Genomic DNA, 107,575 nt, shown 5'->3' on the forward strand with positions numbered 1-107,575 from the left:
ACACCGGCCTCGTGCCCGTCCGGGACAGCAAGACCCCCGCCGCCCGCCCGTTGATCCTCGCCGCCTCGGCCTGGTCCGGGTTCGTGGACGGAGTCAAGGCTGAGGTGGGCGTGCGCATGTTCGGGTGACGCGGGTCGAAAGGCCTGACAACCGCCGCTGCGCCTCCCTCGTCGTTGGTCTCCCGGTCGAATGCACGGCCGGGGACCAACAACTGAGAGGGCAGGGACGAGCCGGTTATGGTCGTAGACACCACGCGTCGAAGGAGGACATCGGTCATGGCTGCTCACGCTGCGGAACCCGAGTCGGTTGTCCCTCCGATGCCTGAGCGGACGCCGAAGGGGCTGCGCAAGGCCATCGCCCAGCACGCGCCCACGCTCCTCCCTGACTTCGACGCGCACTGGAAGTGGGCGATCGCCGACACCTACGACCTTGGTCCGGTGCCCGCGTTCGTGGCCCGCTGGTGGATCGAGTACGCGATCGCTCGTGATCCGAAGCTGGATGCTCACCTGCACGACCTGGAACACCGTGCGGCTGAATCCACGGACATCGCCGAGGCCAGGGTTCTTCTCGATGAGGCGTCGAAGATTCGTCACCAGGCTTTGCGGACGCAGCCCGGCGAGTGACCGACGGGTTCATGGGGCCGCCTTGGCAGATGGACTGGCGGCTCGATGCTCTCGCTGCCCGGGACGCACTGCCCGACCACATCCGCGAGATCGTCGATGCCGTGCGGGCCGAACTGGTCACGGCGAAGGATCCGTACTTTCGAGGCATCGAAACCGATGCGGATCTGCCTGAGGGCATGACCGTCGAGCCGGCACTGTCGAGCCAGCCGAAGGGCGCTCGCATGTTCTTCTTCGACCAAGGAAACGGCTGGCTCATCTACACCTTCGTGCCACGCGTGGAGGATCCGCAGATCGTCGTGGAGCAGGTTTTCTGGCTGGGGGACGAATCGCCAGAGGCGCCTCCGGCAGAGCCGTAGCAGAGACTGTCGGGGAATGGGAGCCATGGCAGAGACCACGACCATCCGGGTCTCCCGGCAGACCCGGGGTCACCTCGCCCAGGTCGCCAAGGACCGAGGCATGACCGTGAGGCAACTCGTCGAGCAACTGGCCGTCGAGCAACTGGCCGCCGAGCAGCTGACGTCGGAGCAGGCCGCGGAGCGGATGGTCGCCGCGCACAGGGAGTTGCGGGAACGCGTGGGCGGCCACCGCCCGCTCGGCGACGAGCACTTCGCGAACGGACCGGACGCCCTGCCGCGGCCGTGATCGGTGGACCAGTTCCAGCTGACCCGACACCGAACGGGCTTGGCACCGACCGCCGTTGGAACAGCCCCGCCGGCCAACCCCGCACGTCTTCGTCGTCGTCGGCCGGCAGAATCCTCCGCGCCATCTCAACACGGTGTGTCGGGCGGCTGTGCTGGGGCCGGCAGGGGGTTATGCGGGGACCAGGGCTCGCATGTAGCGCCGACGGAAGAGAAGGAAGAGGAGGGCGTAGACGGCGAGGGGCGCGCAGAAGAGCAGGAGGCTGAGGAAGGGGTCGGGATCGCCGTCGGCGGATATCTCCCACAGCAGGTACGGGAAGGCGGCGAAGAAGACGATCAGGGCCCCGGTGATCGCTCGCTGCTGGGCCTTGCGGTACGCGGCCCGCTCGCGGATGCGCACCTCGACCCCCGGGCGCCGCTCCCAGGTCATGCCCCGGTGCCGGGCGGACGCGGTGTGCAGGTCGGCGACCTCGGCCCAGAGGTCCGGGAGCTGCCAGTCGTCGAGGTAGGGGAGGCGTCCCCTGCGGCCGTCGTTTTCGTAGAGGTAGGTGAACGACTTGACGTCGGCGCCGCGTTGGCCCGGATTGGTCTCTACGCGGAGATCGTAGATGTCGTGCCAGGCCCACCTGCGCACGCGGAAGGCTCCACGTGTGGAGACACCGTCGGCCCCCACGGTGGTGCGTCCCCGTCGCACGGTGAGGATCGCCCAGACACTCAGCAGCGCCATGAGCGCCACCGCGAGCAGCTTGTACCGGGCGGGGAAGGTGTTGTCGGGCCGCGCCATCTGAAGAGCGAAGTTCCCTTCGACGATGCACAGGGCGACGAACCTTCCCCGGGACATCTTTCTCCGCCTGCTGTACTCCCGCTCGATCCCCCGTCCGTCGTCGCGCTCGTCCTCGTCGTCCCCGCCCATCGACCCTCCCCAGAACCGGTGTTGTTCGCTGGACTACGCCATGACCACGAACGCGGCGGCCGCGGCGATGAGGGCTGTGACCAACACCGCGGCCGAGACCGTGCGGTGTCGCGCGCGGCGCCGTATCCGGTCCTCCACCTCGGGGCGCAACTCCCAGGCCATGCACCGGTGTTGGGCGGACTCGGCACGCAGATCTGCGAGTTCGGCGTGGAAGTCGGGGAGTTGCCAGTCGTCGAAGTAGGGGAGGAGCACCCTGCGGCCGTCGTTGCCGTAGACATAGGTCGTCCACTGGGCTTTCTCGGTGCGCCCGCCCGGGTTCAGTTCGGCCCGGATGTCGTAGACGTCGTGCCAGGTCCGGGTGGCTGTCCGTACGGCGTTGCGGGCGCTGATCCCCTGAGTGCCTACGATCGTGCGGCCCCGCTGCCGGTGGAGCAGGACCAGCACGGTCTTGCCCAGGAGGAGCGCCAGGATCACGACCTCGGCCCCGCGCCGCGAGACGTAGGGGTTCGTCGACGCATCCAGGACGAGGTAGACGCCGATGACTACGTTGATGCCGACCTGCCACCACACGATGGCCAACGGTCTTCGCCGTCCGTACGCCCGCTCGATCCCGCTCATGGACCCTCCCCCGGTCAACAGCAGAGGGGGATCGTATGGCAGCAACCTGTGCACGTCAGGAGGGGGTGCCACCGTTCGCAGAGGCGGTCAGGAGTTCCTCGGCTCCGTGAGCACAGGCGGACCTGTTCTCGCCGTCCGGCGTCGGAACAGATCCGCCCACCACCTCAAGGTTTCCTTGATGCGGGGCCGAGGATGCCGTGGTCAGCCTGGTTCGGTGAACCGGGGGGAACCGGGACACGGTATGGCCATGGTAGGGCTATGGTGGCGCCATGGCAGAGAACACGACCATCCAGGTGTCCCGGCAGGCCCGAGACCATCTCGCCCAGGTCGCCAAGGAGCACGGGATGACCTTGGGCCAGTTCGTCGAGCAGTTGGCCGGCGAGCAGCTGACGGTGGAGCAGATCGCGGAGCGGGTGGCCGCCGACCGGAAGGTCGTCCGGGACGTGATCGGCCTGGACATCAGCGACGAGGAGTTCGACAGGGCGCCCGACATCCTCGGCAACGTGTACAAAGTCGCTGCCGAGAAGATCCGTAGGGCGCGAGGCGCGGCGGCGTGATCATTCTGGACACCGGTGCCACCCGTGCTCTCGCGAACGGGCACAAGACGTTGAACCTTCTCGCCGCGAACATGGCCCACACCCCAGGCGACCTGCTTCGGATTCCCGCGCTCTGCCTCATGCGGGCGGAGTCCGAGGACGCGGACGCCGGGGACCGTGTGCTCGCGTTCTCCTCGGTGGTCGTCGACGACTTGACCACGGTCTCCTCGGTCACCGTCGGCACCATGATCCGTGATGGGTACGGTGGACCGGACACCTGTCACGCCCTGTACTGCGCACTGCCGCGGGCCGAGTTCAGGGGCATGTCGGTTCTCCTGACGACCCGGGAAGAGGCATACCCGCCGGGTGTGGTCACTGTCGACATCGACTCCCCTGGAATGCTCGGCTTCCACTGAGGGCGAATGCGACGGGTGGATGCGGAAACCAGCCGACCCTCCCCCTCGCGAAATGTGACACTTCAGCAAGAAGTGTCACATTTTTTCGGGCTACCTACTGGGAGGGGGCGGAGCTTTCGGGCGGTGCAGTCGGCGTCCCCGGGATCCGTACCGTCGCCACCGTGCCGCCGCCCGGCGCGTGCGCCAGGGTCACCTCGCCGCCGGCCTGTTCGACCGTGCGGGCGACGATGGACAGGCCCAGGCCGGAACCGGGGAGGGCGCGTGCCGACGGTGAACGCCAGAACCGGTCGAAGACGTGCGGGAGTTCGTCGTCGGGGATGCCGGGGCCGTGGTCGCGGACGGTGAGGACGCCACGCGTGAGCTGGACCTCGATCGTGCCGCCCTCGGGGCTGAACTTCACCGCGTTGTCGAGGATGTTGACGATCGCGCGTTCCAGGGCGGAGGGCTCCGACTGCACGAACCACGGCTGTACGTCCGCCGTGATCGTCAACTCCGGGCCGCGCAGGCGGGCTCGGCGCAGGGCGGATTCCACGGTGTCCTGGAGCGAGACCACCTGGACGCGCTCACCCCGTTGGCCCTCCGAGCGGGACAACTCCTGCAAGTCGCCGATCAGGGACGCCAGTTCGGTCATCTGCGCCTTCACCGAGGCGAGGAGCGCCTTGCGGTCCGCCGGGGGGATCGGGCGCCCGGTCTCCTCGCTGCGGGTGAGGAGTTCGACGTTCGTACGGAGGGAGGTGAGGGGGGTGCGGAGTTCGTGACCGGCGTCCGCGATGAGTTGTTGTTGCAGCTCGCGGGAGTTGGCCAGGGAGGTCGTCATCGAGTTGAACGAGCGGGAGAGGCGGGCGATCTCGTCGTCGCTGTCCTCGTCCACCGGGATGCGAACGGCCAAGTCCTCGGTACGGGCCACGTGTTCGACGGCCTCGGTGAGTTTGTCGACGGGGCGGAGACCTGCGCGGGCGACCGCGAGACCTGCGGCTCCGGCGCCGATGACTCCGATGCCGGAGGCAAGAAGGAGAAGGAGGGCCAGCTCATTGAGGGTGGACTGTGTGCCCTTGAGGGGCAAGGCGTACACGAGGGCGACGCCTTCGACCACCGTACGGTTGCCGTTTGCGTCGAGGGTGACCAGCGGCACCGTCAGCACCCGTACGGGCGTTCCTTTGGTGTCGACGCCGTTGTGGATGATGGTTTTTGTCGGTTTCTTGGCCACGTCGATGTCGGCGTTGGTGACCCTTACCGTGCCGGGGGAGCCCGAGGGGATGCAGGACTTGCCGTTCGACCTCACCAGTTGGAAGTAGTACTCGGAGGGCGGATGGAAGCCGGTCGTGTCCGGCGGGGACGAGCTGACCTGGTCGCAGCTCCTGATGGCGTCCATGACGCTGCGCTGCTGCGGGTTGCTCGCCGACGTCTTGAGCTGGTTGTTGATCTGGTCGTACAACTTTCCCTGCACGATGAACCAACAGGTGACCGAAACCGCAGCCACCGCAAAAGCCACCGCCGCCGCGACCAGCATCGCCAGCCGTGACCGGATCGGCAGGGTCCGGAACCGGTGCAGGAACCGGTTGAGGACGTTCTTCACTCGGCCCCACCCTGTCGCAGCACATACCCCACACCCCGAACCGTGTGCACCAGCCGAGGCTCACCCCCTGCTTCCGTCTTGCGGCGCAGGTACATCACGTACACATCAAGGGAGTTGGAGGACGGCTCGAAGTCGAAGCCCCACACCGCCTTGAGGATCTGCTCGCGGGTGAGGACCTGCCGGGGATGCGCCAGGAACATCTCCAGGAGGGTGAACTCCGTTCGGGTCAGCTCGACTTGGCGACCGCTCCGCGTCACCTCACGGGTCGCGAGGTCCATGCGGAGGTCGGCGAAGGCGAGGGAGTCGTCCTCGGGGGCGGTACCGGCCGCCGCGGCCGCCGCGTACGAGCTGCGGCGGAGCAACGCCCGTACGCGGGCGAAGAGTTCGTCGAGTTCGAAAGGCTTGACCAGGTAGTCGTCCGCCCCGGCATCCAGTCCCGTCACCCGGTCGCCGACCGTGTCGCGGGCCGTCAGCATCAGGATCGGGGTCGTCGTGCCGGCGCCCCGCATCCGGCGGGCCGCCGTCAGGCCGTCCATGCGCGGCATCTGGATGTCGAGGACGACCAGGTCGGGCTGGTACGCGGTCGCCTTCTCCAGCGCGTCCGCGCCGTCGACGGCGACCTCGGTGTCGTACCCCTCGAACGCGAGGCTGCGCTGGAGTGCTTCGCGTACCGCCGGCTCGTCGTCGACGATCAGGATGCGCTGGGTGTCACGGTCGCCTTCGGCGGGGCTCATGGGCTGGATTCCTCGGGTGCGGTGGGACGGGGAGACAACGATCGGCTGGTCGCAATCAGCCTCGCATGTTTCCCGGCCGGTGCGTGAAGAGGGGAGGAAGTGAGAAAAAGGGTGAGATCAGCCTCGCCCCTCCATCCTCAGTGAGATCAGCCGCGCATCGTCTGGAGGCGGTTCAGCGGCACCTTGCGGTGGTGCGGGCGGGCCGCGCTGGTGCGCAGGCCCATCAGCTCCGGGACGGGTGCCACCTCCGGCGCCCGCGCCGCCGGCGCGTGCAGTTCGTACGCCACCCCGAGGGCCAGGCCGAGACCGGCCGCTCCGGTGTCGGTCACCGTGTGCGAAACCTGCTTGATCATGACGTACTCCCTACTTGGTTCGTGTGGGGCAGTGCCTAGCTGTCGGAACCGCCCGCCCGCAGCGAAGCCAGGTCCGCCTTGACGGTGTTGATCGGGATGGCGAAGCCGATGCCGATGCTTCCGGCCTCGGACGACGAGGACGAGGAGTCCGAACTGGACGAGTACATCGCGGAGTTGATGCCGATGATGTTGCCGTTCGCGTCGATCAGGGCGCCGCCGGAGTTGCCGGGGTTGAGGGACGCGTCGGTCTGGATCGCCTTGTACGTCGTCGTGGACGAACCGGTGTCGCCGTTGAACTGCTGGCCGCCGAACTGGAACGGCCACTGACCGCTGCCGCCCGAACCCGAACCCGAACCACTCTGACTCTGGCTCTCGTCCGTCGACACGGTCACGTCACGGTTCAGGGCGGAGACGATGCCGCTGGTGACCGTGCCGGTCAGGCCCTCGGGGGAGCCGATCGCGACGACCGTGTCGCCGATCTGGACGCCGGCGGAGTTGCCGAGGGTGGCCGCCTTCAGGCCGGAGGCGTTCTCCAGCTTGAGGAGCGCGAGGTCCTTCTTGCTGTCGGTGCCGACCACCTTCGCGGTGTACGACTTGCCGTCGCTCGTCTTGACCTTGATGGACGAGGCGCCGGAGACGACGTGGTTGTTGGTGACGATCTGGCCGTCGGTCGTGATGATCACGCCGGCGCCGGTCGACGAGCCGTTGCTGAGGGTGGCCTCGACCTCGACGACGCTCGGGCTGACGGTCGCGGCGATCGTGGCGACGTCGCCCTTCTTGCTGGAGGGCACGACGGCCGTGGTGGTGCTGGAGGTGGCGACGGTGTCCTTGCCGGTCAGCTCCTGGAAGGCGTACGCCGTGCCGCCGCCGACGGCCGCGGCGACGATCGCCACGGCGGCGAGCAGCGCGAACGGACCCCGGGTGCGCTTCTTCGGCTTGGGCGCCTCGCCCTGGACGTGGGTGAGGAGAGCGGTGTCGCCGCCGCCGTGACCGCCGCTGCCGTCGGCGGCGGGAGCCCCGCCGTCACCGGCGCCGTAGCCGTCACCGCCGCCGTACGCTCCACCGTCGGCGCCGAAGGCGGCCTGTGGGGCGGGCGAGGGGGCGGGAGTCCGGTCCGGCCACCCGGGTGCGGCCGGCTGCTGCGTCTGCTGCACGGGCTGCGTCTGCTGCATGGGCTGAGACTGCGGCACGGGCTGCGTCTGCGGCACCGGCGGCTGGTAGGCCGGCGGGGGCGGCCACTCCGGGTTCACGGGAGAAGAGGCGTGCTGCTGCTGGGGGTACGCCTGCGGCTGGTCGCCCTGGGGGGTCTCGTACTCGCCGCTGCGGCGGAAGCTCTCGGTCATGGAACAGAGCCTGTCGCGCGATCATGAGAGGTACCTGAGTGCCCGCTGAGAAGCCCGACAGAACCTCGTATGCCCGATATAAAGACGCCGGAGCCCCGGAAACTCGGGGATTCCAGCGAACCCCGCGACCGCCGGAGCGAACCCCGCGACCGCCGCCGCAGCCAACCCGGCGACCTCCGCCACGGGTGGGCTCAGCCCTCGCACCCGCAGGACTGCCGTATCACCAGCCGCGACGGGAACACCTTCAGCCGCTCGCGGCGCGACCCCGCGACCCGCAGGCCGTCGTCGAGGACGAGGTCCACGGCCGCGCGGGCCATCGCCGGGCGGTCCGATGCGATCGTTGTCAGCTTCGGGTCGGCCAGGGCCGCTTCCTTGATGTCGTCGAAGCCGATGACACCCAGCTCGCGCGGTACGTCGATGCGCAGCTCGCGCGCGGCCCGCAGCAGGCCGATCGCCTGGTCGTCGGTGGAGCAGAAGATCGCGGGGGGACGACGGGGCCCGGCGAGGATGCCGAGCGCGACCTGGTAGGCGTCGTAGCGGTTGTACGGGGCTTCGAAGAGGCGGCCCTCGGTCGGCAGGCCGGCCTCGGTCATCGCGCGCCGCCAGCCCTCGACGTGGTCGGAGACCGGGTCACCGACGGACGGCGTGTCCGCCGTACCGCCCATACAGGCGACGTACTCGTAGCCGTGCTCAAGGAGATGGCGTACGGCGAGCTGGGCGCCGCCCAGGTCGTCCGTGACGACCGCCACGTCGTCGATCGCCTCGGGGCGTTCGTGGAGGAGGACGACCCGGGCGTCCCACGCGTCGATCTCGGCGGCCGCGTTGTCGTTCAGCGCGTGGCTGACGAGGATCAGGCCGGAGACCCGCATCCCGAGGAACGCGCGCAGGTAGTGGACCTCGCGCTCGCCCACGTAGTCGGAGTTGCCGACCAGCACCATCTTTCCGCGCTCGGACGCGGCCTGTTCGACCGCGTGCGCCATCTCCCCGAAGAAGGGCTGGCGCGCGTCCGGCACGATCAGGCCTATGAGGTCCGTACGCCGCGACGCCATGGCCTGGGCCACCCGGTCGGGTCGGTACCCCAGCTCCTTGATCGCGGCGAGGACACGCTCGCGCGTGGCCGGGGCAACCGGCCGGGGTCCGTTGTTGATGACATAGCTGACAACGGCGGTCGAAGTACCCGCCAGCCGCGCCACATCATCCCGAGTCACCTTGGCCACGCGCGGAGTCTACGCGGATGGACCCGCTCTGGGCAGGGCGTTTCGCAGCTTCTCTCGGCTTCCGCGCACCTTCTCCGCGCGGAGCCGACACCGAGGAGCGACGCCCTGCCCGGAACGGTTACGCCTCGGCCGGGATCTCGGCGGCGTCCAGCGCGGCCGAATCGGCCCTGCCGTCCGCATCCTCCGGCTTTGCGTCGGCGATGGCGGCGCTTGCCTTGAGCTTGGCCTCGTCGCCGCCCCGGTCACCCTTCTCCGGGGTAACGAATCGATAACCGACGTTCCGGACGGTCCCGATCAGCGACTCGTGCTCGACTCCGAGCTTCGCGCGCAGGCGTCGTACGTGGACGTCGACCGTGCGCGTGCCGCCGAAGTAGTCGTAGCCCCAGACCTCCTGCAGCAGCTGCGCGCGCGTGAAGACGCGGCCCGGGTGCTGGGCGAGGTACTTGAGGAGCTCGAACTCCTTGAAGGTCAGGTCGAGGACCCGGCCCTTGAGCTTGGCGGAGTACGTCGCCTCGTCCACGGAGAGGTCGCCGTTGCGGATCTCCATGGGGGAGTCGTCGTTGACGATCTGCTGGCGGCCCATGGCGAGGCGCAGTCGCGCCTCGACCTCGGCGGGGCCCGCCGTGTCGAGCAGCACGTCGTCGATGCCCCAGTCGGCGGTGACGGCCGCGAGGCCGCCCTCGGTGACGACGAGGATGAGCGGACAGCCCGGGCCGGTGGACCGGAGGAGCTGACACAGGCTGCGCACCTGGGGCAGGTCGCGGCGGCCGTCGATCAGGATGACGTCGGCACCCGGGGTGTCGACGAGGGCGGGGCCTTCCGCCGGTGCCACGCGCACGTTGTGCAGAAGCAGGCCAAGGGCCGGAAGCACCTCCGTCGACGGCTGGAGGGCGTTGGTCAGGAGCAGCAGAGAACTCATACGTCTGGTTCCTCCTCGGTCCCTGCGAGGACGTTTGCGGCACTGCGGCATTGCGGCGATGCTCTGTGCCGACGGGGGCTCTGTATCGCCGGCGTCCACCTGCGGTTTCCCGTGGCGTACCGCTTCGTATACAACGCTCCTGAAAGCACAAAAGGACCCGGGGGCTTCGCTGCCCGAGTCCTCTGTCCAGCAGAATAGCCCACATGAGCGCTGGTACGGCAGGTCATGTGGCACGATCCACCGTTCGTCCGAACTCTGAGACGATCAGACGCACACCTTTGCGGACGTTTCTGCACACCGACGACGGGGTGACGATCGATTCCGTATACGAACCGGGGACGCCCGTATACGACGCCTCCCGGTCACCTTCCGGCGATCCGGTGTTCGTCGTGGCGCACGGTTTCACGGGCGACGTGGACAAGCCTCATGTGCGCCGGGTCGCCGAGGCGTTCGCGCAGTACGGGGCCGTGGTCACCTTCTCCTTCCGGGGTCACGGCGCCTCCGGCGGACGCTCCACCGTCGGCGACCGCGAGGTGCTCGATCTGGCGGCGGCGGTCGCCTGGGCGCGCGAGCAGGGGCACGCGCGCGTGGTCACCGTCGGCTTCTCGATGGGCGGTTCGGTGGTGCTGCGGCACGCGGCTCTCCACGGCTCTCAGGCGCACGCGGACGGCCGGAGGCGCGAGGGGCGCACAGAAGCGCACACGGACGCGGTGGTTTCCGTGAGTGCGCCGGCCCGCTGGTACTACAGAGGGACGGCCCCCATGCGCAAGCTGCACTGGCTGGTGACCCGCCCCGAGGGCCGCCTGGTCGGTCGCTACGGCCTCAACACCCGTATCGAGCACAGGGGTTGGGACCCGGTCCCGCTCTCCCCGGTCGAGGCGGTCCCGCGCATCGCGCCGACCCCGCTCCTCATCGTGCACGGCGACCGCGACGGCTACTTCCCCGTCGACCACCCCCGCATGCTGGCCGACGCGGCCGGTGACCAGGCCGAACTCTGGCTTGAGCCGGGCATGGGCCACGCCGAGCACGCGGCCACCGACGACCTGCTGGTCCGCATCGGGCGCTGGGGCAGTTCACAGGACGGTTAGCCTGACGAGTGTTGACGCCGGATCCGTCGACACCGGTCTACCGAGGAAGCGAGCACATGCCAAAGGTCACGGTGCGCTACTGGGCCGCCGCGAAGGCCGCGGCCGGCATCGCCGAGGAGCCGTACGACGCGGCCACCCTCGCCGACGCCCTCGCCGCCGTCCGCGAGCGACACCCCGGGGAACTCGCCCGCGTACTGCTGCGATGCTCGTTCCTGGTCGACGGTGACCCCGTGGGCACCCGCGGACATGAGACGGTACGGCTGGCCGAGGGCGGCACGGTCGAGGTGCTCCCGCCGTTCGCAGGAGGATGAGCGAAGCGATGAGCAACCAGCCGTACGAGGGCTACGACGAGAGTTACGACCCCTACGCACAGCAGCGTCAGCAGCCCCAACAGGCGCAGGCGCAGGCGTGGCCAGGCCACCAGCAGGCGTACGACGATCCGCAGGCGGCCCAGCAGTACACCCAGCAGTGGCAGGGCCAGACCTGGGACACCCAGGTCCAGCGGACCAGGCCCTCCGCGTCCGACCTGGCGTACTTCCCGCCGCAGAACTACCAGGCGGCCCAGCAAGGTCACGACCCCGCTGCCCAGCCCTCCAGACCTGAGGTCCCCGGGGCACAGGCATCCGCCGGAGAGGGCTACGGCCCGCCCTCCCTCGCCGGCAACGCCCGGATCACCGACGCCCAGCGGGCCCGGCTTGAGGGCCGCTCGCCGATCATCGAGCCCGGGATGCAGCCGGCCGGGCTCACCGCCGTCCTGGCGCTCCTGCTCTCCGTCACCGCGCAGGTCGGGTCGTACGCCCTCGTCGTGCCGCTCGTCGTCCTTCAGGCGGTGACGGCCGCGGGCTGGTTCCGGCTGAACGGGATGTGGCCCGCGCGGCAGGGCATCGCGCTGGCCTTCGCCGGTGCGCTCGTCGCGGACGTGGCGCTCCTCGCGGCCGGGCGGGAGAACGGACCCGCCGCGATCCTCGGCACCCTGGGTGTCTGGGTCCTGCTCTCCCTCGTCATGCAGCTGCGTTCGCACGCCGACCCCGACACCCGGATCACGAGCCTGATGGCGACGGTCGCCTCGGCGGCCCTGGCCATCGTCGCGGCCGGTCACCTCGCGGCCGACCCGGACGCGGTGACGGTCGGCGCGGCGGCGGTCGCGGTGGCGATCCTGGCCCGCGCGCTGCCGCTGCCGACCGTGGCGTCGGTCGTCGTGTCACTGCTGGCGGCGGCGGGTGCGGGCATCGCCGTGGGCGGGATGACGGGCATGGGCGCGAAGGGCGCGCTGCTCGGCGCGGGCGCGGCGGTCTGCGCGCTCATCGGCCACCGGGTGGCGAGCTACGACTACCCGTCCCGCTTCGTCCACTTCACGGCCGGTGTGGCCCTGCCGCTCGCGGCGGCGGCCCCGGCGGTGTACCTGCTGGGACGGGCGCTCGTATAGCCCGACAGGCCAACTGCCGCTTCGTGGGCGGTGGTTAAGAGACCTGTCACAGGTGATCGACAATTTCGCGATACACGCGTCCCGCAGGACTACTCTCGCGCTCGGCGGCCATCAGGTCGTCGTACCGCTTTCGTCGACGACCACCGGGTGGGGATCTCCGTACATGCGCGGGCTACGAATACTTCTGATCGTCGTGGTGATTCTGGGGGTGCTGTTCGTGGTCGTGGACCGGGTCGCGCTCCACTTCGCGGAGGAGGAGGCCGCGTCCAAGGTGAAGACCAGCGAGAACCTGGCCAGCACCCCCGACGTCTCCATCAAGGGCTTCCCCTTCCTCACCCAGGTCGCCTCCGGTGAGCTGGACGACGTGGAACTCGGCGTCGGCCAGTACGAGGCCCCGACCGGCAACACGAGCGCATCCGGCGGCGCCACCACGATCCGGATCGACGACCTCAAGGCCGACATGAAGGACGTCAAGTTCTCCAGCGGCTACAGCTCCGCCACGGCGGCCAGCGCCACGGGCACCGCGAGCATCTCCTACGACCAGCTGCTCAAGGCCGCCAAGTCCGCGCCGACGCCCGTCTTCACCGGCGTCACGGCCCAGATCGTCAGCCTGTCGGACGGCGGCGACGGCAAGATCAAGGCCGACATGAAGGTCACGGTCACCGGGATCGGGACCACGACGTATCCGGTGCTCAGCACGGTCACCGTCGTGGGGAACACGGTGAAGGTGCACGCGGACAACCTGCCCAAGCTGGTCGTCGACCTCGCCGACTCCCGGGTCCGCTCGATCACCGACTTCCAGCAGACGCTCGACCAGCTGCCGGGCGGTGTGAAGCTGGACAGTGTGCAGGCCGCGAAGGGCGGTGTGGACATCAAGGTGAAGGGTTCGAACGTCAGGCTGGCCGGGTAGGTCGAGGTCCGGGTGGGCGGTGCCTGTCCGAGGGGCGAGACGGCGGTGTCCGTACGGCAGGGGAATTAACGGCCGAGTGAGCCCGGATTCCCCGCCGTGGAGCCCTTGCCGGCTTTCTCGTCTCACATCACGGACGATCGCGTCTCAAAATACGACACACCGGTGACATGCCCCGCGATCCGTCCCTACGATCGACCCTATGCAGTGCACATTCAGCGCCCTCCGGCCGTGTGGCCAGGCGGACGACCTCACGAAGCGGCGGGCAGTAGACCTGTGCCGCGTCGCCGCCATGCTCTGTCGCACTGTCTGAGCGGAAGCGCAGGCTTCCGTCCTCCCCCTCCGTGTCCCTGATCAGGGACACCCGCGCGAGCGCGCACCCTTTCTCTCACGCACCGCACCGCCGTAACTGCCCCGGAGGAGAAAAGCATGAGCCGCAGTGACGTCCTGGTCGACGCCGACTGGGTCGAGGCCAACCTCGACAACCCGAGCGTGGCGATCGTCGAGGTCGACGAGGACACGTCCGCGTACGAGAAGAACCACATCAAGAACGCGATCCGGATCGACTGGACCAAGGACCTCCAGGACCCGGTACGCCGTGACTTCGTCGACCAGGAGGGCTTCGAGAAGCTCCTGTCCGGCAAGGGCATCGGCAACGACACGCTGGTGATCCTCTACGGCGGCAACAACAACTGGTTCGCGTCGTACGCCTACTGGTACTTCAAGCTCTACGGCCACGACAACGTCAAGCTGCTCGACGGTGGCCGCAAGAAGTGGGAGCTGGACGCCCGCGAGCTGGTCGAGGAAGTCCCCTCGCGCCCCACCACCGAGTACAAGGCCAAGCCGCAGAACACCGCGATCCGCGCGTTCCGCGACGACGTCGTGGCCGCCATCGGCGCGCAGAACCTGGTCGACGTCCGTTCGCCCGACGAGTTCAGCGGCAAGCTGCTCGCGCCGGCGCACCTTCCGCAGGAGCAGTCGCAGCGTCCGGGCCACGTCCCGTCCGCGCGCAACATCCCGTGGTCGAAGAACGCCAACGACGACGGCACCTTCAAGTCGGACGACGAGCTCAAGGAGCTCTACGTCGACGAGGAGGTCGACCTGGCCAAGGACACCATCGCGTACTGCCGTATCGGCGAGCGCTCGGCCCTGACCTGGTTCGTGCTGCACGAGCTGCTCGGTGTCGAGAACGTCAAGAACTACGACGGTTCCTGGACCGAGTACGGCTCCCTGGTCGGCGTTCCGATCGAGCTCGGCGCCAACAAGTAAGCAACCGCACCACCGCTGCGACCTGAAGGAAACCAAGACATGTGTGGAGCGAAGGCCGGCGGCCCCGACGCCTCGACGATCAAGCCCGGTGAGACCACCATCCAGGGCCAGGTGACCCGCAACGGCGAGCCGGTGACGGGCTACGTCCGGCTCCTGGACTCGACCGGCGAGTTCACCGCGGAGGTCCCGACCTCCGCGACGGGCCAGTTCCGCTTCTACGCGGCCGAAGGCACCTGGACCGTCCGCGCCCTCGTTCCGGGCGCCACCGCCGACCGCACGGTGGTCGCCCGGACGGGCGGCCTGGCGGAGGTCGCGATCGCCGTCTGATCGCCGTCTCACTGTCGAAGGGCCGCACCTCCTGAGGTGCGGCCCTTTCGCATGTGCGGGCCTACCCTGGAGAGATGCTGGCACGTCGCCGTCGCACCTACTTCGTCATGATGGGCATCTGCATCGGACTCTTCGTCCTGGCCTGGGGAGTCGTGCGGATCTGGTCGGTGCCCGCGGCCGTGGGGATGTGCGTGGTCGCGATGCTGATCCCGCCGGTCGCCGCGATGGTCGCCAACCGGCGCGGCCCCGACGACCGTTGGTGGGACGACCCGTCCGGCGACCCCAAGTCCGACGAGTGGTGGGACGAGCTGGACGGCAGGAAGCGCCGCCCCTAAGGCACGCGGCGAGCGGGTAGCGGGTAGGGGGCGGGCATGTCGCCTACGAGACTGTCCACCGTGGTGCTCGACGCGCGGGACGCGCACGAGCTGGCCGGCTTCTACGTCCGCCTGCTCGGCTATGTGATCCGGGCCGAGGAGCCCGACTGGGTCCTGATCGGCCCACCCGACGGCGGCACCGGCCTCTCCTTCCAGACCGAGCCGGAGTACGTCCCGCCGGTGTGGCCCACCCGCACCCCCGGCGACCAGCAGATGATGCTGCACCTCGACATCCAGGTCGACGACTTGGACGGCGAAGTGGAGCGGGCCGTGTGCGAGGGGGCCACGCTCCACGCCCACCAGCCGCAGGACGACGTACGGGTTCTGCTGGATCCGTCCGGCCACCCCTTCTGCCTGTGGCGGGAGGAACAGGGAGTGTGACCGAGGGGCACTGCCGGGCCGCTGCCGACCCGGGCGGCACGACGGGTGTCAGCGGACTTCGGCGGCGACCGGCGCGACCTTGTCGAGGCGTTGCCGGGTCTCGTCCGCGTCGAGGGGCCCGCCGTGCCCGGGGAGCAGGCGCCGCGGACGGCGGTCGAGCTCGGTCATGAGCGCCCTGCGCACACCGGCGGCGTCCTCGGTGAAGAAATGGCGCTTCGGGCTCCGGGGGCGCAGCACGCCACCGCGGACCAGGTCGCCGACGAGCGTGTCGTCGCCGGCGCGGACCACGAGCGACCCGGGGGTGTGGCCGCCGAACCGCTCGGCGTGCGCGTCGACGCCGTAGGCACTCAGGTCGAACCCGTCCTCCACCAGGATGTCGGCTTCGACCGGCCGGGCCTTGGCGCGCAGGACCATGGGCTTCAACAGCGCACCGGCCGGATGACTGACCGGGAGTGTGCCGATGCGTCCGGTCCGCAGGAGCTGCTCGTCACCCAGGCCGACCGCGATCGGAACGCCGACGTCCGCGAACGACGCCGCCGTGCCGCTGTGGTCGTTGTGGCCGTGGGTCAGGAGGACCAGGGCGATGTCGCGCGGCTGAAGGCCCTGCGCGGACAGCGCGTCGCGCAGGCGGTCGCCGTCCTCCGGCCCGCCCGTGTCCACGAGGACCGCCTGCTCGCCCCGCAGGAGGTAGGCGTTGCTGTTGCCCATCGAAAGCGGCGTGACGGTAGTGGCGCTCATGCGGCGCACCGCCCGGCGACGGTGCGTATTCGAACGAAAGCGTCCATGGTCATCTTCCTTCACGCTACCCACGTAACCTTACGGCCGTAAGTAGAGCATGAGAACTTACGGCCGTAAAGTCATCGCCATGGCTCCACCGGCAGCACGCACCCGCAACCCCCGAGGTCAGGGAGGGCAACTCCGCGACGAGATCGTGGCCGCGGCCCGCGAGCTGCTGATCGAGACCGGATCGGACAGTGCGGTGACCTTGCGGGCGATCGCCCGCAAGGTCGGCATCGCGCCACCGTCGATCTACGCGCACTTCGACACGCCCGACCAGATCGTCGAGGCCGTGGTCACCGAGACCCGCTCACTGCTGGTGCGTCATCTTGAGACCGCCCGGGCGGAAGCCGAAGGCGCGCGTGAGCGGCTTCTGGCCGACTGTCACGCCTATCTCGCCTTCGGTGCCGAGCAGCCCGAGCTCTACGCCCTGCTGTTCTCCCGGCCGCGCCCCAGGGGCAGCAGCACCACAGATGAACGCGTGGACCGGGCGGTACGCCAACTCGCGCCCATCGTCGGCGAGTCCATCGCCAGTCAGCTCGCCCCCGCCGAGGCGTTCTCGATACTGCTGCGCGACGTCGCCGACGCGATGCACGACGGCACGTCCCGCGCGGAGGACGCTCTCGGCACGGCGACCGCTCTCTGGGCGGCCCTGCACGGCCTCATCCTGCTCCGCGCCCGCATTCCCCGGTTCCCGTGGCCGTCCCCCGATCCGCTGGAGGACGGGATCATCGCTCGGCTCGCACTCCTGGAGGACCCTGCCCCCAGCTGACCGCTTGCCCGATCCCCGGTGGTCCCGGCGATGAAGGCCTACGGCTGCAGCTGCGGCCCCAGGCCCGCTCAGGTCGCGGCGATGATCGCCATCAGCAGGCCGCCGATGCACATCGCCGTCAGCGCGCCGGTCCAGAAGGCGTCCTCGCGCAGGGCCCGGGGCGCGCGGAACCGTCGTCGACGTCGGGCGGGTGGGGGTACGGGTGCGGCGGGTGGTCGTGCGGGGGGCTCCTGCTGTCGCACGACGGGCAGGGGCGGCGCGGGTGGCATGAGCGGGGGCGGTACCGCCTGGGCCGGGGGGACCTGGATCAGCTGGTGAGGGCGGGGACGGTTCATACGGGGTGGGCCTCGCTGCGGTGTTTGCGGAGCAGGACGTTCGCGTCGGTCTCGGCGCTGTAGTCACACGCGGTGCGTGCCGCCGCCCGGACCTCGGCGAGTTCCGCGCAGCCGGCGCACCCGGGGGCCGGCTGCGGCGGTACGGCGACCAGGAACGGGGCGTCGGTGCGGGCGCGGTAGTTCGCGGCACGGACCCCGGCGCTGATGCGCTCCGCGTCCGTGGCCGGTCGGAGCGACCCGGGGTCGGCCTGCCACTCGCGCCCACCGCCGACGGGTCGCAACAGGGCGTAGGGCCCTGCCTTGTCCTGGTACTCGCCGACCGTGTCGGTCGCCGGGTCGTAGAGCAGCGTTCCGGGTTCCATCGGCGTCTCCTCCTCTTCCTTTTTATGCAACTTCCATACAGAATGCGACAGTTGCACTACTCTGTGTGTTCCTGGGTGTGTTACGAGGATGACCCAGGGCGGAGGCGAACGCAGCGCCAACGGGCTCAACTTCCGCGCCTGGCGCGCCAAATTCCACAAATTCCACAGGAGGTTGAGATGCCGCAACGGGTGGCTGTCACGGCGCTGAGCCATGAGCCCAGGAAGCGGTTTGCCGAGGAACTGGTGAGGTTGAGGCGTGAACGGGGCCTGAGTCTTCGGGAGTTGGGGAAGGCGTTGGGGTGGGACGCGTCGCAGTTCGGGAAGATGGAGCGTGGCGGCACGCTGGGTGGGCCCGAGGTCGTGCAGGCGCTGGATCAGTACTACGGCACGGCGCCGCTACTACTCACCCTGTGGGAGTTGGCAGCCGGTGACCCGAGGCAGTTCAAGGAGCAGTACCGGCGGTACATGGCGCTGGAGGCCGAGGCGTTGGGGTTGTGGCAGTACTCCGTGAGCGCCCCGCCAGGTCTGCTCCAGACGGACGGGTACGTGAGGGAGGCCCTCACGGCAGGCGGGCTCCGAGGCGAAGAACTGGAGCAGCAGGTCGAAGCGCGCGTGCGGCGAAGGAAGTTGCTGGAGGGCGAGGAGGCTCCTCCGTTCCGCGCCATCATCTCCGAATCTGTGCTGCGCATGGGGATGCGCGACAAGCAAGCCTGGCGTCAGCAGTTGGAGTTCCTGGCTGAGGTGGCGGAGCACCCAAACATCACACCCCACGTCCTGCCGTTCGGCAGTGGGGTCCACGGTCTGACGAACACCGACACCATGTTCCTGAGGCTGTCCGACGGTCGTACCGTGGCCTACACAGAGAACGATGTGCGCGGCGAACTGATCGAGGAAACCGAACGGGTTGAGCGCCTCCAGCGTGCCTATGATGCGGTACGCGACCTGGCCATGTCCCCGGCGGAGTCGCGATCGTTCGTCCTGCGGATGTTGGAGGAAGTGCCGTGCGAGCCATCGACTTGAGCAACGTGACGTGGCGCAAGAGCAGTTACAGCAACACGGACGGCGGCAATTGCATCGAGGTCGCCCACGACCTCCCCCTCGTCCCCGTCCGGGACAGCAAGAACCCCGCCCACGGCACCCTGGTCTTCAGCGTCGACGCCTGGTCGGAGTTCGTAAGCTCGGCTAAGGCTCAGTAGACGAGTGCCTGCGTACCGTCGGCCATAACCTCCTGCACGAACACCTGCGCCCCGGCGATCCGCACCCCCTCGATGACATCCTTCTCGGCGATGTCCCGGCGGGCCGCGCACTGCGTGCACAGCGTGACGCGGCCCGCGGCCAGGATCGAGTCGATCAGGTCGGGCAGCGGGGCGGCGTGCGGGAGTTCGAACTCGGCGGCGCGGCCCGGCAGGGCGAACCACGCGGACTCGCCGGTGAGCCAGAGCGAGACGTCCACTCCGCTGGCGACGGCGACGGCAGCCACCGTGAACGCCTGTGAGCAGCGTTCGGGGGCGTCGGCCCCTGCCGTCACCTTGATCACGAGCTTCTTCGACATGACCGAATCGTAATCAACTCCCTTACAACTCCCTGCATTGGCCATGGGTCTCCTGTGCGCGCATATGGAATGCGCACGTCATGTTCCGTGGGGGACGTTTTGGAAGTACCGGAAGAATCCATCGAAGAAGTACCTGAGCCGGAGCCGGGGCCCGCGCCCCGCCCGCGTCGCCGGGGCCGCACCACCCTCCTCATCGCCGTCGCCGCCGTGCTCGGAGTCGTAGCCGGCACCTGCGCCGGTTTCGTCGTGCAGGCGAACCGCGCACCCGACGCGCTGCCCTCGCTCTCGCAAGCCACGCTCACGCAGGCGAAGGGGCCGGCCCCCGAGCCGCTGTCCGCCGCCCAGGACCGCGAGGTCAAGGCCGACGGCGACCTGCGCAAGCTCCTGCTGAAGAAGCCGAGCGGGGCGCGGGGCGCGAATTACACCATCGGGGAGGACGGCTGGCTGGACCTGGCCGGGTACGCGGAGACGTACGACAGGCCGGCCAACGCCTTCAGTGAGCTCGTCGCCAACGAGTTCCGCCGCGCGGCTGTCGTGAACTGGCGGGAGGGCAGCTCGCTCTACGTCGAGATCCGGCTCGTGCAGTACCGCCAGCAGGACCAGCTCGTCGTCGCCGATGCCGCGGGCAACGCCTACGCGTACGCCGCGGACAAGCCGCACACCGACAGCTGGCCCATCCCGGGCACCGGTGACGGGATGGCGTACGTCCACAACTCGCCGGACCGCAAGGCCGGTTACACGGACGTGTACAACGCCGACGCGCACGCCTGGCGCGGTGACACCGAGATGCAGATCTGGGTCTCCTCCGGGAACCCCGTCTCCAAGAAGAAGATCATGGATCTGGCCAAGCGGCAGATGGAGCGGCTGTGACCATTGAGGAACCCGAACTGGTCGGCGGCTCCGAGGAGTTGACCCCTGATGCCGTCAGGAAACCGGTGCGCGGGGGCCGTATCGCGGCGATCGCCGGAGTGGTGCTGCTGAGCCTCGCCGTGGTCGGCGGGGTCGGGTACACCGTCGTGACCGTGAACGGCGCGGACCGGGACGCGGGCGACGCCGTATGGAAGTTCCCGAAGTCGTCCACGGAGAAGGCGGTGGGCACGGTGAAGGCGTCCGGGCTCGCCGCGGCGCTCGTGCCGTACGGCCCGGACGGCTGGAGTCAGGGGCCCGACATCGCGGAGTACGGCTACGACACGGCCTTCACCGGGGCGCAGGCGGCGGCACTGCGCAAGGAGGCGTTGCGGGAACTGCCGCTCAAGCAGCGCAAGCCGCTGGAGAAGGAGATCGACAAGCAGCACACCAAGGGCCTGGCGATGCGCAGCTATGTCAGCACCGACGAGCAGGCGTCCGTCTACACGGACAAGGCGTCGACGGTGAACATCGTGCTGGCCCAGATCGCGGACAAGTCGGCGGTACGGAGCGCGTCCCGCTTCCAGAACGAGTTCCTCGACGCCCTGGGCGTCTTCCGCCCCGGCCCGACGATCAACGGTTACAAGAACGCCGAGTGCTTCCTCTCCCCGAAGGACACCGAGGAGAAGCTCGACACGATCTACTGCTCCGCCTACCAGGGCGAAGTCCTGGTCACCCTCACGGCGGAATCCGCCAAGCCGATGCAGACGTACGCCATCGGCCGCCTGCTCCAGGAACAACTCGATCGCATCAAGGACCCGGGGGAGGCGGTATGACCGACCAGCAGCAGGACAACACGACATCCCGGGATCCCGCCCTGACCCCGGCCGCGTCGACGATGACGGACCGCACGGCCGCCCCGGCGACTCCGGAGCCTTCGGCAACACCGACGGCCTCTGAACCCTCGGTGGTCCCGGTGGTCGAGGAGCCGTTCGCGGCTCTGCCCGCCTCGGAGTCTCCGGCCGTTCCGGCGGCTTCCGAGTCCTTGGGGACCCCGGTCGCCATGGAGTCCTCGGCCGCACGGGCAGTCGCCGAGTCTTCGGTGGCTTCGCCGGCTTCGGAGTCCTCTGCGACACCGGCATCCTTCGGGGCCTCGGCCGCACTGGCAGTCACGGAGCCTCTGGCTGTTCCGGCGGCCCCCGAGGCTTCGGCTGTCCTGACGGCCTCCGTCGAGGCTCCGGCTGTTCCGGCCGCCTCCGCCGAGGCTTCGGGTGGCCCGGTGGGCGCACAAGCTCCGCTCAACCCGGACGCTCCCGAGGTCCCGCCCCTTCCGTCGCCTTCGGCCACCACCGATCCGCTCACTCCCCTCACCCCGGCCAAGAAGGACCGCCGTGTCCTCCGGGCGGTTCTCCGTTGGGGTGCCGCCGTCGTGGTGTTCGCGGTGGTCGGGGCCGGGACGGCGTACGGGATCACCGACATGAAGCGGTCGGACGTGCCGGGGCTCGGGACGGCGTCGGACGGGCGGTGGGACTACCCCACCCTCACCAAGCCGCCGTTGCCGAAGGGCAGCCCGGGACCGTTCGCCGAGGCCAACACCGCGGGGTCCCACTTCGCGGATCTGCGGGCGCTGGTGCTGCCGGCGCCGAAGGGGGCCACCGGGGACAAGTCGCTCGACGGCAGTGACGGCTGGCTGGCCACGAAGGTGTTCCTCGCCGAGTTCGCGTCCGGCGACGACCGGACCGAGCTCGCGCAGAAGCTCACCGACGACGGCCTGCGGCACATCGCGGCGCGCGGCTGGACCACCCCTGACGGCACGCGCACCCGGATCTACCTGCTCCAGTTCGACACGGCGACGGTCGCCGACGGCCTGGTCTCGGGGAACCTGGGCGGATACGCGGCCCCCACCTACCCGATCCACGGCGCCGACAGCTACGAGCCGGACGACGACTTCCCGGACGTGGCGAAGGTCACGAACGTCTCGGTCGTCCCGTACACCGAGGTGAAACCGTACGGCGCCGAACAGATCCGGCAGGCGTTCCTCACGGCCGGCGACACCGTCGCGATGATCGTGCAGTCGAGGAAGGGCGAGGCGAACGCCGTCCCGTTCCAGCAGACGGTGACGCTCCAGAGCCAGCTGCTCGGCTAGCCGTACCTCGCAGAGAAGGCCGGGTCCCAGCCGCGTAAGCTGGGGCCCGGCCTTACGCACATGTACACGCATCGCACCACGCTCATCCGAGGAGCACCCGTGTTGGAGATCTTCTTCGAAACCCTGCTGGTCCTGGTCTGCGTCGGCGTTCTCGCCTTCGCCGGACTGAGCGTGAAGAAGCTGTACCAGGGCCAGCGCTGACCCCCACCGAGGAACTGCTGACGTCATGATCGAGATCCCGTCCGACCTCCACAAGGACCTGGTCCCCCTCGTCTTCCTGCTCGGCGAGTGGGCCGGCGCGGGCGTGCACGACTTCCCCGGCTCCGAGAAGTGCAACTTCGGCCAGGAGGTCTCCTTCACGCACGACGGCCGCGACTTCCTGGAGTACCGCTCCCACACCTGGGTCCTGGACAACGACGGCGACAAGGTCCGCCCCCTGGAGACCGAGTCCGGCTTCTGGCGCATCGACGCCGACCGCAAGGTCGAGGTCACGATGACCCGCGACGACGGAGTCGTCGAGATCTGGTACGGCGAGCTCGCCAAGCAGAAGCCCCAGATCGACCTGGTCACGGACGCCGTCGCCCGCACCGCCGCCTCCGGCCCGTACACCGGCGGCAAGCGCCTCTACGGCTACGTCAAGAGCGACCTCATGTGGGTCGGCGAGAAGCAGACCCCCGAGGTCGAACTCCGCCCCTACATGTCGGCCCACCTGAAGAAGATCGTCACCCCGGACGACGTCGAACGCTGGGCGAAGGCCCTCCCGGACGACATGCCGGACGACGGGATCGCTTTCTTCAAGTAGTCGGTCGGCGCCTTCCCTCGCCGGCAAGTCCTCCACGTCCCCCGCGCGCTGCTGAAGCCCGGGGGACGTTGCGTGTCAACCCTTTCGGATCACCCGCGAGGTGGGTTAACAAAATCAACAGCACGGCAATGCGGTTGCGGCGGGTGTGGCCCGTGGCCACAGTGATGTTGTCCTCGCGGAGCGGCCGTCCAGGCCTCGCACATGCGCGGAGCCCCGGTCGCAACGTGCCTGCGACCGGGGCTCCGGATGCTGTGTCCTGGGTGGCTTGCGCAGCAGAGGCGAGCCCAGAACATTCCTTTCGACGCCAGCACAGCGCGTCCGGGGATGCGCCGGGGGAAACCATGACCGATCGCCTGCCCGAATGGATACTGCGAGACCTGTCTCTGCCCCGCCTGAAGCGCTACATCCGTGCCGCGCACGGTGACGCCCGGGCCGCGGAACGCCTGTACTGGTGGAACATCGAAGTGTCGGCTGCCCTGCTCGGTCCTCTTCACTGCCTCGAACCGGCACTTCGCAACGCCCTGCACAACGCGCTCGTCCTGCACCACGGCAGGCCGGACTGGTGGACGGCGGCGCCCTTGAACGAGCGCGGACGCAAGCTTGTGGACGGTCGGCCCCGGCGCACGTGCCGAGGACAAGGGCCGCACCCAGGCTGACGGCGGGGTCCCACTCGTACTCCCGCGTGATCTGCACGGTCAGCGGATCGCCACCGGGGATGCCGCGGTCGTACCCGCGATCGCCTGGGACAGGGCGCGAGCGCTGGTGAAGTACGAACTGGCCGAAGGGGACATTCTCCTGACCCGGACCGGGACCGTGGGCCGCTGTGCCCTGGTTGCCCGGGAGCACGTGGGCTGGTTGTTCCACCCCAACCTGGTACGCCTTCGGCTACCTGGGGCGGGGCCTGTCGGGGCCGCGTATCTCGCCGCGTATCTCAGCGCGACGGCCGCACAGGACTGGATCAGTACACGAACGGCCGGCGCGGTCATTCCCTCGCTGAGCATCCGTGCCCTGGGTGAACTGCCGGTCCTCGTGCCGCCGGCCGCCGAGCAAGCGGCGATCGGTGCCACACTCGCAGCCCTCGACGACAAGATCCAGGCACATACCGAGATCGCCCGCGCGACTCGCGCCTACCGCGGTGCGCTCGCCGACGCCCTGATGAACGGCATCCTGTCGGCCGAGGGCTGAGCCGACGGGCTCCGCCCTAGACTGGACGTGTGGTGAGCACCCGAGGCATGGACCCAGGCACGGACCCAGGCACCGACTGGAAGACCGATCTGCGGCAGCGCGGTTACCGGCTGACTCCGCAGCGGCAACTCGTGCTCGAAGCCGTGGACACCCTGGAGCACGCGACCCCCGACGACATCCTCATCGAGGTGAGGAAGACGGCGTCGGGGGTCAACATCTCCACCGTGTACAGAACCCTGGAGCTCCTCGAAGAACTCCAGCTGGTCAGTCACGCGCACCTGGGGCACGGGGCGCCGACGTACCACCTCGCGGACCGGCACCACCACATCCACCTCGTCTGCCGTGACTGCACGAACGTCATCGAGGCCGATGTCGAGGTGGCCGCCGAGTTCCGGGCCAAGCTGCGGGACACGTTCGGCTTCGAGACCGACATGAAGCACTTCGCGATCTTCGGCCGCTGCAAGGACTGCGCGGGCGAGAGCGCGACCGCTAAGACTTCAACTACCGAGTCGTAGGCTTACCCGTATGAAGAGCCCCCTGTTGTCCCTGCCCGGCGCCGTCTCCGCCGAAGGAGTGGACGAAGGCGTCGCCGCCCACTACGGCGACCTGTTCCGTGAGCAGCGCACCCTCGCCGACGGCACCGGTTTCGTCGACCTCTCGCACCGCGGGGTCGTCGCCGTCACCGGTGACGACCGGCTGAGCTGGCTGCACCTCCTGCTCACCCAGCACGTCAGCGACCTGCCCACCGGCGTCGCCACCGAGGCCCTGATCCTCTCCGCACACGGCCACATCGAGCACGCCCTGTACCTCGTCGACGACGGCACCACGGTGTGGATGCACACCGAACCCGACACCCAGGAGGCGCTGATCGCCTACCTGGAGTCGATGAAGTTCTTCTACCGCGTCGAAGTCACCGACCGCACCAGCGAGTTCGCGGTCGTCTACGTCCCCGCCGGCTCCATCGCCGAGGTTCCGGCCGGTGCCGTCGTGCGCGAGACGCCGTACGGCCGCGATCTCTTCCTCCCGCGCGAGGACCTGGAGTCGTACGCCGAGAAGTCGGGCCCGCCGGCCGGGATCCTCGCCTACGAGGCGCTGCGCGTCGAGCACCACCGCCCCCGCCTCGGCTTCGAGACCGACCACCGCACCATCCCGCACGAGCTGGGCTGGATCGGCACGGCGGTCCATCTCCAGAAGGGCTGCTATCGGGGGCAGGAGACCGTCGCCCGCGTGCAGAATCTCGGCAAGCCGCCGCGCCGCCTGGTCTTCCTCCACCTCGACGGCAGCGAGGTCCATCTCCCGGGCCACGGCACGGAGTTGAGGCTTGCGGAGGAGGGGGTGGAAGGGCGGAAGATCGGTTTCATCACGACGTCCGTACGGCACCACGAGCTGGGGCCGATCGCCCTCGCGCTGGTGAAGCGGAACGTGCCGTTGGACGCGCCGCTGCTGGCCGACAGCACGGCGGCGGCCCAGGAAGTGGTCGTAGAGCCCTAGTTGTGGGGTTTTGGTTGTGGGGTCTCAGAGGTCGATCACCACGGTGAACGGGCCGTCGTTCGTGAGGGAGACGCGCATCTGGGCGCCGAAGCGGCCCGTCGCCACCGTGGCGCCCAGTGAACGGAGTTGGGCCACCACCTCGTCGACCAGGTGCTCCGCGATGTCGCCGGGGGCAGCCGCGTTCCAGGTGGGGCGGCGGCCCTTGCGGGCGTCGCCGTAGAGCGTGAACTGGCTGATGACGAGAAGCGGCGCGTCGATGTCGCTGCACGACTTCTCGTCGTTGAGCATGCGGATCGACCAGAGTTTGCGGGCCAGTTGGGCCGCCTTCTCCTTGGTGTCCTCGTGGGTGACGCCGACGAGGACGCACAACCCCTCGCCCTCGACCGTCTCGCCGTCGACCACGACACTCGCGCTGTCCACTCGCTGCACCACTGCTCGCATGGTCCCCATGATGCCGTGCGGAGGAGAACGGCTCCCGGCGGGCCTATTTTTGATGCTTAACCCCCCATCTGGGGCCGTTCGGGGGCACTCGGTCACATAGCGGCCAGCTGGGGTGGCACGATGCTGTCCACACGCCGGTCGAGGGGACGGTTCAGGCACATGAGCACACCGAGTACCGGGCAGCCCCATGGGCCTGTCTCGCTGATCCGCGCGGGAGGAGCGGCCACGCGCCGCCCGCCCGTGCAGCGCGTCGACAGCCCGCTGCTGCCCGCCGAACCGCCCGCACCCGACCTGACCGCGCTACGGCTCCCGGAGCTGCGCGCGCTGCGCCGCGACGCCCAGCGCGACGAGGCCGACCTGAGTTACGTACGACGGCTGCTCCAGGGCCGGATCGACATCCTGCGCGCCGAACTGGCCCGGCGTTCCCCGGCCGGCGCGGCATCGGTGGTGGACCGTCTCTCGGAGATCCTGACCGACGCACCGGCCCGCCACCGCTCCTCGGCCCGGCACGTCACGCTGGGCACGCCGCACAGCGAGGAGTACCGGCTGCTGGCCGCGGAGATGCTGGCCGAGGTCGAACTGTCCGACCTGGAGGCCCGCACCGACCTGGAGCTGACCACGGCGATGGGCCGCCTGGTCCGCTACGAACAGCAGGTGTCCCGGCGCCGTCAGCTCCTCCAGCACACGGCCGACGGCTGTAGCGCGGAGATCGCCCGCAGGTACCGTGAAGGAGAGGCACAGGTGGACGACCTGCTGACGTGAGTGACGTGAGGGGCCCGATGTGACGGCTGAGGGTACGGACATTGTCGACGGGGCCCCTCCGGTGCTGGCGGAGGTGGTCCGCTCCGGCTTCGTCGAGAGCCGGCACCGGGGCAGTCTGGTGGTCCTGGCCGCGGACGGTTCGGTGGACCTGGCCCTGGGTGACGTGACGACCCCCGTCTTCCCCCGCTCCTCCAACAAGCCGATGCAGGCGGCGGGCGTCCTGCGCGCGGGCCTCGACCTCAGCGGCGAACGCCTCGCGATCGCCGCCGCGAGCCACTCCGGCGAACTCTTCCACCGCGATCTGGTACGCCGACTCCTCTCCGAACACGGCCTGGAAGCGGGCCAGTTGCAGTGCCCCGCGGACCTCCCCCTGGACCCCGTCGAGCAGGAGACGTACCTGGCCTCGGGTGCCGTGCGCGACCGCGTCGCCATGAACTGCTCCGGCAAGCACACGGCGATGCTGGCGGCGGCGGCGCTGCGGGGCTGGCCCCTGGATTCGTACCTGGACCCGGACCACCCCCTCCAAAGACTTATCCACAGGGTTGTGGAGGAACTGTCGGGCGAGCGGGTGGCCGCCGTGGGCACAGACGGCTGTGGCGCCCCGTTGATGGCGATCAGCTTGACCGGCCTGGCCCGCGCCTTCCGCTTCTTCGTCCTGGCCGCCCCGGGTTCGGCGGAACGCCGGGTCGCCGACGCGATGCGGGCCCACCCCGAGTACGTCGCCGGCACCCGCCGCCCCGACACGTGGCTGATGCGCGCGGTACCGGGCCTCCTGTCGAAGATGGGCGCGGAGGCGGTCCAGGCGATCGCCCTCCCGGACGGCCGCGCACTGGCGTTCAAGGTGGAGGACGGAGCGGGCCGAGCGCTGGGACCGGTCCTACGGCGAGCACTGGACCTGATGGACGTACCGACCGGGGAGCTCGGGAGGGCGGCTGTGCTGGGCGGGGGGCGTGAGGTGGGGGAGATCCGGGCGGTGTTCTAGGGGGCCGGGGTCCTGTACTGCCTCGCGGGCCGGAGGGGTCGCTGGAAGCTGGGGGTAAATCTAACCACCGTAATGAGCTTTGAATGGTTAGAAATGACCCCAGCTTCCAGGGGAGGCCGTAGGAGTGCCTCAGGGGCGACAGTGTGCTTCTGCCTTTCATCCTCCAGCTCGTTCACTCTTTCGGCGGAGGGTCGGCACTACTCAGCCTGTCCGGCGCCTGAGGACGAGGCCGTTCAGGCCGAAGCGGGGGTCTGGGGGCGGCAGCCCCCGGGGACGGGAGGGGTAGGGGCGGCGGGGGCGAGAAAAATCCCCGAGACACCCCGCCGCTCGCACACCTAGCGTGATCCCATGACCAGTCACCCCCAGGATCTCGCCGTCCGCCCAATCACCGAGCCCGAGATCCCCGACTGGATCCGCGCCCTGAACACCGGTTTCCTCCGCACCCCGTCCGTATCGGACGAAGAGATCGCCGACCGCGCCACCTACATCGACCCGTCCCGCACCCTCGGCGCCTTCGACGGCCCCCGCTGCGTAGCGACCTTCCGCTCCTTCCCCCAGGAACTCACGGCGGTAGGCGGCACCCCGGTCCCCGCGGACGCCATCTCGAACGTCACCGTCACAGTCACCCACCGCCGCCGAGGCCTACTGACCCGCATGATGGCCCAGGACCTCGCGGCGGCGAAGGAGCGCGGCGACGTCGTAGCCACCCTCATCGCCGCCGAGTACCGGATCTACGGCCGCTACGGCTTCGGCCCCGCCACCTCGGCGACCCAGTGGGAGATCGACGTGACGAGGGCGGGCCTGGACCCCCGCTGGTCGGCGCCGGAGGACGGCGGCCGCATCGACCTGGTGGACGGCGAGGACGTACGCAGACTCGGCCCCGAACTGCACGAGCGCCTGCGCCGCACCCAGCCCGGCGCGATCACCCGCGACGACCGCTGGTGGCAGGTCACCACGGGCGTCGTACGCCTGGAGCGCGCGCCGTGGACGGAGCCGTTCTACGCCGTCCACCGCGCGGCGGACGGCGAGGTGCAGGGCATGGCAGCGTACGTCTGCGACGACACGTGGACGGACGCCAAGCAGCCGCAGGACACGGCCACCGTGATGAAGCTGATCGCGACCACCCCGGCCGCCGAGCGCGCCCTGTGGCGCCACATCTGCTCGATCGACTGGGTGACGAAGGTGAAGTCGGGCTGGCGTGCCCCCGACGACCTGCTGCCCCTCCTCCTGCCGGACCCGCGCGCGGCGACGATCACGACACAGGCGGACTGGTTGTGGGTGCGGGTCCTGGACGTCGTACGGGCCATGGAGGCGCGGTCGTACGAGGGGGAGGGCACGTTGGTGTTCGAGGTGGTCGACGGGGCCGGGCTTGCCGGTGGGCGCTACCGGTTGGAGGCGTCGGCGCAGGGCGCGTCCTGTACGCCGACCACGGAGAGCGCCGAACTCACCCTCGATGTAGGAGAGTTGGGGACGCTGTGGCTGGGTGACGAGTCGGCCGTACGGCTCGCGGCGCTGGGCCGGGTGCGGGAAGAACGAGCGGGCGCCGCCCGTGTGGCCGACGCCCTGCTGCGTACGTCCAGGCGGCCATGGTGCCCGGACATCTTCTGATCCTGAACGACCCTTCCGCCGATGCCTGTTGATGGACTGGACTCATCCGTAGCTGTTCAGTTGTGGTCCTGGTGCCGGCCGCCGGGCTCTCGGCTCCCCTCCAGGAGAGAGACCCAGGCGGCCAAGTCGGTCAAGTTGGTGACCAACTCTCTTCTAGTTATCTCCTCTTGGGTACGTCTCATAACCACCTTTCCTTGAACTGCCCAAAGATGGCGGGAAGTTGTAGTGTTTGGTCGTGGACCCGGAACACGCCACCGTCAATGGACGGACGAGGTCACCACGGCCACAGTGGTCACACCGCGAGCTGGCCGACGAGCTGCGCACCCGGATCAGGTCCGGTGTACTGCGGCCCGGCCAGCGCATGCCCACCCAGGCCAAGCTGGCGGACGAGTTCGGCGTCGAGCGCGGGGCCGTACGACAGGCACTGCGCATCCTCCAGTCCGAGCGACTGCTCACCAACGTGTCCAAGGGCAGTCCGGCGACCGTGGCCCCCGACCTCAACCTGGCCCTGACCGGCCCCGGAGCCCCGCCCCAGCCCACGATGGTGGGCCTGGGGCCGCGCATTTCGGAGGCCTTCGCGCAGCCGCACGTCGAGATCGAGGCCCTCTGCCTGACCGCCGTCTCGCTCACGCTGGCCATCGGCGAACCGCTCCGTCAGATCCACGCCGGACGTCTGAAACCGGCCAAGGTCGACGTCCGGGTGCTGCTGCCGAGCAGCGACATCGACCTCGCCTTCCCCTCCCGCGTGGACGCCCCGGCCGACAGCCGGCTGCAACGCCGCTGGCTGGCCCAACGCAACGCCCAGGGACAGGTGTTGAAGCACAACCTGCTCGCGTTACGCGCGACGCACGGCATCGACGTGCACATCACGTTCCGCGCGCTGCCCTTCACCCCGCCCGTGAAGCTGTACCTGCTCAACGGCTCGGAGGCGCTCTTCGCCTACTACACGCTGACCCAGCGCGAGGCGGAGATCGGCCACGAGCAGGTGGAGATGTACGACGCGGAGGGCACCCAGTCGATGCTGTTCGCCTTCGACCAGGGCGCGGGACTGCGGGACACGACGTTCGTCGAACAGTCGCACCTGTGGTTCAACGCACTGTGGGAGACGATCAGTTCGGAGCTCACGCTGACACCCACGAGCTGATCGCCTCCCGCAGTGGCTGACCTGATGTGACCTTGGGGGCGGCCTTCGGGTCGTACGGTCACAGGGCCGGTCCGGTGACCAGCAGGGCCAGGACGACGGCCCCGATGGAGCTGATGGCCGGGCTCTTGGCCTTGATGCCGATGGAGAGCAACAGCAGGCCGATGATCCCGGTGGCGCCGTACTTCCACTGGACGATCTGCTCGAAGCCGACGACGAAGACGGCGGAGAGGAGGGCGATGGCAGGCACGGTGGTTCCCCCTTCGGGCTGTGGAAGCAAAACTTCCACCAACTTGGAGAAGTTGGCAGCCAACTCTGCTTAAGTTGTTCCCGATTGGCACCTACTCACACCTACTTACAATCAGGTTCCAAACAACTCCCCTTAGATGGGGCAGAGTTATACCGTTTGGTCGTGACCCAGGAGAACGTGGCAGTGAACGGCAGCAGAAGCTTCTCGCCCCAGGAGATCGCCGACGCCCTACGCGACCGCATCCGCACCGGCGACCTCAAGGCAGGAGACCGCCTGCCCACCCAGGCCGACCTGGCAGAGGAGTTCGGCGTGGAACGAGGCGCCGTACGCCAGGCACTGCGACTCCTCCAGGAGGCAGGCCTCCTGACGAACGTGAGCAAGGGGAGCCCGCCGCGGATCGCGGTGCCGCCGACGCCGACAGCGGGTGAGCCCCAGCCGACCATGGTCGGCCTGGCTCCGCGCCTGTCGGACGCGTTCGCGGCATCGAGCGTACGCGTGGACGTCGTGTGCCACACGGCGGAGACACTGATGCTGGCCCTGGGCGAACCCCTCCGCCAGATCCACGAGGGCCGCCTCAACCCCCAGTCGATCGAGGTCCGCATCCTGGTCCCCTCCAAGGAGATCACCCTCGCGTTCCCCGTCCCGGCCGACGGCAGCGGCGAGGACAACTCGGTCCACCAGCGCTGGCTGTCCATGCGCAACGCCCAGGGCCAGGTACTTCAGCACAACCTGCTGGCCCTGAGAGCCACGCACGGCATGGACGTACACGTCACCTTCCGTGCCCTGCCCTTCACCCCACCCGTGAAGCTCTACCTCCTCAACGGCCAGGAGGCGCTGCTCGGTTACTACATGCTCACCAGACGCGAGGAGGAGTACGGCACCCAGACCCTGGACATGTACGACGTCCTCGGCTCCCAGTCCCTCCTCTTCTCCTTCCTCCGCCAGACCGGCGAGCGGGACGCGGCCTTCGTGGATCAATCACAGCTGTGGTTCGACGCCCTCTGGGAAACCATCACGACGGACCTGACACTCTCCTAGTGACTCCTGATACGGCGCAGACTGATCCGGTGACAGAAGAGACAGGCAACGTGCGTGAACTGATCACCGGTGCTCGCTTCGTCCTTTTCGACTTCGACGGTCCCATCTGCCAGCTCTTCCCGGGGATTCAGGCCGCGGAGAACGTGGCGAAGGATCTGGTGGCCTGGCTGGAACGGCAGGGGCTGAAGGGACTGCTGACGGAGAGAGAGCGGAAACATCCCGACCCGCATGTCGTCCTGCACGCGGTCAACAAGCGGCACCCCCGCAGCGATCTGGTGGACGAGTTGGAGGAACTGCTCACCCAGCACGAACTCAAGGCGGTCGACTCGGCGTTGCCCACCCCGTGGGCGGATCCCCTCATACGCACCTGGAGCGCCGTCGCCATCCGCCTCGCCGTCGCCACCAACAACTCCCCGCGCACGGTGACGGAGTACCTCCACGGCCGGGGCCTGCTGGAGTGCTTCACCCCGCACGTCTACGGCCGCACGAACGACCTCGAACTGCTGAAGCCGAACCCCCACTTCCTGAACCGAGCCCTGCGCGCCATGGGTGCCGCCCCCGCGAACGCCCTGATGATCGGCGACACACCCTCGGACTTCGAGGCGGCGCGGCAGGCCGGTATCCCGTTCCTCGGCTACGCGCGTAACGAAGAGAAGGAAACGTCGCTGCGTGAGGCGGGGGCCGAGGTCGTCGTGAGATCCCTGGAGCCTGTCCTGCGGCAGCTTCGAGGGGGGACCTGACGCCTTAACAACAGTGCAACCTGGCGGTGCGATCAGCGGTCGGCAGGTCCGGTAACATTCGGCCACCGTGTGAGTAATCACTCGCTGTTCGTACGTATCGAGAGACGAACACGACAACCGAACGCATCGATCCGAACGACCTCACGCAGAAGAGTGGCAAACCACCCACTGTAGCCACTTGAGCGAGGCGCTGGGCGTACGGATTACACCTGCACGGTCAGCGCCGTGCAGACATTTCACGTCCCGTGCGAACAACCCGGAGCGGCCAGTGGGCGCACCAACCGTTTCCCGTGATCCTGTCGACGGGGAACGCGCCACGAAAGACCTGCCGGCCATTCTGTCGGAGGACGAGGCCGAGGACATTCTGCGGCACGCCGCCGAGTCGGGCCGCCGGATCCACGGGTATCACAACGACAACTACGTACTGACCCTGACCGACGCCTTCATGGCCGCACGCGTGGGACGCGACCCCGGTGCGCATGTGACCGTGCGGATGCGGCGCCGTGACGTGCTGCCCGTGGTGATCCGGACCTGGGACAGCGAGACGGAGATCCTGCGCGCCATCGGCGCTGTCCTCAAGCACATCCCGGAGTCCCTCGTCAGGGCCGGCGGGTTCGTGGTGCACAGCTATGTGGAAGGTGAACCGCTCTCCCGGACGAGCGAATACGGCGCGCATGTCGACCGTCCCCGGATCGAGCAGCTGACCGGGCTGATGGCCCAGATGGCCCAGGTGGGCCGGGAGTCCCTGCCACCGTTGCCGGACGACTGGCCGGCGGACGGGGAAAGCCAGGGCTTCTTGCGCGCTCTCGTCCATCAGACGGACAGACAGATCCGACAGGCCAACTGGCCTGAATTCGGCAGCCTGTTCAACGATCTCGGGGTCGCGGACGACGCGCTGGAACAGCTCGCCGACCGGGTGCCGGACATGAAGGAACGGCCGTACAGCCTTCTCCACACGGACCTTCACCGGGACAACGTGATCGTGACGGACGGCGGTAATCCGCCCCTCGTCTGCGTCGACTGGGAACTCGCGACCTACGGCGACCCCCTGCACGACCTCGCGACCCACCTGGTCCGCATGGGCTACCCGTCCTACCAACGACGTGTCGTGACCGAGGTGTGGGCGGACGCCATGCGCGCCGTCCGGCCCGCCGCCGTCCACGGACTGGACGAGGACCTCAAGCACTACATCGCGTTCGAGCGGGCGCAGTCCGTCTACCCGGACATCATGCGGGCGGCCAGGTCGCTGACGGAGAAGTTCGACCAGGAGAGCCTGGACCGGGCGACGCGGGCGGTGCGGAAGGCCCTCAAGGCCGCGGCCGTGTCGCTGTGGCTGCCTCGGGTGCCTGACCGGGCCGAGATCGCGTGGGCGATCGAGCGCTGGCTGGAGTCCAGACGCCGCAGCGCGGCGAACGAGGAGCAACCGGACGTCCTCCCCGTCTGGGTTCCGGACGAGGCGGTGAAGGAGCACGCCGACTTCCCCTTTTGGGCGGTGAGCGAGGCGCTGGCCGCGGCGGCGGGGCCGGTGCCGGGCGGCCCGGTGTTCAAAGGGACCGTTCACCTGAACTCCGTCGTACGGGTGAAGAACATCAAAGCCCCGGTTGTCGTACGACGTATGGCCGCGGACTTCTGCCGACGGGAGCCCACCTTCTTCAACGAGCACGAGGTACTGCAGGCCATCGAGTCGTCGAAGGTCGCGGCAGCGGTGCCACGTATCTTCGCCCTGGGGAAGAGCCATCGGGAAGAGCCCTTCGCCATCCACACCTACGAAGGCCCTCCGGACCTCCGACGGCTGCCCGACCACCCGGTGGACGGTCTGCTCCCGCACGAGGCGGACGGGCTGATCGACCAGCTCTGCGCACTGACGAAGCTGGACTACCGGTTGATCGCCCCGGAGGCCGGCAGGGGCGGCTTCTACACCTGGCTGAGTGAGCAACTCGTGGACCTGGTGGGGAACCTGCCGGAGAAGTCGCGGCGCGTGGCCCGGTTCCTCGGCCTTCCCGATGCCGCCGGACTTCGGGTCATGCTGGCCCGCCACGGAATGACCCATCGCAGACCGGCTCTGCTGCACGGCGATCTGAACCCCTGGAACCTGGTGCGCCGCGACGACGCTCTCGCGCTGACACTCATCGACTGGGAGATGGCCGTGGTCGGCGACCCGCTCTACGAGTTGGTCCGCCACATGCACCTCACGCCGACGCGCCGGGAGATCCGCGAGCGCATGTTCGATCGCTGGGAAAGAAGGCTGGCGTCCGAGTTCACCGACGGTTGGCGCCAGGACTGGCACGTCTACCGCAAGGTCGAGACCGTCCGCTCCGCCTACATCGACCTCGACCGCCTGGTCACCGGAGTGAACCTCGACGCCCCCAACGTCCGCAGGGCGATCGACTCCTACGCGGTGACCCTGGCGCTCGCCACCGGTTCCCTGGGTCTCCCCGCCCGCCCGATGGACAACCCGCACCTGACACTGACCAATGCACCGGCCTAGGCGGTCCGGACCGATGGGCGGGCAGGGCGGAACTCAACCCGAGGTATCTCAGCCCGCGGCGACGAACAGCGGCATCAACTCCTCTTCCTCGTAAGCCAGATGCGCCTCCAGCGCCGCCGTCAACCGCTCCACCTCCGCGCGGATCACCGCCGCCTCCCCGGTGCTCGCGAGCGTCTCGCGCAGTTCCTCCACCAGTTCCGCGATCCGTTTGTGTTCCTCGCGGAGGCGGGTCAGGGCCGGGATGGCGGCCGGGTGGCGTTCGGTGATGAGGGGGAAGAGGACCGTGTCCTCGCCGGTGTGGTGGTTGTGGAGGCCCTGGCAGAACGTGAGGCAGTTGACGCGGAGTTGGGCGCCGAGGGTGGTCGGGTTGGGGCCGGTGGTGAACTCGGCGCGGATCAGGGAGAGTTCGTGGCGGAACGCGTCGTGGACCACCTTGATGGCCTCGCCGAAGGATGTCGCGTCGATGGTTCCCGGGCCGCCCTGCGCCAGGCTGTGGAGGGCTACGACCGGGATCACCCGGTCGGTCTTCTCCTGGTACGTCGCCCAGCCCGGGTCCGCCTCCACGGCTCGGGCGAAGAGCCGGTCGCGCTCCTCGCCGGTGAGGACCTCGGCCCGTGCCTCGTAGGTGAACACGCCGCTCTCGACGGTGACTTGGGGGTGGGCGACGAGGTTGTGGAACCAGTCAGGGTGCCGGTCGGAGCCGGCCGCCGAGGCGATGACGAGGACCCGGTCCCCGTCGGGGAGGTAGCCGACGGGGGTGGTGTGCGGGGTGCCGGTGCGGGCGCCGGTGGTGGTGAGGAGGAGCAGGCGGGCACCCTCGAAGTAGCCGCTCATACGGCCCCGGTTGGCGCGGAACTCGTCGATGACGGGCTGGTTGAAGTCGTTGGGCATGCGGTGGTGATCTCTTCTCTCTGTCGCTGCGCGCGGATGTGGTGACTCGAATTGACTTCGACTGGGACGCAGTGACAGACGGCGGGCCCCTGGCCCGCCACGGCCTCACTCGGAGGCCGGGTACCCGACTCGCTCACGGCACAAGGCCGACCCGGCAGTCATGAGGAGGACGGTAGCGTCCGTCGTATGACTGATGCCACCGAATTCGAGGACATGCCTACGACCACCCTCGCCGATCTGCTCGGCCACGCGCAGGTGTTGGACCTCGGGGTCCGGGCGTTGTGGGGGCCGATGTCGCGTCTCGCCGGGCCGGCCTTCACCGTGCGGTGCCCGCCCGGCGACAACCTCATGCTGCACGCGGCCATCTACCGCGCCGAGCCCGGTTCGGTGGTCGTCGTGGAGTCCGGTGATGTGGAGTACGCGCTCGCCGGGGGGAATGTGTGCGCCGTCGCGCAGCGGCGCGGGATCGCCGGGTTCGTCGTCGACGGGGTGATCCGGGACGTGGGGGAGGTACGGGCGGCCGGGTTCCCCGTGTTCGGGCGGGGGGTCGTGCCGATCCCGGGGGTCAAGAAGGCCGTGCTGCCGTTGAACGAGCGGGTGCGGTGCGGGGGCGTAGCCGTCGACGCCGGGGACGTCGTGGTGGCCGACGAGGACGGGGTCGTGGTCGTGCCGGGTGCGCGGCGGGCCGAGGTGCTCGCGGGGGCGTTGGCGCGGTTGGCCCAGGAGGGCGCCGAGAGCCTCGACGAGTGGGAGGCCGCGCATCGGGCCCGGGTCGACGAGCTGCTGCGCGCGGGCGGGTTCGAGGGATGACGGGCGTGGCGTAGGCGAGGAATGGCTGACGGGCGTGGCGTGGGAGCGGATTGTGTCCGATCCTGTTGGCGATGCTCCTCTTCCTCGATGTCGACGGGACGCTGCTCCCCTTCGGTGCGTCGCGGCCCTACCCGGTCTACGAACCGGGCTTCGCGCCGCCGGCCGCCGCCGCCCCTCCGCTCCTGACCCGGATCGACCCCTCGCTCGGGTCGCGCCTCGCCGCGCTGCGGTGCGAACTCGTGTGGGCGACGACCTGGATGGACGATGCCAATGTGTGCGTCGCGCCCTGGCTCGGGTTGCCCCAACTCCCCCTGGTGGACTGGCTCGAACCGGCGGAGGGGAGTGAGAGCGAGGGGGAGAGTGCGGTCGGCGGGCGCCTGCACTGGAAGACCCGGTCGCTTGTCGCCTGGGCCGCCGGGCGGCCTTTTGTGTGGGTCGACGACGAGATCCGGGACGCCGACCGCGACTGGGTCACCGCCCACCATCCCGGACGGGCGCTGTTGCAACGCGTCGACCATCGGTACGGGATCACGGGCGCGGACTTCGCTGCGATGGAGGCGTGGTTGGCGGTCAACCTGTAGTGGGGAGTGGGGAGTTGATCAGCCGACGAGGGTGAACCGTTAGAACGGGGGCTCTTCGGACGCCAGTTGCCGTAGCCACTTCGCGCTCTGTGTCGCGCCTGCCGCCCGCGTCTCGTCGGACGCCCCGGGGAAGTGCCGGCCCCACGAGACCGCGCGGCCGATGACGCCGAGCCGTCCCGCCAGAGTCAGCGCGCGGCGAAGGTCCTTGCCGGTAGGGCCAGTTCCTGTCCAGGGTTCCAAGTAGGCGTCCCGGAGGCGGGGCAGCGCATCGGGGCCGTAGCGCTCGGTGACCCGCCCCGCGGGGACCAGGAAACTGCAGAACGGGTGCGATACGGCCGCGTCGCCCCAGTCGAAGAAGGTGAAGCGGCCGGGCTCCGGGTTGAACAGCTGGCCGTCGTGCAGGTCGGAGTGGTCGAGGGAGTCGGGGATGCCCAAGTCGGCTAGTTCTGCTGCCCAGTTGAGCAGGCGCGGCCGTAGGGTGCGCAGGGTGGTGGGGTCGGTGTCGGGGGCGGGGTGTCGTAGCGGTGCCGGTGTTTTGTCGAGGACCGATCCGATGAACTCCACTGTCTCGTCGAAGACTTGGGGGAGGGTCGTGGTCCTCGCGCTGGGGACGCCGAGTTGTTCGAGGTCCTTGGTGTACGGGACGAGGGTGCGCTGCATCGTCGCGTACTGGCGCAGCGGTTCCTCCCAGGCGCGGGCGTCGGTGGGGGTGCGGTCGAGGACCTGCCGGAAGAGTTCGCCGCCGTCGGGGAGCAGGGACCAGCCTCGGTCGGCGTCGACGGCGAGGGGTTCCAGGACGTACTCCGGGACCCGGCGGGCGAGTGCGGCGGTGAGCGGTGCCTCGAAGGCGCTGGCGGGCGGATTGGCCTTCAGCCATACCGAGGTGGAGGTGGTGGCGCCGCCTTCCACGGGGATGCGGACCAGGACGGACCACGGGCGGAGACGTACGTTCCGGCGGGCTGTTCCGCTCTCGCGCAGGCCCCTCGCCGCGAGTTCGCGGGTGGCCCAGGCGAGGGCCTCGTTCCGCCAAGTCGCCTGGTCCCAGGGTGTTTTGGCGTTCTCGTACTGGCCTCGGTCCACGACCGTCGCTGTGTCGTCGTCGCCGTCGTCGTCGTGCATCGGCTCATTCCAGCAGCGGGGCTGCCCGGGATCCATCGTATTTCCGCGCGGTAGCGTGCCGATCATGGCGGACTGGGAGCTACGGCCCGCGTCGGCCGCCGATGCCGACGCGATCGCCGAGCTGCGTGCCGTCGTACTGCGCGACGATCTGGAACGGCTCGGGCGGTACGACGCGCGGCGGGTGCGGCAGCGGTTTCGGGACGGGTTCGAGCCGGGGTGGACCTGGGTGATCGAGGTGAGCGGGGCGTTCGCGGGGTGTGTGGCGCTACGGCCGGACGCGGACGCCCGTTGCCACTGGCTGGAGCATTTCTATGTGGGCGCGCCACACCAGGGGCGCGGGATCGGTTCCGGGGTGCTGGGGGAGCTGCTGGAACGGTGTGACCGGGGTGGGGGTGTCGTCGTACGGCTGAACGTGTTGCGAGGGAGTCCGGCTCGGCGGTTGTACGAGCGGTACGGGTTCGTCGTCGAGACGGAGGACTCGGTGGACGTGTTCATGGTGCGCGCGGCGAGCGGGCCGCGGACAGCCTCCTGAGCTGCGCCTTCGGCGTCCGGACCGGACCGGCCTGACATTCGCGGGGGCTGTGTCGTCGTACGGGTATGAACACAAGAATCCGGTACGTCAGCCTCGGTCTGCTGGCCGTGGTCGGCCTGTACACAGGGCTGTGGGCCTACTTCTCGCCGACGGGGTGGTACGCGAACTTCCCTGGGCTCGGGCTGAGTTGGTTGCCCCAGCTGGGTCCCTACAACGAGCACCTCGTCAAGGACGCGGGGGCGATGTTCCTCGCGCTGGCCTGTCTGACGGTCATCGCGCTGCGCCAGGTGCGGAACACCCGGCTGGTGCAGACGACGGGTGCGGTGTGGCTGGTCTTCAACGTGCTGCACTTCAGCTATCACGTGCGGCATCTCGACATGTACGGGACGCGTGACCAGGTGCTGAATGTCGTGTCCCTGGCCGCGTTGATGCTGTTGTCGGCGGTGTTGCTGGTGCCGGTGCCGGCGCGGTCCGAGCGGCAGGGTGACAACCGATGAAGGAGAGGGCCGGCATGCGGGTGGCGGTGGCGGGCGGTACCGGGCTGGTCGGGCGGTACGTGGTCGAGGAGTTGGTCGCGGCCGGGCGGGAACCGGTGGTGCTGAGCCGGTCGCGGGGTGTGGACCTGGTCGTGGGCGGCGCGGGGCTCGACGCGGCGCTGGCGGGTGTGGACGCGGTCGTCGACGTGAGCAACGTGACGACCACGAGCGCCCGGAAGTCGGTCGCGTTCTTCGAGGCCGTCGGGCGGAATCTGCTGGACGCGGGGGAGCGGGCCGGCGTACGGCATCACGTGGCGCTGTCGATCGTCGGCATCGACCGGGTCGGGCTCGGCTACTACCAGGGCAAACTCCGCCAGGAGGACGTGGTGCGGGGTGGGGCGGTGCCGTGGTCGGTGCTGCGGGCGACGCAGTTCCACGAGTTCGCTGGGCAGACCCTCGAACGGGTGCCGAAGCCGTTCGCCGTGGTGCCGCGGATGAGGACCCAGCCGGTCGCCGCGCGCGAGGTCGCGCAGCACCTGGTGAAGCTGGCGGTGGGTCCGGCTCAGGGCATGGCCCCGGACCTCGCCGGGCCACGCGTCGAGCAACTCGTCGACATGGTGCGGCGGTTGCTGCGGATTCGGGGGGAACGGCGGCTGGTGGTGCCGGTGCGGATGCCGGGTGCGGTGGGGGCGGCCATGACGGGGGACGGGCAGTTGCCGGTGGGGCGTGGGGTGCGGGGTCGGCAGACGTTTGACGAGTGGCTCGGCGAGCGGAATGTGGACGAGGGCGTGCGGGGTGTGAAGGAGGGCGTGCGGGGCGAGCGGGAATCGTCGGGCGGGCGGAAATCGCGGATCGTGCGGGATTCGCGGGACCCGCGGGACCCGCAGGGAGGGTGATTGTCGCGGTGCCGTCCAACTCGTCGTCCGGATTGTCGTCGGGATCGTCGTCGGGATCGGGCCAGGACCCGGCTACCCCGGCCATCCTGAACTCTCGGGACTCGCAGGGCGGGTGATCGTCGCCGTCCGGACCCGGCCAACCCAGCCAACCCGGCCACTCCGGCCACCCAGGCCATCGCGAACTCGCAGGATTTACAGGGAGGATGATCGTCGCCGTGGCGTCCAACTCGTCGTCTGACTCGTCGGCCGGATCGGGCCAGGGCCCGGCCACCCCGCCGGTCCCGGCCAACCCGGCCGTTCCGACGCTCGGTTCGCTCATGGCCGAGCGTCGTCGGTTGCTTAACCTCGGGTACCGGATGCTCGGTTCGGTGCAGGATGCCGAGGACGTCGTACAGGAGACGTACGTCCGTTGGTACGCGCTGTCCGAGGAGGGGCAGCGGGCGATCGACGCGCCGATGGCTTGGCTGACGCGGGTCGCGTCGCGGATCTGCCTGGACCAGTTGGGGTCGGCGCGGGCCCGGCGGGAGCGGTACACCGGTGAGTGGTTGCCGGAGCCGGTGCGGCACGGGGCCGGGTGGGTCAGTACGGGCGGGGCGGGCGCCGAGGATCCCGCCGACCGGATCACCCTCGACGAGTCGGTCAGCATGGGGATGCTGGTGGTGCTCGACTCGATAACTCCCGCGGAGCGCGTCGCCTTCGTCCTCCACGACGTCTTCGGCCTGCCGTTCACCGAGATCGCCGAGACGGTCGGTCGTACGCCGGCCGCCTGTCGCCAACTCGCCTCCTCCGCCCGCCGCCGCCTGGCCCACCGTCCGCCCGGCAGCGCCACGGCGGAGGAACACGGACGCGTCGTCTCGGCGTTCCGCGAGGCCTGCGAGACCGGGGACCTCGACGCGCTGGTCGCCCTGCTCGACCCGGCGGTCGAGTCGCGCAGCGACGGGGGCGGCAAGGTGCGGGCGGCCCTGCGTCCGGTCGTCGGCCGCGACAAGGTGGCTCGACTCTTCCTCGGCCTCATGCGGCGGGAACCCGAGGTGGAGCTTGTCGAGGACGACGTCAACGGGATGCCGGGGGTGGCGGTGCGGATCGGGGGGACCACGTTCGCCGTGCTTGCGGTGGGGGTGGGGGGTGGTGGGCTGATCTCCGATTTGTGGCTGGTGGTCAATCCGGACAAGTTGCGGGCGTGGAATGGGTACGGCGACGCTGAGACTCCGTGACGGCCTCGCTCGCCCTGGGTGCCGTCACTTTCGCGGTGCCACCGGTGCGGAGGTCACCCGCGGGATGTCGTCTCCGAGAGCCGTCTCATACGGCCGTATTCCCTTGCTGGTCATCGGAGTTGTCGTCGTCCGGGGCGGGGAGGAGCCTGCGCCGGGCCGCCTCCAGGCGTTCGCGGTGGTCCGGGGCGAAGATCTCGGGCAGCGACTTGTCGAGGGTGCCGGCGATGCGGTGAAGGGGTGCCCAGACCGCCGCGTCGTCGACGATCCGGCGGAGGTCTGTCATCTGAACCCGCTCCAGCCAGTCGGACAGGACCAGCGCCTGATCCGGGGTGAGTTCGATGACGATCTTCGGATTCTCCACCGTACGAACCTAGTTGGGCCCAGGTCCGTCGGCCAGGCCTTGTCAGAGGGGTCTGGCACAGTGCCCGCGTGGACATCGATACCTTCTGGGGTCTCATCGAGGAGTGCCGGCGGCAGGCGCGGGGCCGGGGTGAACGGCTCGGGTGGTTGCGCGGTGAGCTGTCGCGGCGGCCGGTGGCCGAGATCGTGGGGTTCCAGGTGTGCCTGGACGAGGTGACGTACGAGGCGTCCGCCCGGGAGCTGTGGGCGGCGGCGGAGCGGATCCTCGGTGGCCGGTGTTCGGACGACGGGTTCTGTTACTTCGGGTTGTGGATGGTGGGGCTCGGCCGGGATGTGTTCTCCCGGGCGGTGACCGGTCCCGATGCCCTGGCCGACGCCCCGGAGGTCCGGGAACTGGCCGCCCGCCCGCGGGAGTTGTGGCACGACGACTGGCCCGACTGGGAGTCGCTCGACTACGTCGCCATGGAGGCGTACGGGATCGCGACCGGCGTCGACGACGACGGCGACGCGTTCGATGACGCCGTCGAGGCGGAACGGGGTGAGGGGAACGGTGGTTCAGGGCCGCTCGGCGAACGTCGGGTCGTGCGCGGCGAGGGTGAGGCGCCGCGCGAGTTGCCGAGACTGAGCGCGATGTTTCCGGCGAGGCCGCGCTCAGGGTTGGTGCGGTGACGGGCTCGATCGGCGCGGTGCGGTGCTGGGTGTCGGGCGTTCGGCGGGCCGGGGTGCGGTCATGTCGAGCAGGAGCAGGGCGTCGTGGTCGGGGGTGCCGGGTTCGGCGGTGTAGACGCCGATGCGTTGGCCCGGGGTGCCTTCCACGTGCAGGGACTGGGAGGTGAGGGTGAGGGTGCCGACCTGGGGGTGCTGGAACGTCTTCTGGGTGGGCCTGCGGCCGGTCACTTCGTAGCGCTCCCACAGGCCCGCGAAGTCCGGGCTCTTGAGGAGGAGTTCACCTACGAGGTTGGTCAGGTCGGGGGCGTCGGGGGCCGTACCGGCGATGGCACGCAGCCGGGCGACGCAGCCGGTGATCTGCCGGTCCCAGTAGCCGGCGAACAGGTCGCGGGCCGCGGGGTGGAGGAAGAGGTAGCGGGCGAGGTTGCGCTGCTTGACCGGCCAGTCGTCGAGGCCCGGGTAGAGGGCGAGGCCGCCGGGGTTGTAGGCGAGCATGTCCATGCTGCGGCTGATGACGTAGGCCGGGTTCGGGCGGAGCGATTCGAGCAGCAGCCTGAGGTGGGGGCGCACGGTGCGGCTCGGGGCCGGGGGCGGTTCGGGGGCGTAGCGGGCGGCACGGGCGGCGAGTTCGCGCAGGTGCTGGTGCTCCTGGTCGTCCATGTGCAGGGCGCGGGCGAGCGCGTCGAGGACGGCGGGGCTGGGGCGGGTCTCCTTGCCGCGCTCCAGGCGTACGTAGTAGTCGATGCTGATGCCGGCGAGGGTGGCCAGCTCCTCGCGGCGCAGGCCGGGGGTGCGGCGGAGGCCGGTGCCGACGGTGAGGCCGACGTGTGCGGGGCTGGTCTGGGTGCGGCGGGCGCGCAGATAGCGGCCCAGCTCGGCGCCCTCGCTGTGTGCGCTCTCGGATGGCATGACTCCAGTCTCACCCGTACGGTCCGGGCCGCGCGGGTGCGTGAGGGGCCCTGCCGTTACCCCTGAAGAGCCCGCCCTGCCACACCGGCGTGATCCGGGCCAAGGTGGGTGAGGAAGACGCCGGTACCCCCGGTCCCCGCTCAGCCGCCGCAGGTATCACCGCAGGTACGACCTGCCGGGCCGGGCGAGAGCGGGGGTGGGTGAGGGTGCCGGGCGACGCCATGAACCGGAGAGGGCGCGATGCGGTACATCAAGCTGCGTGACGTGGAGGTTTCCCGGATCGGGCTGGGCGCCATGGGCATGTCCCACGGCTACACAGGCTCAGGCACCGACGACGCGGAGTCGATCCGGACCGTGCACCGGGCGCTGGAGCTGGGCGTCACGCTCATCGACACCGCCGAGATCTACGGCCCGTACACCAACGAGGAGTTGCTGGGCCGGGCGCTGAAGGGGCGCCGGGACCAGGTGGTGCTGGCGACGAAGTTCGGCATGGTCTCGCACGGCGGCGGAGGTGCCTGGAACGTGGACTCCGGCCCGGCGAACATCCGTACCGCCGTCGAGGGCTCGCTGAAGCGGCTGGGCACCGACCACATCGACCTGTACTACCAGCACCGGGTCGACCCGGACACGCCGATCGAGGAGACCGCCGGCGCCGTCGGCGAGCTGATCACCGCGGGCAAGGTGCGGGCCTTCGGGCTCTCCGAGGCCGGCCCGGACACCATCCGCCGCGCGCACGCCGTCCAGCCGGTCACCGCGGTGCAGTCGGAGTACTCGCTGTGGACGCGGGGGATCGAGGAGCGCGTCCTGCCCGTTCTGCGGGAGCTGAACATCGGCCTGGTGCCGTTCTCCCCGCTCGGGCGCGGCTTCCTGACCGGCACGGTCCGCTCCACCGACCAGTTCGACGCCACCGACTTCCGGCGGGACAACCCGCGTTTCTCCGGCGAGAACTTCGGGCGCAACCTCGCGATCGCCGACGAGGTGCAGGCCCTCGCCGCCGAGGTCGGTGCCACGCCCGCGCAGGTGGCGCTGGCCTGGCTGCTGGCCCAGGGCGACGACATCGCCCCGATCCCCGGCACCAAGCGGGTCGGCCGCGTCGAGGAGAACACCGCCGCCGACGCGCTCACGCTGACCCCCGAGCAGCTCGACCGGCTCGGCAGCCTGCCGCCCGCGGCCGGCGACACCCACACCGAGGCCCAGGCCCGGCTGCTCGAACGCTGATCACGTGGACCGACCGGCACGGGTCGTGTTGGAGCGGGCCCGTCATGCGTACGGCGGTGCGCGAACGCGGTTCAGCTGCACCGCACCGCACCGCACCGCTCCCCGCCCCACACACCCGCCGCCCCCGTCGAAGCAGGCCCGTGACGCGTACGGCGATGCGCGAGCGCTGATCCCCGAACCACCCGCACGACCCCCGTTTGGAGCAGACCCCCCATGCGTGCAGCAGTGATGTACGGAGCCGGAGACGTCCGTGTCGAGGACCGGCCCGACCCGACGATCGTGCGGCCGGCCGACGCCGTCGTACGCACCCTCGCCGCGTGCGTGTGCGGCAGCGACCTGTGGCCCTACGCGGCCATGCCCGCCACCGACACCGGCCGCCCCATGGGGCACGAGTTCCTCGGGGTCGTGGAGGAGACCGGCGCGGACGTGACCGGGCTGACGGCGGGTGACCTGGTCGTCGCCCCGTTCACCTACAGCGACAACACCTGCGACTACTGCGCCAAGGGGCTGCAGATCTCCTGCCGCAACGGCGGCCGGTACGGCTTCGACGGCGTCGACGGCGGGCAGGGCGAGGCCGTTCGCGTCCCGTACGCCGACGGCACCCTGGTGAAGCTGCCGGTGGCCGCCGACTCCGCGCTGCTGCCGTCGCTGCTGGCACTGTCGGACGTGATGACCACCGGCCACCACGGCGCGGTCACCACAGGCGTCGGCCGCGGCGACGCGGTGCTGGTCGTCGGGGACGGCGCGGTCGGCCTGTGCGCGGTGATCGCCGCCAAGCGGCTCGGCGCCGAACGGATCGTGCTCGCCGGCCGGCACGGTGCGCGCACCGACCTGGGCCGCGCCTTCGGCGCCACCGACGTCGTCGCCGAGCGCGGCGACGAAGGCATCGCCCGCATCCGCGAGTTGACCGGCGGTGTGGACAAGGTGATCGAGGCGGTCGGCACCCGGCAGGCTCTCGACACCGCCCTGGGCGCGGTCCTGGACGGCGGCACCATCAGCCGCCTCGGTTTCCCGCAGTACGAGCAGGGACCGCTCGGCCCGGCCGGGTTCATGCGCAACCTCACCCTGACCGGCGGCGCCAGCCCGGCCCGCGCCTACATCGAGCAGCTGCTGCCCGACGTCCTCGACGGCACGATCACCCCGGGCCGTGTCTTCGACCAGGAGTTCGCCCTCGACCGTACGCCGGACGCCTACCGGGGCATGGCCGACCGCCGGGTCCTGAAGGCCCTCGTCCGCCCCTGAAACCCCGCCCGTACACGACGCACGACGGCTGCGGCTCGTCGATCGAGCCGCAGCCGTCGCCGTCCGAAGTGGTCTGTCATCCGATGCCTGACGCCTTGGTGAACCGCGTCACCAGGGAGACGAACCGGCCGGAGTCCTGGACGAGCATCGCGTGGCCGGCGTCAGGGAACATGACCAGCTCGGCGTGCTTGGCCCGCTGAGTGATGATGCTCGCGTTCCGGGGCGGGGTGATCTTGTCGAGGGAGCCGTTGGTGATCAGCATCGGGATGGTGCTGTCGGGGAGCTTGTCCCAGGTGCCCTCGAAGGACCCGTACGCCTGCCCGGCCTGGTATTGACGCAGCAGCGTCTCGTCGCTGACCTTCTCGGGCGGGATCAGACCGAGCTGCTCGATGTACGCGGCCCGCGCGGCGGTGGCGTCGGCGGGGAAGAGCAGGTCCATCATCTGCGGCCCCGTGGTCTTGGGGCTGTTGAGCTCCTTGGCCACGGCGGGCGGCGTGTTGACGGCCTCGCTGCCGCCGAGGTCGCCGCCGGTACTCACGAGCGCGCTGATCGCACCCGGGTGGAGCGCGGCGACGGTCAGGCCGATCTCGCCGCCCATCGACCAGCCGAGCAGGGCGGGGTGTCGTAGACCCAGCGCCTTGATCAGACCGGCGGTGTCGTCCGCCATGAGCGGAATGGTGTCGGGGACCGAGGTGTCGTCGGTCGTGTGGCCGACGCCGCGGTTGTCGAAGATCGTGACGTGGTAGTGGCGGCCGAGCCGGCTCAGCAGGTCGGCCGTCCAGTCGCTCATGGTGCCGGTGTCGCCCATGACCATGATGAGGTCGGGGCCGGAGCCGAACTGGCGGTAGCCGATCCTGATGCCGTTGACCGGGATCCGGCGCACCGGTCCGAGGAACGCGCCCCGCCCGCTCGGGGTGGAGTTCGGGACGATGGTCGACGCCGCCTTGGTAGCGGTGACGGCCGTGGCCCGCGTGCTCGGCCTGGTGCTCGAAGCGCCGGTCGCCTGCCCGCCTCCGGACGAGCAGGCGACCGCTCCGAGGGCCACGGTGGCGACGGCCACGGCCAGCCGGGGCAGGGTGCGGGCACGCGGCGTGCGGTGCGATGCGGACATGAGGTACCTCCGTGCTGGTCATGCGCGGGTGGGGTGTTGAGCGGGATGAGAGGCGGGTTCGGTGCGCGGGTCGAGCGCCGTGCCGTGGGCTGTTCCGCGGGCTGTTCCGCGGCTCAGACGTAGGCGCCCGGGCGGTGGGCCGGCTTGTTCGCGTCGCGGTCGGCCCGTGCCTGGAGCAGTTGGCCGCGGATGACGATCGTGCCCAGGCGGACGACGACCTCGCCGACCGCCATCAGGAGCAGGGCGACGACCCAGGCCTGGCCGCTGGTGATGGTGTGCGCGGCGGAGAAGCTGGTCACGTGCGCGGCGCCGGAGGGGTGCGTGGACCACACCGCGAAGCCCAGGCGGAAGCCCATGCTGATGATCCAGAGTGCGGCCGCGCCGCTGGAGGCCTTGATCAGCACGTGCCCGTCGGCGTGCCGGACCCGGGTGAGCAGACCGCCGGCGAGGCCGAAGACGATCCCGGTGGCCGCGAAGATCACGGCGAGCGGCACGTCGTTGCCGGCGGTCGGGATGTCGGTCAGGTAGTTGCCGGCGGCCCAGGTGATCATGCCGAGCGGGAGCAGGATGGTGCGGGTGGTCAGCCGCTCCTCGCGCAGCTGGCGAAGAACGATGAGCAGGAGCGCGATGTCGATGAACCAGTCGGTCGTTGTCATGGGTATGAGCATTCGCCGATGCGCCCCGAACTCCTTCAACCCAGGGGTGTAACCCGGGTTGAGGTCCGCGCCGTTACCGCTCGGTGTTGTCGACCAGGCCGAAGCGCCAGGCCCAGGCGATCAGCGCGCCGCGATCCTCCAGCGCCAGCTTGGCCAGGACGTGGTTGAGGTGCGTTTTCACCGTCGCCAGGCTGACGACCATCTCGCGCGCCACCTGCCGGTTGTTCAGCCCCTTCGCCAGGAGCCGTACGACGTCGACCTCCCGCCTGGTCAGCCCCTCGGCCTCGGGAGGAAGCGTGGCCGGCGAGGACGCGGGCGCGGCGGCGGGCGCCTTGGGCTCCGTCACGACGAGCTGCACGAGCCGTCGCTGCACGGCCGGGTCGAGGACGGTCCGACCGGCCGCCACCTCCCGGACCGCGGCCAGCACCGCCTCGCCGGTCGCGTCCTTGGTCAGGTAGCCGAGTGCGCCGGCCCGCAGCGCGGGCATCACCGCGTCGTCGTCGGCGAACGTCGTCAGGATCAGCACCTGTGTCCCGATGCCCGCCGCCAGTATCCCGGCCGTCACCTGCGTGCCGTCCAGCCCCGGCATCCGCAGGTCTACGAGGGCCACGTCGGGCCGCTCCGCCACGGCGAGCCGTACGGCCTCGTTCCCGTCGCCGGCCTGCCCGACCACCTCGATGTCCGGCGCCGAGGTCAGCAGCAGCACCACCCCGTCCCGCACCACCGCCTGGTCGTCCGCGACCAGCACCCGAATCGTCACGCGTCCGCCTTCCCGTCTGCCGTCATGCCACCGGCGTTGGTGCCGCCTGCGACAGTGCCGCCCGCTGCGGCACCATCCTCGGAAGCGGTGTCCGCCGCGGCGCCGGCGTCCTCCACGACCGGTACACGGAGCGCGATCCGCCAGCCCGGTCCCTCGGGCGCGGGACCGGCGGTCAACGAGCCGCCGACGGCCTCGATCCGCTCGGCCATGCCGCGCAGCCCCGTGCCACTGCCCTGTACTCCCGACGGGCCGCGACCGGCCGGCAGCCCACTGTCCCGTACGACGGCGCGCAGCTCGGAGCCCTCCCACACCAGGTCCACGTCGATGACACTTCCGGTCGCGTACCGCGCCGCGTTCGTCATGGCCTCCTGCACCGCCCGGTACACCGCGTGCCCGGCCTCGGGTGTGAGCCGACCGGTCCGGCCGCTGACGCGCAGCCGCGCCTCGCCCGGAAAACCCCTGGTCAGGCCGTCGATATCGGCCACGCCCCGGAGCGGTACGGAACGCAGCGCACCCACCGCCGCGCGGGCCTCCTGCACTCCGTCGCGGGCGAGTTCGGCGGCGCGGTCCAGCGGCCCGGTCAGCGTCGCCGGAGCACCGTCACGCCGCGCGATCGCCCTGACCGCCTGCAACTGCATGGAGAGTCCGGCGAGGCTGTGCGCGAGCACGTCGTGCATCTCGTGGGCGATCCGCCTGCGTTCCTCAAGGGCCGCCGCCTCCTGCCGGGCCGCGCGGGACGCCTCCACTTCGGCCAGCAGCGCGACCGCGCGGTCCCGTTCGGCCTGGAGCGCGGCGTGCTCGATCGAACGGTCGGCGAGCAGCCACACGCCGACGGCCGACAGCAGGCCGGCCACGCTGCCGAAGATCACCATGACCGCGACGCCGAAGCCGACCGCCAGCAGTGCGACGCAGGCGTTGCGCACCGGCCCGGCCGGGATGCACATCGGCAGCACGGCGGCGGCGGCCAGCACGGGAACCTCGCCGAGCCCGTTGGGCACGAGGGCCATGACGGCGAAGCCGGTCCCGATGGTCAGCGCGACGCCGAACCAGGTAAGCGGCGTCGGCAGGGCCCGGCCACTGAGCACCATGCCCAGCTCCGCGCAGAGCCCGAGCACGGCGACGACGACCTTCAGCGCCGTCCCGTCGGCCGCGATCACCGAGACCACCACGCAGGCGATCAGCGCGCCCGCGCCGATCACGTCACCACGCTCGAAGATCCGGCGGCGGCCGGGACCGGCCGCGGACCGGACCCTGTCGGGCCACATACTCACCATTCCCGCGCTCCGTTCGCCATCGCCCGGCTCCCGCCGTCCGCGCACCGCGCGTCCCCCACGTGACCACGGCTGTGTCGGGCCCGACCGACACGGTGCGCCCACGGCCGGCGGCGCACGGCGGCGAGCATATACGTGGCGTCGACACGTGCCTCGCCGCGCTCGGTCACCCGCCCCGAACGTGGCATGGCGCACTTTTGCAAGCAGGTGCTTGCAATAGTTAGCGCGGGTGGTGCAAGGTGGAGGCATGGCAACGCTCAACGTCGGCAATCTCGGGGAGTATCTGCGTGAGCAGCGGCGCACCGCGCAGCTGTCTCTGCGGCAGCTCGCCGATGCCGCCGGGGTGTCGAATCCGTATCTGAGCCAGATCGAGCGCGGGCTGCGCAAGCCGAGCGCGGAGGTGTTGCAGCAGGTCGCCAAGGCGCTGCGGATCTCCGCCGAGACGCTGTACGTGCGCGCCGGCATCCTCGACGCCGAGCGGGACCGGGACGAGGTCGAGACGCGTGCCGTCATCCTCGCCGATCCCACGCTCACCGAACGGCAGAAGCAGGTGCTGCTTCAGATCTACGAGTCCTTCCGCAAGGAGAACGGGTTCGAGATCGCCGACGGGAGCGAGGACGGCGGCAGTAGCGGTAGCAGTAGCAGTACCCCCGGCGTGGCCGATGTCGGCGACGGTGGCGACGGCGGCGACGGTGCCGCGCCGCACGAGACCGCCGGTTGACCCGCGGACGTACACACCACACAACCCTCAGCTGATAGCAACCGGGAGGACCATCACCATGGCCATCACCGATGACCTGCGCAAGACCCTGAGCGACCCCACCCCCCTCTACTTCGCCGCCGGCACCGCCGACCTGGCGCTCCAGCAGGCCAAGAAGGTTCCCGGCCTGGTCGAGCAGCTCCGTGCCGAGGCGCCGGCCCGGATCGACGCCGTGCGCGGCACCGACCCGAAGGCCGTGCAGGAGAAGGCCGCCACCCGTGCCAAGGAGGCCGGTGCCAAGGCCAAGGGAGCGCAGGAGAACCTGCAGACCAAGGTCAACGAGTTCATCACCAGCCTCGACGGCGACCTCAAGAAGCTCAGCAGCACCTTCGACGCCGACCTGAAGAAGTTCGGCGAGTCCGCCCAGGACTTCGCGCTGCGCGGTGTCGGCGTCGCCGCCGAGTACGCCGTCAAGGCCCGCGAGGCGTACGAGAAGGTCGCCGAGCACGGCGAGCAGGCCGTGAAGACCTGGCGCGGCGAGGCCGCCGACGAGATCGAGGAGCTGGCCGTCGCGGTCGAGCCCGACCCCGCACCGGTGGCCGAGCCCGTCGTGGTGAAGGCCGAGACCCCGGCCCCGGCCGCTCCGGCGAAGAAGCCCGCCGCGGCCGCGAAGAAGGCCCCGGCCCGCAAGACCACCGCCAAGAAGACGACTCCGCCCGCGAAGTGACACGTACGGGTGATCGGTAACGGGTCGGGCACTCCATGAGTGCCCGGCCCGTTCTTCGGGTACCGGGAATCCCGTTGCGGGTACGGTGACCGCGTAGGAACTAGCCGAGTCTGGTGGTGGACGTAGTGCTGATGCAGGGCTTCGCAGGGTTCATGTGGCTGTTGAGCACCGCCCTGATCATTTTCAGCGGCTTCGCACTCGTCGACGCCGCCACGCGTCGCGAGGACGCCTACCGCGCGGCGGACAAGAAGACCAAGCCGTTCTGGCTGATCGTCCTCGGGATCGCCTTCGTGGTGAACCTGATCTTCAACATCCTGTCGTTCCTGCCGATCATCGGCCTCGTCGCGACCATCGTGTACATGGTCGACGTGCGCCCGGCCCTCCGCGGCCTCCCCGGCGGCGGCCGAAGCCGCAGAGGCGGCTCCAGCAGCGACGGCCCCTACGGCCCGTACAACGGCGGCCGCTGAAGCCGTACGGCAACCACCGCACCGCACCGGACCGGTCGCCCCGCTCGCTACGGAGCTACGGCGCCCGGTCCAGCATCACTACCGCCACGTCGTCCGTCAGCTCGCCGCCGTTGAGGTCGCGGACCTCGTTGACCGCGGCCCGGAGCAGTTCCTCGCCCCGCAGGCCCTCGGCGAGTTGGCGGCGGACCATGGCCACCATGCCGTCCTGGCCGAGCCGTTCGCGGCGGCCCTCACCGATCCGGCCCTCGATCAGGCCGTCGGTGTAGAGCATCAGGCTCCACTCCGCGCCCAGTTCGACCTGCATCCGGGGCCAGCGTGCGCCGGGGAGCAGACCGAGGGCGGGGCCGTTGTTGTCGTAGGGGAGCAGTTCGGCGGGGCGGCCGGGGCGGGCCAGCAGCGGAGACGGGTGGCCGGCCAGGCAGAGGCCCGCGCGGCGGCCGTCGGGGGCGATGTCGACCGTGCAGAGTGTCGCGAAGATCTCGTCGTCGGAGCGCTCGTGCTCCAGGACCTGTTGCAGCGTGCCGAGCAGCTGGTCGCCGCAGAGACCCGCCAGGGTCAACGCGCGCCAGGCGATGCGGAGTTCGACGCCGAGCGCGGCCTCGTCGGGGCCGTGACCGCAGACGTCGCCGATCATCGCGTGCACGGTGCCGTCGGGGGTGCGCACGGTGTCGTAGAAGTCGCCGCCGAGCAGCGCGCGGGAGCGGCCGGGGCGGTAGCGGGCGGCGAAGCGCAGCGGGGAGCCCTCCAGGAGGGGGGTGGGCAGCAGGCCGCGTTCGAGGCGGGCGTTCTCCTGGGCGCGCAGCTTGGACTCGGTGAGCTTGCGCTCGGCGCGGTCGGAACGTTTCCGCGCCACCGCGTAGCGGATCGCGCGGCTGAGCAGCCGGCCGTCCAGCTCGTCGCGGAAGAGATAGTCCTGGGCGCCCACGCGGACCGCCTCGGCGCCGCGCTCGGTGTCGCCGGACGCGGTGAGGGCGAGGACGGCGTGGTGCGGCGCGAGCCGCAGGACGTGCTTGAGCACGGCCAGCTCGTCGTCGGTGCCGTCCCCGGCCCGGGCGGGGGCGGGCAGCGCGAGGTCCAGCAGGATGCAGTGGACGTCGTCCGTGAGCAGCCGCTCGGCCTCGGTGAGGTTGCGGGCGGTGCGGACCCGGATCGGCTTGCCGGTCGGGTCGACCAGCTCGGGCACGACCGGCGAACCGCCGGGGTCGTCCTCGATCATCAGCAGGGTGAGGTGACCGGGCGGGGTGCCGTGGGCAGGGGCCTGGGCAGCGCTCGGCGCGGCGTCGGCCGGGCGGTCGTCCGCCTTGCCGTCGTCGGCCGTGCCCTGCGGGCGCGGAGCCTCCGTGACGTCGGAGACGGCTTCGGACACGGCTCCGGGCACCGCCGTGGAGGCGGCTGCGGAGCTGTCCCCGGTGATGCCTCCGGAACTGTCTCCGGAGGGGCCGCCGATCGCGGGCCCGGTCTGCGCCTGACCACTTTCCGCGGCCGGGACGGCTCTCTGCCGCGGTATGGGTGCGGGCATCGTCCTGGTTCCTTCCCTCCCCCCGAGGGCACGGCGGAGCGAGGGACCTCGACCCACCGACGGGGACCATAGCGGTAGTGGGCGCCGTAAAGGAATGGTGTGAGACAGGTCGCCCGGCAGGCGGCCACTGTCATATGCCGTGATCCGTACGGCAGTTGGGCAGGGGGGCTCTTACCGGGGGATGACGAAGGTCACGCCGGGAGGGAGTTTGGGGCGGGTGGTGCGTGCGCCAGGTCACGTGGCCCGGGTCACCGGCCGAGCCCCGCTCACCAACCGGACGTATTACGCATCCGGTCGCACAACGCCCAGTATCGGCATCGAACCCGCCCCCGCGACCGTCACCGTCCGCCCCGGCCGGGGGGCATGGATGATCGCGCCGTCGCCGATGTACATGGCGACATGGCTGGCGTCGGCGAAATAGATGATGAGGTCGCCGGGGCGCATGTCCTTCTCGGCGACGTGTGGGAGCTGCTTCCACTGCTCCTGCGAGGTGCGCGGGATCGGATCGCCGGCGCTCGCCCAGGCCTGCGAGGTCAGCCCCGAGCAGTCGTACGTCGACGGGCCCTCGGCGCCCCACTCGTACGCCTTGCCGAGCTGGGCCGTCGCGTAGGCCACCGCCGCCTTGCCCGCCGCGGACGCCTTGCCGCCGGTGTCCTTGAGGGCACCGGAGTCGAGCCACGCGGTCTGCGCCTTCAGCGCGGCCTGCTGCTCCAGCCTGGCCAGCCGCTCCTTCTCCCGCTTCTCCAGCTGGGACTCCAGCTTCTCGGCCGCCGCGATCTGGGTCGTGACCTTCTTCTTCGCGGTGGCCTTGGCCTGGCGGTTCTTCTCCAACTGCTGCCACTGGGCGGAGGCGTCGGCGGTGTACTGCTTCAAGTCCTGCTGGGTGCGGGTCAGTTCGGAGATCAGGCCCTTGGTGGCGCGCTGGCCCTGCAGGATCCGGCCGGTACCGTCCAGGAACGCCTGCGGGTTGTCGCTCAACAGCAGCTGCGCCTCGTCCGGGATCCCGCCCGTGCGGTACTGGGAGCGGGCCGCGGCACCGGCGCGGTCCTTCAACTCGTCCAGCTTCGCCTGGCCCTTGACGATCTTCTTGGCCAGCTCCACGATCTCCGCGGACTGCTTCTGGGACTTCTCCTCGGCCGCGTTGTAGGCGTCCGTGGCGACGGCGGCGTCGTGGTAGAGCGCGTCGAGCTTCTCGCGTACGGCCTCAAGGTCCTTGTTGGTCACGGGGGTTGGGGACGTGGTCGCGGTCGCCGAAGGGGTCGATGTCGGCGTCGGGCTCGCGAACGCGATGCCGGGTGCCGCGAGTACGGTGACCGCGCAGACGACCGTGATGGCCGTCGTGATCAGGGCTCGCCTGCCCGTTCCCATATCCGTTCCCCCGCATCCCGCATCTGATTGACCGTCAGTAACTTACGGACGCCTGGGGGATCGTGCCATGCCCGCACGCAAAACGACAGAGGCGGTACTTCCCGTACTTCTTCCCTTTCCTGCCAGGTCATGGGCTGCCACAACCGGCGTGCCGGTCTCCCCGTCCGTGTGACGAACGGTCGCCGGGGATCGTTCCCCACGCACCACACCCGCAACCGGATTCACCCGCGCGGGGCCAACGCCCCCCAGGACACGGTCACTTCGCCCTGCCGCCAGCGCACCGGACCGTCGGTCACCGGCCAGTCGGCCGACACATACCGAACGGCCTGGGTCCAGCGCTGCCGCGCACCGTAAGAGGCGAGGGGTGCGGCGGAGGCCCAGGCGTGGTCGAAGTCGCGCAGGAAGGCGTGCAGGGGCTCGCCGGGGACGTTGCGGTGGATGAGCACCTTCGGGAGGCGGGCGGCGAAGTCGGACGGGCGCTCCAGCGACCCGAAGTGGGCGGCGAAGGTGACCGTGCGGGGACCCTCCGGCCCGAGCGCGATCCAGACGTGGCGGCGACCGATCTCGTCGCAGGTGCCTTCCACGAGCAGACCGCCGTGTGAGCCGACCGCCGGGTCGGCGGGCGTGAGGCGGCCACACATGAGTTCCCAGGCCCGGGCCACCTTGGACTCGTCGTACTGGCGCAGCACGTTCGCGGCCCGAATAAGGGTGATCGGACCTCGGACCGGGATCTCGAACCCTCCGCGCCGGAAGATCAGACCCTCGCGTGCGTACGGCTCCGCCCTCTGGACCCGCACCGGTTCGATCTCCACGCCCACGACACGCGTGCGGGGAGCGACGGTGCGGAGCCTGCCGAGCAGTTCCACGGCCGTCCAGGGCGCGGCGCCGTAGCCCAGGTCGACGGCGACGGGATCGCCGGCCCGCCGCAGCTCGGCGCCGTGCGTCGCCGCGATCCAGCGGTCCATACGGCGCAGGCGGTTGGGGTTGGTGGTGCCGCGCGTCACCGTTCCTACGGGACGGGTGGCTGCGCGGGCTGTCATACGTACGAGGGTAGGCGGCCCGGGGTGAGGGGGCATCGACCGCGGCTGCCCCTGGCCGCCGCCCGGCTCGTTGTCAGTGTCGCCTGGCAGGATCGGAGATCGGGTCGGACGAGGTGGGGGTGGGACCAGTGAAGGTGCTTGTCAGCGGCGAAGTGCATGTCGACTACGGCCAGATGTTCGTGGAGAGCGGCGAGGACGGCCGTGACCTGCACGACGCCTTCGCCGGGCAGGAGGGCGTCGGGCTCTGCGGCGGCGGGACGGCCGGGGCGCTGTTGCTCCTGACCGGTCTGCGCATCGGCGGCGTCGACTTCACCGCCGAGCTGCACGACGGCAGGCCCGAGCTGGACGAGACGTGGGAGGAGATCGTCGAGGTCCCGTTCCGGCCGGTGTCGGGGGAGACGGCGCTGCGGCAGTGGAACGGGAAGGCCCGGTGGGAGCTGGGCCTGGAGGAGCGCGACTACCGCGTGCGGTACTCCGCCGTCGGCATGGACGCGGGCCGGAGCAAGAACGTCCGGGAGGACGACGAGCCGCCGACCGACGACCGGTACCTGCTCCAGATATGGCCCGCCGCGCCCGAACCGGCCCGGCTGCTCAAGCGGACCGGCCGCGCCGCCGCGTACTGGCACGCCTTCGCGACGTCGCCGGTGGGCTGACCGGCGGACGGAGGGCGACGTGTCGCCGGACGGAAGGCAACGCACGGAAGGAAGCCAACGCACGGAAGGAGGCCGACGCACCGTCCCCTCGAACGGTTGAGCGATCCCCGGCAATGGATGGGTAAAATCCCCATGCGCCGGAATGAGAATCCGGCCTCCCGATGTTGGCGTCCTTGGAGGGAACCCCACGCCCTCCTTCCGGCATGCCCGCAGCGAGGAGGAACGCCACGTGAGCCAGTACGGCAGCAGGCTCGGGCGGCGTTCCGCGGCCTCGTCCGCCCGGCTGAGGCTGCACCGCAAGCCCCGCCGGGTCGCCATGCTCTCCGTGCACACGTCACCGTTGCACCAGCCCGGCACGGGCGACGCGGGCGGCATGAACGTCTACATCGTGGAGCTCGCGCAGCGCCTCGCCGCGATCAACATCGAGGTCGAGATCTTCACCCGCGCCACCACGGCCGCCCTCCCCCCGACCGTCGAACTGGCACCCGGCGTGCTCGTCCGGCACGTCGACGCGGGACCGTACGAAGGTCTCGCCAAGGAGGAACTCCCCGCCCAGCTCTGCGCGTTCACCCACGGAGTGATGCAGGCGTGGGCCGGCCACCGCCCCGGCTACTACGACCTCGTCCACTCGCACTACTGGCTCTCCGGCCACGTCGGCTGGCTCGCCGCCCAGCGCTGGGGCGTCCCTCTCGTGCACGCCATGCACACCATGGCCAAGGTCAAGAACGCCAGCCTGGCCGACGGCGACACCCCCGAACCCGCCGCCCGCGTCATCGGCGAGACCCAGATCGTCGCCGCCGCCGACCGCCTCATCGCCAACACGGCGGAGGAGGCCGACGAACTCGTACGGCACTACTCGGCCGACCCCGCCAAGGTCGCCGTGGTGCACCCGGGCGTCAATCTCGAACGCTTCCGCCCGGCCGACGGCCGCGCCGCCGCCCGCGCTCGCCTCGGCCTCCCGCAGGACGCCCTGATCCCGCTCTTCGCGGGCCGCATCCAGCCCCTGAAGGCGCCGGACGTCCTGCTTCGCGCGGTGGCGGTGTTGCTGGACGAGCGACCCGAGCTGCGCTCGAACATCGTCGTCCCCGTCGTCGGCGGCCCCAGCGGCAGCGGCCTCGCCAAGCCGGAGGGCCTGCAGAAACTGGCCGCGCGGCTGGGCATCGCGGACGTCGTACGGTTCCGGCCGCCGGTCGGGCAGGAGCAGCTCGCGGACTGGTTCCGGGCCGCGTCCGTGCTGGTCATGCCGTCGTACAGCGAGTCCTTCGGGCTGGTCGCCATAGAGGCGCAGGCGGCCGGTACGCCGGTGCTCGCGGCCTCGGTCGGCGGCCTCCCGGTCGCTGTGCGCGACGGCGAGACCGGCTTCCTGGTGCAGGGCCACGACCCCGTCGGCTACGCGCACGTCCTGCGCCGTCTCGCCGACGACCCGCACCTCGCGCCCCGCATGGGCGAGGCCGCCGCCCGGCACGCCCAGTCCTTCGGCTGGGACACCGCCGCCGCCGCCACGGCGGACGTCTACACGGCGGCGGCGCAGGCCCACCGCCGTCACGTACGCTCGCACCATGGGTGAGGCGGCAGCGGACCAGGAGCGGGCGGCGCAGGTCATCGAGGGTTTCCTCAAGGACGCCGAACTCGACTGGGAGAGCCCGGAGTCCGGCACGTTCGTCGTCAAACTCCCCGGCACCCGCAAGCTGTCGACGACCCTCTCCCTCCTCGTCGGCCGCCACTCCCTCTCGCTCAACGCCTTCGTCATCCGCCACCCCGACGAGAACGAGACGGCCGTCCACCGCTGGCTCCTGGAGCGCAACCTCAAGCTGTACGGCGTGAGTTACGCCGTCGACCAGCTCGGTGACGTGTACGTCACCGGGCGGCTGCCGCTGTCCGCCGTCACCGAGGCCGAGATCGACCGCCTCCTCGGCCAGGTCCTGGAGGCCGCCGACGGCAGCTTCAACACCCTCCTGGAACTGGGCTTCGCCTCCGCGATCCGCAAGGAGTACGCGTGGCGGGTGTCGCGCGGGGAGTCGACGCGGAATCTCGACGCGTTCACGAATCTGACCCAGCGGCCGACGAACTGACCTCGATCTGACCCCTGTTCGACCCCTTCCCTGCGACTGGGGCCTCGTGGCATGCTCACCGCCAGCATATTTATGAACGACGTTCACATCCATGAAGAGCCGCGTGGGAGGACGTACGTATATGAGCAACCTCCGTCTCACCAGACGAACCCTGCTCGGAAGCACGCTGGCCTTGGCGGTCCCGCTGCCGAAACAGGGACCCGGAGGAGGGCCCGGCGGAGGGCCCGGCGGTTCTGGGGGTGAAGTCCCTTCCCTCTGGCGGGAGTTCACCCGCACCCCCTTCACCCACCCGCAGATCCCGTACATCGGCAGAGCGGGCACGCGACGCCACCCCCGGCGCCCCCTCGTCCTCGACGTCCGCCGCTACGGCGCCGTCGCGGACGGTACGACCGACTCCGCCCCCGCGATCAACCGTGCCATCGCCGCTGCCGGTAGGGCCGGCGGTGGCACGGTCCTCATCCCGCCCGGCACCTTCCGCATCGACGACGTGATCCGCGTCGGCCACTCGAACGTGGTGGTCAGAGGCGCCGGCAGCGACCGTACGAAGCTCTACGCGACGAAGAACCTGACCGAACTGATCGGTGTCTACGGCTCCCGTTACGGCGGCGACAAGTCGTCCTGGTCCTGGGCGGGCGGCCTCATCTGGCTTGCCCCGACGGCCCGTTGGGACTCACTGGTCGCCGCGATCAGGGCGAAGGCCTGGCCCTTCGAGGGCTGGACCGGCAACAGGCGTGACGAATGGCGGCAGTTGACGGCGGTCGAGCCGGCGCGACAGGGCGCCTGGACGGTGCGGGTGGCGGACGCCTCCCAACTGAAGCCGGGCGAACTGGTGTTGCTCCGCCTGGCCGACGACACCGCCCACACCCTCCTCCAGCACATGGCGGGCGGCGGCCCCGGCCCCGAGGCGTACTACTGGGACGACAAGACGAAGCTGCTGTCGTACGTCCCCTACGAATGGCCCGTCCGCATCGCGCACGTCCACGGCCGCAAGGTGACGCTCGAACGCCCGCTGCCCCTCGACATCCGCCCCGAGTGGAACCCCCAATTCACCACCCACGTGGCGGAGTTGACGGGATCGGGAGTGGAGGGCCTGACCCTGGAGGCGGTGGAGACCCCACAACAACCGCACCTCCTCGACAAGGGCTACAACGGCGTCGTCCTCCAATGCGCCTACGACTGCTGGGTGGACGACGTGACGGTCCGGCATGTGGACAACGGCTTCGGCCTGGTGGCGGCCTCGGCGTGCACGCTGCGCGGTACGACGGTCGCGGGCCGCGGCTCGCATCACCCCTACTTCTGCCGCGAGGGTTCGCACGACAACCTCATCGAGGACTTCACCATCGAGGAGCGCACGGTCCCGGCCCCGGCCAACACCCAGCTCCACGGCATCAACGTCGAGGGCCTGTCGTCGTACAACGTCTGGTCGCGCGGCGACATGCGCATGGGCACCTTCGACAGCCATCGCGGTCTGCCCTTCGCCAACGTCCGCACCGACATCACGGTCAACAACGACGGCCGCCACGGCGGTGACGCGAACGCCGGTCCGCTCTTCGGCGCCCGCTTCACCCACTGGAACATCCGCGTCACCAATGGCCGCGCGGGCCTGATGAAGATCGACCAACTCGCCCCGTACAGCGCCACGGTGGGCCTCAACACGGTCACCGAGTTCGATCAGATCGACGTCCCCGACTTCACCGGCGACCTGCACGCGCGGCTGGAGCTCTACGGCACGACGGAGGTCGTACGGCCGCGGAACCTGTATGAGGCGCAGCGGAAGCTGTGACTCAGCTCCGGCGCAGGACGTCGTAGCCGATGAAGTCGAACATGCGGGTGCCGGTGGGGAGTTGGCGGGGTTCGCCGGTGAAACGGTGGGCGCCGACGGACTGGGGGATCGAGGGGTCCGACACCCACAGGCGCTCGAAGCCGCGCTCCTCCAGCCAGGCGCAGACCTGGGGGACGAGGTCGGGGGCGAGGTCGCGGCTGCGGGTCCAGACGAGGGTGCCGCCCGTCCGGCACAGGGCGGTGCAGTGGTCGAGGACGCGCTCGACGTCTGCGTCGGAGACGTTGCCGAGGACGCCGCACGCGAGGACGAGGTCGGCGGGGGCGAGTTCGGCGTACTGATCCGTCAATGAGGCGTCTCCGGCGACGACTTCGACGTGGGGGAGGCCGGCGGCGCGGGCCGCCCGTCTCGCGATGTCCACGTTCCGCTCGTCCAACTCGACGAGCCGGGCGCGGACTTCGGGCCCTCGGGGATGCTCGGCCAGTACGCCGATCAGGTCGCGGCCCTGTCCGGCGCAGAGGCTGATCGCGGTGAGCGGGCCCGGCGGGGCGGTGTCGAGGGCGAGGCGGAGGCGTTCCTGGACGATGGCCAGGCGGCGGCTGAGGTAGGAGTCGGGGGAGTCGTAGGCGTCGTGCCACGTGTGCCAGTCCATGTGCGATTCCCTGCGCGATGCCATGGGGCGAGGCTAGCCGCGGAGTCGATGTCCGTCGCGTGAATAACGTCCCGGCGTGACCCCCACCAACTTCCGGAAATGGCGCGTGAGATGGGACTGGTCGTAGAACCCGGTCACCGTCGCCACCTCGCCCGGCGGGCGGCCGTCGAGGAGGAGCCGGCGGGCGCGGTCGACGCGGCGGGACATCAGGTACTGGTGCGGTGCGATGCCGTACGCCCCGCTGAACGCCCGTACCAGATGGGCGGGATGGGCGTGCACGAGCCGGGCGGCCTCGTCGAGGGTGATGCCCTCGGTGACGCGTTCGTCGAGGAGTTCGCGGAGGGTGTGGGCGAGGACGGGGCCGGGAGTCGGGGCGGGGGCGGCGAACGGCCGTAGCCGGGCGTGCAGTTGCTCGGCGATGAGGGTCAGACGGCTCTCGGCCTCCAGCTCGTCGCCGGGGTGGCCGAGCGCGGTGTGCAACTGGCCCACGCGCAGCCGGAGTTCGGGATCGCGGAGGTCCGGCTGGTCGACGGCGGAACCGATCAGGCTGTCCGGGAGATGGGTGCCGTCGAGATAGAGGACGCGCTTGCGGAAGCCGTGCGGGGTGGCGGGCGAGCCGTTGTGCGGGACGTGCGGCGGCAACAGCGACACCGTGTCGTGCGGGGTGCCGTGCTCATGCCGGTCCAGGTCGTACCGTACGGCGCCGTCGTCCACGATCAGCAGCGTCCACGCGTCGTGCACGTGCATCGGGTACGCGTACTCGGTGAAGTGCGCGTGGAAGACCTCGACGACACCGGGGATACGGGGCCGCCAGGCGGAGACTTCCTGCTCGGGGCGCTGCGGGGCCATGCAAAGAACGTACAAGACGGACGTGCCGGGCGGTCGGCAGTCTCGACGTATGAGCACTGAGACCACTGCTGAACCGATCCGCTTCGACACCAAGATCGCCGTCCTGCTGCGGGAGGACCTTGACCCCTGGCAGCGGCTGAACGTCACGTCCTTCCTGGTCAGCGGCCTGGGATCACAGATTCCCGAGGTGGTCGGGGAGCCGTACGAGGACGCCGACGGGGTGCGCTACCTGCCGATGTTCCGGCAGCCGGTGATGGTCTTCGAGGCCACGAAGGAGGTCCTGGTGGCGGCCCACGGGCGGGCGCTGAGCCGTGCGCTGCCCCGGTCCGTCTTCACGTCGGACCTCTTCACCACCGGCAACGACCGGGACAACCGGGCGGCGGTACGGGCCGTCGCGACGGCCGAGCTGGATGTGGTGGGGCTGGCGGTGTACGGGCCGCGGAACGGGGTGGACAAGGTGGTGAAGGGGGCGCGGATGCATCCTTGAGGTCGGAGGAGGTGGTGTTCCGGGGGACTTCGAAGGTGAGCGGTGCGGCGCTCCACCGACGCCGACCGGGCAGGCCCCGCTTCGCGGAAGTGTGACACTTCCGCGCGGAGTGTCACACTTCCGCGCCGCACCCTCCCGGGGCGCCGAGGGTTCCCACGCACCACTGCTTGCGGGCGGGTCGCCCGGCCCCCGGTCGCCCGCTCGCGCTCAGGCCGCGCTGACCTCCGGTTTCGCCGTGATCGGGGTTTCCACGGTCCCCGGTCCCGTGGCCGGTAGCCCCCGCATCAGCGCCCCGTACCCCACGGCGGCCCCCGTCCCCACGACCGCGCACATCCCCCACAGCCACGCCGCCCCGAACCGGTCGATGACGAACCCGGACATCAGCGGGGCGACGAGCGCGGCGACCGCCCAGGACAGGGTGTACATGCCCTGGTAGCGGCCGCGGCCCTGGACCGGGGAGAGGCGGACGACGAGGCCCGTCTGGGTCGGGGCGTTGATCATCTCGCCGAGGGTCCACACGCACACCGTGAGGGCGAAGACGCCGACCGAGCCGGCGAACGCGGTGAGCCCGAAGCCGTAGCCCGCGAGGATCGACGAGACGACCAACAGGCGTTTGGCGTCGCGGTGTTCGATGAGGCGGGTGACCGGGATCTGGAGGGCGACGATGAGGAAGCCGTTGACGGCGATCGCGGTGCCGTAGTCGGCGGGGGTGAACCCGGCCTCGCCCATCGCGACCGGCAGGCCGACCGAGCCCTGCTGGAAGACGACGGCGACGAGGAAGGACAGTCCTACGACGCTCATGAACCGCCCGTCGCGCAGGACCGTTCCGAGGCGGACCGGGGCGGCGGGTTCCCTGCCGTCGGCTGTCGTCGCGACGGTGGGCCGGGACTCGGGCAGCCGCAGGAACACGACGACCGCGCAGACCGCCGTCATTCCGGCCTCCAGCAGGAACCCGGCACGGTAGCTGACCTCGGCGATGAACCCGGCGGCCATGGAGGAGACGGCGAAGCCGAGGTTGATGGCCCAGTAGTTGAGCGAGAACGCGCGGACCCGGTCCTCGGGGCGCACGATGTCGGCCATCATCGCCTGCACCGCCGGGCGGGACGCGTTGCTCGCCGCCCCGACGAGGCACGCCACGGCGGCGATGGCGACGGGGTCGTGCATGAAACCGAGGAGCGCCACGGACGCGGCGGTCGACGACTGCGCGACGAGGAGGGTGGGGCGGCGGCCGATCCGGTCGGTCAGCACGCCCGAGCCGATCGACGAGACGACCCCGCCGAGGCCGTAGAGGGAGGCGACGAGGCCGGCGTAGGTGGCGGAGTAGCCGCGGTCGAGGGTCAGGTAGAGGGCCATGAAGGTCGAGACGAACGCCCCGAGCCGGTTCACGAGGGTGCTCGTCCACAGCCACCAGAACTCGCGGGGCAGACCGGAGACGGTTTCCCGGGCGGCACGTCTCAGGGCGGCGAGTGACATGGATCGTTCCCCCACGGTCGGACAGGTAAGTAAGTGGCTCACGTGCTGGGCACAACTTACGAACGAGACGGCCCGGGGAACCACTCAATTAACAGAAGCCGTCAACTGTGGGGCTGGGAGGCAGGCGCCAGGCGGGGGCCCGAATGCGTGGATTACGCTCTGAGGCATGGCCGACGCACCGTACAAGCTGATCCTCCTCCGCCACGGCGAGAGCGAGTGGAACGCGAAGAACCTGTTCACCGGCTGGGTGGACGTCAACCTGAACGAGAAGGGCGAGAAGGAGGCGGTCCGCGGCGGTGAGCTGCTCAAGGACGCCGGCCTGCTCCCCGACGTGGTCCACACGTCCCTCCAGAAGCGCGCGATCCGCACGGCGCAGCTGTCGCTGGAGGCCGCGGACCGCCACTGGATCCCGGTCCACCGCAGCTGGCGCCTGAACGAGCGCCACTACGGCGCCCTTCAGGGCAAGGACAAGGCGCAGACCCTCGCGGAGTTCGGCGAGGAGCAGTTCATGCTCTGGCGCCGTTCCTACGACACCCCGCCCCCGCCCCTTGAGGACGGCACGGAGTTCTCCCAGTCGGACGACCCGCGCTACGCGACGATCCCGCCGGAGCTGCGCCCCCGCACGGAGTGCCTGAAGGACGTCGTCGTCCGCATGCTCCCGTACTGGTACGACGGCATCGTCCCCGACCTCCTCGCCGGCCGCACGGTCCTGGTCGCCGCCCACGGCAACTCCCTCCGCGCCCTGGTCAAGCACCTCGACGGCATCTCCGACACCGACATCGCGGGCCTGAACATCCCGACGGGCATCCCGCTGGCCTACGAACTGGACGCGTCCTTCAAGCCGGTGAAGCCGGGCGGGACGTATCTCGACCCGGACGCGGCCGCGGCGGCGATCGAGGCGGTCAAGAACCAGGGCAAGAAGAAGTAGGGTTTGTGATCATGCCTCCCACCTGCGCAAACGGCGCGGGCGGGAGGCATTTTCACGGCCTGGGCCCTCTGTGGGACCTCAGCGCGGGGGCTGTTGCGTCGGTCGGAGTGCCTGAGCGAGAGCCTTCCGGGCACGGTCCCGACTGCTCGGCATGAGGTGCGCGTACACCTTCAGTGTCAGACCCGGGTCGGAGTGCCCGAGGTACTCGCTGACGGCCTTGATGCTCTCTCCCGCGTCCAGCAGAACAGACGCGTAGAAGTGCCTCAGGGCGTGCATGCCATGCTCCCGCGCGGCGGCGTGCTCACGGCTCTTCGCCTTGGGGATGACGCCCGCCTTGGCGAGAGCGGGCTTCCAGTGGTCCTCGTTCAGCGACGTACGCCAGACGTGCCCACCGTTGGGCCCGCTGAAGATCAGACGCTTCGTCACGGGCTGACCGTTCGCTCGCATCCACGGCAACGTGATCTCCACGGGCGGGAAGCGCTTGATGTGTTCCTTGAGCGCTTCCGCCACAGGATCGGGTAGAGGTACGTCACGGAGCTTGCCGCCCTTCGGGGGCGCGAACACGGCCTTGCTCAGGCTCAGTTTGAGCTGCTGCACCACGTGCAGAGTGCCGTTGTCGAAGTCCACCTCGTCGACGCACAGTCCGAGGATCTCGCCTTGCCGTAGCCCGCAGCCGGCACCCATGTCCACCATGGGCCGGAAGCGTTCGACCATGGCGGCTCGCATGGCGATGACGCGGTCCGGCTGCCACGGGACCACACGGCGCGTGCCCATCTCGGGGAGCGCCACCGTGCGGGAGTTGCAGGGGTTCCGGCGAAGGTAGCCGTCCTCTACGGCTGCGGAGAGCACGGCGCGGACGTTGGAGAAGATCACGCGGGCGTAGGCCCCGGACATGCCGGACGCTTCGAGCCGCGTCACGAACTCGCGGATGTGGCTCGGCTGGAACGACCCGAGCGCACGCGAACCGATGCGCGGGAAGGCATGCAGTTTGAGTTGGGACTGCATCGAGGCGCGGGTGTTCGGGTCTCCGCTCTGGCTCGCGAGCCACCCTTCCGCGAACTCCTGGAACGAGGTCTTGGACGCGTTCGGGTCGATGTAGTCGCCGCGAGCCACGTCCGCAGTGATTTTGCTCAGCCACTGCTCAGCCAGCCGCTTCTGTCCGTCGGGGAAGGACTTGCCCTTGCGCTTGCCGTCGGGGGCGAAGTAGCGGGCCCGGTAGCGCATGCCGGTTCCGTGGCGGTCGGTCTTGACGCGGACGGTCTTGCCGTTGGTGTCGGTTTCGGTCTTGTACCAGCGGTCTTGGATGCTGCCTGCCATGCGGGGGTGTTCCCTTCGGGGCATGGGCAGGGAGGGCCACGGAGTGGCCCTCCCTGGGGTGTTGAGCTGTGAGGTTGTGGTCGTTTCAGGCGGCGGTGCGGTTGTCGGCCATGCGTTCGGTGACGTAGGCGTGCACGGCGGCGGGGTCGTAGCGCACGTACTTGCCGACGCGGAATCCGGGCGGTCCGGTGTGCTTCCTGCGCCACTGGTAGACGGTCTCTTTGGGCACCTTGAAGATCACGGCGATGTCGTCGGGGGTGAGGTAGCGGTCCGGGAGACCGTTGCGGAGGATCGCGCGGGGGTCGGGTTGACCGGATGGAGTTCGGCTCATGGGGTCCTCGGGGGGTGTCGCGTCGGCTTCGAGGGTTCTCGGATCCTGGACCTGTCCGAGGTGTGGATTTCTGCGTCATTGCGTCGCCAGCGTCATTCAGGCTTCTGACCTGCTGTTTTAGGTGACGCGGGTGCCGAGGCCTGCGTCATGGGCAGCGTCATCCGTGAGGTGGCCCATGACGCAGATGACGAAGGATGACGCAGAGACGGCCGTCTGCGTCATGCCTGTATTCGCAGGTCAGATGCCGTTTTCCGGCTCGCGTGACGCAGATGACGCAGCGTCTTCCCTCTTAGGACAAAAGAGAGGGTGGCTGTCGTAGTGCGGTGCCGCTCAGAACGTGAAGAAGGAGCCGCTGCGCGGCGCGACCTTGGGGCGGGGCTGCGCCCCGAACAGCAAGAGGAGCACCCTCAGGCAGGGCGAGCGGTGCTCCTCTTGCTTGTCCGCGTGAGCGTGGGGAGCGCGGGTCAGAGCATCCGCTGCTGCTCGTGCGGGGGTGCCGGGGCGGGGCGGGTCATTTCCAGGTACCGGCCCTCACTGGTACGGCCCGAATCGATGAGCACACCCCGCGCGGCGAGCGTGGGCTGTAGGCGCTTGAGACGGTCGGAGAGCACTTTGCCGGTGGTCGGCCACCCCTTGGGCAGGGGACGGGAGTCGTCGCCGCTGTAGAGGTGGCTGAGACAGTTGAGCCACTCCGTGGACGTCATCCGCTGCGCCGTGCCCGGCTCGATGGTCTCGGCGTGACGGAGGACGGTCTGTGCCAACAGGTCGCCCTCGATCACGTCGTCGTTCAGGTCGTCCAGCCGGGCCCGGTACGCGGCCAGCGCCCCGAGCCCGGTTGCCGCGTCGAACTGCGCGCACAGGTGCGCGAAGTCGGCCATGCGCAGGTCGGTGGGAGTCTCCGCCTGCGCCGCGCGGACCCTGACCGTGAGATCGAGCAGGGACCCGAGCACAACGGGCAGCACTTCCGCGTACTCCGCCCACAGTTCCGCCTCGGTCCGCCGCACGCGGGGCCGCTCCAAACGCAGCGGGAGCAGGCGGTCGGCAAGATCGGGCCGGATGACACCGACGTCGATACCGGTGAGTAGCAGCGGCCGGCGGTAGCCGACGCGGAACACGTCCCCGTCCGTGAACAGGGCCCGCTTGACGCTCTCGGCACCGGTGACGATGCAGCACATCGCATCCGACAGGTCCGGCGACATGTGCGAGAGGTTGTCCAGCGCCGTGACCCATCCCGCCGCCACGGCAGCGATCAGGTTCTCTTCATCCTTCGGGGCCCGGCGCAGGTCACCGCTCATGCCCTCAATGATCCGCACGAGCATGCGTCCGCCGGTGGACTTGCCCGCACCCTGGGGGCCGGTGAGGAACGGCGCGGGGACGGGCACGGACGGACCGAGGCAGCCGATCAGCCACGCAATGGCCAGGCACTCCGTTTCCGCGGTGGCGAAGTTGCACAGCCGCATCAGCAGATCGATGCCCTTGCCGTTCGTGTCCTTGGCGGGTAGGGGGAGTTCCCCGGTGAGCTGGGTTCGCCGCCAGCACACCTCACGCGGGTCGGGGACGGTGATCTCCCACCCGGTGGGGTGGATGCGGACGGACTGCCCGTCATCGCGACCCAGGTCCAGCCAGGTCGCCCCGTCGAATCCGGGGGCGACGCGGATGTGCACGGGCTGCACGTCCTCGGACAGCGCGAGCGCTTCGATCAGGTCCAACGCCTCTTTCAGGGCTGATCCGTTGAATGCGCCGCGTCCGTCGCGGTAGAGGCCGACCATGAGTTCTTGGCGGTGGCTGCCGGTGGTGCCCTGGGAGCGGATTGGGCGGGCGATGGGGTGGCCGTTCTTCTGCGCGTAGACGGTTCCGTCCGGGGTGCGGAAGTACCGGAAGTGGGATTGCGCGTAGTCGGTGATGATCTGGCGGGCGGGGTTCTTCTCGTCGTCGGCCATGGTCATAGTCCCAATGTGGTGCGGGCGTTGGTCCACGCGTCGGTGCAGTGCCGGGGCGTCTCGCCCTTGGCCTGCGCTGCGGTGAACAGCTGGGCGATGTGGGTGTCGGTGAGGCAGCCGCACCGGCCGTGCGTGGAGAGCACGGCGAGGAACGTCCGATACACGGTGGCGTGCACCGCCTCACGGGCACCGGTGATGCTCCGCTCCGCCATCGCGATCCCACGGTCGAGATATGTGGGCGTGCGGTGGGGGCACTGTCCGCCCGCAGCGGGAGCGGACGCGACGATGGCCACCGGCCGGGCCGGGGCGGGCTCCTTCACGATCAGCGTGCGTGCGACGTCTGGCAGCTCGGTCAGGCGCCCGGTGCCCGGTCCGAGCCAACGGACGTACGCCATAAGCGACTTGATGTCCACGCCAGGCCGGACTGCGTTGGCGGACTGCATGGTGCCCAGGTAGAGCCAGTGCTCACCTCGGGTCGTCGGCACGGTCCGTGTGGCGGGCAGGCTGACGCGGGCCCATGTGATGGCGTCCGCGTTGTCGAGGTCGACGACGGTCAGGCCGGCGTCCCCAGGGTGATAAGCCACGCCTGCTGCCTCTCGCCACGTGCACCGCCACGTCGGCGAGTTGAGGACGTTCGGGTCGGTGGTGGCGGCGGCCCAACCATGGCACGGCGCCGGGCAGGTGCAGGGACCGGGGGTCTTCATGTTCGGTCGGCCACCGCATACGTTGTCAGTACAGCGGCGGCAGTTGCCGAACGGCACCTTCCCAGGTCGGAGCGGCAGTACAGGCACGTTGGAGGCTGCCAGGAAGAGAGCGGCCCGCAGGTGCTCTCCCCCAATGTCGGTGGGTTGGGTCATGCTGGAGGTCTCCAGTCCGTCTCTAGCGCGCTGGATTGGCGGCGGCCCCGATTCATTGGCGTGAGGGGGCCGCCGTTGTCGTGCGTGGGAGTGGTCAGGCGGCGGCGGTGTCGTCGCGGCATGTGGCGGTGAGCCGGCCGTCCAGAGCGCGGATGGCCATGCCGCCGGTCGTGAGGGTCTTGACGGCCTTGGACACGGAGCCCTTGGACAGGCCCGTGAGCGTGGCCAAGTCCTTCTGTCGGACCGGTTCGTCGGCGGTCTCGATGGCCTTGAGGACACGGGCAACGGCGCTGATTGTGGCGGGCGCGTCCGCCGCCGTGTCCTTGACGAGCGTGAGCACCGGCGCGGCTACGGTCGCCACCGCGGGAGTGTTGGTGCGGGACCAGGGGGTGCGGTCGGGCAGGGCGATGACGACGGCCTTGTCCATGTAGCGGACCTTGACGGGGTCGGGCTTGCGCTTGCCGTCGCGGATCAACGCCACGCCAGGGACGGGGAGTTCGTCCGCGTTCCAGCCCTTGGCCTGCGCGTCCTCCCCGAGCACGACGCGGGCTTCGGCGGGGGTGCGTACGGAGAGGCAGATGGAGACGCCGATCTGCGGGGCGATCTGCTTGGGGATGCCGTCGCCGATGGTGGGCTTCTGGGTCATCCACCACAGGTCGACGCATGCCGCGCGACCCATGCGCGCGATGGACTCCAGCCCCGGCAGGGCCGACCGGTTCACGGTGCGGGTCTTGCCGTCACCGGTTTCGGTCTCGTAGGGCAGCTTGTCGGCGGCGGTCATGACTTCGGCGCCTTCGTCGACGACGATGGTGATGCGGGGCCGCTCCGGTGTGGGGGTCCAGGTGTCCTGGCCCTTGGGGAGGATGGCGAGGCGTTCCAGCATCTCCGTCTCCAGCTCGTCGACCAGGTCGATGACGTCATGCGGGGTGGAGGCGACGCGGGCGCGGTGGTCCCACAACCGGCCCTCCACGCGCTTGAGATCGATGATGGCGAGCGCGTTCGTGGCGCCCTCGGAGGCGTCGAAGAGCAGCGGGCGGGAGGCGACCGACTTGCCGGCGCCGGAGCGTCCGGCGATCAGCAGCCGTTCCCCGAGCGGCACCGTCACCGCCTCCCCGGTCACCGTGTCGACCCCGAGCGAGCGCCGCTCAGGCGTCCACACCAGGTCGTCACCATCGGCCGCGCTGCGGGTGCGCAGGATGAGTTCCGCCCACCCGCCGCGCCTGCCCGCCTTGATCTGCATCCGCAGATCCGTACGCGCCCCGAGCAGCGCCCGCACGTGGTCCTCAGCGGCACGCAGCTTGCCCGGCGTCCACTGACCATCGAGCCGGATCGCGCACACAATGCCCGACTCGGTCAGCTTCGGCTGTCCGGTCAACGTGCCGGCGAGACCGCGCTGTTCGGCGTGCTCCTTCCAGTGCTGCGGGGCAAGTCGCTTGAGCAGCGCGGCCTCTTCCGCGTTGGGCTTGAGCCCGTCGTCGCTGCGGTCGCGCAGGATCGCCCACACGATCGCGGCCGTGACGGCGATCGCCACGGCGACGGCCGACCACAGCCACACCCGGACCGGGACGGTCGGCAGCCAGATGTATCCAGCGACGGCCGCGCCGATGGTGGTCTTGGACGCGAACAGCCACAGCGGGTCGGGCACGCGGCGCTTGGCGTGGCGCAGTTCGCGTTCCGCGCGGTGGCGGATGGGGGTGATGCCCTCGGGGTCGATGGCGCGGGCGGTGGCGAGCGCCCGCCGTGCGTCACGCACCAGGGGCTTGCGGTCGGCGCGCAGAGCGCGGCGGCGGTCGGCTTCCTTGCGCCAGTGATCGGCCGTCCAGCGGGCGGCGGTTGCTGCGTACTGGCGGTGCGTCCGCCAGACTGACGTGTGGCTCACGGAGTCCTCGTTTCAGGGATGGGTGGGTCGGTGGTGACGGGCCCTGCGACGGCCCGTCACCACACATGCGGTTACGCGGAGTTAGCGGGTTTCCGGTTTCCTGGTTTCTTGACAGCCCCTCTACGTGCGTGCGCGCGAGGACGGAAACTTCCCTCACGGAGCGTCGCTACGGGGCCTGTCGCGGCCGAACAGGCTTCGGGGGGTGTCGACCCACACGCGAGGGGGGCCGGACGCCCTACGGGCCGCCTACGGCTTCCGCCCGTTGGGGGGCGGGCGGAAGCGGTTCAGTGCTTGGGGCGGGTGAGCTTGAGGGTGATGCCGCCGACGCTGATGGGGCCGGTGGTCTGGGCGATGACGGTGACCGCGTGGGCGGCGGTGTCCATCAGCGCGCACAGCGCGGCGACCAGTCCCCAACAGCCCATGGCGGCGGCCCCCGCGATGACGAGCGGGAACAGGTAGTGGCCCAGCGGGCGCCCGCTCTGGTCGGTGGTGTGGACAATGACGACGACGGGCTGTCCGGTGGCTTCGGCGCGGCGGTAGACGTCGGCGGGAATGTGCGGGGCGATGATCCCCGGCGGGTCACGGTGTGCCATCAGGGCTCTCCCTCAAGTCAGTTGGAGTCGGAGTCGGCGCACGGCACGCACGCGCCGAGCGAGGTGGGGATGACGTATCCGGCATCACGCCGGCACTCGGCGCAGATCCGCCGGGCGCGGTTCGCCCTGGCGAGCGCGGCCCACCGGCCGGGGGTCATCGGGCGGACGGGCTTGGCGCGGTCGACGCGGTAGAGGTAGGCGACCAGCGGACCCCGCCGCCGGCGCGGACGCTGGAGTTCGGCGACCACGTCCTGACCGCCCGGACGCAGCCCCTTCGCACGGAGCTGCCGGCGGGTGGCCAGACCCTCAGGAGCCAACCGCCACCGGTACACCGGCAGCGACCCACTCACGGGCGCGGTGGTCATCAGCGGCCCGAACCGGCGAGATCAACCGGAACACCGTTGACCGGGCCGCGCAGTTCGGCGTAGCGGGTCGAGACCCAGCCCACCGACCAGCCGCACAACTCCGCAGCCGTCCGCACCGACATGCCCTCCGCGTGCGCGGCGGCCACGATCGCGCGGGCGTCCTCCTCCGAGAGCTTCTCCGTGGCAGGACCGGCGGAGAGCAGTGCGGCGCGTTCACGCGCGGCCTGCTCCTCCCGCTCGCTCTGTTCACGGCGCTCCCGCTCAACGCGCTCGCGCTGCTCGCGTTCCGTGCGTTCGGCGGCCTCTTGTTCACGGCGTTCACGCTCCCGCTCACGCTGTTCACGCTCACGGTCCGCACGTTCACGCTGCTCGCGCTCGGCGCGCTCACGGGACTCTTCCCGCTCCCGTTCGTCGCGCCGTGCGGAGGCTTCCCGCTCGGCTTGTTCACGGGCCATGCGGGCTTCGTGCTCACGCTGTTCACGGGTCAGTGCCGCCGCGTGCTCGCGTTCCTCACGGGCCCGCCGCGCGGACTCGTCACGCCGCTCGGTCGCGGCGCGTTCACGGGCTTCCCGCTCGGCTTGCTGCTTGGCTTCCAATGCGACCACGGCGGCGGTGATGGCGCGCCGGTAGGCGAGTCCGGTCTCTGCCGTGACGATCAAAAGCAGGGGTGCGACCGCGTGCACGGCCACGCCCACCAGGTCGTTCTTCAACGCTGAGTCGGCGACGTTGAGGGCAAGGGTCATGCAGCCGGTCATCCACCGCAGAGCGATGGGCCACCGTCCGCCGTTGCCCCCGAGCCGGGCGAGCACCGCGTCCAGGCGGACCACGATGACCACGGCCGCATCCACCACCAGCGGCAGAATCGGCGCCGTCCACGCCCACTTCGCGGGGGTGTGAGCGGAGGCGAGCGGGGTGACAGTGAGGATCGAGTAGAGCATCGCGCCCGCCACGATCAGCCACGTGCCAGCCGACAACGCCCGCTCCGCTGAACGGATGTGAGCGGCGTTCACGCCCCCACCCCCGACCATGAACGCACCCGGATCGCGGCGATCAGGATCACCGGGGAGGCGGGGTCATCCGGGGTCTCGCTGTCCTCGCTCCACTCCCACTCAGCGCCCGGCAGCGGCTCGAAGCCGAGCACACTGAGCGCCTGCGAGCGGGCGGTGAGCGTCGGAACCTTGGGCCCCTGCCTGGAGCTGAACGCGTGCTCCGGCCACCGCTCGGCGGTATTCAGCAGGACCACGTACAGGCGCCAACGGCCCTCACGGACGGACATCTGCGCGGTGAACTCCCGCACGGCGTTCTGTCCGCTCACGCCGCACCGCCCCGGTGCACCGTCACGGCCTGACCCGCCAGCGCGGTCAACAGCCGGCGCCGGGCCCGGCGGACACGCCGCACGTCCAACTCGGTGGGGGTCCGGTCCATCGTGATGATCTGCGCGTCCAACAGGTCAACGTCCGCCAGGATCGCGGGCATCTCCAGCTCGATCGCGTCCAACTCGGCACCCGTCGGCTCCATGAAGTCGGCGAACGCGGTAACAACATCCTGAACAGTGACGATGTGGTCCATTGGGTCGTGTGTCCTTCCACAGGTGAACGGCCCGAACAGCGCCCCCGGAGTGACAGCTCCGGGGGCGCGCGCCGTTGAAGTCGGGTGTCCGGCTCCCCTCAGCGCCGCTCGTACGAGACGAGCAGCGGAGGCAACCGGCCCGCAGCACATGAGCTGCGGAAAGGTCGGGTTGCGCTGTACCGCGCACGGGACAGAACCCGCACACGCCGCCCTCTTGGCTTGCAGAGGTGGAGCGGCTACCTCAAACACTCTGTTGAGTTGTCAAAGAACAGATCCTCCCCAGCAAGCGCGGTAACCCCTGTTCAGAGGGGTTTCTCGTCCTCACGAGACCCGCCGGGCGCTCTGCGGTGGTGCAGTTTGAAGCAGCCCAAGGAAGGGCTCTTCCGCTCGCTGTCCTAGGACTGCGAGCGACCTAGGAAGAGAATGCACCGCAGTCCTGGGACTGTCAACAGTCCTAGGACTGTGCTTCACTGGGACGCGTCGAAAGGAGGTCTGCGTGGCACCGAAGTGGCGCGAACTGGCGGACAGGTTCGCGGAGCAGATCAGGAGCGGCGAGATCAAGCCCGGCGCCCAGTTGCCCCAGATCAGAGACCTGGTCGCGGCCGGCGAAGGGTCAAAGGACACCGTTCATAAGGCGTACAAGGAGCTGGAAGCCCAGGGACTGGTGACGTCCTCGCGTGGCCACGGCACCGTGGTGCGCCAGCAACAGCCGCTCAAACGGCTCGGCATCGCGCGATACGACAAGGCGAAGTGGCGGGACGGTGATGAGGTCGCGTTCATCGCGGACCGCGTGGCGTCCGGGCGCTCGTACCGCCGGAACGAGCAGACCCAGACGGTCAGCCGAGTCAAAGCGTCGCCAGCCGTGGCCGCAGCTCACGGCGTGCCCGAGGGGGCCGATGTCTACGCACGGGCGCGAGTGGTGAAAGAGGGCACGCAGCCGACCCACACCCTGACCAGCTACTACCGGCCCGAACACGTAGAAGGAACCCGCATCGTCGACCCGACCCCGGGCCCTGCCGGGCGAGGCGGCGGGTTCCGTGTCCTGTACGACGCCGGATACGAGATCGACCACATGACCGAGGAACTCTTCGCGCGGGTACCTACGGCGGAAGAGGCTCAGCTACTCCAACTCGCTCCGGGTGAATGGGTGGTGGAGCTGCACCGCACCACGTACACGGCGGATGGGACCGTAGTTGAGTTCGCCATCGGGGTGCATGCGGCGACGCGGTTCGCATGGTCGTACGACTTCAAAGTTCCCGACTCGGCGAAGACAGAGGGTGAGAGCAAGTGATCCCTGCGCAGGCATGGGCGGATGCCCGACTTTTGTGGGACTACCACCGCATGCACCACACACCACGGCCCTGCTCCGTGGCTGTCGGATTGGGCAGTCACGACCTCGGCGTGGCTGACGTGACTGCGGAGCTGTATCACCAGGGCATGGCGCCAGTGATCGTGTTCACCGGGGCGACCAGCCCAACGACCCGAGCACGCATGCCGCGTGGCGAGGCTGTCCACTACCGAGAGCGGGCGTTGCAACTCGGGGTGCCGGAGCCCGCCGTGCTCCTGGAACCGCGCGCCACGAACACTGGCGAGAACATCGAGTTCGCGAAAGAGGTGCTGGCAGAGGCCGGCGTCCCGGTCTCGTCTGTCCTGCTCGTGAGCAAGCCGTATGAAGAACGGCGCTCGTACGCCATGATGCGGAAGCTCTGGCCCGAGATCGAAGTCGTATGCGCGTCCACGCCGATGGGCTTGGAGGAGTACGCGGACTCTATCGGAGACGCTCGCATGGTGATCGACATGATCGTCGGAGCCCTGCAACGAGTGCTCATCTTCCCCGGCTGGGGCCTGGCCATCGAGCAGGCTGTGCCGGATACCGTCGTGGCCGCGTACGAGCGCCTACGTGACCAGGGATTCACGAGTCGACTCATCCCGGACGCGACGCAACGTACCTGATGGGGTCCTGTTCGCTCCGCCTCATCCTCTGACCAGCACGAACAGACCTCGAAAGAGGTCAGCTTGTGGGGGTGAGGGGCGGGTCGGTTCCGCGATTTTAGTCAGTGTCATCTGCTGGCGCCCCGGATGCTGCTGCGTCCGGCAGCATAACGAATTCACGGGACGAAATGCTCTTTTAGGCCACAGGGCAGCTGTGCCGAGCCTGACTACGCTAGGTAGTCCCGCTGGGCATGCCGTACTAAGTGTTGAGCCTTCACGCAGGCCATGCGCGAGCCCTCGGGCTTGCGCTACTGTTCAAGTCGACGTAATTCGTGACAAGGCGTGGGGGTCTGGGATGTCCGAGGCTACTTCGAGCAATGAACTGATTCCGATCGAGAGCCAGACAAAGACCATCCAGACTTGTTTCCAACAGTGCCTGTACGAGGTTCCCAATTTTCAGCGGCCTTATAGTTGGTCACAGGAGCAACTCAGCGACTTTTGGGACGATGTCGTCTTGGCGAAGGGCGATTTCTTCTTTGGATCCACAGTAACGTGGGTAAGTGAGAAGCGGGATCTCTTCAACGATACGTACTCAATCATCGACGGTCAACAGAGGCTGACCACGAGCGCAATTCTTCTATCCGTTGTTCGTGACGCGTTTAACGAAGTGGTTACTAAATACACTGAAGTCGATGATTTCGATACGAGTGTAGCTACTAGTCAGGCGCTCACTACTCAGAAGTATCTGATGACCAAAGACGATGATGGCAAGAGTCATCCGGTTTTGCGTCGGCCTGAGAATATGTTCTACGAAATCATCCAGAACCCGAATGCCATTCCATCTGGAGCGAAGTGGAACGGGAGCGCGGAGCGGATCGGAGAGGCTCGATCCTTCTTTGAAGCGAAGGTTATTGCCGCCATAAAAGACTTGACGCCGGATGGGCAAGTCGAGCGCCTTAAGTCGATTCGGTCAAATGCCTTGAAGGCGCGTGTAATCCAAGTTGAGTTGGCGTCTGAGGAAGACGGCTTTCTGGTCTTCGAGACGTTGAATACACGTGGCGCAGACTTGAGGCTATCAGACCTCGTTAAGAACCTTCTGATCCGAGGTGGTGCCGCAGACGCAGAAGATCGGCAAGCGGTCGCGGATCGTTGGGACCGACTCGTCGACAGTGTGCAACTAGGTCGGGTGAGCCCGGATGTGGTCGACAGATTTATCTGGCAGTCCTGGAACTCGCGACGTGAGGCGGTGAAGGAGCCTGAACTGTTCAAGGAGATTAGCCGCCTCGTGGGCGTCAGTCCCGCCGCGCACCTCTCCTATCTGCAGGAACTTGAACGAGATGCGGAAACCTATCAGTGGCTAGAGGCTGAGCATGTACAGGTCCAGCCGAAGACTCGTGGCGTACGCAATGCCTTCGCCGTCCCGGAATTTGTTGACAGTGTTCGCGCACTTGCGATCTTCAATGTCTCTGTAGCGAACTCGACAGTCCTCGCCGTAGTTCGTAAATTCCGAGAAACGGGATTGATCAAGCAGGCGCAGGTCATCGAAGTTTTGAGGCTCGTTGAATCTTTCCATTTCCAATGGACTGCACTAACGAATAGCGGTTCGACTGGTGGTACTCGAGGTCGATATAATCGCTTCGCTGTTCGCTTGGAGGGTGCAAAGTCTGCCAATGATGTGGCTTTGGCTATCAAGGATTTGAAAGAAAAACTTCGTACAAGTCTGCCCGCTCGCGCGAAATCTTTCCAAGCGTTTTGCTCTTTGTTTTATGCTCCCTCGCTTCAGCTGACTCAGGCACAGAAGCTTCGATCTCGTAAGATTTTCATCGCTTACGTGCTGATGTCGTTCGCGAAGTTGGAAGGATTGCTGCCGGCGGGTCAGAACCTCACGACGTGGTCAATTGAGCACATCAAACCTCAGTCGATGGCCTCGGCGAGTTACGAAGATCCGGTCTACTCGATAGGCAACCTGACGCTACTCACCAATCGCCTTAATAGTTCCCTTGGGGACGCTCCATTGTCGTCCAAGATTGGGGAGCTCAAGAAGGGAAGGGCGTATTTCGATCCGAAACTCGCCACGTGGGAAGCGAGCGCCAACGAGTTTCCGTCTGATGCTCAGATTGAGGAACGGTCGGATTTCCTTGCGACCGACGCGCTGGATCGAGTTTGGAGCCTATAGACCCAGGAAGCCCTTCATGTCGTTGCACCGGTCTCAGTTGTGGTCTCGATCGGTGCTCGATCCAGGGCTGTCCGTCGTCGTTCAGCGCAGTGCGAGCCCGCCTCTGACCAGCGAGGCGAGCAATTTCGCATATGAGTACGGACGTCCCTGGATCAAGATCGAACAAGTCGTAATGCGTTGTTTTCGCGTGAGACGCGAGCGGTATTGCCTCCGGAGGCCAAGGGGGCCGCTTCCACCACGCGTTTCCAGTCGGCTCGGCAGAGGTGAAGTGCTTGCGTGAGGGGAGGCTGCTCCTCTTCGTGGTTGAGGGTTTGTGGCGACAGCGCCGGGCCCTCTCTGGGCCCTCCGAGGTCGACCGGGGACGACCAGTGACGACCACCAACAGCCCCCCGAACGCAGGTCAGTAAGGGTGAACACCCCTCTGACCAGGGTCGAAAAACGGGCCCGCCAGACCCAGGGCAAGAAGAAGTAGGTCTGAACGACCAAGGCCCCTAGCTGCGGTTTGTCCGCTGCTAGGGGCCTTGATGCTGTGCTGGGACCGTCTCTGGACCGTCATTCAGTTGCTCGGGCCGTGTTCAGTGCCTCAGGAAGTCCGGCTCCGGCTGTTCTCTCGTCTCGGCCTGTGCTCCCGCATCGCGGAGGACCGAGACGGCTGCCGCCGCGTCTTCCTCGGGGACGCCGGCGAGAATCACGGCGGGAACCTGCGTCACCAGAACCTTGCTGCGCCAGAGGCTCAGCCCCTTCAGCCGACGCACGACCTGGACAACGTCCAGCACGCGGACACCGGGGCCGGTGAGTACCACGTCATGAGGCACGTCGTCGCACACCAGCAAGAAGTACTCGTCTGCCAAGGCTCTCCCCGCCCCTCTCCGGTTCGGAGCGTACGAGCCGTCAGCCGTCATGTCGCATCGTTTTGGTGGCGTCGAAGACGGCGGCTACGGCTTCCAGGAGCACCGAGGCGTAGAAGTGACGGAGGGCGTGCATGCCGTTCTCGCGGGATTCGGCGCACGACTCACCAGGCTTCCGCTCAGGGATTGCCCCAGCCGCAGCCAACGCCCGCTTCCCAACCGTGGCGGAGGCCTGTGGTGAGCAGACGTCATGCGTCACCCACCTGCGGCCGGCGCGTCAGGGTTCTGCATCCTGGGAACCGTGACGAACCCCGAGGGCCCGTATGTGAAGGTGCACTTCCGGCTTGAGATCGAGGACGAGTGGCCCCCGGCGTCGGTGGAGAGCCTGTGGGCGGCCGACCAGGGCGACGGCACCGCACGGCAGAGCGTGATCAACGCGTTTCGCGAAATCGGAGTCTGCTGCGAGGGGATGGAGAAGTTCGGCATGGTCGCCCTGGACGTCCCGCCCACCGCCGATCTCGCCGAGGTGCAACGGCTGCTCAACCACGGTGTGGCCAAGGAGTGGTGGGACATGGAAGAGGGATGCGTCACCGCGGCGTGGCGGGCTGCCTCCGCCGGCTGATGCCGTTCACGTGACCCATGTCCGGGCCATCCCCGGGCCATCCCCGGGCCGCCCGAGGTCGCTCGACGTCGGCCAAGGGCGCCTCCCCTCCTGACAAGGCATCCCCACCCCCGGATTCCCTCCGGCGAGGAGCTTTGCGCTGCGCGGGACACGGCGCCAGGAGACGGAACCGGGACAGCGCGCCCGGAAGGCGCGGGGAGAAGTCCCGGTGAAGCCCCCGGAAGCGCATCGGAAGCGGATCGACCCTGGTGGCGGAAGCGCCGGTACTGGTGGCATGCAAGGGGTCAATCAGCCTTTTGTGCGGGTTTTCCCGCCGACCCCGATCGGTGGGTTCTCCCGCCGACCCTTCCCTGCCGCCCATCCCGCCCATCCCGTCGGAGCGTCCCATGAACGACCTCGGACCACCACCACCGCCGTCCACCCCCGCCGCACCGAACCTCCCGCCCACCCTCACCGCACCCAACCCCCCGGCCCCCTACCGCGCCGGCGGGCTGATACCGCCCGCCGGGGCTGCCCGCACCTGGGGGCTCACCGTCATCGGGGTGCCCCTGTTGCTCGTTCTGCTGCTGGGGCTGGTCGACGGGTCCTTCTCGACCGGCGGCGCCGGAGCGCAGGCTCAGCCGTGGACCCCGCCCACCGCGTCGTACGCGTACACCCAGTCCGCCACGCCGGACCCGTACAGCGCCTCCGACCCGGTCGCCACGGAGACCGGGGACGCCGGGGGAGGGAGCTCCTTCGGTGAGCCGACGGAGGAGACGGCCACCGCGGCGGCGGAGCCGGAAGCGGTCGTCACCGACTACTTCGCGGCGATCAACAACCGTGACTACCAGAAGGCTTGGGACCTCGGCGGCAAGAACCTGGGCGACGCCGACTACGACTCGTTCGCCAAGGGCTACGCCAACACCCAGCAGGACAGCGTCAGTCAGGTGTCCGTGCAGGGGACCGTCGTGCAGCTGGTCCTCAACGCCCTCCAGACGGACGGCACTTCGCGCTCGTTCAACGTCACCTACACCGTCGAGGACGGTGTGATCACCCACGGCACGGCAATCCCGGTCGGCTGACCATCCCCGCACGAGTGGAGCGCTGAACCATCGTGAGCACACAGGCACCGCACCGCTATCCTCCCGGCAGCCCGCCCGGAGCGCCGCAGGTCACCCGCGTGTACGCGCGGACCAAGGCCACCCGCCTGCTGTCCGCGGGCACCTACCTCGATCCCGTCTACCGCCGGGCCGTCATCAGGGAGTTGCTCAAGAACCGCTTCAGAGTGGTCGCCCCGTCGTACGGCTACGACGCCGTCTCGGTGCTCGCCCACGCGCTCGCGGCCCGCCGACTGCGCCGTGTCCAATGGGGAGTTGTCGCCGGCTCGGCGGTAGCGCTCCTGCTGCTGATGAGCAAGGGGCCGCTGAGCGCCTTCGTCGCCGCCCAGCTCATGTTCTGGGTGCTGTGGGGCGCCGCCTACCTGCGCCGGATCGTCACCCTGCACCTCCTGATGACCCGGCTGAAGGAGACCGGCCCCGCCGGCGGCTTCGACGGCTCCTACCCCGTCGGCGGCAAGCTCACCGACGCCCTGATCGGCAAGATCGACCGCGAACAGGCCGGCCAGACCGGCCTCGTCTTCTACGGCGGTTTCCGGCCCTTCGTCGGCGCCGGGGAGCCGCTGCGCGACTGGGCGAACGCCCAACTCCTGCTCGGCGCACCGAAGAACCGCCTCGCCGCCCGCAAGGACTTCGACGTCAACGGGTCGGGTTCCGGGGCCGACCTCGACGAGGTGGAGCGCAAGCCCGTCGTGCCGTTCACCGTCCACGACATCACCTCGTACGTCGCCGCCCGGATGGACGCGGAACTGCGCGACGAGGCCCGCCGGGACGAACGGATCGAGGGGCTGACCGTCGAGCAGCGCCGCTACACGACGGCGATCCGCACCAACGACCGTACGGCGGGCACCGGTTGGTCCCAGCTGCCGGGCATGGACGACCTCCCGGCCATCCACTGGCGTGAGGACTACGACTCGGCCCGCGAGTACCTGTGCATACGCGTCGGCTCCTGGAACGAGGAGCTGGTGACCTCGATCTTCGTCGGCTTCGACCTCAAGGGCGACACCCTGCACACCGAGTTCTACACCTACGTACTCGGGCCGCTGGTAAGGGAGTTCCACCTCGTCGACCGACTGCCCGACGTGTTCGACGGACGGCTGGCGGTGCGGGTCGCGTGGGACATGGTCAAGGCCGTACCGCGCTGGTGCCTGGCGCTGGCGCTCTGGCCGCTGCGGCTGGTTCCCCGACGCTTCCTGCCGAGGCGGGTACGACGGTTCGTGCGGCCCGCGCGGGGCGGGTGGAGCACCATCACGTTCACCGGAGAGAGCGCGGCGGTCGACACCAGCGAGTTCCAACTCGGGCGCTACGCCAAGGAGTCGGTGGACTGCGGGGCGCTCACCAGCGTCCGGGAGATGGCCACCAGCGACACCTACCACCACTTCTTCCAGAAGACCGACGCCCTGAAGTACACGCAGATCGTCGAGCGCCGGCTGCTCCAGACGATCCGTCAGTTCCTGGGCGAGCACCACGTGGATCTCGCCGACCACGACCGCGCGCAGACCAACATCCTCGTCGGGGACAACTCGCAGGCGATCCTCGGCGGTCACAACGAGAACTTCGGATACAACTACCGTCCGCAGGGCCCCAGTTCGCCCGGCGGCGGAGGGGGAGGGGACTAGTCATGAGCGGGAGCGACAGCCACACGTTCGGGGACAACAGCCAGGTCATCCTCGGCAGGGAGAACAAGGGCTTCGGCTACAACTACCATGCGGCGCCGACGACTTCGGCCGCCGAACCGCAGGCCTCCGACCAGCCGTCGGGGGAACCGTCGGACCGGCCGCCCACCGGTCACGACCGCGGCCGCAGCGTCTTCGTCGTGCACGGCCGGGACGAGGAGGTGCGCGCGGCGATGTTCGGACTGCTGCGCCGGCTCGACCTACGGCCCCTGGAATGGGAGGAGTTGGTGCACGCCACCGGCAAGGCCTCGCCCTTCCTCGGCGAGGTGGTCATGAACGCACCGGCGCAGGCGCAGGCGGCCCTGGTCCTGCTCACCCCGGACGACGTCGCCAAGCTCCACCCGCATCTGCTCGGCAACCGCGAGCGGGACGACGAGACCCAACTCACCGGCCAGCCAAGGCAGAACGTGCTGATCGAGCTGGGCATGGTGCTGATGGCCTACCCCGAGCGGACCGTCATCGTCGAGGTCGGCCGGCTGCGGCACGTCGCCGACACGGCGGGCATCAACGTCATCCGGTTCGACGGAACGGAGTCCTCCCTCGCGAAGATCGTCGCCCGGTTGCGGCTGGCCGGCTGCCAACTCGACGACACCCGGCCGGAATGGCGCGATACCCGCCACTTCCAGAATCTCTCCGCGTACCGACGGCTCGCCTGAATCACAGCGAAGGAGAGGGGGACGGACGCTCCGGCGTCCGTCCCCCTCTCCTTCGCTTCTATACGCGGTCCAGCCCCGACGCCAGCACCCTCAGGAACGCCCCCACCTCCCGCATGTCGATCCGTTCCAGGTCATCCGGCCGCACCACCACCCGCAACTCCCGGCAGACCGCGCCCTCCCGGGACCGCGCGATGAACGACATCAGGATCAGCCGCAGCAGACTGTCCTGGTCGAGATGGTCGAGCCGGGACAGCCCCGATCCCACCAACGGCATGGCCACCGCCTCCAGTTGGGCATGCCGGTGCAGCGCGTCCCACAGCCGGCCGAGGCCGAGCCAGAGGTCCTCGACGCTGGACGCGGCCACACAGTCGTTGCCGATACGGCTGTACGCGACCGCGAACACCAGCCTCGGCCGGGCGCCCAGCACCGCCACCGTGCCGACCGGGTAGCGGTCCAGCTTCCCCAGCGGCTTGCGGTCCCGGTCCTCCCGCCGGACCGGCGCGACCCCGGCGAGCGCCGCGTCCAGTTCCGCGTCGAGACGCCGTACGTCACCGTCGTACCGTCGGAGCAGCAACTGCCCCTGCACACTGGCCGAGTTGATGACCTGGCTGTCGGCGGACGCGGTGTCGAAGGTGTCGCAGAACCCGACGACGAGATGCGCCGGCCGGTCGAACACGTCGCCCGCCTCGACCACCACTCTCAGGTCGGGTCGCCGGAACACCTGTTCCACCCGCAGCACCGGACGTGCCTGGCCCAGCCCCCACACCAGGCATGCCGCCACCGACACCACCGTGACCGTGCCGGGATCGGGAAAGCTCCGTGGGAAGAATTGCCCGACGAACTGAAGGACCGCGGATATTCCGCCGAACGCCACCATCGTGCTGCGCGCGAAAATCCTTCGGGCACGTCCGGTGCCGTAGAACCGCAGAAATCGAGAAAACACGGTTCCTCCAGGACATCATGATAATCTGCTGGTCACTTAGCGGTAACGCAGAGTGATGCAGGGCGATACAGGAACGCGGCGGGGGCGACGCGGGTGGCCGATGGACAAGTGCGCATTCAGGTCAAAGTGCTGGGACCGGTCCAGCTCGACGTCGACGGAATCCCTGTCCGGCTCACACCGCTGACCACCCGGCTGCTGGTCCGTCTGGTGGCCGCCGAGGGCGAGGCCGTGCCGGTACGTCAACTGCGGCGCGACGTATGGGGGTTGGCGGACGGACCGCGCCATCTGGACCAGCGCAATCGCAACGAGGTGCAGAAGCGCGTGCTGGAACTGCGGCGCGCTCTCGACCCCGGCCAGGACGGCACCGCGGCCCGCGTCCTGCGCACCGAGCAACAGGTCACCGTGCACGGCCCGGAGACCGCCTACCGGCTGGTGCTGCGGGCCGGGGAACTGGACAGCGCGCGGTTCACGGCGGTCGTCGGCACCGCCCTCCTCGCCCCGCCCGCGACCGCCGCCCATGAGCTGGCCGAGGCGCTGACCCTGGTCCGCGGCCGGCCGTTGGCCGAGGTCAACGGCGAGAACTTCGCCGACCCCTTCATTCGCCGGCTCACCGCCCTGTTGGACTCCGCCCGCCGTGAACTGGTGCGGGTCCAGGCCGACTTGGGCCGTCCCGACCTCGCGCTGCCGGTCGCCGAGCTGATCGTCCGGGACCACCCCGACGACCTCGACGCCGTACGCACCCTCGACACCCTGCGCGCCGCGCTGCGCGCCCGCCACGGTGCCGAACTGCTGCGTCACCGGGTGCCGTTGCCGGGTCAGCGGGCCGATGTCGTCCTGGTCCGGGGCGACTTGTTCGAGCAGACGGACTGCAATCTGGTGGTCGGTTTCACCGACACCTTCGACACGGAGACCGACCAGGACATCGTCATCAGCCGCGACAGCGTGCAGAGTCAGCTGGTCGACCGGCTCTTCGGCGGCCGACGCCGCCTGCTGGACGAGAAGTTGAAGGCCGGGCTGCGTACGGTGCGGGCCGTCGGCACGGAGAGCGCACGGGCCAAGCCGCGCGGCCGGCGGGTGCGTTACCCGGTGGGCACGACCGTGGCCGTACCCGTCGACGGCCGCCGGATCTTCGCGGTCGCCTATTCGCGGCTCGGCAACGACCTGGTGGCCAGGTCCGGTGACGAGGACCTGCGGACGAGCCTGGACAACCTCTGGGCCTCGGTCGCCGTGCACGGCCTGTTCAGACCGGTCGCCGTCCCGCTCATCGGCTCCGGGCTGGCCCGGGTGACCGACCTCGACCGCAGCCAGCTGGTGGCCCTGATCGTCGACTCGTTCATCACCGCGTGCCGCCGCTACCCCGCGCTCACCCCCGAACTCCGCATAGTGATCCGCCCGGAGGACCTGGCCAGCACCGACCTCTCCCCGGTCGAACGCCGCTTCCACGAACTGGTCCCGGACCTGGACGACCGGGCGGAATGACCAAGGCCGGCAAGTGAGTTGAGGCTGACCCGGCCGAATCCGAGATGAGGCCGACCGAGCCCAAGGTGAGGCCGGGCGGTTCTCGGCGTCCAGCCCCCGCTCCGACGGGTTCCTCCGCATCTTTAGGCTCCCCCATGCGGCATCACCCACCGGTCACTGGCCCGCCACGGCCACCCGGCCTCACCGGACCCCAGTGCACCGCTCCCGCCGCTTCCGCGGGTAGCCACCATCCGCTTCCGATCCGATTCCGACGCCACGGCCCCGCAGGAACTCAGGGGGCGTCATGGGGAACAGAGAGACCGAACAGGCCGCGATCACCCACGTGTTGGCCTTGGAACGGGCCGCGGGCCGCGAGCCCAGGGACGTCCGCACGTCGGGCCTTCCGTACGACGTCGACAGCGCGCCCCGCATGATCGAGGTGAAGGCGTTCAGCCGCTCGGCACGCAGCGAGCCGCTGCCGCTGGAACACCGCCAGGTCCTGGCCGCCCGGGCGAATCCCGACCGCTTCCACCTCTACGTGGTGGACAACCTCGCCGGCCCGGACGGGACCGAGATCGGTGTCCGCGTGCTGCACGGCGAGATCCTCCGGGGGATGATCGAGCGCTCCCAACCGCGGATGACCCAGCAGGGCGGCGAACAGAGCCTTGGCAAGGAACCGCCCCCCTGTCACGATCAAGCCGTGGACGATCTTTCGAAAGTCATGGGGTGGATGGACGTCTTCGCCGACCTGGTGGGTCCGCCGGTCAGCGTTCTGCTGCTGGCGGAGGGGATCCAGATGTACCGCGACGGCGGCTCCATCGGCTGGGTCGTCGGGGCGTCGGTACTGCTCCTGGGCACCCTCTACACGCTCGGGCGTCGGCTCGCCCGGTATCGGAAACGGGCGGCGACGCCGTCGACTTCGGCATCGTCCTCGTCGTGACCGCGGCCGTGCCTGGATATTTCTCGTCATTACGTAGATACGGGATGTGACCGAGCGGGAGGATGGACGCGTCCATACGCACTCTCGGGGGGAAGAGCACCCATGGCCGACCAGTACCCCGGACCACCTCCGGAGCAGCCGCCCGGACAGCCCGGTCAAAATCCCTATGCCGCCCCGCCCGGTGGGCCCTATGCCGAGGGCGCCTACGGCTATCCCGCGGCCCCCACCTACGGCTACCCGCAAGCCGTACCGCCGCAGCCGCAACCGCAGTCGTACGCGCAGCAGCAACCCCAGCCCCAGCCCCAACCAGCCTTCGGCGCCCCGCTGTTGACCCTCGGGGACATCGCGGTCAACGGTGACACCATCGTGAGCCCGGCCGGGTCGATGCCGCTCAGGGGCGCGGTGTGGACGGCCACCGACATGTCACGCACGGAGGAGCGGATTCCGCCGCATGCGATCGTGCTGGCGATCGTGTTCTTCCTGCTGTGCTTTGTCGGGCTGTTGTTCCTTCTGATGAAGGAACGCGTCACCACCGGTTTCGTGCAGGTCGGCGTGAACAGCGGCGGCCGGCACCACTCCACGATGATCCCGGTGCAGTCGCGCAACCAGGTCGTGTACGTCCTCAACCAGGTCAGCTACGCCCAGTCCATCAGCGTGTGAACCATGTGAACCATGTCAACAGGCCGACGGCCCAGGCGTGTTGTGCCTGGGCCGTCTCAGGATGGGTCAGCGCCGGCTCGCCCGCGCCAGCGCCGGTACGAACCGCAGCGCGTCCACCGTGCCGACGCCCGTCGCCATGTCGTAGCCGTTGACCGCGGTGTAACCGGTCACGCCCTCGTACGAGTTGTTCGTGCCGTCGTTCACGTCGACGATGCCGTTGCCCTTGGCTCCGTGCTTCGCGAGCGCGTACAGCGCCGAGTTGATGTCGCCGACCCGGTGCCCCGCCGCCTGGTCCGCGAGGGCGATGATGCCCGAGAAGAGCGGGCTGGCCTCGCTCGTGCCGCCGTAGACGTCCCAGCCGACGGCCGTCGGGTCGAAGCTGGAGTACGTCCACGCGCCGCCGTTGACCGCGGCGGCCATCGAGACGTCGGGGGTGGCGCGTTGGGTGCCGACGACGCTCTTCACGCCGTTCTGGAAGGACGGGCGGGCGAACACGTGGGACTGGCCGCCGCCGCCCGCGCCGTAGTCGTTGTAGACGCTGTCCGGGGTGACGCGGTCGCCCTTGTCGTCCAGGTGGAGCTGCGTGCCGCCGATCGACGTGACCAACGGGTCGGAGGACGGCCAGGAGTTGACCGGCTTGTCGTAGTAACCCTTGCCGTCCGCCGTGGAGTCGGTGGCGCCGCCGTCGCCGGAGGAGGCGAGGACGGTCACGTGCTTGCGGTTGGCGGCCTCGAAGGCGTAGCGCAGCTTCTTGATGCTGGAGAAGTTCCCCTGGTCGAAGCCGGGGAAGGTGTTCTCGGTCGCGCCGAAGCTCTGCGTGATGACGTCGCCGACGCCGTGGTCGATCAGGTACTTCTCGGCGTCCATCATCTCCGGCAGCCCGGTGACGCCCTCGGTCTCGGCGACCGCCGTCTCCACCAGCACGATCTTCGCGTCGGGCGCGACCGCGTGCGCCATCTCGACGTCCAGGGTCGTCTCGCCGGCCCAGCCGGTCATGTCCGCGTTCGTCGGGTCGAAGACCGGGACCTTGCCCCACTTGACGACATTCACCTTGGCGCTGTGGATGCCGAACTGCCTGCTGTACGTGTCGAGATCGTGCTGGATCGTCGGCGAACCGAACGAGTCGACGATGACGATCGTCCGCCCCTTGCCCGTAATGCCCTTCTTGTAAAGCGAGTTGAGGTTGTACGCGGTGCGGTACTGCAGCGGGTTGTAACACGCGATCCGCCACTTGGCCTCGCACTCCGCGCTGGAGAGCGGGGTCGGCACGTCGCGCGCGAGGGTGTGCCCGGTGATCGCCGGGATCGCCTTCGTCTGCGGTACGGCGGCGGGCGCGGCGCCGGCGACACCGCCGAGCGGCGCGGTCGCGAGCGCGGCGACGGCGAGGCCGGCGGTGGCGGCCGTGGCGGCGGCCATGTTCAGTCTCGTGCGGGCTATGTGCATGAATCCCCCCTGAGTGCTGCGGAGTTCGCCCGGCCGTCAGCCGGACGAAGTGGTCTCCGCGCATCTCATCGAGTGAGACATGCACAGGACAAGACTGTTGAACTGTCGATGTCGAACCCTTTGCCCAAACAGCACCAAAGACGCGAACACCCCTGCCGAACCGACCTGTTGACTCGGATGTGCCGACTGTGTCGGCTCAGGCCGTGGCCCCGGCCAGCCGCTGGAACGCCTCCGTCGTGCCGGGGTGCGCGATCTCGTCCAACAGGTGCCGCCACTCGGGGTCGCCCACTCCGGGATGAGCCAGGTCCCACGCGGCCAGCAGCGGCGCGAGGGCGTTCTCGCCGGGGACCGTGGTGGCGTCCGCGTTCGTGAACCGGGTTGATTCCATGGGGTGTTCCTTCCAGGCGGGCGATCAACTGTCGTCGACCGACTTCCACGATGCCTTCGCCCGCCCACGGCGACCATGGAGCGCCCCACCCGATCGTGGGTGGGGCTGGCCGCAGGGCGCCTGCCTCAGATCGAGTACGGCACCGCGTGCACCTCGTCCGCCCGGTGCCCGGCGCGTTCGTGGACGCGCTGGACCGCCTCGGGCGACGGGGCCTCCGACAGGCAGTAGACGGTCCCGGTCTCCGGGTCCGCCCAGGCCCGCTCGAAGTGGACGCCCTCGTCCTTCTCCACGGCGAGGTCCGCCTTGTGGGCCTCCATCAACTGGTCGGCCGTGATGCCCTTCATTCCGTGATGTACGTCCATGTACTGAGCCATGGCCTCACACCTCCTCGTGCTGTCCCTCCCAATGCTGCGCTTCCACGGCGTCCGGGGCCACCGGCGGCCGTACACGCCGGAGGGGCCCCGGCGCCGTAGCACCGAGGCCCCTCGGGGAATGGGCGGCGGTCAGCCGCACTGGCACGGATTGCCGGACTGGCACCCGCAGCCGCAGCCCGAGCCGCAGCCGCAGGCGCCGAAGAGCGGGAGGCTCTTGATCTCGGCGGGCTGCTGCGTCTCGCGCTCCTGCGTCGGGTCCGGCGTGGTGGCGGGGGATTCGGCCATGGGTCCTCCTAGAGGCTGGTGCCTGTGCCCATTGGATGCCCGCTTCGCCGGGCGCATCAACGGCGCATTGAGGCTTCCCCGGACCTAGGCGCCCTCCGCCCCCGTCACCGGCTGGATGTCCGGCTGCAGTTCGTCCGCGTGCTCGCCCGTCACCAGGAACACCACACGCTTGGCGACCGAGACCGCGTGGTCGGCGAAGCGCTCGTAGTAGCGGCCGAGCAGGGTCACGTCGACCGCCGTCTCGATGCCGTGCTGCCACTTGTCGTCCAGCAGGTGCTGGAAGAGCGTCCGGTGGAGGAGGTCCATCGCGTCGTCGTCCTGCTCCAGCTGGAGCGCGAGGTCGACGTCCTTCGTGATGATGACCTCGGCCGCCTTGGCCATCAGGCGCTGGGCGAGCTGGCCCATCTCCAGGATGGTGGCGTGCAGGTCGTGCGGTACGGCCCGCTCCGGGAAGCGCAGCCGGGCCAGCTTCGCCACGTGCTGGGCGAGGTCGCCGGAGCGCTCCAGGTCGGCCGACATGCGCAGCGACGTGACGACGATGCGCAGGTCCGTCGCCACCGGCTGCTGCCGGGCCAGCAGGGCTATGGCCCGGGCTTCGAGGTCGTGCTGGAGGTCGTCGACCTTCTTGTCGGCCTCGATGACGCTCTCGGCCAGCTTCAGGTCGGAGTCCAGGATGGCCGTCGTGGCGCGTCCGATCGCCGACCCGGTCAGCCGGGCCATCTCCACCAGACCGTCACCGATCGAGTCAAGTTCCTCGTGGTACGCGTCCCGCATCAGGGTTCCCTCTCCTACGTTGCTTCGGGGGCTCCGGGGCCCTGGGCCTGTCGATGTGACTAAAAACCGGCCCTTCCACCCCACGCTCCCACGTTCCCGCTCCTACGCGACGGTTTCCGCCACCCCGAATGAACCAATACTGGCTCCAAGGTGAACTCTGGGCGACGAGTGTTCGAGGTCGCACTCCGATGGCTGTGGCCAGGAGGTATCCCATGCCTAACCTGGGGGCATGGACGTGAACGCGGCGGTCGCCGCAGCGGCAGCGATCGCCGGGGTGCTCACCGGTGTCATCGCCATGCTGGCGTTCCGCTGGAGCGAACGCGACCAGAAGCGACCGACCAGGACCTCCCTGCATACGGACCCGGTGCTTCCGCCGGGTGTGGACACCGTGCTCTCGGTGCTCCGCTCCTCGGCCGTGGTCCTCGACGAGGCGGACGCCGTGGTCAAGGCCAGCTCGGCGGCGTACGCCCTCGGACTGGTCCGCGGCGGGAAACTCTCCGTCGATCCCATGCTCCAGATGGCCCGGGACACCCGGCGCGACGGCGAGATACGCCAGGTCGAGCTGGATCTGCCCCGGCGCGGCACCGGCCGCGGGGAGGCCCTCGCGGTCTCCGCCCGGGTGGCGCCGCTCGGCTCCCGGCTCGTCCTGCTCCTCGTGGAGGACCTCACCGAGGCCCGCCGTATCGAGGCCGTACGACGTGACTTCGTGGCGAATGTCAGCCACGAACTGAAGACCCCGGTCGGCGCGCTCTCCCTCCTCTCGGAGGCGGTCATGGACGCCTCCGACGATCCTGAGGCGGTGGAGCGTTTCGCCGGCCGGATGCAGATCGAGGCCACCCGCCTGACCAATCTCGTGCAGGAGCTCATCGACCTGTCACGGGTCCAGAACGACGACCCCCTCGAAGACGCCGAACCCGTCCGCGTCGACGAACTCGTCGCCGAGGCCATCGACCGCTGCCGGCACCAGGCCGGCACCAAGCAGATCACCATGGCCGCCGGCGGCACCGCCGACCTGCACGTCTACGGGAACCGGGGCCAGCTGGCCGCGGCCCTCGGAAACCTGGTCGAGAACGCCGTCAACTACTCGCCCGCCCGCACCCGCGTCGGCATAGCCGCACGCCGGGTCTCCGCGGGCGGCGGCGACCACATCGAGGTCGCCGTGACCGACCAGGGCATCGGCATCTCCGAGAAGGACAAGGAGCGCGTGTTCGAGCGCTTCTACCGTGTCGACCCGGCCCGCTCGCGGGCCACCGGCGGTACGGGTCTCGGACTGGCGATCGTCAAGCACGTGGCCGCCTCGCACGGCGGGGAGGTCACGGTGTGGAGCTCCGAGGGACAGGGCTCCACGTTCACCCTGAGGCTGCCGGAGGCGGGTGCGGCCCGCGACCGTGCCCACCAGCACCCCGACCTCGACGACGAGGTCGAGGCGTCCCCTGAACCATCCCCGTACGAACCGCTTCCCGCCCCGGAGGTCCTTCCGTGACCCGAGTGCTTGTCGTCGAGGACGAGGAGTCCTTCTCCGACGCCCTGTCGTACATGCTCCGCAAGGAGGGCTTCGAGGTCGCCATCGCGACCACCGGGCCCGACGGACTCGACGAGTTCGAGCGCAACGGCGCCGACCTCGTCCTGCTCGACCTGATGCTGCCGGGGCTGCCCGGCACGGAGGTCTGCCGCCAGTTGCGCGGCCGTTCCAACGTCCCCGTCATCATGGTGACGGCCAAGGACAGCGAGATCGACAAGGTCGTAGGCCTGGAAATAGGAGCCGATGACTACGTCACCAAGCCCTTCTCGTCCCGCGAGCTCGTCGCCCGTATCCGGGCCGTCCTGCGCCGCCGCGGCGAGCCCGAGGAGGTCACCCCGGCCGCCCTCGAAGCCGGTCCGGTCCGCATGGACGTGGATCGCCACGTGGTCACGGTCTCCGGCTCCAAGGTCGACCTGCCCCTCAAGGAGTTCGACCTGCTGGAGATGCTCCTGCGCAACGCGGGCCGCGTACTGACCCGCATGCAGCTCATCGACAGAGTCTGGGGCGCCGACTACGTGGGCGACACCAAGACCCTGGACGTTCACGTCAAGCGCCTCCGCGCCAAGATCGAGCCGGACCCGGGCGCGCCGCGCTACCTGGTGACGGTGCGCGGCCTCGGCTACAAGTTCGAGCCGTAAACCGCGAACACTTCCTTACCGGCTCCACGACGAAGGGCGGGACCTCTCCGAGAGGTCCCGCCCTTCGTCGTGGACGTACGACTGCTGTCGCTACGGCTGCTCAGCCGGCGGTGCCCGTCTCAGTGGCCGTGGCCGTCGCGCTGGCGGAGGCCGAGTCGGTCGGGGTGGCCGACGTGCTCTTGCCCGGCTTCGGCGAGCCGGAGGCGGTCGCGGTGGCGCCCGCGGCCGGCGTCGAGGGGATGGAGCTGGGGCCCCACTTGGTGAAGTAGCTGTCGGCCGGGACGACGAAGGCGCTCAGGTTCACGTCGCCGGTCGTGCTGAGGGTGAAGGTGACCTTCTGGGCGTTGCCGTCCGTGATGCCGGCGGGGTCGGTCAGCGCCGCGGAGGCGTTGCCCTTGCCGCCCAGGACGAGCGAGCCGAGAGCCGGGACGACCAGCTTGCCCTTGCCCTTGGCGGGGGTCAGCGTGGCCGTGCCGGCGCCGTCGACGCTGACGGAGTCCAGGGTCTGGGGGTCCTTGCTGGTGTTGAACAGGGTCGCGGAGATCACCGCCGGGCCCGCGGCCTCGGAGCCGGACTCGGTGAGGGGCTGGGTGATGACGAGTGCGTTCTGCACCTTGATGGTGCCGACGGAGACGGCCGCGTTGTCCGGCTTGACCTCCAGCGTCTGTGCGTCGTTGCCGGCAGCGCACGCGGCGAGGGAGGCGATCGAGAACGCGATGGTGGCGGCGGCGAGGGCGCCGCGTCGAAGGCTGCTGCTCACGGCGGCGGCTACTCCTTGAACGTGGGCGGAGCAGGGCGACTCCCGAATAAAGCCGCCCTAAGTGTCTGTCAGCGGCCTTAGGTTACCGAGCCGTTCCCGCAGCACCGCACCCGACCCTCCCCCAACCGGGTACCCATGTGTCTCAAGTGACTCACGGGTCACTTGAGACCGGCACTCGTTCGGCATTCACATAAGCAGCTCAGTCGTCCGTCGGCGGATTTTCGGTGAAGAATGCGCGGGGCCCCGGATAATCGATCACCGGCATCTCGGCGGGCCTCGGTGATCAATTCCGGATTCGTCTCGTACCGGGCTCCGCCCACCGAACGGAGTAGCGGAAGTCGAGCACTTGGAACCAGACATTTAGGGACGTTCGTCCGGTTGGAGGCGCCTCCGGATGTGTGTAACGTACGCGTTTCACCTCGCCCGGAGAGCCGCTCCGACCTGCGAATACCCTCTTCCGCTCGGCCTCCGCAGCACGTTCCTGTTGCAGTTGTCAAGCCCCGAGATGCGCTCTGACCTGCGAAAACGCCATTCAGAACCCGCAGTTTCCGTGTTACCCTGGATAGCCACGGAAGGGGTACCTGTCACATGACGTTCAAGGTTGGCGACACCGTGGTCTATCCCCATCACGGGGCCGCGCTGATCGAGGCTATCGAAACTCGCCAGATCAAAGGCGTGGACAAGACCTATTTGGTGCTGAAGGTCGCTCAGGGTGACCTGACGGTGCGTGTGCCAGCGGACAATGCGGAGTTCGTCGGCGTACGTGATGTGGTCGGTCAGGACGGGCTGGACCGGGTCTTCGAGGTGCTGCGCGCTCCGTATGCCGAGGAGCCCACGAACTGGTCGCGTCGTTACAAGGCAAATCTGGAGAAGCTCGCCTCCGGCGATGTCATCAAGGTCGCGGAAGTCGTCCGTGACCTGTGGCGTCGTGAGCGCGAGCGCGGACTCTCCGCAGGTGAGAAGCGCATGCTCGCCAAGGCTCGCCAGATCCTGGTGAGTGAGCTCGCGCTCGCGGAGAACACGAACGAGGACAAGGCCGAGGCCCTGCTCGACGAGGTTCTCGCGTCCTGACGCAGGCGACTGGTACGCCCTGCTCAGCACACTGAAATGCCGTGGTGCCCGATGACAGCTCCCTTGTCGCCGGGCGCTTCGGCATGTTCAGGGGATTTTTGCGAGCCCCCGAGCCGCGACTCCGTCGAAGCCTCCGAGACCTGAGACTCCGACTCCGTCGAACGTCGGAGAAACATCCCCCGATAATGGTGTGCCGGGCCCGGGCAGCTGTCTCGACCGGTGTCACGGAAGGGTCCGGTCAAGGCGTCGCGCCCGGCACTCCTGAGGCCATACCCACGTAGGTCGAGCACACAAACCTGACAGGAACCGATGTCTGACGATTCGCGCTCTTCGCAGGCGCAGTCCTCCGTCGCCGCCGTGATCCCGGCCGCCGGACGGGGCGTACGCCTCGGCCCGGGCGCCCCCAAAGCGCTCCGCGCGCTGAACGGCACCCCCATGCTGATCCACGCGATCCGCGCCCTGGCGGCGTCCCGCGCGGTCTCGCTGGTCGTCGTCGTGGCCCCGCCCGACGGAGCGGCCGAGGTCAAGACCCTCCTGGACGCGCACGCACTGCCCGAGCGCACCGACTTCCTGGTCGTCCCCGGCGGCGAGTCCCGCCAGGAGTCCGTGAAGCTCGGCCTGGACGCGCTGCCGCCCGGCTACGACATCGTCCTCGTCCACGACGCGGCCCGCCCGCTCGTCCCGGTCGACACGGTCGACGCGGTCATCGAGGCCGTACGGGACGGAGCTCCCGCCGTCGTACCGGCCCTGCCCCTCGCCGACACGGTCAAGGAGGTCGAGCCGGCCGAGCGTCCCGGCGACCCGGAACCGGTCGTGGCCACCCCGGAACGCGCCCGCCTCCGCGCCGTGCAGACACCGCAGGGCTTCGACCGCGCCACCCTGGTCCACGCCCACGAGACGGTCACCGACAACGTCACCGACGACGCGAGCATGGTCGAACAGCTCGGCCGCACGGTCGTGGTCGTCCCCGGCCACGAGGAGGCCTTCAAGGTCACCCGCCCCCTGGACCTGGTCCTCGCGGAGGCGGTCCTGACCCGCAGGAGGCTGAACGATGGCTTCTGAGACGTACCCCCTGCCCCAGGTGGGCATCGGCACCGACATCCACGCCTTCGAGGAGGGCCGCGACCTCTGGTGCGCCGGCCTGAAGTGGGAGGGAGAGGGCCCGGGCCTGGCCGGCCACTCCGACGCGGATGTCGTGGCCCACGCGGCCTGCAACGCCCTCTTCTCCGCCGCCGGACTCGGCGACCTGGGCCAGCACTTCGGCACCGGCCGTCCCGAGTGGTCGGGGGCGTCCGGGGTCACGCTGCTCACGGAGGCGGCGAGGATCGTCCGCGAGGCGGGCTTCATCATCGGCAACATCGCCGTACAGGTGATTGGCCCGAGGCCGAAGATCGGCAAGCGGAGAGACGAAGCCCAGAAGCTCCTGTCGGAGGCGGCGGGAGCCCCGGTGTCCGTGTCGGGGGCGACGACGGATGGGCTGGGCTTCCCGGGACGGGATGAGGGCTTGATGGCGGTGGCAACGGCGTTGGTGGTCAAACGCGGCTGACTGGGCCGACCTTCTTTTAAGGGGCGCGGGGAACTGCGCGACCAGCCCCCACCGGGCCCGCAGACAACAATCAACCCAACCGTCTGAGGCACAGGGCAACGCCCACTACCCTTGTACCGTGACCATTCGCCTGTACGACACCAGCGCCCGGCAGATTCGCGACTTCACCCCGCTCACAGCGGGCTGTGTCTCGATCTACCTCTGTGGCGCCACGGTGCAGGCGGCCCCCCACATCGGCCACATCCGCTCGGGCCTGAACTTCGACATCCTCCGCCGCTGGTTCGAACACCGCGGCTACGACGTCACCTTCATCCGCAACGTCACGGACATCGACGACAAGATCATCACCAAGTCCCGTGAACAGGGCCGCCCTTGGTGGTCGATCGGCTACGAGAACGAGCGCGCGTTCAACGACGGCTACAGCGCACTCGGCTGCCTCCCGCCGACGTACGAACCGCGGGCGACCGGCCACATCCCCGAGATGATCGAGATGATGCGCGGGCTGATCGAGCGCGGTCACGCGTACGAGGCCGACGGCAGCGTCTACTTCGACGTGCGGTCGTACCCGGACTATCTGGAGCTGTCGAACCAGGACATCGACGACCTGCGCCAGCCCCCCGAGGACGGCATCACCGGGAAACGCGACCCGCGCGACTTCGCGATGTGGAAGGCGACCAAGCCGGGCGAGCCCGACTGGGAGACCCCGTGGGGCCGCGGCCGCCCCGGCTGGCACCTGGAGTGCTCGGCGATGGCGCACAAGTACCTGGGCCCCGCCTTCGACATCCACGGCGGCGGCCTCGACCTGATCTTCCCGCACCACGAGAACGAGATCGCCCAGGCCAAGGGCTACGGCGACGACTTCGCGCAGTACTGGGTGCACAACGCCTGGGTCACCATGAGCGGCGAGAAGATGTCGAAGTCGCTCGGGAACTCCGTCCTCGTGTCCGAGATGGTCAAGCGGTGGCGACCCATCGTCCTGCGCTACTACCTCGGCACCCCGCACTACCGCTCGATGATCGAGTACAGCGAGGAGGCCCTGCGCGAGGCGGAGTCCGCGTTCGCGCGGATCGAGGGCTTCGTGCAGCGGGTCGTCGAGAAGGCCGGGGGAGTCGTCGAGCCCGCCGCCGAGGTGCCGCCGGCCTTCGCCGAGGCGATGGACGACGACCTGGGCGTCCCGCAGGCGCTAGCCGTCGTCCACACCACGGTCCGGCAGGGCAACAGCGCGCTCGCCGCCGACGACAAGGAAGCCGCCGTAGCGCGTCTCGCCGAGGTGCGCGCCATGCTCGGGGTGCTCGGACTCGACCCGCTGGACCCGCACTGGATCGGCGAGGGCGGCGACCGGGGCGAGGACCTGCACGGTGTCGTCGACACCCTGGTCCGCATGGTCCTCGACCAGCGCGAGGCCGCCCGGGGCCGTAAGGACTGGGCGACCGCCGACGGCATCCGCGACCAGCTCAACCAGTCCGGACTCAACATCGAGGACGGCCCGCAGGGCCCGCGCTGGACCCTCGGCCCCCGCTGAACCCATCCCGATCGCACCCGGTCAACGAAGATCGACTGTGCCGCCCGGCCTCCCGGGCGGCACACTGCATAGACGTACGTATTCACCGCACCCCCAGACGGGTCACACAGACAGGTAGGTCATGGCAGCCAACAACCGCCGCATGTCCGGCAAGAAGGGCGCGCAGGTCGGCAGTGGCGGCCAGCGGCGCCGGGGCCTCGAAGGCAAGGGCCCCACCCCGCCCGCCGAGGCGCGCAAGGGCCACAAGAAGAACCGCGTCGCCAACTCCAAGGCCAAGCAGGTCCAGCGCCGTCCCGCGCAGCGCGGGCGCGGCGGCAAGGGCACGTCCGAGATGGTCGTCGGCCGCAACCCGGTCGTGGAGGCGCTGCGCGAGGGCGTCCCGGCGGTCACGCTCTACGTCCAGCAGTTCATCGACAACGACGAGCGCGTGCGCGAGGCGCTCCAGCTCGTCGCCGAGCGCGGCGGCGTCCACCTCATGGAAGCCCCGCGCCCCGAGCTGGACCGCATGACGAACGGCCTCAACCACCAGGGCATGGTCCTCCAGGTCCCGCCGTACGAGTACGCGCACGCCGAGGACCTCGCCAACGCGGCCTACGACAAGGGCGAGGACCCGCTGATCGTCGCCCTCGACGGGGTGACCGACCCGCGCAACCTCGGCGCGATCGTCCGCTCCGTCGCCGCGTTCGGCGGCCACGGCGTGCTCGTCCCCGAGCGGCGCGCGGCCGGCATGACCGCCGGTGCGTGGAAGTCGTCGGCCGGTACGGCGGCCCGCACGCCCGTCGCCCGCGCCACGAACCTGACGCGCGCGCTGGAGGCGTACAAGAAGGCGGGTCTCTCGATCGTCGGTCTCGCGGCCGACGGTGAGCACGAGGTCGGTGAACTCGCCGCGCTGGAAGGCCCGGTGGTCATCGTTGTCGGCAGCGAGGGCAAGGGCCTGTCCCGACTCGTGGGCGAGACCTGCGACTTCAGGGTCCGGATCCCGATGCCGGGTGGCGCGGAGTCCCTCAACGCCGGTGTGGCGGCCGGAGTTGTGCTCTACGAGGCGGCACGCAAGCGTTCCTGAACGGGCGTTCGGCACCGTCCCCCACTCGGGGCAATCTGGGCGCCGGGCACACGCTTGACGCGGTCCGGACACTTCCGGCGAGTCAAAGCAGTGTCCTAAACACACGTCACTCGGTTAGATGAGTGTGGACACCAGAACACCCCGCACACCCACGGGGGACGGCCCGTCGGGCTTCGACGACGCTCCCGCGCTGAGCATGGTGAAGGTGCCGAGCGATCCGGCGCAGATCATCGTCAATCATGCGAGCTTCCGCGTGCAGTTGGGCGCCTCGACGCGTTCCCCTTCGCCGCGGATCGCACGGCACCTGAGCGCCACCGAGGCCCCCGGCCGGATCCCCGCCGCCGGCGCGCGTCGCCGGCCCGTCGTCTGGAGCGGCAAGTCCGCGCCGGACGACACCGGCGCCCACCGGCTGCTCCAGGCCGTGCGCGGCACGGGCGTCCGCCACGGCGACGAACCGGTCGGCGACGCCGGAGCCACGCAGGTCATCCCCCGTATCGACAGGGGCGGTTACGACGGCGACCTGACCGCGCAGACCATCGAGACCCCGGTCGTCGGCGCCCAGCGCGGCGGCGACCACGACACCGGCGAGACCCGACTCCTGCCGCCCATGCGGACGGTGGGCAGCGTCTACGACGAACCCGCCTACGGTGACCCGGAGTTCGAGGACTTCGAGGGCGCGGAACACGAGCGCCGCATCCGGCGCAACCCCAACGAGCCCGTACGGCACGCCTATTACCCGGGCCGCCGGATGAACCTCGGGGTCGTCCTCCTCCCGCTCCGCATCTTCCTCGGCTTCATCTCCATCTACGCCGGCATGGGCAAGCTGTGCGACCCCGTCTACTTCGACGGCGGCAAGCGCGGCTCGATGGTGAAGTGGCTCAACACCCTCCATCCGTGGGAAGTCGCCGAGCCGCTACGGCAGTTCGCGCTCCAGCACCCGGTCGGCTCCGGGCTCGTCATCGCCTTCGCTCAGGTCATCGTGGGCGTCCTGACGATCCTGGGCCTGTGGCAGCGGGTCGCCGCGGTCTTCGGCGCGCTGCTCTCGGCGGCCCTGATCGTCACGGTCAGCTGGAAGACCGTCCCGGCCTACGACGCCCCCGACATCATCTATCTCGCCGCCTGGTCCCCGCTGATCATCGCGGGCGCCCCCGTCTACTCCGTCGACGGCCGCCTCGCGGGCAGCGCCTGGCGCCGCCTCGGACCCCGCGCCGACATCTGGGAGCTGCGCAGCTACGTCCTGCGCCGCGGCGCCCTCGTGACGGCCGTCTCCATCGGTCTCACGCTGCTCGTCGGCTCCCTGCTCGGCGGCGCGGTCCGCGACTCCAGCCGCGTGGTCGTCCCCGGCCCCGGCGAGGCCCCGCGCAACGAACTGCCGGGCGCCCCGCTCCCCGGCGAACCGACCAAGAGCCACAGCAGCAGCCCCCGGGCGTCCAAGTCCCCGTCCCAGCACGCGACTTCGGCCAAGCCGTCCGGCGCCGCGACGACCCCGGGAGCGACCCGCTCCTCCTCCGGTACGGCCACCGGCGGCGCCCCCAGCCAGACCCAGGGCACCGCGGGCCGCACCCGGCCCCAGCAGTCCTCCCCGGCCGGCCACCAGGCCCCCAGCACCACCTCCGGACCCACGTCCAGTGGCGGCACCAGCGGCGGCACCGGCTCCAACGGCGGCTCCAGCACCGGGGGTTCGTCCTCCTCCGGCCAGCCGGGCCTGGTGGGCGGCCTGTTGGGGTAACTGGGCCGGTGGGGGGCTTGTTGACCCGGTCGCCCACCGGCTGAACTCCGGTGAGTACGGCGAAGGGGGCCCGCACTTCTAAGTGCGGGCCCCCTTCGGCTCTGTCTTTGGGGGCGCGGGGCTGTGACATCAGCGGCTCCGCCGCGGGGCGCGATCAGCCACAGCGGACCGGCACTCGAAACACAACCTGACTGACCGTCAACGCCCCAGCGCGGCAAGCTCCTTGGCGGCTTCCCGGAGATCCTTCGCGGTATCGATGGCCCGCCAGTAAGCCCCCTGCGGGATAGGGAAGCCGGCCAACCGCCGCTCACGCGCGAGGTGCGGGAAAGTCGTCCGCTCGTGATCCCCCCGCTCCGGCAACAACCCGGCGAACTCGGGCGAGAACACGTACACCCCCGCATTGATCGCGTACTGCGTCGGCGGTGACTCGATGAAGTCCGTGACGCGCCCGAAGCCGTCGGTCTGCACGGCCCCCCAGGGGATCCGCGGCCGAGCCAGCGCGATCGTGGCGACGGCATCGCGCTCGGTGTGGAAGTCGGCCATGTCGCGCAGCGAGAACCGGGTCCAGATGTCCCCGTTCGTGGCGTACCAGGCCTTGTCCGGCCGCGGCAGGTGCGCGGCGGCGTACTTGAGCCCGCCGCCGCGGCCCAGCGGCTCCGTCTCGACGACCGTGGTCACGTCGACCGGCAGGTCGGCCGACTTCAGCCAGTCCTGCAGCACCTCGGCGAGATGCCCGCAGCTGACCACCACGTCGGTCACGCCCTCCTCGGCGAGCCAGACGAGCTGATGGCCGATGATCGGCGTCCCCGTGCCGGGGATCTCGACCATCGGCTTGGGCCGGTCGTCGGTGTACGGGCGCAGCCGGGATCCCTGGCCACCGGCCAGGATCACGGCTTGGGTGGGGCGCGACGCGGCGTTCGGATCGGTCATGACCCGAACTGTACGTGGCGGCCCCACCGTGTCTTTCGGCTGCAACCGTTCCTTAATCAGCCGTTACCGACCTCCTACTCCGACCTCGTCCCCGGGCACCGGCTCCGGTCAGCTGTGCGCGGCCATGACCCCGGAGGCGAACGCGGTGTCGCACACGGGGCGGGCGTAGGACTGGGCACGTGCGGCGCCGTAGATACGGACCGCGGCGCGGCCCAGTGCGCGGGCGATGGAGGTGCAGTGCGTGGCGAGCGACGGGTGGCCGTTCACCGCCTCCTGGAGGTGCGTCAGGACGACGCCGGGGTTCTTGTCCTGAAGCTCGGTCATGAGCTGGTCGCGCAGGATGTCCTGAGGGGCGCGTGCGGCGGCCCTGGAGGAGGCTCCGGCCGCCGTGACGTCCGTCGCGGTGAGCATCGAGCTGGAGGGGCTCCCCGACCAGTTGACCCGGGTGACCGCGAGGGTCCCGGAGAGCACCATGACGACGGGCAGGACGAGGGCGAGCGTGCGGCCGACCCGGCGGGCGGGGCCCCGGCCGCGTCGCGGCTGTTGGTTATTGGAGTGCTTCACGCGTGTGAGGGTAGCGTCCGGTAATGATTTGGCGACATTTAGTCACCAATTCGGGGGATGGATCGGTGCCTCGCATTGGGTAGAGGGTTGACGAACACTGCTCGAAATGACGGGTCTGCCGGGGTATTTGTCGACAGGGTCGGGCGGGATCCGGCGGCGATCCCCAACAGGAAAGGGCCCCGCGGCGAACCGCGGGGCCCTTTCCTAGAACGTTTGATCAGTCGGTGAGATCTGACCCGGTCGGTGAGACCCGATCAGTCGGTGAGACCCGATCAGTCGGTGAGGCGCTCGCCCGTGGAGGTCGAGAACACGTGGATCTCGCCCGGACGCGGGACCACGTGGAGCGTGGAGCCCTTCTCCGGCACCGAGCGGCCGCTGACGCGGACGACCAGGTCCTTCAGGACGTCGTCGACCTTGGCGCTGCCGTAGACGTAACCGTCGGCGCCCAGCTCCTCGACGACGTTCACGGAGACGGCGAGACCGGCCGGGGCGTCCTCGGAGTCCTTCGTGAGGGACTTCGCGGCCTCGCCGTTGTGCTCGTCGATGTCGAAGTGCTCGGGGCGGACGCCGACGGTGACCGTGCGGTCGCCCTTGTCGGTGGCGGCCTTGAGCGCCTCGCGGTTGACCGGGACGACCGAGTTGCCGAACTTCACGCCGCCGTCGGTGATCGGGACCTCGATCAGGTTCATGGCGGGGGAGCCGATGAAGCCGGCGACGAAGAGGTTCTTGGGGCGGTCGTACATGTTGCGGGGGCTGTCGACCTGCTGGAGCAGACCGTCCTTCAGTACGGCCACCCGGTCGCCCATCGTCATGGCCTCGACCTGGTCGTGGGTGACGTAGACCGTGGTGATGCCGAGGCGGCGCTGCAGCGACGCGATCTGCGTACGGGTGGAGACACGGAGCTTGGCGTCGAGGTTCGACAGCGGCTCGTCCATGAGGAAGACCTGGGGCTCACGCACGATGGCGCGGCCCATCGCGACACGCTGGCGCTGACCGCCGGAGAGGGCCTTCGGCTTGCGGGCGAGGTAGTCCGTGAGGTCGAGGATCTTCGCCGCGTCCTCCACCTTCTGGCGGATCTCGGCCTTGTTGACGCCGGCGATCTTGAGCGCGAAGCCCATGTTGTCGGCGACCGTCATGTGCGGGTACAGCGCGTAGTTCTGGAACACCATGGCGATGTCCCGGTCCTTCGGCGGCAGGTGCGTGACGTCGCGGTCACCGATGCGGATGGCGCCGGCGTTGACGTCCTCAAGCCCCGCGAGCATCCGGAGCGAGGTGGACTTGCCACAGCCGGACGGACCGACGAGGACGAGGAACTCGCCGTCCCCTACCTCGATCTCCAGACCGTCTACGGCGGGCTTCTCGGTGCCCGGGTAGATCCGGGTCGCCTTGTCGAACGAAACAGTGGCCATGATGAAGGGCCCCCTTCTACCGGCAGGAACGTGCCGGACGATCCGTTGTAGGAAGGTGGTGGTGTAGTCCACGCGAGTGAACTGGGTCAGGACGGTACCTGGCGTTTGCCTGGTCTGTCAGTACCTGGACCCATGTGAACTTCGAGGAAATTTTCGACAGGGGGCGCCGGGGACCTGGGTACACTGCACGGGCACGTGATCGCGCGCGCCACCGCGCCCACGCAGGCCTCCTTAGCTCAGTTGGCCAGAGCAACGCACTTGTAATGCGTAGGTCGTCGGTTCGAATCCGACAGGGGGCTCCTTCGAAGGCCCAGGTCATATCCATCTGACCTGGGTCTTTTGCTATTTCGATCGTCCGGTTCGGTGGGCGGTCCGGGGAGACCTGGCCATCGCGTCCCGGGCCGACTCTCCAGTTTCGGATGGATCATGATGCGCCGTCACCTCGCCCGCGACTACGAGACCGGACCCACGCACTCCGAAAGCGTGATCCGCATGGCGATGGCGGTTCTCTCAGAGCATGTCGCTCACCCGATGATGGCCGTTGGAGTGGATCAGTTCGGCCTGGGGTGTGAACAGGGAGACCCGGTGGCCGACCGGTGCCGGGGAGCGGGGGACGGGACGCCGGGTGGGATCCGGGGTGCCGATGTAGAGCCAGCCGATGAGCTTCTCGTGCGGAGCGAGGGCCAACAGCGTCCGGGTCCCGGCGGAGTCGACGGCCGAGCCGGTGCGCCAGATGCTGCCGAACCCCCTGTCGTGCAGGAGGAGCATCAGCGAGTTGACCATCGCGCTGCTCGCGGCGAGCTGCTCCCAGTCCGGCACACGGTGGTTGCGCTGGGGCAAGAAGACCAGGGTCGCGAGGAGCGGCGCACGCAACGGCTTCCTCATCTCCCGTCGGACGGTCTCCGCGTCGGTGGCGCCGGACGCGAAGGACACGCCCAGCGCCGCCCGGCTGTCCCCGCGCACGAGGATCCATCGCCAGGGGCGGAGACGGCCGTGGTCGGGCGCGGTCGCCGCCCAGGCAAGCAGTTCGACGAACTCCTCGTCGCTCGGGGCAGGCTCGATCAGACGGTGTTCGCTACGGCGGGTCCGGATGGCGGCTTCCAACTCCATCAGTGATCGCTCCTCGTCGCCGCTCCGCGCCGGCTCACCTGCACTGCGGCGGCAGCCAGAACGACCGCACGCGCCATACCGCCGCGAGACGGTCCCGCGCCATGCTGGTCGCGGCTCCCGCGGTGCTGATGTTCAGGTTCTTCGACCTGGTGAAGATCTCGACAAGCCGTTCCGGGATCATCTCCGCATGCTGCCTGACCCGGTTCATGTCGTGGCCCGCGGGATGCAGCTCGTCGACCACCTGGATCAGGCCGAGCGCGTTGATCACGAAGTCCGGCGCGTACAGGATGCCGCGTGCGGCGAGCCGGTCCGCGATCACCGGCGATGCGAGCTGGTTGTTGGCCCCGCCCGCGACGATCCGGCAGCGGAGGTTCTCCACCAGGTCGGCATCGATGACGTTGCCGATCGCGTTCGGGCTGAGAACGTCCACGTTGAGCAGGTACAGCTTCTCCCGGCTGACGACCTCCGCCCCGCACGCCTCGGCCACCCGCTCGGCCTTCTCCTGGTCGATGTCGGCCACGATCAGCCGCGCGCCTCCGTCCGCCAGGTGGGCCGCCAGCCTGGCGCCCACCTTGCCGACGCCGTCGATGGCGATGAGGCGGCCTTCCAGGTTGTCGCTGCCGTCGAGGTACTTCAAGCACGCCCGGATACCGAGGCTCACACCGTAGGCGGTCATGGCGCCCGATTCACCGGAGCCGCCCTCCTCGACGTCCAGGCCGCGTATCCACTGCGATTCCTTGCGCATGACCCGGAGATCGGCGGTGGTGATGCCCATGTCGCAGGCAGCGATGAACCGCCCGGAGAGGCTCTCCACCGCCTGTCCGAAGGCGCGGAGGAGTGTCTCCGACTTCTCGACTCCCGCGCCACCGAAAATGACGGCCTTTCCGCCCCCGATGTCGAGGCCCGCGCAGGCCGCCTTGTATGTCATCGCGCGGGAAAGGCGTAACGCGTCGTCGATCGCCTGGTCGTCATCGCGGTACGGAAGGTAGCGGACGCCGCCGAGTGCGGGGCCCAGTAATGTCGAATGAATGGCGATGACGCACCGGAGCCCGCCGGGGCCAGAGCTGAACAGAACCTGCTCGTGGCCGTCCATTTCCTTGAACACGCTCATAACCCACCCCAAAATCCCGTCCAGCGACAGCCGGGCCGGCGGTCCCGCCTTCAGGCGCGAACCGCCGGCCCGTCCGGCAGAGAATTTATTCGGTCGGCTGCAGTCCGGACGCGAGCAGCGCCGCGTCCAGGACGTCCCACAGCACACTCAGCGATTCGAGGAAGTCCTCCACGCCCTGCTCGATCTGCGCGCTGTTCGAAGCGTCCATGACGGATGTGACAGCCCTGATCACATTTGCCTCGTGCTGCTGCTCGGCACCGGCATCGCCCCAGTGCTCCGCCATGTAGTGCATCTCCGGCTCGTCGATGTCGGCCTTGTAATGGCCGGAGTCGATGAGCGCGCGCTTCTCGCCCGGGATCAGGGACTGGTTGGAAATGATCTCCAGCGCGAGCGCCGTGCCGAGATTCCGGACGGTGGTCTCGGCGTCGGAGGAGAACCGGCGGCGGAACACCTCGATGGCGGCCTTTGCCTGAGGCGTCAGACCGGTCTCGCGGTCGTATCCCGGCAGTCCGGAGAGCAGCTGGTCCGACGAGCTCTTGAGCCACGCCTCGACCCGCGCGGTGTCGTACACGTCGTCGAACACCTGGGAACCGGTGCGGTTCACGATGTGACCCGCCATCGTCGCGAGTTCGGGGCCGTGTCCGGACTCACTGTCGACGATCTCCTCGATGAGGACCGCCTGCTCGTCCCAGCCGAGGGTGCGCAGGGCGGCGGGGAACTCGCCGCCGGGGCGGGTGGAGGCGCAGAACGACTGCACCTGGTGGAAGAGTGCGCCCGAGACCTCGGCGGACGGGGGCGCCGCGGCCCAGTGCTCGTAGAGAGGATGGTCAAAGACGCGGTGCGTCTTGATCCGGTCGATCAGTGCGTCGGTCGTCGTCATCGATTCCTGCTCCGGTGGGGTAGATGGGTCCGGGGAGGTGGATCGTTCCGAGCGAAGGTGCGGGTCGGCGTCGCTCAGGCGAACTGGAGCTGCGAGGGGTCGACCTTGGGGACGGAGAAACCGATCTTCTCGATGTGCTCGGCGATCGCGGCCTTGTAGAGCTCGCGCAGTTCACCGTTGTCGTTCTTGCGCAGGCCCCACTGGACTGCGAGACGGCCGCGGCGGGAGTCGGGCCGGCCGAACATGTCCAGGGCCATCGGGTAGAACTTGTTCAGCGCCTTCTGAGCCCGGTCACGGGACTGCGTGCCGGCGTCGTACGACTGCTGCATCAGGCGCTTGCCGTAGCCGAAGTGCCGGGCCTCTTCCTTGAGGATCGCGTCGGCCTCGACACGCAAGGGCGCGTAGGTGCTCGTGGTCATCTCCTTGATCTGGAAATGCCCTTCGAGCTCGCAGAGGAAGCTGAATGCGGCGCGCTCCTCCCAGACGGTGAATTTCGTGGTCATGCTCTCTGCCGGGAAGTAACGCCGTTCCGTCACAGCCTGGTTCACCATGTGCGAGGTGTCGACGCCGAGCGGCGTGAGCAGTTTGGCGAAGCGCCGGAAGTGGTCCACTTCTTCCATGCCGAATTTGAGACACATGTAGCGTTCGTCGGCGTTGGGGGCAAGCGGATAGAACGAGTCGACGTACGTGTCGCCCGCGCTCAGCTCGCCTTCGCCGTTCGCGAGCATCTGATGCGTCAGCACCTCACGGTATTCCTCCGGAAGTTCACCGACGCTCTCCAGATTCACGCTCTCCGAAAAGACTGTCGCCATACGAATTCTCCTCCGGGTAGCTGATGAAATTCAGCCTATCCGGGTGGTTCGCGAAGCCGGTAGGCCACGATGGGGCCATATCGCTCGGGAACGTTGGGGGTAGTCCGGTGGCTCTTTAGGGGTACTTCGGGGATATCTCCGCGCCCGGGACCCGTGCCATGATCCCGCCCGTGTCGGTGGGCACACAGCCGACCCCCGCACCACGCGCTGTCGTCGCGTCGTGCGGGGGTCGTGGTGGCGCGTGTTCGCCTACGGCCGCGTACGGCGGGCGAGTTGTCGCCACGAAGTCGCGGAGCAGGGGGAGTTGGGGCCGGGAACGGCCGGAATCCTCAGGCCGCGTTCCGCTCAGGTGGCCGGATGTAGGTCAGGGTGTGGTGGGCGACGAGCTTGCCCGCGGTGTCGGTCGTGGCGGCGGTGCCGTAGACGATCAGGCGACCGGGCCGGACGATCGTGGACTCGCACACCAGATCGGTGCGCGCCGGGCCGAGGAAACTCGTCGTCATCTGCTGAGTGACGGACGGATCGTCCTCACCGAACAGCGACATGATCGCGATCCAGCAGGTCACATCGGCGAGCGTCATCGCACAGCCGCCCTGGAGGACGCCGCCGGGGCGGAAGAGTTCCGGGCGCTGGCGCAGCGAGACCCTGGCCTGCCCCTTCCCGACGGCCTCCACGGTGAATCCCCACCAGGGGCCGAAGGGACTGGTATCGATGACGGCCTGAGCTGCGTCGACATCCATCATCCAGAAAACATAACATTGTTCGGTATGTCGACGCACCGATCCAACGCAGAACGAACCGCGAGTACTCGCGCCCAACTGACCCGGACCGCACGGCAGTTGTTCAGCGAGCACGGGTACTCCTCGACGACCGTCGTGGACATCGCGAAGAGTTCCGGGCTCACGGTCGGTGCGCTGTACCACCACTGGGCGGGCAAGGAGGCGCTGTTGGTGGATGTCGTGCACGACATCCACCGGGAACT

Annotated in this window: 123 protein-coding genes, 1 tRNA gene and 1 pseudogene (2 of these 125 only partly in view); 71 read left to right on the forward strand and 54 right to left on the reverse strand. The window is 69.4% G+C overall.

Annotated features, from left to right (window positions below; all coding sequences use genetic code 11):
- The 4 genes from OG226_RS27245 to OG226_RS27260 form a co-directional block, all read left to right on the forward strand.
- Positions 1–128, forward strand: partial view of a DUF397 domain-containing protein gene (locus OG226_RS27245; protein ID WP_328682062.1) — the 3' portion only. Its footprint begins 94 nt before the window's first position; the window shows 128 of its 222 coding nt (coding positions 95–222); the start codon falls outside the window, past its left edge; the stop codon is at positions 126–128.
- 147 nt (positions 129–275) lie between these two features.
- Positions 276–623, forward strand: a complete 348-nt coding sequence (locus tag OG226_RS27250; protein WP_328682065.1) for a DUF6247 family protein — start codon at positions 276–278, stop codon at positions 621–623.
- Positions 620–979, forward strand: a complete 360-nt coding sequence (locus OG226_RS27255) for a hypothetical protein (RefSeq protein WP_328682067.1) — start codon at positions 620–622, stop codon at positions 977–979. Before OG226_RS27250 ends, OG226_RS27255 begins: the two co-directional genes overlap by 4 nt.
- Before the next feature lie 25 nt (positions 980–1,004).
- Positions 1,005–1,265, forward strand: a complete 261-nt coding sequence (locus OG226_RS27260) for a hypothetical protein (protein WP_328682069.1) — start codon at positions 1,005–1,007, stop codon at positions 1,263–1,265.
- 168 nt (positions 1,266–1,433) lie between these two features.
- Here the strand turns inward: OG226_RS27260 and OG226_RS27265 are convergent, their stop codons facing one another.
- The gene (locus OG226_RS27265) at positions 1,434–2,174 is read right to left on the reverse strand and encodes a PH domain-containing protein (protein WP_328682070.1); all 741 of its coding nucleotides are present in this window, start codon (positions 2,172–2,174) and stop codon (positions 1,434–1,436) included.
- A gap of 33 nt (positions 2,175–2,207) precedes the next feature.
- Positions 2,208–2,792, reverse strand: a complete 585-nt coding sequence (locus tag OG226_RS27270) for a PH domain-containing protein (protein WP_328682072.1) — start codon at positions 2,790–2,792, stop codon at positions 2,208–2,210.
- 269 nt (positions 2,793–3,061) lie between these two features.
- On the opposite strand from OG226_RS27270, the gene OG226_RS27275 reads away from it, so the two are divergent.
- Positions 3,062–3,349, forward strand: a complete 288-nt coding sequence (locus tag OG226_RS27275; RefSeq protein ID WP_328682074.1) for a hypothetical protein — start codon at positions 3,062–3,064, stop codon at positions 3,347–3,349.
- Positions 3,346–3,744 carry a hypothetical protein gene (locus OG226_RS27280; RefSeq protein WP_328682075.1) on the forward strand — a complete coding sequence of 133 codons (399 nt, stop codon included), beginning with the start codon at positions 3,346–3,348 and terminating at the stop codon, positions 3,742–3,744. The genes OG226_RS27275 and OG226_RS27280 overlap by 4 nt, the downstream gene beginning before the upstream one ends.
- A gap of 94 nt (positions 3,745–3,838) precedes the next feature.
- Here OG226_RS27280 and OG226_RS27285 read toward each other — a convergent pair whose 3' ends face one another.
- The 6 genes from OG226_RS27285 to OG226_RS27310 form a co-directional block, all read right to left on the reverse strand.
- Entirely contained in the window at positions 3,839–5,254 is a 1,416-nt protein-coding gene (locus OG226_RS27285; RefSeq protein ID WP_329353528.1) for a sensor histidine kinase, read from the reverse strand.
- A 62-nt stretch (positions 5,255–5,316) separates the two neighbouring features.
- Entirely contained in the window at positions 5,317–6,054 is a 738-nt protein-coding gene (locus OG226_RS27290) for a response regulator transcription factor (protein WP_328682077.1), read from the reverse strand.
- 146 nt (positions 6,055–6,200) lie between these two features.
- Positions 6,201–6,407 carry a hypothetical protein gene (locus OG226_RS27295; RefSeq protein WP_033281327.1) on the reverse strand — a complete coding sequence of 69 codons (207 nt, stop codon included), beginning with the start codon at positions 6,405–6,407 and terminating at the stop codon, positions 6,201–6,203.
- 35 nt (positions 6,408–6,442) lie between these two features.
- On the reverse strand, positions 6,443–7,750 hold the full coding sequence (locus OG226_RS27300) for a S1C family serine protease (RefSeq protein WP_329350283.1): 1,308 nt from the start codon (positions 7,748–7,750) through the stop codon (positions 6,443–6,445).
- A 191-nt stretch (positions 7,751–7,941) separates the two neighbouring features.
- Positions 7,942–8,967: a LacI family DNA-binding transcriptional regulator gene (locus OG226_RS27305; RefSeq protein ID WP_328682084.1), complete on the reverse strand. Its 1,026-nt coding sequence runs from the start codon at positions 8,965–8,967 to the stop codon at positions 7,942–7,944.
- A 118-nt stretch (positions 8,968–9,085) separates the two neighbouring features.
- Positions 9,086–9,886 (reverse strand): winged helix-turn-helix transcriptional regulator, encoded by an 801-nt coding sequence (locus OG226_RS27310; protein WP_328682087.1) that lies wholly within the window; start codon positions 9,884–9,886, stop codon positions 9,086–9,088.
- Positions 9,887–10,089: 203 nt separating this feature from the next.
- Here OG226_RS27310 and OG226_RS27315 point away from each other — a divergent pair, with 203 nt between their 5' ends.
- The 9 genes from OG226_RS27315 (at position 10,090) to OG226_RS27350 (ending at position 15,658) form a co-directional block, all read left to right on the forward strand.
- Positions 10,090–10,974 carry an alpha/beta hydrolase gene (locus tag OG226_RS27315; protein ID WP_329350284.1) on the forward strand — a complete coding sequence of 295 codons (885 nt, stop codon included), beginning with the start codon at positions 10,090–10,092 and terminating at the stop codon, positions 10,972–10,974.
- A 56-nt stretch (positions 10,975–11,030) separates the two neighbouring features.
- Positions 11,031–11,285, forward strand: a complete 255-nt coding sequence (locus OG226_RS27320; protein WP_328682091.1) for a MoaD/ThiS family protein — start codon at positions 11,031–11,033, stop codon at positions 11,283–11,285.
- An 8-nt stretch (positions 11,286–11,293) separates the two neighbouring features.
- Positions 11,294–12,400 (forward strand): hypothetical protein, encoded by a 1,107-nt coding sequence (locus tag OG226_RS27325; protein ID WP_329350285.1) that lies wholly within the window; start codon positions 11,294–11,296, stop codon positions 12,398–12,400.
- 163 nt (positions 12,401–12,563) lie between these two features.
- Entirely contained in the window at positions 12,564–13,310 is a 747-nt protein-coding gene (locus OG226_RS27330; RefSeq protein WP_328686442.1) for an LmeA family phospholipid-binding protein, read from the forward strand.
- 199 nt (positions 13,311–13,509) lie between these two features.
- The gene (locus tag OG226_RS51635; protein ID WP_443044798.1) at positions 13,510–13,620 is read left to right on the forward strand and encodes a putative leader peptide; all 111 of its coding nucleotides are present in this window, start codon (positions 13,510–13,512) and stop codon (positions 13,618–13,620) included.
- Between the two features lie 116 nt (positions 13,621–13,736).
- On the forward strand, positions 13,737–14,576 hold the full coding sequence (locus OG226_RS27335) for a sulfurtransferase (RefSeq protein ID WP_328682097.1): 840 nt from the start codon (positions 13,737–13,739) through the stop codon (positions 14,574–14,576).
- A gap of 39 nt (positions 14,577–14,615) precedes the next feature.
- Positions 14,616–14,903, forward strand: coding sequence for a DUF1416 domain-containing protein (locus OG226_RS27340; protein ID WP_328682098.1), 288 nt, complete (start codon positions 14,616–14,618; stop codon positions 14,901–14,903).
- Between the two features lie 74 nt (positions 14,904–14,977).
- A complete protein-coding gene (locus OG226_RS27345) occupies positions 14,978–15,238 on the forward strand; it encodes a DUF3099 domain-containing protein (RefSeq protein WP_328682100.1) in 261 nt (86 codons plus the stop codon).
- Positions 15,239–15,274: 36 nt separating this feature from the next.
- Entirely contained in the window at positions 15,275–15,658 is a 384-nt protein-coding gene (locus OG226_RS27350) for a VOC family protein (RefSeq protein ID WP_329350286.1), read from the forward strand.
- 48 nt (positions 15,659–15,706) lie between these two features.
- Here the strand turns inward: OG226_RS27350 and OG226_RS27355 are convergent, their stop codons facing one another.
- The gene (locus tag OG226_RS27355; RefSeq protein WP_329350287.1) at positions 15,707–16,396 is read right to left on the reverse strand and encodes an MBL fold metallo-hydrolase; all 690 of its coding nucleotides are present in this window, start codon (positions 16,394–16,396) and stop codon (positions 15,707–15,709) included.
- A gap of 127 nt (positions 16,397–16,523) precedes the next feature.
- Here OG226_RS27355 and OG226_RS27360 point away from each other — a divergent pair, with 127 nt between their 5' ends.
- Positions 16,524–17,207 carry a TetR/AcrR family transcriptional regulator gene (locus OG226_RS27360; protein ID WP_329350288.1) on the forward strand — a complete coding sequence of 228 codons (684 nt, stop codon included), beginning with the start codon at positions 16,524–16,526 and terminating at the stop codon, positions 17,205–17,207.
- 68 nt (positions 17,208–17,275) lie between these two features.
- Here OG226_RS27360 and OG226_RS27365 read toward each other — a convergent pair whose 3' ends face one another.
- Both OG226_RS27365 and OG226_RS27370 read right to left on the reverse strand, forming a co-directional pair.
- Positions 17,276–17,542, reverse strand: coding sequence for a hypothetical protein (locus tag OG226_RS27365; protein ID WP_329350289.1), 267 nt, complete (start codon positions 17,540–17,542; stop codon positions 17,276–17,278).
- Complete coding sequence (locus OG226_RS27370) at positions 17,539–17,904, reverse strand: hypothetical protein (RefSeq protein WP_328682107.1); 366 nt, start codon at positions 17,902–17,904, stop codon at positions 17,539–17,541. Before OG226_RS27370 ends, OG226_RS27365 begins: the two co-directional genes overlap by 4 nt.
- Before the next feature lie 177 nt (positions 17,905–18,081).
- On the opposite strand from OG226_RS27370, the gene OG226_RS27375 reads away from it, so the two are divergent.
- Complete coding sequence (locus OG226_RS27375) at positions 18,082–18,924, forward strand: helix-turn-helix domain-containing protein (RefSeq protein ID WP_328682108.1); 843 nt, start codon at positions 18,082–18,084, stop codon at positions 18,922–18,924.
- Positions 18,906–19,100, forward strand: coding sequence for a DUF397 domain-containing protein (locus OG226_RS27380; RefSeq protein ID WP_328682112.1), 195 nt, complete (start codon positions 18,906–18,908; stop codon positions 19,098–19,100). Before OG226_RS27375 ends, OG226_RS27380 begins: the two co-directional genes overlap by 19 nt.
- Here the strand turns inward: OG226_RS27380 and OG226_RS27385 are convergent.
- The gene (locus OG226_RS27385; protein ID WP_328682114.1) at positions 19,094–19,456 is read right to left on the reverse strand and encodes a DsrE family protein; all 363 of its coding nucleotides are present in this window, start codon (positions 19,454–19,456) and stop codon (positions 19,094–19,096) included. The two genes, OG226_RS27380 and OG226_RS27385, sit on opposite strands and share 7 nt — an antisense overlap.
- A gap of 87 nt (positions 19,457–19,543) precedes the next feature.
- Here OG226_RS27385 and OG226_RS27390 point away from each other — a divergent pair, with 87 nt between their 5' ends.
- The 7 genes from OG226_RS27390 to ygfZ all read left to right on the forward strand — a co-directional run bounded on the left by OG226_RS27390 (position 19,544) and on the right by ygfZ (position 25,926).
- Positions 19,544–20,326, forward strand: a complete 783-nt coding sequence (locus tag OG226_RS27390; RefSeq protein WP_329350291.1) for a hypothetical protein — start codon at positions 19,544–19,546, stop codon at positions 20,324–20,326.
- Positions 20,323–21,138, forward strand: coding sequence for a hypothetical protein (locus OG226_RS27395; RefSeq protein WP_328682117.1), 816 nt, complete (start codon positions 20,323–20,325; stop codon positions 21,136–21,138). Before OG226_RS27390 ends, OG226_RS27395 begins: the two co-directional genes overlap by 4 nt.
- A 443-nt stretch (positions 21,139–21,581) precedes the next feature.
- Complete coding sequence (locus tag OG226_RS27400; RefSeq protein WP_328686443.1) at positions 21,582–22,448, forward strand: hypothetical protein; 867 nt, start codon at positions 21,582–21,584, stop codon at positions 22,446–22,448.
- Positions 22,449–22,674: 226 nt separating this feature from the next.
- Positions 22,675–23,250 (forward strand): FABP family protein, encoded by a 576-nt coding sequence (locus tag OG226_RS27405; RefSeq protein ID WP_329350292.1) that lies wholly within the window; start codon positions 22,675–22,677, stop codon positions 23,248–23,250.
- A 600-nt stretch (positions 23,251–23,850) separates the two neighbouring features.
- Positions 23,851–24,435, forward strand: a complete 585-nt coding sequence (locus OG226_RS27410) for a restriction endonuclease subunit S (RefSeq protein ID WP_329350293.1) — start codon at positions 23,851–23,853, stop codon at positions 24,433–24,435.
- A 47-nt stretch (positions 24,436–24,482) separates the two neighbouring features.
- Complete coding sequence (locus OG226_RS27415) at positions 24,483–24,950, forward strand: Fur family transcriptional regulator (RefSeq protein ID WP_328686445.1); 468 nt, start codon at positions 24,483–24,485, stop codon at positions 24,948–24,950.
- A gap of 10 nt (positions 24,951–24,960) precedes the next feature.
- Complete coding sequence (ygfZ, locus tag OG226_RS27420) at positions 24,961–25,926, forward strand: CAF17-like 4Fe-4S cluster assembly/insertion protein YgfZ (RefSeq protein ID WP_328682121.1); 966 nt, start codon at positions 24,961–24,963, stop codon at positions 25,924–25,926.
- A 24-nt stretch (positions 25,927–25,950) separates the two neighbouring features.
- Here the strand turns inward: ygfZ and dtd are convergent, their stop codons facing one another.
- Entirely contained in the window at positions 25,951–26,367 is a 417-nt protein-coding gene (dtd, locus tag OG226_RS27425) for a D-aminoacyl-tRNA deacylase (protein ID WP_329350294.1), read from the reverse strand.
- A 159-nt stretch (positions 26,368–26,526) separates the two neighbouring features.
- Here dtd and OG226_RS27430 point away from each other — a divergent pair, with 159 nt between their 5' ends.
- The 4 genes from OG226_RS27430 (at position 26,527) to OG226_RS27445 (ending at position 30,863) form a co-directional block, all read left to right on the forward strand.
- Positions 26,527–27,129 (forward strand): RsiG family protein, encoded by a 603-nt coding sequence (locus OG226_RS27430; protein WP_328682125.1) that lies wholly within the window; start codon positions 26,527–26,529, stop codon positions 27,127–27,129.
- 19 nt (positions 27,130–27,148) lie between these two features.
- Positions 27,149–28,111, forward strand: coding sequence for an asparaginase (locus OG226_RS27435; protein ID WP_329350296.1), 963 nt, complete (start codon positions 27,149–27,151; stop codon positions 28,109–28,111).
- A 348-nt stretch (positions 28,112–28,459) separates the two neighbouring features.
- On the forward strand, positions 28,460–29,719 hold the full coding sequence (locus OG226_RS27440) for a GNAT family N-acetyltransferase (protein WP_328682129.1): 1,260 nt from the start codon (positions 28,460–28,462) through the stop codon (positions 29,717–29,719).
- Between the two features lie 229 nt (positions 29,720–29,948).
- The gene (locus OG226_RS27445; protein WP_328682130.1) at positions 29,949–30,863 is read left to right on the forward strand and encodes a winged helix-turn-helix domain-containing protein; all 915 of its coding nucleotides are present in this window, start codon (positions 29,949–29,951) and stop codon (positions 30,861–30,863) included.
- Between the two features lie 58 nt (positions 30,864–30,921).
- On the opposite strand, the gene OG226_RS27450 is transcribed toward OG226_RS27445, so the two are convergent.
- Positions 30,922–31,110 (reverse strand): hypothetical protein, encoded by a 189-nt coding sequence (locus tag OG226_RS27450; RefSeq protein ID WP_019062567.1) that lies wholly within the window; start codon positions 31,108–31,110, stop codon positions 30,922–30,924.
- Between the two features lie 156 nt (positions 31,111–31,266).
- Between OG226_RS27450 and OG226_RS27455 the strand changes: the two genes are divergently transcribed.
- From OG226_RS27455 to OG226_RS27465, 3 genes are all read left to right on the forward strand, one after another.
- Complete coding sequence (locus OG226_RS27455) at positions 31,267–32,148, forward strand: winged helix-turn-helix domain-containing protein (protein ID WP_328682133.1); 882 nt, start codon at positions 31,267–31,269, stop codon at positions 32,146–32,148.
- Positions 32,148–32,888, forward strand: coding sequence for an HAD family hydrolase (locus tag OG226_RS27460; protein WP_328682136.1), 741 nt, complete (start codon positions 32,148–32,150; stop codon positions 32,886–32,888). The genes OG226_RS27455 and OG226_RS27460 overlap by 1 nt, the downstream gene beginning before the upstream one ends.
- A gap of 268 nt (positions 32,889–33,156) precedes the next feature.
- On the forward strand, positions 33,157–35,376 hold the full coding sequence (locus tag OG226_RS27465) for an aminoglycoside phosphotransferase family protein (RefSeq protein ID WP_328682138.1): 2,220 nt from the start codon (positions 33,157–33,159) through the stop codon (positions 35,374–35,376).
- A gap of 48 nt (positions 35,377–35,424) precedes the next feature.
- Here the strand turns inward: OG226_RS27465 and OG226_RS27470 are convergent, their stop codons facing one another.
- Positions 35,425–36,267 (reverse strand): nitroreductase/quinone reductase family protein, encoded by an 843-nt coding sequence (locus OG226_RS27470; protein WP_329350299.1) that lies wholly within the window; start codon positions 36,265–36,267, stop codon positions 35,425–35,427.
- A gap of 186 nt (positions 36,268–36,453) precedes the next feature.
- On the opposite strand from OG226_RS27470, the gene OG226_RS27475 reads away from it, so the two are divergent.
- Together OG226_RS27475 and OG226_RS27480 are read left to right on the forward strand one after the other, a co-directional pair.
- Complete coding sequence (locus OG226_RS27475) at positions 36,454–37,077, forward strand: RraA family protein (RefSeq protein ID WP_329350300.1); 624 nt, start codon at positions 36,454–36,456, stop codon at positions 37,075–37,077.
- 71 nt (positions 37,078–37,148) lie between these two features.
- Positions 37,149–37,658: an HAD domain-containing protein gene (locus OG226_RS27480; protein ID WP_328682143.1), complete on the forward strand. Its 510-nt coding sequence runs from the start codon at positions 37,149–37,151 to the stop codon at positions 37,656–37,658.
- Between the two features lie 39 nt (positions 37,659–37,697).
- Here OG226_RS27480 and OG226_RS27485 read toward each other — a convergent pair whose 3' ends face one another.
- Positions 37,698–38,777: an aminoglycoside phosphotransferase family protein gene (locus tag OG226_RS27485; RefSeq protein ID WP_329350301.1), complete on the reverse strand. Its 1,080-nt coding sequence runs from the start codon at positions 38,775–38,777 to the stop codon at positions 37,698–37,700.
- 64 nt (positions 38,778–38,841) lie between these two features.
- Between OG226_RS27485 and OG226_RS27490 the strand changes: the two genes are divergently transcribed.
- From OG226_RS27490 to sigJ, 4 genes are all read left to right on the forward strand, one after another.
- Entirely contained in the window at positions 38,842–39,309 is a 468-nt protein-coding gene (locus tag OG226_RS27490; protein WP_329350303.1) for a GNAT family N-acetyltransferase, read from the forward strand.
- Between the two features lie 65 nt (positions 39,310–39,374).
- A complete protein-coding gene (locus OG226_RS27495; protein WP_329350305.1) occupies positions 39,375–39,806 on the forward strand; it encodes a hypothetical protein in 432 nt (143 codons plus the stop codon).
- Entirely contained in the window at positions 39,803–40,681 is an 879-nt protein-coding gene (locus OG226_RS27500) for an SDR family oxidoreductase (protein ID WP_329350307.1), read from the forward strand. Before OG226_RS27495 ends, OG226_RS27500 begins: the two co-directional genes overlap by 4 nt.
- Positions 40,682–40,998: 317 nt before the next feature.
- The gene (gene sigJ, locus OG226_RS27505) at positions 40,999–41,895 is read left to right on the forward strand and encodes an RNA polymerase sigma factor SigJ (RefSeq protein WP_329353530.1); all 897 of its coding nucleotides are present in this window, start codon (positions 40,999–41,001) and stop codon (positions 41,893–41,895) included.
- Positions 41,896–41,980: 85 nt separating this feature from the next.
- Here sigJ and OG226_RS27510 read toward each other — a convergent pair whose 3' ends face one another.
- Positions 41,981–42,256 carry a hypothetical protein gene (locus OG226_RS27510; protein WP_328682150.1) on the reverse strand — a complete coding sequence of 92 codons (276 nt, stop codon included), beginning with the start codon at positions 42,254–42,256 and terminating at the stop codon, positions 41,981–41,983.
- A 68-nt stretch (positions 42,257–42,324) separates the two neighbouring features.
- On the opposite strand from OG226_RS27510, the gene OG226_RS27515 reads away from it, so the two are divergent.
- On the forward strand, positions 42,325–42,924 hold the full coding sequence (locus tag OG226_RS27515) for a DUF4240 domain-containing protein (RefSeq protein WP_328682151.1): 600 nt from the start codon (positions 42,325–42,327) through the stop codon (positions 42,922–42,924).
- Here OG226_RS27515 and OG226_RS27520 read toward each other — a convergent pair.
- Entirely contained in the window at positions 42,907–43,833 is a 927-nt protein-coding gene (locus OG226_RS27520) for a helix-turn-helix transcriptional regulator (protein WP_328682153.1), read from the reverse strand. The two genes, OG226_RS27515 and OG226_RS27520, sit on opposite strands and share 18 nt — an antisense overlap.
- A 240-nt stretch (positions 43,834–44,073) precedes the next feature.
- Here OG226_RS27520 and OG226_RS27525 point away from each other — a divergent pair, with 240 nt between their 5' ends.
- Both OG226_RS27525 and OG226_RS27530 read left to right on the forward strand, forming a co-directional pair.
- A complete protein-coding gene (locus OG226_RS27525; protein WP_328682156.1) occupies positions 44,074–45,051 on the forward strand; it encodes an aldo/keto reductase in 978 nt (325 codons plus the stop codon).
- 213 nt (positions 45,052–45,264) lie between these two features.
- Positions 45,265–46,293, forward strand: coding sequence for a zinc-binding dehydrogenase (locus tag OG226_RS27530; RefSeq protein ID WP_328682158.1), 1,029 nt, complete (start codon positions 45,265–45,267; stop codon positions 46,291–46,293).
- A gap of 76 nt (positions 46,294–46,369) precedes the next feature.
- On the opposite strand, the gene OG226_RS27535 is transcribed toward OG226_RS27530, so the two are convergent.
- The 4 genes from OG226_RS27535 to OG226_RS27550 all read right to left on the reverse strand — a co-directional run bounded on the left by OG226_RS27535 (position 46,370) and on the right by OG226_RS27550 (position 50,094).
- Positions 46,370–47,404, reverse strand: coding sequence for an alpha/beta fold hydrolase (locus OG226_RS27535; protein ID WP_328682160.1), 1,035 nt, complete (start codon positions 47,402–47,404; stop codon positions 46,370–46,372).
- A gap of 113 nt (positions 47,405–47,517) precedes the next feature.
- On the reverse strand, positions 47,518–48,060 hold the full coding sequence (locus OG226_RS27540) for a hypothetical protein (RefSeq protein WP_328682162.1): 543 nt from the start codon (positions 48,058–48,060) through the stop codon (positions 47,518–47,520).
- A gap of 73 nt (positions 48,061–48,133) precedes the next feature.
- A complete protein-coding gene (locus OG226_RS27545) occupies positions 48,134–48,820 on the reverse strand; it encodes a response regulator transcription factor (RefSeq protein WP_328682164.1) in 687 nt (228 codons plus the stop codon).
- A complete protein-coding gene (locus OG226_RS27550; RefSeq protein WP_329350309.1) occupies positions 48,817–50,094 on the reverse strand; it encodes a sensor histidine kinase in 1,278 nt (425 codons plus the stop codon). Before OG226_RS27550 ends, OG226_RS27545 begins: the two co-directional genes overlap by 4 nt.
- Before the next feature lie 244 nt (positions 50,095–50,338).
- Between OG226_RS27550 and OG226_RS27555 the strand changes: the two genes are divergently transcribed.
- The 3 genes from OG226_RS27555 to OG226_RS27565 all read left to right on the forward strand — a co-directional run bounded on the left by OG226_RS27555 (position 50,339) and on the right by OG226_RS27565 (position 51,985).
- The gene (locus tag OG226_RS27555) at positions 50,339–50,812 is read left to right on the forward strand and encodes a helix-turn-helix domain-containing protein (RefSeq protein WP_329350311.1); all 474 of its coding nucleotides are present in this window, start codon (positions 50,339–50,341) and stop codon (positions 50,810–50,812) included.
- 58 nt (positions 50,813–50,870) lie between these two features.
- Positions 50,871–51,518 (forward strand): hypothetical protein, encoded by a 648-nt coding sequence (locus OG226_RS27560; RefSeq protein ID WP_329350312.1) that lies wholly within the window; start codon positions 50,871–50,873, stop codon positions 51,516–51,518.
- A gap of 131 nt (positions 51,519–51,649) precedes the next feature.
- Positions 51,650–51,985: a DUF2516 family protein gene (locus OG226_RS27565; RefSeq protein ID WP_327407202.1), complete on the forward strand. Its 336-nt coding sequence runs from the start codon at positions 51,650–51,652 to the stop codon at positions 51,983–51,985.
- 55 nt (positions 51,986–52,040) lie between these two features.
- On the opposite strand, the gene OG226_RS27570 is transcribed toward OG226_RS27565, so the two are convergent.
- The 3 genes from OG226_RS27570 to OG226_RS27580 form a co-directional block, all read right to left on the reverse strand.
- A complete protein-coding gene (locus OG226_RS27570) occupies positions 52,041–53,504 on the reverse strand; it encodes a PP2C family protein-serine/threonine phosphatase (RefSeq protein ID WP_329350313.1) in 1,464 nt (487 codons plus the stop codon).
- Between the two features lie 282 nt (positions 53,505–53,786).
- A complete protein-coding gene (locus OG226_RS27575) occupies positions 53,787–54,872 on the reverse strand; it encodes a C40 family peptidase (protein ID WP_329350314.1) in 1,086 nt (361 codons plus the stop codon).
- A 221-nt stretch (positions 54,873–55,093) separates the two neighbouring features.
- Positions 55,094–55,912 carry a class I SAM-dependent methyltransferase gene (locus tag OG226_RS27580; RefSeq protein WP_328682173.1) on the reverse strand — a complete coding sequence of 273 codons (819 nt, stop codon included), beginning with the start codon at positions 55,910–55,912 and terminating at the stop codon, positions 55,094–55,096.
- 128 nt (positions 55,913–56,040) lie between these two features.
- On the opposite strand from OG226_RS27580, the gene OG226_RS27585 reads away from it, so the two are divergent.
- From OG226_RS27585 to OG226_RS27600, 4 genes are all read left to right on the forward strand, one after another.
- Complete coding sequence (locus OG226_RS27585) at positions 56,041–56,565, forward strand: hypothetical protein (protein WP_329350316.1); 525 nt, start codon at positions 56,041–56,043, stop codon at positions 56,563–56,565.
- 229 nt (positions 56,566–56,794) lie between these two features.
- Positions 56,795–58,132, forward strand: coding sequence for a D-inositol-3-phosphate glycosyltransferase (gene mshA, locus OG226_RS27590; protein WP_328682175.1), 1,338 nt, complete (start codon positions 56,795–56,797; stop codon positions 58,130–58,132).
- Positions 58,125–58,637, forward strand: a complete 513-nt coding sequence (locus OG226_RS27595) for a YbjN domain-containing protein (RefSeq protein WP_329350317.1) — start codon at positions 58,125–58,127, stop codon at positions 58,635–58,637. Before mshA ends, OG226_RS27595 begins: the two co-directional genes overlap by 8 nt.
- Before the next feature lie 121 nt (positions 58,638–58,758).
- On the forward strand, positions 58,759–60,420 hold the full coding sequence (locus OG226_RS27600) for a glycosyl hydrolase family 28-related protein (protein ID WP_329350319.1): 1,662 nt from the start codon (positions 58,759–58,761) through the stop codon (positions 60,418–60,420).
- Position 60,421: 1 nt separating this feature from the next.
- On the opposite strand, the gene OG226_RS27605 is transcribed toward OG226_RS27600, so the two are convergent.
- Together OG226_RS27605 and OG226_RS27610 are read right to left on the reverse strand one after the other, a co-directional pair.
- Positions 60,422–61,069, reverse strand: coding sequence for a class I SAM-dependent methyltransferase (locus tag OG226_RS27605; protein WP_328682180.1), 648 nt, complete (start codon positions 61,067–61,069; stop codon positions 60,422–60,424).
- A 33-nt stretch (positions 61,070–61,102) separates the two neighbouring features.
- On the reverse strand, positions 61,103–61,918 hold the full coding sequence (locus OG226_RS27610; protein ID WP_328682182.1) for a helix-turn-helix transcriptional regulator: 816 nt from the start codon (positions 61,916–61,918) through the stop codon (positions 61,103–61,105).
- A 49-nt stretch (positions 61,919–61,967) separates the two neighbouring features.
- On the opposite strand from OG226_RS27610, the gene OG226_RS27615 reads away from it, so the two are divergent.
- The gene (locus OG226_RS27615; RefSeq protein WP_328682184.1) at positions 61,968–62,405 is read left to right on the forward strand and encodes a DUF2000 domain-containing protein; all 438 of its coding nucleotides are present in this window, start codon (positions 61,968–61,970) and stop codon (positions 62,403–62,405) included.
- 207 nt (positions 62,406–62,612) lie between these two features.
- Here OG226_RS27615 and OG226_RS27620 read toward each other — a convergent pair whose 3' ends face one another.
- Positions 62,613–63,878: an MDR family MFS transporter gene (locus tag OG226_RS27620; protein WP_328682187.1), complete on the reverse strand. Its 1,266-nt coding sequence runs from the start codon at positions 63,876–63,878 to the stop codon at positions 62,613–62,615.
- Between the two features lie 166 nt (positions 63,879–64,044).
- Here OG226_RS27620 and OG226_RS27625 point away from each other — a divergent pair, with 166 nt between their 5' ends.
- Entirely contained in the window at positions 64,045–64,806 is a 762-nt protein-coding gene (locus OG226_RS27625; RefSeq protein ID WP_328682189.1) for a phosphoglyceromutase, read from the forward strand.
- A gap of 78 nt (positions 64,807–64,884) precedes the next feature.
- Here the strand turns inward: OG226_RS27625 and OG226_RS27630 are convergent, their stop codons facing one another.
- The 10 genes from OG226_RS27630 to OG226_RS27675 all read right to left on the reverse strand — a co-directional run bounded on the left by OG226_RS27630 (position 64,885) and on the right by OG226_RS27675 (position 73,657).
- A complete protein-coding gene (locus OG226_RS27630) occupies positions 64,885–66,123 on the reverse strand; it encodes a tyrosine-type recombinase/integrase (RefSeq protein ID WP_329350323.1) in 1,239 nt (412 codons plus the stop codon).
- Positions 66,124–66,208: 85 nt separating this feature from the next.
- A complete protein-coding gene (locus OG226_RS27635; RefSeq protein ID WP_329350325.1) occupies positions 66,209–66,454 on the reverse strand; it encodes a helix-turn-helix domain-containing protein in 246 nt (81 codons plus the stop codon).
- Positions 66,455–66,918: 464 nt separating this feature from the next.
- Complete coding sequence (locus tag OG226_RS27640; protein ID WP_329353531.1) at positions 66,919–68,394, reverse strand: ATP-binding protein; 1,476 nt, start codon at positions 68,392–68,394, stop codon at positions 66,919–66,921.
- A 2-nt stretch (positions 68,395–68,396) separates the two neighbouring features.
- Positions 68,397–69,251 carry a bifunctional DNA primase/polymerase gene (locus OG226_RS27645; RefSeq protein ID WP_329350327.1) on the reverse strand — a complete coding sequence of 285 codons (855 nt, stop codon included), beginning with the start codon at positions 69,249–69,251 and terminating at the stop codon, positions 68,397–68,399.
- A gap of 94 nt (positions 69,252–69,345) precedes the next feature.
- A complete protein-coding gene (locus OG226_RS27650) occupies positions 69,346–71,130 on the reverse strand; it encodes a MarR family transcriptional regulator (RefSeq protein WP_329350329.1) in 1,785 nt (594 codons plus the stop codon).
- 284 nt (positions 71,131–71,414) lie between these two features.
- The gene (locus tag OG226_RS27655) at positions 71,415–71,723 is read right to left on the reverse strand and encodes a hypothetical protein (protein ID WP_329350331.1); all 309 of its coding nucleotides are present in this window, start codon (positions 71,721–71,723) and stop codon (positions 71,415–71,417) included.
- A gap of 17 nt (positions 71,724–71,740) precedes the next feature.
- A complete protein-coding gene (locus OG226_RS27660) occupies positions 71,741–72,088 on the reverse strand; it encodes an RRQRL motif-containing zinc-binding protein (protein ID WP_329350333.1) in 348 nt (115 codons plus the stop codon).
- Positions 72,088–73,098 carry a DUF2637 domain-containing protein gene (locus tag OG226_RS27665; protein ID WP_329350335.1) on the reverse strand — a complete coding sequence of 337 codons (1,011 nt, stop codon included), beginning with the start codon at positions 73,096–73,098 and terminating at the stop codon, positions 72,088–72,090. The genes OG226_RS27660 and OG226_RS27665 overlap by 1 nt, the downstream gene beginning before the upstream one ends.
- Positions 73,095–73,403 carry a DUF6303 family protein gene (locus tag OG226_RS27670; protein WP_443066912.1) on the reverse strand — a complete coding sequence of 103 codons (309 nt, stop codon included), beginning with the start codon at positions 73,401–73,403 and terminating at the stop codon, positions 73,095–73,097. The genes OG226_RS27665 and OG226_RS27670 overlap by 4 nt, the downstream gene beginning before the upstream one ends.
- Entirely contained in the window at positions 73,400–73,657 is a 258-nt protein-coding gene (locus OG226_RS27675) for a DUF6284 family protein (protein ID WP_329350337.1), read from the reverse strand. The genes OG226_RS27670 and OG226_RS27675 overlap by 4 nt, the downstream gene beginning before the upstream one ends.
- A 496-nt stretch (positions 73,658–74,153) precedes the next feature.
- Here OG226_RS27675 and OG226_RS27680 point away from each other — a divergent pair, with 496 nt between their 5' ends.
- The 3 genes from OG226_RS27680 (at position 74,154) to OG226_RS27690 (ending at position 77,765) form a co-directional block, all read left to right on the forward strand.
- Entirely contained in the window at positions 74,154–74,948 is a 795-nt protein-coding gene (locus tag OG226_RS27680) for a GntR family transcriptional regulator (RefSeq protein WP_329350339.1), read from the forward strand.
- Entirely contained in the window at positions 74,945–75,610 is a 666-nt protein-coding gene (locus OG226_RS27685; RefSeq protein WP_329350341.1) for a YdcF family protein, read from the forward strand. Before OG226_RS27680 ends, OG226_RS27685 begins: the two co-directional genes overlap by 4 nt.
- A 334-nt stretch (positions 75,611–75,944) precedes the next feature.
- Positions 75,945–77,765, forward strand: coding sequence for a DUF262 domain-containing protein (locus OG226_RS27690; protein WP_329350343.1), 1,821 nt, complete (start codon positions 75,945–75,947; stop codon positions 77,763–77,765).
- A gap of 575 nt (positions 77,766–78,340) precedes the next feature.
- Here the strand turns inward: OG226_RS27690 and OG226_RS27695 are convergent.
- Entirely contained in the window at positions 78,341–78,616 is a 276-nt protein-coding gene (locus OG226_RS27695) for a ribosomal protein L7/L12 (RefSeq protein ID WP_329350345.1), read from the reverse strand.
- Between the two features lie 298 nt (positions 78,617–78,914).
- Here OG226_RS27695 and OG226_RS27700 point away from each other — a divergent pair, with 298 nt between their 5' ends.
- The 4 genes from OG226_RS27700 to OG226_RS27715 all read left to right on the forward strand — a co-directional run bounded on the left by OG226_RS27700 (position 78,915) and on the right by OG226_RS27715 (position 82,661).
- Positions 78,915–79,235, forward strand: coding sequence for a DUF4265 domain-containing protein (locus tag OG226_RS27700; RefSeq protein ID WP_329350347.1), 321 nt, complete (start codon positions 78,915–78,917; stop codon positions 79,233–79,235).
- Between the two features lie 386 nt (positions 79,236–79,621).
- A complete protein-coding gene (locus tag OG226_RS27705; protein WP_329350349.1) occupies positions 79,622–80,296 on the forward strand; it encodes a hypothetical protein in 675 nt (224 codons plus the stop codon).
- Positions 80,297–80,328: 32 nt separating this feature from the next.
- A complete protein-coding gene (locus OG226_RS27710; protein WP_329350351.1) occupies positions 80,329–81,948 on the forward strand; it encodes a hypothetical protein in 1,620 nt (539 codons plus the stop codon).
- Positions 81,949–81,950: 2 nt separating this feature from the next.
- Positions 81,951–82,661, forward strand: coding sequence for a nucleotide-binding protein (locus OG226_RS27715; protein ID WP_329350353.1), 711 nt, complete (start codon positions 81,951–81,953; stop codon positions 82,659–82,661).
- 58 nt (positions 82,662–82,719) lie between these two features.
- Here OG226_RS27715 and OG226_RS27720 read toward each other — a convergent pair whose 3' ends face one another.
- Positions 82,720–83,604 (reverse strand): macro domain-containing protein, encoded by an 885-nt coding sequence (locus OG226_RS27720; RefSeq protein WP_329350355.1) that lies wholly within the window; start codon positions 83,602–83,604, stop codon positions 82,720–82,722.
- A gap of 108 nt (positions 83,605–83,712) precedes the next feature.
- Here OG226_RS27720 and OG226_RS27725 point away from each other — a divergent pair, with 108 nt between their 5' ends.
- The 3 genes from OG226_RS27725 to OG226_RS27735 all read left to right on the forward strand — a co-directional run bounded on the left by OG226_RS27725 (position 83,713) and on the right by OG226_RS27735 (position 86,662).
- Entirely contained in the window at positions 83,713–85,083 is a 1,371-nt protein-coding gene (locus OG226_RS27725; RefSeq protein WP_328682199.1) for a macro domain-containing protein, read from the forward strand.
- A gap of 283 nt (positions 85,084–85,366) precedes the next feature.
- The gene (locus OG226_RS27730) at positions 85,367–86,002 is read left to right on the forward strand and encodes a DUF3883 domain-containing protein (protein ID WP_328682200.1); all 636 of its coding nucleotides are present in this window, start codon (positions 85,367–85,369) and stop codon (positions 86,000–86,002) included.
- A 102-nt stretch (positions 86,003–86,104) separates the two neighbouring features.
- Positions 86,105–86,662, forward strand: a complete 558-nt coding sequence (locus OG226_RS27735) for a hypothetical protein (protein ID WP_328682201.1) — start codon at positions 86,105–86,107, stop codon at positions 86,660–86,662.
- A gap of 66 nt (positions 86,663–86,728) precedes the next feature.
- On the opposite strand, the gene OG226_RS27740 is transcribed toward OG226_RS27735, so the two are convergent.
- From OG226_RS27740 to phoU, 5 genes are all read right to left on the reverse strand, one after another.
- Entirely contained in the window at positions 86,729–88,105 is a 1,377-nt protein-coding gene (locus OG226_RS27740; protein ID WP_329350357.1) for a S53 family peptidase, read from the reverse strand.
- Positions 88,106–88,301: 196 nt separating this feature from the next.
- Complete coding sequence (locus OG226_RS27745) at positions 88,302–88,493, reverse strand: hypothetical protein (protein WP_329350359.1); 192 nt, start codon at positions 88,491–88,493, stop codon at positions 88,302–88,304.
- A gap of 125 nt (positions 88,494–88,618) precedes the next feature.
- A complete protein-coding gene (locus OG226_RS27750; RefSeq protein WP_327403109.1) occupies positions 88,619–88,867 on the reverse strand; it encodes an SCO4226 family nickel-binding protein in 249 nt (82 codons plus the stop codon).
- A 129-nt stretch (positions 88,868–88,996) separates the two neighbouring features.
- The gene (locus OG226_RS27755) at positions 88,997–89,152 is read right to left on the reverse strand and encodes a hypothetical protein (RefSeq protein ID WP_019062518.1); all 156 of its coding nucleotides are present in this window, start codon (positions 89,150–89,152) and stop codon (positions 88,997–88,999) included.
- 84 nt (positions 89,153–89,236) lie between these two features.
- Positions 89,237–89,926, reverse strand: a complete 690-nt coding sequence (phoU, locus tag OG226_RS27760) for a phosphate signaling complex protein PhoU (protein WP_328682205.1) — start codon at positions 89,924–89,926, stop codon at positions 89,237–89,239.
- Positions 89,927–90,155: 229 nt separating this feature from the next.
- Between phoU and OG226_RS27765 the strand changes: the two genes are divergently transcribed.
- Positions 90,156–91,409 carry a sensor histidine kinase gene (locus OG226_RS27765; protein WP_318017122.1) on the forward strand — a complete coding sequence of 418 codons (1,254 nt, stop codon included), beginning with the start codon at positions 90,156–90,158 and terminating at the stop codon, positions 91,407–91,409.
- A complete protein-coding gene (locus OG226_RS27770; protein ID WP_009340348.1) occupies positions 91,406–92,086 on the forward strand; it encodes a response regulator transcription factor in 681 nt (226 codons plus the stop codon). Before OG226_RS27765 ends, OG226_RS27770 begins: the two co-directional genes overlap by 4 nt.
- A gap of 100 nt (positions 92,087–92,186) precedes the next feature.
- Here the strand turns inward: OG226_RS27770 and OG226_RS27775 are convergent, their stop codons facing one another.
- Positions 92,187–92,846 carry a DUF461 domain-containing protein gene (locus tag OG226_RS27775; RefSeq protein WP_329350362.1) on the reverse strand — a complete coding sequence of 220 codons (660 nt, stop codon included), beginning with the start codon at positions 92,844–92,846 and terminating at the stop codon, positions 92,187–92,189.
- Between the two features lie 588 nt (positions 92,847–93,434).
- Between OG226_RS27775 and OG226_RS27780 the strand changes: the two genes are divergently transcribed.
- From OG226_RS27780 to OG226_RS27805, 6 genes are all read left to right on the forward strand, one after another.
- Positions 93,435–93,917, forward strand: a complete 483-nt coding sequence (locus OG226_RS27780; RefSeq protein ID WP_003953493.1) for a CarD family transcriptional regulator — start codon at positions 93,435–93,437, stop codon at positions 93,915–93,917.
- A gap of 309 nt (positions 93,918–94,226) precedes the next feature.
- Entirely contained in the window at positions 94,227–94,979 is a 753-nt protein-coding gene (gene ispD / locus OG226_RS27785) for a 2-C-methyl-D-erythritol 4-phosphate cytidylyltransferase (protein WP_329350363.1), read from the forward strand.
- Positions 94,969–95,463 (forward strand): 2-C-methyl-D-erythritol 2,4-cyclodiphosphate synthase, encoded by a 495-nt coding sequence (ispF, locus tag OG226_RS27790; RefSeq protein WP_328682208.1) that lies wholly within the window; start codon positions 94,969–94,971, stop codon positions 95,461–95,463. Before ispD ends, ispF begins: the two co-directional genes overlap by 11 nt.
- Before the next feature lie 118 nt (positions 95,464–95,581).
- On the forward strand, positions 95,582–96,985 hold the full coding sequence (gene cysS / locus OG226_RS27795) for a cysteine--tRNA ligase (RefSeq protein ID WP_328682209.1): 1,404 nt from the start codon (positions 95,582–95,584) through the stop codon (positions 96,983–96,985).
- 121 nt (positions 96,986–97,106) lie between these two features.
- Complete coding sequence (rlmB, locus tag OG226_RS27800; protein WP_328682210.1) at positions 97,107–98,048, forward strand: 23S rRNA (guanosine(2251)-2'-O)-methyltransferase RlmB; 942 nt, start codon at positions 97,107–97,109, stop codon at positions 98,046–98,048.
- A 118-nt stretch (positions 98,049–98,166) separates the two neighbouring features.
- Entirely contained in the window at positions 98,167–99,777 is a 1,611-nt protein-coding gene (locus tag OG226_RS27805; RefSeq protein ID WP_328682211.1) for a DoxX family membrane protein, read from the forward strand.
- A gap of 198 nt (positions 99,778–99,975) precedes the next feature.
- Here OG226_RS27805 and OG226_RS27810 read toward each other — a convergent pair whose 3' ends face one another.
- From OG226_RS27810 to OG226_RS27820, 3 genes are all read right to left on the reverse strand, one after another.
- Positions 99,976–100,707 carry a nucleotidyltransferase family protein gene (locus OG226_RS27810; protein WP_327403118.1) on the reverse strand — a complete coding sequence of 244 codons (732 nt, stop codon included), beginning with the start codon at positions 100,705–100,707 and terminating at the stop codon, positions 99,976–99,978.
- Between the two features lie 108 nt (positions 100,708–100,815).
- A complete protein-coding gene (locus OG226_RS27815; protein ID WP_327403119.1) occupies positions 100,816–101,271 on the reverse strand; it encodes a hypothetical protein in 456 nt (151 codons plus the stop codon).
- A 272-nt stretch (positions 101,272–101,543) separates the two neighbouring features.
- Positions 101,544–102,680, reverse strand: a complete 1,137-nt coding sequence (locus OG226_RS27820; RefSeq protein WP_328682212.1) for an ABC transporter ATP-binding protein — start codon at positions 102,678–102,680, stop codon at positions 101,544–101,546.
- Between the two features lie 225 nt (positions 102,681–102,905).
- Between OG226_RS27820 and OG226_RS27825 the strand changes: the two genes are divergently transcribed.
- Positions 102,906–102,979, forward strand: a tRNA-Thr gene (locus OG226_RS27825).
- A gap of 112 nt (positions 102,980–103,091) precedes the next feature.
- Positions 103,092–103,181 (forward strand): annotated as a pseudogene (locus OG226_RS27830) (IS5 family transposase); the annotation flags it as partial.
- 9 nt (positions 103,182–103,190) lie between these two features.
- On the opposite strand, the gene OG226_RS27835 reads toward OG226_RS27830, so the two are convergent.
- From OG226_RS27835 to OG226_RS27855, 5 genes are all read right to left on the reverse strand, one after another.
- Positions 103,191–103,790, reverse strand: coding sequence for a nitroreductase family protein (locus tag OG226_RS27835; RefSeq protein WP_328682217.1), 600 nt, complete (start codon positions 103,788–103,790; stop codon positions 103,191–103,193).
- 34 nt (positions 103,791–103,824) lie between these two features.
- On the reverse strand, positions 103,825–105,048 hold the full coding sequence (locus OG226_RS27840; protein WP_329350365.1) for a Leu/Phe/Val dehydrogenase: 1,224 nt from the start codon (positions 105,046–105,048) through the stop codon (positions 103,825–103,827).
- Positions 104,987–105,781: a hypothetical protein gene (locus tag OG226_RS27845; protein ID WP_328682219.1), complete on the reverse strand. Its 795-nt coding sequence runs from the start codon at positions 105,779–105,781 to the stop codon at positions 104,987–104,989. Before OG226_RS27845 ends, OG226_RS27840 begins: the two co-directional genes overlap by 62 nt.
- A gap of 74 nt (positions 105,782–105,855) precedes the next feature.
- A complete protein-coding gene (locus tag OG226_RS27850) occupies positions 105,856–106,593 on the reverse strand; it encodes a Phenylacetic acid catabolic protein (RefSeq protein ID WP_328682220.1) in 738 nt (245 codons plus the stop codon).
- 329 nt (positions 106,594–106,922) lie between these two features.
- A complete protein-coding gene (locus OG226_RS27855) occupies positions 106,923–107,336 on the reverse strand; it encodes a PaaI family thioesterase (protein ID WP_328682221.1) in 414 nt (137 codons plus the stop codon).
- A 24-nt stretch (positions 107,337–107,360) separates the two neighbouring features.
- Between OG226_RS27855 and OG226_RS27860 the strand changes: the two genes are divergently transcribed.
- Positions 107,361–107,575, forward strand: the start of a protein-coding gene (locus OG226_RS27860; RefSeq protein ID WP_328682222.1) for a TetR/AcrR family transcriptional regulator. It continues 412 nt past the right edge of the window; only the first 215 of its 627 coding nucleotides appear in the window; the start codon lies at positions 107,361–107,363; its stop codon lies beyond the right edge, outside the window.

Source organism: Streptomyces sp. NBC_01261, assembly GCF_036226385.1.
Taxonomy (GTDB): Bacteria; Actinomycetota; Actinomycetes; order Streptomycetales; family Streptomycetaceae; genus Streptomyces.

What these genes read in the sequence shown, in the direction of transcription:
- OG226_RS27250 (WP_328682065.1), top strand. Translation starts at nt 276, where the DNA reads ATGGCTGCTCACGCTGCGGAACCCGAGTCGGTTGTCCCTCCGATGCCT.
- OG226_RS27260 (WP_328682069.1), top strand. Translation starts at nt 1,005, where the DNA reads ATGGCAGAGACCACGACCATCCGGGTCTCCCGGCAGACCCGGGGTCAC.
- OG226_RS27265 (WP_328682070.1), bottom strand. Translation starts at nt 2,174, where the DNA reads ATGGGCGGGGACGACGAGGACGAGCGCGACGACGGACGGGGGATCGAG.
- OG226_RS27270 (WP_328682072.1), bottom strand. Translation starts at nt 2,792, where the DNA reads ATGAGCGGGATCGAGCGGGCGTACGGACGGCGAAGACCGTTGGCCATC.
- OG226_RS27275 (WP_328682074.1), top strand. Translation starts at nt 3,062, where the DNA reads ATGGCAGAGAACACGACCATCCAGGTGTCCCGGCAGGCCCGAGACCAT.
- OG226_RS27285 (WP_329353528.1), bottom strand. Translation starts at nt 5,254, where the DNA reads ATGCTGGTCGCGGCGGCGGTGGCTTTTGCGGTGGCTGCGGTTTCGGTC.
- OG226_RS27290 (WP_328682077.1), bottom strand. Translation starts at nt 6,054, where the DNA reads ATGAGCCCCGCCGAAGGCGACCGTGACACCCAGCGCATCCTGATCGTC.
- OG226_RS27295 (WP_033281327.1), bottom strand. Translation starts at nt 6,407, where the DNA reads ATGATCAAGCAGGTTTCGCACACGGTGACCGACACCGGAGCGGCCGGT.
- OG226_RS27300 (WP_329350283.1), bottom strand. Translation starts at nt 7,750, where the DNA reads ATGACCGAGAGCTTCCGCCGCAGCGGCGAGTACGAGACCCCCCAGGGC.
- OG226_RS27310 (WP_328682087.1), bottom strand. Translation starts at nt 9,886, where the DNA reads ATGAGTTCTCTGCTGCTCCTGACCAACGCCCTCCAGCCGTCGACGGAG.
- OG226_RS27315 (WP_329350284.1), top strand. Translation starts at nt 10,090, where the DNA reads ATGAGCGCTGGTACGGCAGGTCATGTGGCACGATCCACCGTTCGTCCG.
- OG226_RS27320 (WP_328682091.1), top strand. Translation starts at nt 11,031, where the DNA reads ATGCCAAAGGTCACGGTGCGCTACTGGGCCGCCGCGAAGGCCGCGGCC.
- OG226_RS27325 (WP_329350285.1), top strand. Translation starts at nt 11,294, where the DNA reads ATGAGCAACCAGCCGTACGAGGGCTACGACGAGAGTTACGACCCCTAC.
- OG226_RS27330 (WP_328686442.1), top strand. Translation starts at nt 12,564, where the DNA reads ATGCGCGGGCTACGAATACTTCTGATCGTCGTGGTGATTCTGGGGGTG.
- OG226_RS51635 (WP_443044798.1), top strand. Translation starts at nt 13,510, where the DNA reads ATGCAGTGCACATTCAGCGCCCTCCGGCCGTGTGGCCAGGCGGACGAC.
- OG226_RS27335 (WP_328682097.1), top strand. Translation starts at nt 13,737, where the DNA reads ATGAGCCGCAGTGACGTCCTGGTCGACGCCGACTGGGTCGAGGCCAAC.
- OG226_RS27340 (WP_328682098.1), top strand. Translation starts at nt 14,616, where the DNA reads ATGTGTGGAGCGAAGGCCGGCGGCCCCGACGCCTCGACGATCAAGCCC.
- OG226_RS27345 (WP_328682100.1), top strand. Translation starts at nt 14,978, where the DNA reads ATGCTGGCACGTCGCCGTCGCACCTACTTCGTCATGATGGGCATCTGC.
- OG226_RS27350 (WP_329350286.1), top strand. Translation starts at nt 15,275, where the DNA reads ATGTCGCCTACGAGACTGTCCACCGTGGTGCTCGACGCGCGGGACGCG.
- OG226_RS27355 (WP_329350287.1), bottom strand. Translation starts at nt 16,396, where the DNA reads ATGAGCGCCACTACCGTCACGCCGCTTTCGATGGGCAACAGCAACGCC.
- OG226_RS27360 (WP_329350288.1), top strand. Translation starts at nt 16,524, where the DNA reads ATGGCTCCACCGGCAGCACGCACCCGCAACCCCCGAGGTCAGGGAGGG.
- OG226_RS27365 (WP_329350289.1), bottom strand. Translation starts at nt 17,542, where the DNA reads ATGAACCGTCCCCGCCCTCACCAGCTGATCCAGGTCCCCCCGGCCCAG.
- OG226_RS27370 (WP_328682107.1), bottom strand. Translation starts at nt 17,904, where the DNA reads ATGGAACCCGGAACGCTGCTCTACGACCCGGCGACCGACACGGTCGGC.
- OG226_RS27375 (WP_328682108.1), top strand. Translation starts at nt 18,082, where the DNA reads ATGCCGCAACGGGTGGCTGTCACGGCGCTGAGCCATGAGCCCAGGAAG.
- OG226_RS27385 (WP_328682114.1), bottom strand. Translation starts at nt 19,456, where the DNA reads ATGTCGAAGAAGCTCGTGATCAAGGTGACGGCAGGGGCCGACGCCCCC.
- OG226_RS27405 (WP_329350292.1), top strand. Translation starts at nt 22,675, where the DNA reads ATGATCGAGATCCCGTCCGACCTCCACAAGGACCTGGTCCCCCTCGTC.
- OG226_RS27415 (WP_328686445.1), top strand. Translation starts at nt 24,483, where the DNA reads ATGGACCCAGGCACGGACCCAGGCACCGACTGGAAGACCGATCTGCGG.
- ygfZ (WP_328682121.1), top strand. Translation starts at nt 24,961, where the DNA reads ATGAAGAGCCCCCTGTTGTCCCTGCCCGGCGCCGTCTCCGCCGAAGGA.
- dtd (WP_329350294.1), bottom strand. Translation starts at nt 26,367, where the DNA reads ATGCGAGCAGTGGTGCAGCGAGTGGACAGCGCGAGTGTCGTGGTCGAC.
- OG226_RS27430 (WP_328682125.1), top strand. Translation starts at nt 26,527, where the DNA reads ATGAGCACACCGAGTACCGGGCAGCCCCATGGGCCTGTCTCGCTGATC.
- OG226_RS27440 (WP_328682129.1), top strand. Translation starts at nt 28,460, where the DNA reads ATGACCAGTCACCCCCAGGATCTCGCCGTCCGCCCAATCACCGAGCCC.
- OG226_RS27470 (WP_329350299.1), bottom strand. Translation starts at nt 36,267, where the DNA reads ATGCCCAACGACTTCAACCAGCCCGTCATCGACGAGTTCCGCGCCAAC.
- OG226_RS27475 (WP_329350300.1), top strand. Translation starts at nt 36,454, where the DNA reads ATGACTGATGCCACCGAATTCGAGGACATGCCTACGACCACCCTCGCC.
- OG226_RS27480 (WP_328682143.1), top strand. Translation starts at nt 37,149, where the DNA reads ATGCTCCTCTTCCTCGATGTCGACGGGACGCTGCTCCCCTTCGGTGCG.
- OG226_RS27485 (WP_329350301.1), bottom strand. Translation starts at nt 38,777, where the DNA reads ATGCACGACGACGACGGCGACGACGACACAGCGACGGTCGTGGACCGA.
- OG226_RS27490 (WP_329350303.1), top strand. Translation starts at nt 38,842, where the DNA reads ATGGCGGACTGGGAGCTACGGCCCGCGTCGGCCGCCGATGCCGACGCG.
- OG226_RS27495 (WP_329350305.1), top strand. Translation starts at nt 39,375, where the DNA reads ATGAACACAAGAATCCGGTACGTCAGCCTCGGTCTGCTGGCCGTGGTC.
- OG226_RS27500 (WP_329350307.1), top strand. Translation starts at nt 39,803, where the DNA reads ATGAAGGAGAGGGCCGGCATGCGGGTGGCGGTGGCGGGCGGTACCGGG.
- sigJ (WP_329353530.1), top strand. Translation starts at nt 40,999, where the DNA reads ATGGCCGAGCGTCGTCGGTTGCTTAACCTCGGGTACCGGATGCTCGGT.
- OG226_RS27520 (WP_328682153.1), bottom strand. Translation starts at nt 43,833, where the DNA reads ATGCCATCCGAGAGCGCACACAGCGAGGGCGCCGAGCTGGGCCGCTAT.
- OG226_RS27525 (WP_328682156.1), top strand. Translation starts at nt 44,074, where the DNA reads ATGCGGTACATCAAGCTGCGTGACGTGGAGGTTTCCCGGATCGGGCTG.
- OG226_RS27530 (WP_328682158.1), top strand. Translation starts at nt 45,265, where the DNA reads ATGCGTGCAGCAGTGATGTACGGAGCCGGAGACGTCCGTGTCGAGGAC.
- OG226_RS27535 (WP_328682160.1), bottom strand. Translation starts at nt 47,404, where the DNA reads ATGTCCGCATCGCACCGCACGCCGCGTGCCCGCACCCTGCCCCGGCTG.
- OG226_RS27540 (WP_328682162.1), bottom strand. Translation starts at nt 48,060, where the DNA reads ATGACAACGACCGACTGGTTCATCGACATCGCGCTCCTGCTCATCGTT.
- OG226_RS27550 (WP_329350309.1), bottom strand. Translation starts at nt 50,094, where the DNA reads ATGGTGAGTATGTGGCCCGACAGGGTCCGGTCCGCGGCCGGTCCCGGC.
- OG226_RS27555 (WP_329350311.1), top strand. Translation starts at nt 50,339, where the DNA reads ATGGCAACGCTCAACGTCGGCAATCTCGGGGAGTATCTGCGTGAGCAG.
- OG226_RS27560 (WP_329350312.1), top strand. Translation starts at nt 50,871, where the DNA reads ATGGCCATCACCGATGACCTGCGCAAGACCCTGAGCGACCCCACCCCC.
- OG226_RS27565 (WP_327407202.1), top strand. Translation starts at nt 51,650, where the DNA reads ATGCAGGGCTTCGCAGGGTTCATGTGGCTGTTGAGCACCGCCCTGATC.
- OG226_RS27570 (WP_329350313.1), bottom strand. Translation starts at nt 53,504, where the DNA reads ATGCCCGCACCCATACCGCGGCAGAGAGCCGTCCCGGCCGCGGAAAGT.
- OG226_RS27575 (WP_329350314.1), bottom strand. Translation starts at nt 54,872, where the DNA reads ATGGGAACGGGCAGGCGAGCCCTGATCACGACGGCCATCACGGTCGTC.
- OG226_RS27580 (WP_328682173.1), bottom strand. Translation starts at nt 55,912, where the DNA reads ATGACAGCCCGCGCAGCCACCCGTCCCGTAGGAACGGTGACGCGCGGC.
- OG226_RS27595 (WP_329350317.1), top strand. Translation starts at nt 58,125, where the DNA reads ATGGGTGAGGCGGCAGCGGACCAGGAGCGGGCGGCGCAGGTCATCGAG.
- OG226_RS27600 (WP_329350319.1), top strand. Translation starts at nt 58,759, where the DNA reads ATGAGCAACCTCCGTCTCACCAGACGAACCCTGCTCGGAAGCACGCTG.
- OG226_RS27605 (WP_328682180.1), bottom strand. Translation starts at nt 61,069, where the DNA reads ATGGACTGGCACACGTGGCACGACGCCTACGACTCCCCCGACTCCTAC.
- OG226_RS27610 (WP_328682182.1), bottom strand. Translation starts at nt 61,918, where the DNA reads ATGGCCCCGCAGCGCCCCGAGCAGGAAGTCTCCGCCTGGCGGCCCCGT.
- OG226_RS27615 (WP_328682184.1), top strand. Translation starts at nt 61,968, where the DNA reads ATGAGCACTGAGACCACTGCTGAACCGATCCGCTTCGACACCAAGATC.
- OG226_RS27620 (WP_328682187.1), bottom strand. Translation starts at nt 63,878, where the DNA reads ATGTCACTCGCCGCCCTGAGACGTGCCGCCCGGGAAACCGTCTCCGGT.
- OG226_RS27625 (WP_328682189.1), top strand. Translation starts at nt 64,045, where the DNA reads ATGGCCGACGCACCGTACAAGCTGATCCTCCTCCGCCACGGCGAGAGC.
- OG226_RS27630 (WP_329350323.1), bottom strand. Translation starts at nt 66,123, where the DNA reads ATGGCAGGCAGCATCCAAGACCGCTGGTACAAGACCGAAACCGACACC.
- OG226_RS27635 (WP_329350325.1), bottom strand. Translation starts at nt 66,454, where the DNA reads ATGAGCCGAACTCCATCCGGTCAACCCGACCCCCGCGCGATCCTCCGC.
- OG226_RS27640 (WP_329353531.1), bottom strand. Translation starts at nt 68,394, where the DNA reads ATGGCCGACGACGAGAAGAACCCCGCCCGCCAGATCATCACCGACTAC.
- OG226_RS27645 (WP_329350327.1), bottom strand. Translation starts at nt 69,251, where the DNA reads ATGACCCAACCCACCGACATTGGGGGAGAGCACCTGCGGGCCGCTCTC.
- OG226_RS27655 (WP_329350331.1), bottom strand. Translation starts at nt 71,723, where the DNA reads ATGGCACACCGTGACCCGCCGGGGATCATCGCCCCGCACATTCCCGCC.
- OG226_RS27660 (WP_329350333.1), bottom strand. Translation starts at nt 72,088, where the DNA reads ATGACCACCGCGCCCGTGAGTGGGTCGCTGCCGGTGTACCGGTGGCGG.
- OG226_RS27675 (WP_329350337.1), bottom strand. Translation starts at nt 73,657, where the DNA reads ATGGACCACATCGTCACTGTTCAGGATGTTGTTACCGCGTTCGCCGAC.
- OG226_RS27690 (WP_329350343.1), top strand. Translation starts at nt 75,945, where the DNA reads ATGTCCGAGGCTACTTCGAGCAATGAACTGATTCCGATCGAGAGCCAG.
- OG226_RS27705 (WP_329350349.1), top strand. Translation starts at nt 79,622, where the DNA reads ATGAACGACCTCGGACCACCACCACCGCCGTCCACCCCCGCCGCACCG.
- OG226_RS27715 (WP_329350353.1), top strand. Translation starts at nt 81,951, where the DNA reads ATGAGCGGGAGCGACAGCCACACGTTCGGGGACAACAGCCAGGTCATC.
- OG226_RS27730 (WP_328682200.1), top strand. Translation starts at nt 85,367, where the DNA reads ATGGGGAACAGAGAGACCGAACAGGCCGCGATCACCCACGTGTTGGCC.
- OG226_RS27735 (WP_328682201.1), top strand. Translation starts at nt 86,105, where the DNA reads ATGGCCGACCAGTACCCCGGACCACCTCCGGAGCAGCCGCCCGGACAG.
- OG226_RS27740 (WP_329350357.1), bottom strand. Translation starts at nt 88,105, where the DNA reads ATGCACATAGCCCGCACGAGACTGAACATGGCCGCCGCCACGGCCGCC.
- OG226_RS27745 (WP_329350359.1), bottom strand. Translation starts at nt 88,493, where the DNA reads ATGGAATCAACCCGGTTCACGAACGCGGACGCCACCACGGTCCCCGGC.
- OG226_RS27750 (WP_327403109.1), bottom strand. Translation starts at nt 88,867, where the DNA reads ATGGCTCAGTACATGGACGTACATCACGGAATGAAGGGCATCACGGCC.
- OG226_RS27755 (WP_019062518.1), bottom strand. Translation starts at nt 89,152, where the DNA reads ATGGCCGAATCCCCCGCCACCACGCCGGACCCGACGCAGGAGCGCGAG.
- phoU (WP_328682205.1), bottom strand. Translation starts at nt 89,926, where the DNA reads ATGCGGGACGCGTACCACGAGGAACTTGACTCGATCGGTGACGGTCTG.
- OG226_RS27765 (WP_318017122.1), top strand. Translation starts at nt 90,156, where the DNA reads ATGGACGTGAACGCGGCGGTCGCCGCAGCGGCAGCGATCGCCGGGGTG.
- OG226_RS27780 (WP_003953493.1), top strand. Translation starts at nt 93,435, where the DNA reads ATGACGTTCAAGGTTGGCGACACCGTGGTCTATCCCCATCACGGGGCC.
- ispD (WP_329350363.1), top strand. Translation starts at nt 94,227, where the DNA reads ATGTCTGACGATTCGCGCTCTTCGCAGGCGCAGTCCTCCGTCGCCGCC.
- ispF (WP_328682208.1), top strand. Translation starts at nt 94,969, where the DNA reads ATGGCTTCTGAGACGTACCCCCTGCCCCAGGTGGGCATCGGCACCGAC.
- rlmB (WP_328682210.1), top strand. Translation starts at nt 97,107, where the DNA reads ATGGCAGCCAACAACCGCCGCATGTCCGGCAAGAAGGGCGCGCAGGTC.
- OG226_RS27805 (WP_328682211.1), top strand. Translation starts at nt 98,167, where the DNA reads ATGAGTGTGGACACCAGAACACCCCGCACACCCACGGGGGACGGCCCG.
- OG226_RS27810 (WP_327403118.1), bottom strand. Translation starts at nt 100,707, where the DNA reads ATGACCGATCCGAACGCCGCGTCGCGCCCCACCCAAGCCGTGATCCTG.
- OG226_RS27820 (WP_328682212.1), bottom strand. Translation starts at nt 102,680, where the DNA reads ATGGCCACTGTTTCGTTCGACAAGGCGACCCGGATCTACCCGGGCACC.
- OG226_RS27835 (WP_328682217.1), bottom strand. Translation starts at nt 103,790, where the DNA reads ATGGAGTTGGAAGCCGCCATCCGGACCCGCCGTAGCGAACACCGTCTG.
- OG226_RS27845 (WP_328682219.1), bottom strand. Translation starts at nt 105,781, where the DNA reads ATGACGACGACCGACGCACTGATCGACCGGATCAAGACGCACCGCGTC.
- OG226_RS27850 (WP_328682220.1), bottom strand. Translation starts at nt 106,593, where the DNA reads ATGGCGACAGTCTTTTCGGAGAGCGTGAATCTGGAGAGCGTCGGTGAA.
- OG226_RS27855 (WP_328682221.1), bottom strand. Translation starts at nt 107,336, where the DNA reads ATGATGGATGTCGACGCAGCTCAGGCCGTCATCGATACCAGTCCCTTC.